General features: G+C 72.0%; 119 protein-coding genes (2 of these 119 cut by a window edge). 49 read left to right on the top strand and 70 right to left on the bottom strand.

Annotation, left to right across the window (positions count from 1 at the left end; genetic code table 11):
• Both QCZ28_RS09130 and QCZ28_RS09135 read right to left on the bottom strand, forming a co-directional pair.
• A protein-coding gene (locus QCZ28_RS09130) for an extracellular solute-binding protein (RefSeq protein WP_279516181.1) crosses the window boundary here: on the bottom strand, positions 1-742 show its 5' portion. 500 nt of this gene lie to the left of the window's left edge; only the first 742 of its 1,242 coding nucleotides appear in the window; its start codon is at positions 740-742; its stop codon lies off the left edge, out of view.
• Positions 743-793: 51 nt separating this feature from the next.
• Positions 794-3,529 (bottom strand): carbohydrate-binding protein, encoded by a 2,736-nt coding sequence (locus QCZ28_RS09135; protein ID WP_279516182.1) that lies wholly within the window; start codon positions 3,527-3,529, stop codon positions 794-796.
• Positions 3,530-3,760: 231 nt separating this feature from the next.
• On the opposite strand from QCZ28_RS09135, the gene QCZ28_RS09140 reads away from it, so the two are divergent.
• Positions 3,761-4,411 carry a GntR family transcriptional regulator gene (locus tag QCZ28_RS09140; protein ID WP_279516183.1) on the top strand — a complete coding sequence of 217 codons (651 nt, stop codon included), beginning with the start codon at positions 3,761-3,763 and terminating at the stop codon, positions 4,409-4,411.
• A gap of 124 nt (positions 4,412-4,535) precedes the next feature.
• On the opposite strand, the gene QCZ28_RS09145 is transcribed toward QCZ28_RS09140, so the two are convergent.
• Both QCZ28_RS09145 and QCZ28_RS09150 read right to left on the bottom strand, forming a co-directional pair.
• Complete coding sequence (locus QCZ28_RS09145; RefSeq protein WP_279516184.1) at positions 4,536-5,420, bottom strand: MHYT domain-containing protein; 885 nt, start codon at positions 5,418-5,420, stop codon at positions 4,536-4,538.
• 166 nt (positions 5,421-5,586) lie between these two features.
• Positions 5,587-8,388, bottom strand: coding sequence for a DEAD/DEAH box helicase (locus tag QCZ28_RS09150; protein ID WP_279516185.1), 2,802 nt, complete (start codon positions 8,386-8,388; stop codon positions 5,587-5,589).
• 86 nt (positions 8,389-8,474) lie between these two features.
• Here QCZ28_RS09150 and QCZ28_RS09155 point away from each other — a divergent pair, with 86 nt between their 5' ends.
• A complete protein-coding gene (locus QCZ28_RS09155) occupies positions 8,475-9,233 on the top strand; it encodes an HAD-IA family hydrolase (RefSeq protein ID WP_279516186.1) in 759 nt (252 codons plus the stop codon).
• Positions 9,234-9,251: 18 nt separating this feature from the next.
• Here QCZ28_RS09155 and QCZ28_RS09160 read toward each other — a convergent pair whose 3' ends face one another.
• Complete coding sequence (locus QCZ28_RS09160) at positions 9,252-9,650, bottom strand: PIN domain-containing protein (protein WP_279516187.1); 399 nt, start codon at positions 9,648-9,650, stop codon at positions 9,252-9,254.
• Positions 9,647-9,955, bottom strand: a complete 309-nt coding sequence (locus tag QCZ28_RS09165) for a hypothetical protein (RefSeq protein WP_279516188.1) — start codon at positions 9,953-9,955, stop codon at positions 9,647-9,649. Before QCZ28_RS09165 ends, QCZ28_RS09160 begins: the two co-directional genes overlap by 4 nt.
• Positions 9,956-10,246: 291 nt before the next feature.
• On the opposite strand from QCZ28_RS09165, the gene QCZ28_RS09170 reads away from it, so the two are divergent.
• On the top strand, positions 10,247-11,164 hold the full coding sequence (locus QCZ28_RS09170) for an EamA family transporter (RefSeq protein ID WP_279516189.1): 918 nt from the start codon (positions 10,247-10,249) through the stop codon (positions 11,162-11,164).
• Here the strand turns inward: QCZ28_RS09170 and QCZ28_RS09175 are convergent.
• The 6 genes from QCZ28_RS09175 to QCZ28_RS09200 all read right to left on the bottom strand — a co-directional run bounded on the left by QCZ28_RS09175 (position 11,127) and on the right by QCZ28_RS09200 (position 16,042).
• Entirely contained in the window at positions 11,127-12,011 is an 885-nt protein-coding gene (locus tag QCZ28_RS09175) for a diacylglycerol kinase (RefSeq protein WP_279516388.1), read from the bottom strand. The two genes, QCZ28_RS09170 and QCZ28_RS09175, sit on opposite strands and share 38 nt — an antisense overlap.
• A gap of 281 nt (positions 12,012-12,292) precedes the next feature.
• Positions 12,293-13,243 (bottom strand): twin-arginine translocase subunit TatC, encoded by a 951-nt coding sequence (gene tatC, locus QCZ28_RS09180; protein ID WP_279516190.1) that lies wholly within the window; start codon positions 13,241-13,243, stop codon positions 12,293-12,295.
• Between the two features lie 18 nt (positions 13,244-13,261).
• Positions 13,262-13,576: a Sec-independent protein translocase subunit TatA gene (tatA, locus tag QCZ28_RS09185; protein ID WP_279516191.1), complete on the bottom strand. Its 315-nt coding sequence runs from the start codon at positions 13,574-13,576 to the stop codon at positions 13,262-13,264.
• A 159-nt stretch (positions 13,577-13,735) separates the two neighbouring features.
• A complete protein-coding gene (locus QCZ28_RS09190) occupies positions 13,736-13,981 on the bottom strand; it encodes a hypothetical protein (protein WP_030332934.1) in 246 nt (81 codons plus the stop codon).
• Between the two features lie 10 nt (positions 13,982-13,991).
• Entirely contained in the window at positions 13,992-15,047 is a 1,056-nt protein-coding gene (locus QCZ28_RS09195) for a YafY family protein (RefSeq protein ID WP_279516192.1), read from the bottom strand.
• On the bottom strand, positions 15,044-16,042 hold the full coding sequence (locus QCZ28_RS09200) for a WYL domain-containing protein (protein ID WP_279516193.1): 999 nt from the start codon (positions 16,040-16,042) through the stop codon (positions 15,044-15,046). Before QCZ28_RS09200 ends, QCZ28_RS09195 begins: the two co-directional genes overlap by 4 nt.
• Before the next feature lie 118 nt (positions 16,043-16,160).
• Between QCZ28_RS09200 and QCZ28_RS09205 the strand changes: the two genes are divergently transcribed.
• Together QCZ28_RS09205 and QCZ28_RS09210 are read left to right on the top strand one after the other, a co-directional pair.
• Positions 16,161-17,165 carry a cation diffusion facilitator family transporter gene (locus tag QCZ28_RS09205; protein WP_279516194.1) on the top strand — a complete coding sequence of 335 codons (1,005 nt, stop codon included), beginning with the start codon at positions 16,161-16,163 and terminating at the stop codon, positions 17,163-17,165.
• 49 nt (positions 17,166-17,214) lie between these two features.
• On the top strand, positions 17,215-18,300 hold the full coding sequence (locus QCZ28_RS09210) for a DUF3866 family protein (protein WP_279516195.1): 1,086 nt from the start codon (positions 17,215-17,217) through the stop codon (positions 18,298-18,300).
• 126 nt (positions 18,301-18,426) lie between these two features.
• On the opposite strand, the gene QCZ28_RS09215 is transcribed toward QCZ28_RS09210, so the two are convergent.
• From QCZ28_RS09215 to rfbA, 4 genes are all read right to left on the bottom strand, one after another.
• The gene (locus QCZ28_RS09215) at positions 18,427-18,618 is read right to left on the bottom strand and encodes a hypothetical protein (protein WP_279516196.1); all 192 of its coding nucleotides are present in this window, start codon (positions 18,616-18,618) and stop codon (positions 18,427-18,429) included.
• A 79-nt stretch (positions 18,619-18,697) separates the two neighbouring features.
• Positions 18,698-20,056, bottom strand: a complete 1,359-nt coding sequence (gene pafA / locus QCZ28_RS09220; protein WP_030332925.1) for a Pup--protein ligase — start codon at positions 20,054-20,056, stop codon at positions 18,698-18,700.
• 68 nt (positions 20,057-20,124) lie between these two features.
• Positions 20,125-20,748: a dTDP-4-dehydrorhamnose 3,5-epimerase gene (gene rfbC, locus QCZ28_RS09225; RefSeq protein ID WP_279516197.1), complete on the bottom strand. Its 624-nt coding sequence runs from the start codon at positions 20,746-20,748 to the stop codon at positions 20,125-20,127.
• Positions 20,745-21,635: a glucose-1-phosphate thymidylyltransferase RfbA gene (rfbA, locus tag QCZ28_RS09230; RefSeq protein WP_279516198.1), complete on the bottom strand. Its 891-nt coding sequence runs from the start codon at positions 21,633-21,635 to the stop codon at positions 20,745-20,747. Before rfbA ends, rfbC begins: the two co-directional genes overlap by 4 nt.
• An 85-nt stretch (positions 21,636-21,720) precedes the next feature.
• On the opposite strand from rfbA, the gene rfbB reads away from it, so the two are divergent.
• From rfbB to QCZ28_RS09260, 6 genes are read left to right on the top strand one after another with little or no spacing between them, the layout of a single operon-like run.
• Positions 21,721-22,722: a dTDP-glucose 4,6-dehydratase gene (rfbB, locus tag QCZ28_RS09235; protein ID WP_279516199.1), complete on the top strand. Its 1,002-nt coding sequence runs from the start codon at positions 21,721-21,723 to the stop codon at positions 22,720-22,722.
• Positions 22,719-23,606, top strand: a complete 888-nt coding sequence (rfbD, locus tag QCZ28_RS09240) for a dTDP-4-dehydrorhamnose reductase (protein ID WP_279516200.1) — start codon at positions 22,719-22,721, stop codon at positions 23,604-23,606. The genes rfbB and rfbD overlap by 4 nt, the downstream gene beginning before the upstream one ends.
• Positions 23,603-23,974, top strand: coding sequence for a DUF2304 domain-containing protein (locus tag QCZ28_RS09245; protein WP_030332916.1), 372 nt, complete (start codon positions 23,603-23,605; stop codon positions 23,972-23,974). The genes rfbD and QCZ28_RS09245 overlap by 4 nt, the downstream gene beginning before the upstream one ends.
• Positions 23,967-24,668: a glycosyltransferase family 2 protein gene (locus tag QCZ28_RS09250; RefSeq protein WP_279516201.1), complete on the top strand. Its 702-nt coding sequence runs from the start codon at positions 23,967-23,969 to the stop codon at positions 24,666-24,668. Before QCZ28_RS09245 ends, QCZ28_RS09250 begins: the two co-directional genes overlap by 8 nt.
• On the top strand, positions 24,665-25,978 hold the full coding sequence (locus tag QCZ28_RS09255; RefSeq protein ID WP_279516202.1) for a polysaccharide biosynthesis protein: 1,314 nt from the start codon (positions 24,665-24,667) through the stop codon (positions 25,976-25,978). The genes QCZ28_RS09250 and QCZ28_RS09255 overlap by 4 nt, the downstream gene beginning before the upstream one ends.
• On the top strand, positions 25,975-27,003 hold the full coding sequence (locus QCZ28_RS09260) for a glycosyltransferase family 2 protein (RefSeq protein WP_279516203.1): 1,029 nt from the start codon (positions 25,975-25,977) through the stop codon (positions 27,001-27,003). Before QCZ28_RS09255 ends, QCZ28_RS09260 begins: the two co-directional genes overlap by 4 nt.
• Positions 27,004-27,062: 59 nt before the next feature.
• Here QCZ28_RS09260 and prcA read toward each other — a convergent pair whose 3' ends face one another.
• The 10 genes from prcA to QCZ28_RS09310 form a co-directional block, all read right to left on the bottom strand.
• On the bottom strand, positions 27,063-27,884 hold the full coding sequence (gene prcA / locus QCZ28_RS09265) for a proteasome subunit alpha (RefSeq protein ID WP_279516204.1): 822 nt from the start codon (positions 27,882-27,884) through the stop codon (positions 27,063-27,065).
• Between the two features lie 64 nt (positions 27,885-27,948).
• Positions 27,949-28,788 (bottom strand): proteasome subunit beta, encoded by an 840-nt coding sequence (prcB, locus tag QCZ28_RS09270; RefSeq protein ID WP_030332906.1) that lies wholly within the window; start codon positions 28,786-28,788, stop codon positions 27,949-27,951.
• Positions 28,707-29,378 (bottom strand): endonuclease VII domain-containing protein, encoded by a 672-nt coding sequence (locus QCZ28_RS09275; RefSeq protein ID WP_279516205.1) that lies wholly within the window; start codon positions 29,376-29,378, stop codon positions 28,707-28,709. The genes prcB and QCZ28_RS09275 overlap by 82 nt, the downstream gene beginning before the upstream one ends.
• 6 nt (positions 29,379-29,384) lie before the next feature.
• Positions 29,385-29,600: a ubiquitin-like protein Pup gene (locus tag QCZ28_RS09280; protein WP_030332902.1), complete on the bottom strand. Its 216-nt coding sequence runs from the start codon at positions 29,598-29,600 to the stop codon at positions 29,385-29,387.
• 104 nt (positions 29,601-29,704) lie between these two features.
• Positions 29,705-31,222: a depupylase/deamidase Dop gene (gene dop, locus QCZ28_RS09285; RefSeq protein ID WP_347815097.1), complete on the bottom strand. Its 1,518-nt coding sequence runs from the start codon at positions 31,220-31,222 to the stop codon at positions 29,705-29,707.
• A 141-nt stretch (positions 31,223-31,363) separates the two neighbouring features.
• Positions 31,364-32,911 (bottom strand): DUF2142 domain-containing protein, encoded by a 1,548-nt coding sequence (locus QCZ28_RS09290; RefSeq protein WP_279516206.1) that lies wholly within the window; start codon positions 32,909-32,911, stop codon positions 31,364-31,366.
• A gap of 57 nt (positions 32,912-32,968) precedes the next feature.
• Complete coding sequence (locus QCZ28_RS09295; RefSeq protein WP_279516207.1) at positions 32,969-33,901, bottom strand: glycosyltransferase family 2 protein; 933 nt, start codon at positions 33,899-33,901, stop codon at positions 32,969-32,971.
• A gap of 2 nt (positions 33,902-33,903) precedes the next feature.
• Positions 33,904-34,851 (bottom strand): Gfo/Idh/MocA family oxidoreductase, encoded by a 948-nt coding sequence (locus tag QCZ28_RS09300; RefSeq protein WP_279516208.1) that lies wholly within the window; start codon positions 34,849-34,851, stop codon positions 33,904-33,906.
• Positions 34,844-35,944 (bottom strand): DegT/DnrJ/EryC1/StrS family aminotransferase, encoded by a 1,101-nt coding sequence (locus QCZ28_RS09305; protein WP_279516209.1) that lies wholly within the window; start codon positions 35,942-35,944, stop codon positions 34,844-34,846. The genes QCZ28_RS09300 and QCZ28_RS09305 overlap by 8 nt, the downstream gene beginning before the upstream one ends.
• Before the next feature lie 19 nt (positions 35,945-35,963).
• Positions 35,964-36,497 (bottom strand): acyltransferase, encoded by a 534-nt coding sequence (locus tag QCZ28_RS09310; protein ID WP_279516390.1) that lies wholly within the window; start codon positions 36,495-36,497, stop codon positions 35,964-35,966.
• 159 nt (positions 36,498-36,656) lie between these two features.
• On the opposite strand from QCZ28_RS09310, the gene QCZ28_RS09315 reads away from it, so the two are divergent.
• Complete coding sequence (locus QCZ28_RS09315; RefSeq protein WP_167337305.1) at positions 36,657-37,019, top strand: GtrA family protein; 363 nt, start codon at positions 36,657-36,659, stop codon at positions 37,017-37,019.
• 80 nt (positions 37,020-37,099) lie between these two features.
• Here the strand turns inward: QCZ28_RS09315 and arc are convergent, their stop codons facing one another.
• Positions 37,100-38,884 (bottom strand): proteasome ATPase, encoded by a 1,785-nt coding sequence (arc, locus tag QCZ28_RS09320; RefSeq protein ID WP_030332887.1) that lies wholly within the window; start codon positions 38,882-38,884, stop codon positions 37,100-37,102.
• A gap of 178 nt (positions 38,885-39,062) precedes the next feature.
• Here arc and QCZ28_RS09325 point away from each other — a divergent pair, with 178 nt between their 5' ends.
• Entirely contained in the window at positions 39,063-39,356 is a 294-nt protein-coding gene (locus tag QCZ28_RS09325; protein ID WP_279516391.1) for a ferredoxin, read from the top strand.
• 50 nt (positions 39,357-39,406) lie between these two features.
• Here QCZ28_RS09325 and QCZ28_RS09330 read toward each other — a convergent pair whose 3' ends face one another.
• From QCZ28_RS09330 to QCZ28_RS09340, 3 genes are read right to left on the bottom strand one after another with little or no spacing between them, the layout of a single operon-like run.
• Complete coding sequence (locus QCZ28_RS09330; protein ID WP_030332883.1) at positions 39,407-39,979, bottom strand: hypothetical protein; 573 nt, start codon at positions 39,977-39,979, stop codon at positions 39,407-39,409.
• A 46-nt stretch (positions 39,980-40,025) separates the two neighbouring features.
• Positions 40,026-40,979 (bottom strand): tRNA (adenine-N1)-methyltransferase, encoded by a 954-nt coding sequence (locus tag QCZ28_RS09335; protein ID WP_279516392.1) that lies wholly within the window; start codon positions 40,977-40,979, stop codon positions 40,026-40,028.
• A 44-nt stretch (positions 40,980-41,023) separates the two neighbouring features.
• Complete coding sequence (locus QCZ28_RS09340) at positions 41,024-42,178, bottom strand: site-2 protease family protein (protein ID WP_279516210.1); 1,155 nt, start codon at positions 42,176-42,178, stop codon at positions 41,024-41,026.
• Between the two features lie 77 nt (positions 42,179-42,255).
• Between QCZ28_RS09340 and QCZ28_RS09345 the strand changes: the two genes are divergently transcribed.
• From QCZ28_RS09345 to QCZ28_RS09360, 4 genes are all read left to right on the top strand, one after another.
• Positions 42,256-43,170 (top strand): PD-(D/E)XK nuclease family protein, encoded by a 915-nt coding sequence (locus tag QCZ28_RS09345; protein ID WP_112670789.1) that lies wholly within the window; start codon positions 42,256-42,258, stop codon positions 43,168-43,170.
• Positions 43,171-43,425: 255 nt separating this feature from the next.
• Complete coding sequence (locus QCZ28_RS09350; RefSeq protein WP_279516211.1) at positions 43,426-44,112, top strand: response regulator transcription factor; 687 nt, start codon at positions 43,426-43,428, stop codon at positions 44,110-44,112.
• A 357-nt stretch (positions 44,113-44,469) separates the two neighbouring features.
• Positions 44,470-45,237, top strand: coding sequence for an ABC transporter ATP-binding protein (locus QCZ28_RS09355; protein ID WP_279516212.1), 768 nt, complete (start codon positions 44,470-44,472; stop codon positions 45,235-45,237).
• Positions 45,237-47,792: an ABC transporter permease gene (locus tag QCZ28_RS09360; RefSeq protein ID WP_279516213.1), complete on the top strand. Its 2,556-nt coding sequence runs from the start codon at positions 45,237-45,239 to the stop codon at positions 47,790-47,792. The genes QCZ28_RS09355 and QCZ28_RS09360 overlap by 1 nt, the downstream gene beginning before the upstream one ends.
• A 46-nt stretch (positions 47,793-47,838) precedes the next feature.
• On the opposite strand, the gene QCZ28_RS09365 is transcribed toward QCZ28_RS09360, so the two are convergent.
• The 3 genes from QCZ28_RS09365 to QCZ28_RS09375 form a co-directional block, all read right to left on the bottom strand.
• Entirely contained in the window at positions 47,839-48,489 is a 651-nt protein-coding gene (locus QCZ28_RS09365; protein WP_279516393.1) for an HAD family phosphatase, read from the bottom strand.
• 120 nt (positions 48,490-48,609) lie between these two features.
• Positions 48,610-49,353: a neutral zinc metallopeptidase gene (locus QCZ28_RS09370; protein WP_279516214.1), complete on the bottom strand. Its 744-nt coding sequence runs from the start codon at positions 49,351-49,353 to the stop codon at positions 48,610-48,612.
• A gap of 138 nt (positions 49,354-49,491) precedes the next feature.
• The gene (locus QCZ28_RS09375) at positions 49,492-49,695 is read right to left on the bottom strand and encodes a hypothetical protein (RefSeq protein ID WP_279516215.1); all 204 of its coding nucleotides are present in this window, start codon (positions 49,693-49,695) and stop codon (positions 49,492-49,494) included.
• 204 nt (positions 49,696-49,899) lie between these two features.
• On the opposite strand from QCZ28_RS09375, the gene QCZ28_RS09380 reads away from it, so the two are divergent.
• Both QCZ28_RS09380 and QCZ28_RS09385 read left to right on the top strand, forming a co-directional pair.
• Complete coding sequence (locus QCZ28_RS09380) at positions 49,900-50,292, top strand: YciI family protein (RefSeq protein WP_279516394.1); 393 nt, start codon at positions 49,900-49,902, stop codon at positions 50,290-50,292.
• Between the two features lie 3 nt (positions 50,293-50,295).
• Entirely contained in the window at positions 50,296-51,552 is a 1,257-nt protein-coding gene (locus QCZ28_RS09385; protein ID WP_279516216.1) for a sigma-70 family RNA polymerase sigma factor, read from the top strand.
• Between the two features lie 73 nt (positions 51,553-51,625).
• Here the strand turns inward: QCZ28_RS09385 and QCZ28_RS09390 are convergent, their stop codons facing one another.
• On the bottom strand, positions 51,626-52,726 hold the full coding sequence (locus QCZ28_RS09390; protein ID WP_279516395.1) for an ionic transporter y4hA: 1,101 nt from the start codon (positions 52,724-52,726) through the stop codon (positions 51,626-51,628).
• A 112-nt stretch (positions 52,727-52,838) separates the two neighbouring features.
• On the opposite strand from QCZ28_RS09390, the gene QCZ28_RS09395 reads away from it, so the two are divergent.
• Together QCZ28_RS09395 and QCZ28_RS09400 are read left to right on the top strand one after the other, a co-directional pair.
• Positions 52,839-53,201: a metalloregulator ArsR/SmtB family transcription factor gene (locus QCZ28_RS09395; RefSeq protein WP_279516217.1), complete on the top strand. Its 363-nt coding sequence runs from the start codon at positions 52,839-52,841 to the stop codon at positions 53,199-53,201.
• Positions 53,198-53,704, top strand: coding sequence for an SRPBCC family protein (locus tag QCZ28_RS09400; RefSeq protein ID WP_279516218.1), 507 nt, complete (start codon positions 53,198-53,200; stop codon positions 53,702-53,704). The genes QCZ28_RS09395 and QCZ28_RS09400 overlap by 4 nt, the downstream gene beginning before the upstream one ends.
• Here QCZ28_RS09400 and mug read toward each other — a convergent pair.
• Complete coding sequence (mug, locus tag QCZ28_RS09405) at positions 53,701-54,270, bottom strand: G/U mismatch-specific DNA glycosylase (RefSeq protein WP_279516219.1); 570 nt, start codon at positions 54,268-54,270, stop codon at positions 53,701-53,703. The two genes, QCZ28_RS09400 and mug, sit on opposite strands and share 4 nt — an antisense overlap.
• A 62-nt stretch (positions 54,271-54,332) precedes the next feature.
• Here mug and QCZ28_RS09410 point away from each other — a divergent pair, with 62 nt between their 5' ends.
• The 4 genes from QCZ28_RS09410 (at position 54,333) to QCZ28_RS09425 (ending at position 60,322) form a co-directional block, all read left to right on the top strand.
• A complete protein-coding gene (locus QCZ28_RS09410; protein WP_279516220.1) occupies positions 54,333-55,076 on the top strand; it encodes a methyltransferase domain-containing protein in 744 nt (247 codons plus the stop codon).
• Between the two features lie 37 nt (positions 55,077-55,113).
• Positions 55,114-55,932, top strand: a complete 819-nt coding sequence (locus tag QCZ28_RS09415; protein WP_279516221.1) for a CPBP family intramembrane metalloprotease — start codon at positions 55,114-55,116, stop codon at positions 55,930-55,932.
• Between the two features lie 283 nt (positions 55,933-56,215).
• Positions 56,216-57,403 (top strand): ThuA domain-containing protein, encoded by a 1,188-nt coding sequence (locus QCZ28_RS09420; RefSeq protein WP_279516222.1) that lies wholly within the window; start codon positions 56,216-56,218, stop codon positions 57,401-57,403.
• Positions 57,404-57,490: 87 nt separating this feature from the next.
• A complete protein-coding gene (locus QCZ28_RS09425) occupies positions 57,491-60,322 on the top strand; it encodes a PQQ-dependent sugar dehydrogenase (protein ID WP_279516223.1) in 2,832 nt (943 codons plus the stop codon).
• A 51-nt stretch (positions 60,323-60,373) separates the two neighbouring features.
• Here QCZ28_RS09425 and QCZ28_RS09430 read toward each other — a convergent pair whose 3' ends face one another.
• A complete protein-coding gene (locus QCZ28_RS09430; RefSeq protein ID WP_279516224.1) occupies positions 60,374-61,141 on the bottom strand; it encodes a helix-turn-helix transcriptional regulator in 768 nt (255 codons plus the stop codon).
• Between the two features lie 80 nt (positions 61,142-61,221).
• Between QCZ28_RS09430 and QCZ28_RS09435 the strand changes: the two genes are divergently transcribed.
• Entirely contained in the window at positions 61,222-61,611 is a 390-nt protein-coding gene (locus QCZ28_RS09435; RefSeq protein ID WP_279516225.1) for a nuclear transport factor 2 family protein, read from the top strand.
• Here the strand turns inward: QCZ28_RS09435 and QCZ28_RS09440 are convergent.
• Together QCZ28_RS09440 and QCZ28_RS09445 are read right to left on the bottom strand one after the other, a co-directional pair.
• Entirely contained in the window at positions 61,608-62,552 is a 945-nt protein-coding gene (locus QCZ28_RS09440) for an acyltransferase domain-containing protein (RefSeq protein WP_279516226.1), read from the bottom strand. The two genes, QCZ28_RS09435 and QCZ28_RS09440, sit on opposite strands and share 4 nt — an antisense overlap.
• A gap of 29 nt (positions 62,553-62,581) precedes the next feature.
• Complete coding sequence (locus QCZ28_RS09445; protein ID WP_279516227.1) at positions 62,582-62,896, bottom strand: hypothetical protein; 315 nt, start codon at positions 62,894-62,896, stop codon at positions 62,582-62,584.
• A 170-nt stretch (positions 62,897-63,066) separates the two neighbouring features.
• Between QCZ28_RS09445 and QCZ28_RS09450 the strand changes: the two genes are divergently transcribed.
• Together QCZ28_RS09450 and QCZ28_RS09455 are read left to right on the top strand one after the other, a co-directional pair.
• Positions 63,067-64,095, top strand: coding sequence for a hypothetical protein (locus QCZ28_RS09450; protein ID WP_279516228.1), 1,029 nt, complete (start codon positions 63,067-63,069; stop codon positions 64,093-64,095).
• Between the two features lie 58 nt (positions 64,096-64,153).
• Complete coding sequence (locus QCZ28_RS09455) at positions 64,154-65,065, top strand: NAD(P)-dependent oxidoreductase (protein WP_279516229.1); 912 nt, start codon at positions 64,154-64,156, stop codon at positions 65,063-65,065.
• A 148-nt stretch (positions 65,066-65,213) separates the two neighbouring features.
• Here QCZ28_RS09455 and QCZ28_RS09460 read toward each other — a convergent pair whose 3' ends face one another.
• From QCZ28_RS09460 to metH, 3 genes are all read right to left on the bottom strand, one after another.
• Positions 65,214-65,654 carry a VOC family protein gene (locus QCZ28_RS09460; RefSeq protein ID WP_279516230.1) on the bottom strand — a complete coding sequence of 147 codons (441 nt, stop codon included), beginning with the start codon at positions 65,652-65,654 and terminating at the stop codon, positions 65,214-65,216.
• Positions 65,655-65,800: 146 nt separating this feature from the next.
• Positions 65,801-66,544, bottom strand: a complete 744-nt coding sequence (locus QCZ28_RS09465; protein ID WP_279516231.1) for an MBL fold metallo-hydrolase — start codon at positions 66,542-66,544, stop codon at positions 65,801-65,803.
• 122 nt (positions 66,545-66,666) lie between these two features.
• Positions 66,667-70,182, bottom strand: a complete 3,516-nt coding sequence (gene metH / locus QCZ28_RS09470) for a methionine synthase (protein WP_279516232.1) — start codon at positions 70,180-70,182, stop codon at positions 66,667-66,669.
• A 261-nt stretch (positions 70,183-70,443) separates the two neighbouring features.
• On the opposite strand from metH, the gene QCZ28_RS09475 reads away from it, so the two are divergent.
• The 5 genes from QCZ28_RS09475 (at position 70,444) to QCZ28_RS09495 (ending at position 74,674) form a co-directional block, all read left to right on the top strand.
• Positions 70,444-71,313 (top strand): PAC2 family protein, encoded by an 870-nt coding sequence (locus QCZ28_RS09475; protein ID WP_030332815.1) that lies wholly within the window; start codon positions 70,444-70,446, stop codon positions 71,311-71,313.
• Positions 71,314-71,435: 122 nt separating this feature from the next.
• The gene (locus tag QCZ28_RS09480; protein WP_279516233.1) at positions 71,436-72,227 is read left to right on the top strand and encodes a GntR family transcriptional regulator; all 792 of its coding nucleotides are present in this window, start codon (positions 71,436-71,438) and stop codon (positions 72,225-72,227) included.
• 72 nt (positions 72,228-72,299) lie between these two features.
• Positions 72,300-73,034: a hypothetical protein gene (locus QCZ28_RS09485; RefSeq protein WP_279516234.1), complete on the top strand. Its 735-nt coding sequence runs from the start codon at positions 72,300-72,302 to the stop codon at positions 73,032-73,034.
• Positions 73,031-73,363: a transcriptional regulator gene (locus QCZ28_RS09490; protein ID WP_279516235.1), complete on the top strand. Its 333-nt coding sequence runs from the start codon at positions 73,031-73,033 to the stop codon at positions 73,361-73,363. Before QCZ28_RS09485 ends, QCZ28_RS09490 begins: the two co-directional genes overlap by 4 nt.
• Before the next feature lie 105 nt (positions 73,364-73,468).
• On the top strand, positions 73,469-74,674 hold the full coding sequence (locus QCZ28_RS09495; RefSeq protein WP_279516236.1) for an acetylhydrolase: 1,206 nt from the start codon (positions 73,469-73,471) through the stop codon (positions 74,672-74,674).
• Positions 74,675-74,798: 124 nt separating this feature from the next.
• Here the strand turns inward: QCZ28_RS09495 and mshC are convergent, their stop codons facing one another.
• From mshC to QCZ28_RS09515, 4 genes are all read right to left on the bottom strand, one after another.
• Positions 74,799-76,037, bottom strand: a complete 1,239-nt coding sequence (gene mshC, locus QCZ28_RS09500) for a cysteine--1-D-myo-inosityl 2-amino-2-deoxy-alpha-D-glucopyranoside ligase (protein ID WP_279516237.1) — start codon at positions 76,035-76,037, stop codon at positions 74,799-74,801.
• 66 nt (positions 76,038-76,103) lie between these two features.
• The gene (locus QCZ28_RS09505; RefSeq protein ID WP_279516238.1) at positions 76,104-76,922 is read right to left on the bottom strand and encodes an SCO1664 family protein; all 819 of its coding nucleotides are present in this window, start codon (positions 76,920-76,922) and stop codon (positions 76,104-76,106) included.
• Complete coding sequence (locus QCZ28_RS09510; RefSeq protein ID WP_238685851.1) at positions 76,919-77,500, bottom strand: DUF3090 domain-containing protein; 582 nt, start codon at positions 77,498-77,500, stop codon at positions 76,919-76,921. The genes QCZ28_RS09505 and QCZ28_RS09510 overlap by 4 nt, the downstream gene beginning before the upstream one ends.
• Positions 77,501-77,644: 144 nt before the next feature.
• Positions 77,645-78,349 (bottom strand): MSMEG_4193 family putative phosphomutase, encoded by a 705-nt coding sequence (locus QCZ28_RS09515; RefSeq protein ID WP_279516239.1) that lies wholly within the window; start codon positions 78,347-78,349, stop codon positions 77,645-77,647.
• Positions 78,350-78,555: 206 nt separating this feature from the next.
• Here QCZ28_RS09515 and QCZ28_RS09520 point away from each other — a divergent pair, with 206 nt between their 5' ends.
• Positions 78,556-79,272 (top strand): DUF1275 family protein, encoded by a 717-nt coding sequence (locus QCZ28_RS09520; RefSeq protein ID WP_279516240.1) that lies wholly within the window; start codon positions 78,556-78,558, stop codon positions 79,270-79,272.
• A gap of 52 nt (positions 79,273-79,324) precedes the next feature.
• Here QCZ28_RS09520 and QCZ28_RS09525 read toward each other — a convergent pair whose 3' ends face one another.
• The 3 genes from QCZ28_RS09525 to QCZ28_RS09535 form a co-directional block, all read right to left on the bottom strand.
• A complete protein-coding gene (locus QCZ28_RS09525) occupies positions 79,325-79,645 on the bottom strand; it encodes an MFS transporter (RefSeq protein WP_279516241.1) in 321 nt (106 codons plus the stop codon).
• A 179-nt stretch (positions 79,646-79,824) separates the two neighbouring features.
• Positions 79,825-80,661: an undecaprenyl-diphosphate phosphatase gene (locus tag QCZ28_RS09530; protein WP_210860214.1), complete on the bottom strand. Its 837-nt coding sequence runs from the start codon at positions 80,659-80,661 to the stop codon at positions 79,825-79,827.
• The gene (locus QCZ28_RS09535; protein WP_279516242.1) at positions 80,658-81,710 is read right to left on the bottom strand and encodes an LLM class F420-dependent oxidoreductase; all 1,053 of its coding nucleotides are present in this window, start codon (positions 81,708-81,710) and stop codon (positions 80,658-80,660) included. Before QCZ28_RS09535 ends, QCZ28_RS09530 begins: the two co-directional genes overlap by 4 nt.
• A gap of 186 nt (positions 81,711-81,896) precedes the next feature.
• On the opposite strand from QCZ28_RS09535, the gene QCZ28_RS09540 reads away from it, so the two are divergent.
• Complete coding sequence (locus tag QCZ28_RS09540) at positions 81,897-82,868, top strand: aldo/keto reductase (RefSeq protein ID WP_279516243.1); 972 nt, start codon at positions 81,897-81,899, stop codon at positions 82,866-82,868.
• 60 nt (positions 82,869-82,928) lie between these two features.
• On the opposite strand, the gene QCZ28_RS09545 is transcribed toward QCZ28_RS09540, so the two are convergent.
• Genes QCZ28_RS09545 through QCZ28_RS09555 form a run of 3 tightly spaced genes read right to left on the bottom strand, consistent with a single transcriptional unit; the run spans position 82,929 to position 85,239 of the window.
• A complete protein-coding gene (locus QCZ28_RS09545; RefSeq protein ID WP_279516244.1) occupies positions 82,929-83,834 on the bottom strand; it encodes a hypothetical protein in 906 nt (301 codons plus the stop codon).
• A 14-nt stretch (positions 83,835-83,848) separates the two neighbouring features.
• A complete protein-coding gene (locus QCZ28_RS09550) occupies positions 83,849-84,910 on the bottom strand; it encodes a hypothetical protein (protein ID WP_279516245.1) in 1,062 nt (353 codons plus the stop codon).
• The gene (locus tag QCZ28_RS09555) at positions 84,907-85,239 is read right to left on the bottom strand and encodes a hypothetical protein (protein ID WP_279516246.1); all 333 of its coding nucleotides are present in this window, start codon (positions 85,237-85,239) and stop codon (positions 84,907-84,909) included. Before QCZ28_RS09555 ends, QCZ28_RS09550 begins: the two co-directional genes overlap by 4 nt.
• 93 nt (positions 85,240-85,332) lie before the next feature.
• On the opposite strand from QCZ28_RS09555, the gene QCZ28_RS09560 reads away from it, so the two are divergent.
• From QCZ28_RS09560 to QCZ28_RS09570, 3 genes are all read left to right on the top strand, one after another.
• Positions 85,333-85,752 (top strand): YbaB/EbfC family nucleoid-associated protein, encoded by a 420-nt coding sequence (locus QCZ28_RS09560; protein WP_279516247.1) that lies wholly within the window; start codon positions 85,333-85,335, stop codon positions 85,750-85,752.
• Positions 85,749-86,648, top strand: a complete 900-nt coding sequence (locus tag QCZ28_RS09565; protein WP_279516248.1) for an SseB family protein — start codon at positions 85,749-85,751, stop codon at positions 86,646-86,648. Before QCZ28_RS09560 ends, QCZ28_RS09565 begins: the two co-directional genes overlap by 4 nt.
• Before the next feature lie 193 nt (positions 86,649-86,841).
• Positions 86,842-87,033: a DUF5703 family protein gene (locus QCZ28_RS09570; RefSeq protein ID WP_030332768.1), complete on the top strand. Its 192-nt coding sequence runs from the start codon at positions 86,842-86,844 to the stop codon at positions 87,031-87,033.
• Between the two features lie 51 nt (positions 87,034-87,084).
• Here the strand turns inward: QCZ28_RS09570 and QCZ28_RS09575 are convergent, their stop codons facing one another.
• Positions 87,085-87,747: a hypothetical protein gene (locus QCZ28_RS09575; RefSeq protein WP_030332766.1), complete on the bottom strand. Its 663-nt coding sequence runs from the start codon at positions 87,745-87,747 to the stop codon at positions 87,085-87,087.
• Positions 87,748-87,805: 58 nt separating this feature from the next.
• Positions 87,806-89,134 (bottom strand): M20/M25/M40 family metallo-hydrolase, encoded by a 1,329-nt coding sequence (locus tag QCZ28_RS09580; protein ID WP_279516249.1) that lies wholly within the window; start codon positions 89,132-89,134, stop codon positions 87,806-87,808.
• A gap of 148 nt (positions 89,135-89,282) precedes the next feature.
• Here QCZ28_RS09580 and QCZ28_RS09585 point away from each other — a divergent pair, with 148 nt between their 5' ends.
• From QCZ28_RS09585 to QCZ28_RS09595, 3 genes are all read left to right on the top strand, one after another.
• Positions 89,283-89,894: a hemerythrin domain-containing protein gene (locus QCZ28_RS09585; protein WP_279516250.1), complete on the top strand. Its 612-nt coding sequence runs from the start codon at positions 89,283-89,285 to the stop codon at positions 89,892-89,894.
• An 84-nt stretch (positions 89,895-89,978) separates the two neighbouring features.
• The gene (locus QCZ28_RS09590) at positions 89,979-90,959 is read left to right on the top strand and encodes a LysR family transcriptional regulator (RefSeq protein ID WP_279516251.1); all 981 of its coding nucleotides are present in this window, start codon (positions 89,979-89,981) and stop codon (positions 90,957-90,959) included.
• A 60-nt stretch (positions 90,960-91,019) separates the two neighbouring features.
• Positions 91,020-91,265: a hypothetical protein gene (locus tag QCZ28_RS09595; RefSeq protein WP_030332759.1), complete on the top strand. Its 246-nt coding sequence runs from the start codon at positions 91,020-91,022 to the stop codon at positions 91,263-91,265.
• Between the two features lie 58 nt (positions 91,266-91,323).
• Here QCZ28_RS09595 and QCZ28_RS09600 read toward each other — a convergent pair whose 3' ends face one another.
• Genes QCZ28_RS09600 through QCZ28_RS09610 form a run of 3 tightly spaced genes read right to left on the bottom strand, consistent with a single transcriptional unit; the run spans position 91,324 to position 94,444 of the window.
• Positions 91,324-91,674, bottom strand: a complete 351-nt coding sequence (locus QCZ28_RS09600) for a DUF3140 domain-containing protein (RefSeq protein WP_030332757.1) — start codon at positions 91,672-91,674, stop codon at positions 91,324-91,326.
• Positions 91,674-91,889 carry a hypothetical protein gene (locus QCZ28_RS09605; RefSeq protein WP_279516252.1) on the bottom strand — a complete coding sequence of 72 codons (216 nt, stop codon included), beginning with the start codon at positions 91,887-91,889 and terminating at the stop codon, positions 91,674-91,676. Before QCZ28_RS09605 ends, QCZ28_RS09600 begins: the two co-directional genes overlap by 1 nt.
• A complete protein-coding gene (locus tag QCZ28_RS09610; protein ID WP_279516253.1) occupies positions 91,886-94,444 on the bottom strand; it encodes an ATP-dependent Clp protease ATP-binding subunit in 2,559 nt (852 codons plus the stop codon). Before QCZ28_RS09610 ends, QCZ28_RS09605 begins: the two co-directional genes overlap by 4 nt.
• A 140-nt stretch (positions 94,445-94,584) precedes the next feature.
• On the opposite strand from QCZ28_RS09610, the gene QCZ28_RS09615 reads away from it, so the two are divergent.
• The 5 genes from QCZ28_RS09615 to QCZ28_RS09635 all read left to right on the top strand — a co-directional run bounded on the left by QCZ28_RS09615 (position 94,585) and on the right by QCZ28_RS09635 (position 99,857).
• Positions 94,585-94,977 (top strand): hypothetical protein, encoded by a 393-nt coding sequence (locus QCZ28_RS09615; protein WP_279516254.1) that lies wholly within the window; start codon positions 94,585-94,587, stop codon positions 94,975-94,977.
• A 152-nt stretch (positions 94,978-95,129) separates the two neighbouring features.
• Positions 95,130-95,390, top strand: a complete 261-nt coding sequence (locus QCZ28_RS09620) for a hypothetical protein (RefSeq protein WP_030332749.1) — start codon at positions 95,130-95,132, stop codon at positions 95,388-95,390.
• A gap of 6 nt (positions 95,391-95,396) precedes the next feature.
• The gene (locus QCZ28_RS09625; protein ID WP_279516255.1) at positions 95,397-96,527 is read left to right on the top strand and encodes a hypothetical protein; all 1,131 of its coding nucleotides are present in this window, start codon (positions 95,397-95,399) and stop codon (positions 96,525-96,527) included.
• Entirely contained in the window at positions 96,520-99,198 is a 2,679-nt protein-coding gene (locus QCZ28_RS09630) for an FtsK/SpoIIIE domain-containing protein (protein WP_279516256.1), read from the top strand. The genes QCZ28_RS09625 and QCZ28_RS09630 overlap by 8 nt, the downstream gene beginning before the upstream one ends.
• Positions 99,195-99,857: a hypothetical protein gene (locus QCZ28_RS09635; RefSeq protein WP_279516257.1), complete on the top strand. Its 663-nt coding sequence runs from the start codon at positions 99,195-99,197 to the stop codon at positions 99,855-99,857. Before QCZ28_RS09630 ends, QCZ28_RS09635 begins: the two co-directional genes overlap by 4 nt.
• Positions 99,858-99,872: 15 nt before the next feature.
• Here the strand turns inward: QCZ28_RS09635 and QCZ28_RS09640 are convergent, their stop codons facing one another.
• A complete protein-coding gene (locus tag QCZ28_RS09640; RefSeq protein ID WP_279516258.1) occupies positions 99,873-100,625 on the bottom strand; it encodes an alpha/beta fold hydrolase in 753 nt (250 codons plus the stop codon).
• A gap of 63 nt (positions 100,626-100,688) precedes the next feature.
• On the opposite strand from QCZ28_RS09640, the gene QCZ28_RS09645 reads away from it, so the two are divergent.
• Positions 100,689-101,216: a PadR family transcriptional regulator gene (locus QCZ28_RS09645; RefSeq protein ID WP_279516259.1), complete on the top strand. Its 528-nt coding sequence runs from the start codon at positions 100,689-100,691 to the stop codon at positions 101,214-101,216.
• Position 101,217: 1 nt separating this feature from the next.
• On the opposite strand, the gene QCZ28_RS09650 is transcribed toward QCZ28_RS09645, so the two are convergent.
• The 12 genes from QCZ28_RS09650 to QCZ28_RS09705 form a co-directional block, all read right to left on the bottom strand.
• Positions 101,218-102,495 (bottom strand): cupin domain-containing protein, encoded by a 1,278-nt coding sequence (locus QCZ28_RS09650; protein ID WP_279516260.1) that lies wholly within the window; start codon positions 102,493-102,495, stop codon positions 101,218-101,220.
• 9 nt (positions 102,496-102,504) lie between these two features.
• Positions 102,505-102,810: a hypothetical protein gene (locus QCZ28_RS09655; protein WP_279516261.1), complete on the bottom strand. Its 306-nt coding sequence runs from the start codon at positions 102,808-102,810 to the stop codon at positions 102,505-102,507.
• A 216-nt stretch (positions 102,811-103,026) separates the two neighbouring features.
• Positions 103,027-103,455 (bottom strand): DUF2267 domain-containing protein, encoded by a 429-nt coding sequence (locus QCZ28_RS09660; protein ID WP_279516262.1) that lies wholly within the window; start codon positions 103,453-103,455, stop codon positions 103,027-103,029.
• A complete protein-coding gene (locus QCZ28_RS09665; RefSeq protein ID WP_279516263.1) occupies positions 103,448-103,633 on the bottom strand; it encodes a hypothetical protein in 186 nt (61 codons plus the stop codon). The genes QCZ28_RS09660 and QCZ28_RS09665 overlap by 8 nt, the downstream gene beginning before the upstream one ends.
• A gap of 111 nt (positions 103,634-103,744) precedes the next feature.
• A complete protein-coding gene (locus QCZ28_RS09670) occupies positions 103,745-104,617 on the bottom strand; it encodes a DUF72 domain-containing protein (protein WP_279516264.1) in 873 nt (290 codons plus the stop codon).
• Between the two features lie 48 nt (positions 104,618-104,665).
• On the bottom strand, positions 104,666-105,064 hold the full coding sequence (locus QCZ28_RS09675) for a TraR/DksA C4-type zinc finger protein (protein ID WP_030332729.1): 399 nt from the start codon (positions 105,062-105,064) through the stop codon (positions 104,666-104,668).
• 163 nt (positions 105,065-105,227) lie between these two features.
• The gene (locus QCZ28_RS09680; RefSeq protein WP_279516265.1) at positions 105,228-105,890 is read right to left on the bottom strand and encodes a uridine kinase; all 663 of its coding nucleotides are present in this window, start codon (positions 105,888-105,890) and stop codon (positions 105,228-105,230) included.
• 41 nt (positions 105,891-105,931) lie between these two features.
• The gene (locus QCZ28_RS09685; protein ID WP_279516266.1) at positions 105,932-106,537 is read right to left on the bottom strand and encodes a winged helix-turn-helix domain-containing protein; all 606 of its coding nucleotides are present in this window, start codon (positions 106,535-106,537) and stop codon (positions 105,932-105,934) included.
• Between the two features lie 247 nt (positions 106,538-106,784).
• Positions 106,785-107,321: a winged helix-turn-helix domain-containing protein gene (locus QCZ28_RS09690; protein WP_279516267.1), complete on the bottom strand. Its 537-nt coding sequence runs from the start codon at positions 107,319-107,321 to the stop codon at positions 106,785-106,787.
• A gap of 49 nt (positions 107,322-107,370) precedes the next feature.
• Entirely contained in the window at positions 107,371-107,853 is a 483-nt protein-coding gene (locus tag QCZ28_RS09695) for a rhodanese-like domain-containing protein (protein ID WP_167337307.1), read from the bottom strand.
• 47 nt (positions 107,854-107,900) lie between these two features.
• Positions 107,901-108,356 (bottom strand): cysteine dioxygenase family protein, encoded by a 456-nt coding sequence (locus tag QCZ28_RS09700; protein ID WP_279516268.1) that lies wholly within the window; start codon positions 108,354-108,356, stop codon positions 107,901-107,903.
• 113 nt (positions 108,357-108,469) lie between these two features.
• A complete protein-coding gene (locus tag QCZ28_RS09705; protein WP_279516269.1) occupies positions 108,470-108,847 on the bottom strand; it encodes a signal peptidase I in 378 nt (125 codons plus the stop codon).
• Between the two features lie 63 nt (positions 108,848-108,910).
• Here QCZ28_RS09705 and QCZ28_RS09710 point away from each other — a divergent pair, with 63 nt between their 5' ends.
• Both QCZ28_RS09710 and QCZ28_RS09715 read left to right on the top strand, forming a co-directional pair.
• Positions 108,911-109,303: an ankyrin repeat domain-containing protein gene (locus QCZ28_RS09710; RefSeq protein WP_279516270.1), complete on the top strand. Its 393-nt coding sequence runs from the start codon at positions 108,911-108,913 to the stop codon at positions 109,301-109,303.
• A 31-nt stretch (positions 109,304-109,334) separates the two neighbouring features.
• Positions 109,335-110,285, top strand: a complete 951-nt coding sequence (locus QCZ28_RS09715) for a DUF3500 domain-containing protein (protein WP_279516271.1) — start codon at positions 109,335-109,337, stop codon at positions 110,283-110,285.
• A gap of 126 nt (positions 110,286-110,411) precedes the next feature.
• On the opposite strand, the gene QCZ28_RS09720 is transcribed toward QCZ28_RS09715, so the two are convergent.
• On the bottom strand, positions 110,412-110,418 hold the 3' portion of the coding sequence (locus tag QCZ28_RS09720; protein ID WP_279516272.1) for a class I SAM-dependent methyltransferase. Its footprint extends 752 nt past the window's final position; only the last 7 of its 759 coding nucleotides appear in the window; its start codon lies beyond the right edge, outside the window; its stop codon occupies positions 110,412-110,414.

Below are 110,418 nucleotides of genomic sequence, written 5' to 3' on the forward strand. Positions count from 1 at the left end.
ACTTGAGGCCCAGCGCGTTGCGGTCGACCAGGCCCTCGGCGATCCAGGTGGCGTAGGCGTCGAGGTAACGCTGGTAGGCGCTTCCCGCAAAGGTGGCCGAGCCCTTCGTGCGGTCGGCGTAGAAGTTCCCGGACTTCAGCAACTCGGGGTTCGCCAGCATGGCGAACTGCGCCCCGGTGACCCACTCACCGGCGGTCTGCAACGGCAGATATCCGGCGCCCTTGAGCTTGCGCAGGGCGGCGGTGAAGTCGTCGAGACCGGTCGGCATCTTGTCGATGCCGGCGGCGGCGAAGGCCGCCTTGTTGTAGAACACCAGCGACTGGATCTGGGCGCCGGTCGCGACCTGCCAGATCTTCCCGTCGACCCGGTTCTGCTGGGCGAGCGGCGTGTCGAGGACCCAGCTCTCCTCGGGGAGCCCGAGCAGTTGCGGCGCGACGACGGGGTCCAGGTTGCTCGCGACGATGTCGGGGACGTCGCCGGAGGCCAGCTCCTGCTGCAACGTGGCCTGCACGTTCTCGGCGCTGGGCACCTCGATGGTGACGGTGACGCCGTCCTGGGTGGCGACCCAGGGCTGGACGAGCTTCTCGTAGTACTCCTTGGTGAGCACGGGGGTGATGTTGGCGAGGATGCGGAGTTCCTTCTTCCCCGATCCTGCGTCGTCCGCTCCGCACCCGGTCAGGAGACCGGCCGTGAGCGCCGAAGTGACGAGAATCGCGGCGAGGCCGCGCGCGCGGTAGCGCATGAATACTCCTTGGCTGAGAGGTGAGGCGTCTGTGGGTGGGGTGCTGCGCCGCTACTCGAACGAGATCCAGTCGAGGTTCGCGACTCCGGCGCCGCCGGTGGCCACGAGGAACACGTCGTGCATGCCCGACGTGGGCGTGATCGCGGTGGTCTGCGTGGCGAACCGTGCCCAGGATCCGGTCGAGGTGAGGGTCATCGTGCCGATCGTGGTGCCGCTCGGGCTGCCGAGACGCACCTCGATGCGCTGACCGGCGTACGCTGGGTCGACGGCAACAGCGGCGACGAAGCTGGTCCGGCCGCCGCCGAAGTCGACGGACCGGAAGGTGAGGGTGTCGCCGCCGTCGAACGAGCCCACGTACGAGCCGGTGCCGCCCGGTGTCGTCGTGGTGCCCGAGCTGGCGTCGGCGGCCTCCGCCTCGAACCGGGCCGGGGGTCGGGTGAACGCGATGGTGTCGAGGTCACCCACGCCCGGCCCCGAGCCGAGCGCCCGCAGGTACACGTCGTGGGTGCCACTCGTGGGAACGATGGGGGTGTACTGCGTGCCGAACCTGTTGAAGCTGCCCGTCGACGACACCGTCGCCGTGCCGATCACCGGCCCGGTCGACGCGTCGATGCGGATCTCGAACCGCTGGCCGGCGTACGCGGCCTCGGTCGCGATGCTCACCTCGAATCCGGTCCGTCCGGCACCGAACGCAACGTTGGCGTAGCGAACCCAGTCACCGCCGTCGAAGCTGCCGACGACCGTGCCGGTGCCGGCGGCACGGGTGTTCACCCCCGCGCCGCTCACGAAGGACTCGGCCGGTACGACGGTGGCGCTCGACCATGCCCCCGCCGCCCACTTCGGGGCGCCGTACGGGTAGGCGCCGATGGTCGGCGACAGATCGGTCGATCCGTCCGTCCACGGTGGCAGGGGCGTTGCCGCGTTGCGGGCCGGTGAACCGGCGCCGACGGTGAAGTCGAGCGCGCCGGGGTTGACGAACTGTGGGTTGGTGGAGTTTGGCAGGTTGTTGGTGACCGTCACGCCTGCGGCGGTGTCGACGGTCCCGATGTTGTTGCGGACCTCCGAGGAGGAGTACGTGCCACCGAAGAGGCTGACCGCCTTGGGGTCGGTGCCGCTGGTGTTGCCGTAGATCCGGTTGCCCGACGTCGTACCGCCGTTGGGGTTGATCAGCACCACGCCGTAGGTGGTGCGGTTCCACGCCACGTTGTTGGCGACCGTCGCGTTGTACGTCTCCAGGTCGAGGTAGACCCCGGGCGCGGGGCCGTCGGCGGCGACCCCGGGCGCCGCGTCGTGCAGCAGGTTGTGGTCGATGACCGTGCCGGCCAGGTTGACCCGGCAGCAGACGTAGATCGCGCCGACGTCGTTGACGAGCTTGCCGTAGTCGCCGAAGTCGTTGTAGCGGATCAGGTGCCCCGAGGACGTCGTCCCGGCGACCTTGTTGTCGATGTTCAGGTTGCTGCGCCCACTGCCCCAGGCGGTGTTGTGGCTGATGAGGTGATTACTGCCGAGGAGGTTGATGCTCGCGGCGTAGCTGCCCAGGTAGTTGGCGTTCGTGATGCGGTTGTTGCTCACCACGTTGCCGGTCCCGTCGACCAGGACGCCGTTGCCCGCGCTCCAGTCGACGGTGCTGTTGCGCAGCGTGTTGCCCGAACCGCGCAACTGGATGCCGCTCGTCGTCTCTCCGGCGGTCAGCACGTCGCAGGGGTCGGCGGGGGTCACCTTGTTCGGGTCGACCGTGAGGTCGGCGTAGGCGGAGACGTACCGCGCGGCGATGCCGTCGAGGACGACGTGGTGGGTGGTGGACGAGGTCTGGATCGTCGTGCCCTTGAGCCCGAGCCCGAGCACGGTGAGGTACGAACGTCCGGACAGGTCGAGGCCGTACTCCCGCTTCTTCACCTCGACGAGGTGCGTCGACGGTGTCGCGCCGTCGGGAGTCCACAGGTAGAGGTGCCCGTCGGCCGGGCGATGGTGCCACTCCCCCGGTTTGCCGAGCAGTGCCAGCTTTCCAGTGAGGGAGTAGAGGTTCTTCTGGTTGGGGCTCAGGCCCACGCAGGCGGGCAGGCTGCTGGCGGTGACCGATCCGACGGCCGAGCTGGTCACCGTTCCGGTCTCGCTGACGAACCAGTTGTGCGAGGTGAGGCGCGCGCCCACCCACCAGCCTGCCGGCTGGGTGAGGGCCGGGTCCGACAGGGACGTCTGGGTGCCCGACTGGGCGGACGCGAGGATCGGCTCGGCCGGGTTGTTGCCGGCGTGCGGCCAGGCCGCCTCCGGCTGCATCGCGTCGTCGACGAAGACCTGCTGGCCGGGCAGGTTCCCGTTGACGGTCACCGGGGCCCGGTGGACGTGTCCGGCACCGACGGCGCTGGCGAACTCGGAGCCGGTGATGGTGGGGTCGCTGGCCTGCAGTGTCGTGAGGTTGGCGGGCGTGACGGCCGACCAGCCGGTGACGGGGTCGGAGCCGTCGACGACCACGCGGGCACCCGGCGCGGCGGTGTAGGTGATGCGGTTGGTGGCCGTGCCGTTGGCGGCGGGGGTGATGGTTTCGCGGTAGGTGCCGGCCGCGATCTGGCAGGTGTCGCCGGCGACCATGACTGTCGCGCACCGCTGGATCGTGCGAAACGGCGAGGTGGTGGTGCCGGGGCCGACATCGGAGCCGGAGGTGCTGACGTGGTAGGTCGTGCCGCCGGTCGCGGCTGCCGGTCGGGCAGCCAGGAGGGTCGACGCGAGGGTGACCGCGACGGTCAGCAGGAGGGTGGGGACGGGGGACGGGGTGGTTCGAGAAGTCATCGTCAATCCGATCGCTAATCGATTGCGCCACCATACGGTCGACGTTGCCACAAGGTCAACGGTGGGTTTCGTGTTCACTCGACCACTCGTACACGGTGCCGTAGCTGGTGCTGCCCTCTGGTCGCCGGGCGGGCGAACAGCGGCCGTCGGGGCGGCACCCGGCGACGGGGGGCGCGGGCCTCATCGACTATCGCTAGAGTTGCACCAACCTCAGCATGCGACGGAGTGATAATGACGGAAACCGTTATCAGCAGGGGTCTGCTCTCAGACCAGGTCTACGAGCTGATCCTCGCCGCGATCCTCGAGGGCAGCCGCGCCCCTGGGTCCCGGGTGGTGGAGTCCGAGATCGCCCGACAACTCGGCATCAGCCAGGCGCCGGTCCGGGAGGCGGTGAAGCGTCTCGTCCACGCCGGACTCGTGGTGTCGGTGCCCCGTCGGGGCAGCTACGTCACCGAGATCTCCCCGGAGGAGTTCGCCATCGCCCGGCAGATGCGCGCCACCCTCGAGGCCGCCGGCGCGCGCCTCGCGGTCGGGCGCCTGGCTGACGATGACTTCGCCCGGCTCCGGACGATCGTCGCCCGCATGCAGACCGCGGTCCAGAGGGCCGACTGGGCGAGCTTCCGTGCCCTCGACATCGAGTTCCACCGCAGCGTCATCGCGGCCACCGGCTTGGCGGTTCTCGCCCGCCTGTGGGACACCCTCGAACCCATGCTGGTCAGCCAACGCGCGATCGGCGACCCGGCCTACCTGGGTGACCGCGGGCGGGTGGTGGCGTGGCACGCCGACCTCATCGAGGCGCTCGCCAGCGGAGACCCCGAGACCGCAGCGGCGGCCTTCGCCGAGCACGCCTCGGGCGGCCTGGACACCGTCACCGCCGAATAGTCGCTGCGGCGTCGGGTCGCACCGGTCACGTCGGGTGGGATGCCGAAACCGCGAAGATGGCGCTCGCGCAGTGAAAGACGACGACCACCGGGTCGAGGTCGATCACTGCGCACACCGGACAGCGTCAGCGCGGCGGCGTGTCCCGGCGGGACGGGAACGGGGTGCCCGGCTGGCCGAGGGTGGAGCGGGCCCGCAACCCGACCGGATCGGGAGCAGCGGCGGGCGTCGGGACCACGGGTTCCGAAAGCCGCCGCCCGTCCAGGTACGCGCTGGCCGCCCGGTCATCATCGGTCGGAGCGGCGAGCAACGCGTAGAGCAGACCGACCACCCCGAAGATCACCGCAAGCACGATCGGCACCAGCAGGGTGCTCACCCCGGCGCCGGTCACCTCACCCGTCCGTTCGTGGCGGTGCACCGACAGGGCGCTCATGCCGGTGAAGTGCATCCCGTTGACGGCGATCCCCATGACCAGCGCGGAGGCGAAGATCGCCAACGCCCGCCGGACGGTCATCGCGAGCCACAGCGCGACGGTGGCCGCCACCACGGCGATGACCACCGAGAGCACCACCCGGAGGGTGTCGTAGCCGAGGCTGCCGTTGAGGCGCATGGCGGCCATTCCGGTGTAGTGCATGGACGCCACGCCGACACCGGTGAAGACACCGCCGGCGATCAGCCGTACCGGATTCAGCCGGCCGGTGCCCACGATGGCCAGGCCGACACCCACCGCCACCACGGCGATGGCCGTGCTGGCCGCGGTCAGCGGCACGTCGTAGCGGATCCGGGTGTTCTCGACGGCGAAGCCGAGCATGGCCATGAAGTGCATCGCCCAGATGGCGGTGCCGCCCAGGGCCCAGGCCGACAGCAGACCCCACCACGCCCGCTGACCGTTCGTCCGGGCCGTGCGAATACGCCCGGCGCAGACCAGACCGAGGATCGAACCGAGCACGGACAGCGCGTAGCTCAGCGTGGGCGTGATCCACCCGTACTCAAAGTGATTGATCTCCGCCACGGCGGCTTTCTCCCCATTCGTTACCGACGCGTCAACAAGGCGTCTCGGCAATGATCAGGGGTGCCGTGATCAGGCGCAATAGCACCCCCGGGCCTTTTTGGGAGGGTGCTATTGCGGTAACGGTCCGCTGCGTCGATTCACCGACGATAATGACTGAGCGTAATTATCACGCTGACGTGTGGTACGCGAGAACGCCCCGATTGACCGCCGCTATAGCCTGTCGCGCCGTCGAGCGCAGCTCAGGTGCGGCGCCACCGGAGTCGGCAATCTGACCGAGCAGGTCGACGACCTGTCGTGCCCACCGGACGAAGTCACCGGCGGGCATCTCACCATCGATCTCGTGCCCGCTGCCGAGCACCTTGGCCAGCGCCTCACCCCGGGCCCACCGGTAGACCGGCCAGGCGAACCCGAGATCCGGCTCCCGGGTCGCGGTCAGCCCGCGCGCCGCCTCGTCGGCCTCGATCTCCCCCCACAGCTTCAGCGTCTCGTCCACCGCGTCGGCCACCGGCCCGCGCGGCAGCGACGCCCGCTCGTCGACATCACGGCGTGCCTCGAACACCACCACCGACACCGCGGCGGCCAGCTCGGCCGGCGACAGCCCGTTCCACACCCCCCGGCGCAGGCACTCGGCGACCAGCAGGTCCGCCTCGGTCCAGATCCGGCCCAGCATCCGACCGGCGTCGGTGACCGCGCCGTCGCGGGCGAGGTACCCCCGCTCGGTCAGCAACGCCACGATCCGGTCGAACGTCCGGGCGAGGGACCCCGTGCGGCCGCTGACCCGCTGGCGCAGCTCCTCGGTGTCGCGCTCCAGCCGCCGACGCCGCTCCGCCCAGCGGGCGTGCTCCTCGCGCTCCGGGCAGGCGTGGCACGGATGGTGGCGCAGCTCGGTGCGCAGCTGGGTGATCCGGTGGTCCTCGCCGGCCACCTGCCGCGAACGCCCTCCGCGCCGACCGCCGTGCCGGTCCAGGCCGGTGCCGCTGACCTCGGCGGCGAGATCCCGCCGGGCGGCCGGTGACCGGTGGTTGAAGTGCTTGGGCACCCGGATGCGGGCCAGCACCTCGGCCGGTGTGGTGAAGTCGCCGGGGCTGACCCGCCCGGCCCAACGGTCCTGGGTGAGCACCAGCGGCCGGGGCTCACCGAACCCGCCGGTCGCCGGGTCCAGCACCACCGCCAGACCGGCCCGCCGGCCCGACGGCACCCGGATCACGTCACCGACGCGCAGCCGCTCCAACGAGGCCACCGCGGCGGCCTTGCGCTGGGTCTGCCCCTGCCGGGCGATCGCCTTCTCCCGCTCGGCGATCGCCACCCGCAGCGCGAAGTACTCGTCGAAGTCGCCGTGGTGGCAGGCGGCCTCCGCGCCGTACGCCTCGATGGTCTCGGTGTTGCGCTGCACCTGCCGGGCCAGACCGACCACCGACCGGTCCGCCTGGAACTGGGCGAACGACGACTCCAGCAGAGCGCGGGCCGGCTCCGCGCCGACGGTGCCGACCAGGTTCACGGCCATGTTGTACGACGGCCGGAAGCTGGAGCGCAGCGGATAGGTGCGGGTGGACGCCAACCCGGCCACGTGCCGCGGGTCGGTCTCCGGGGACCACACCACGACGGCGTGCCCCTCCACGTCGATGCCACGGCGGCCGGCGCGCCCGGTGAGCTGCGTGTACTCCCCCGGGGTCAGGTCGACGTGCGCCTCGCCGTTGTACTTGACGAGGCGTTCCAGGACGACGCAGCGGGCCGGCATGTTGATGCCCAACGCCAGGGTCTCGGTGGCGAAGACCGCCTTGACCAGGCCACGGACGAACAGCTCCTCGACGACTTCCTTGAACACCGGCAGCATGCCCGCGTGGTGGGCGGCCAGGCCGCGTTCCAGACCGTCCAGCCACTCCCAGTAGCCCAGGACCGACAGGTCCTCCCCGGGAATGGCGGTGACCCGGGACTCGACGACCCGGCGGATCTCGGCCCGCTCCTCCGCCGAGGTGAGCCGCAACCCGGCGGCGAGACACTGCTGCACCGCGGCCGCGCACCCGGCCCTGCTGAAGATGAACAGGATCGCCGGCAGCAGACCCTCCCGGTCCAGCCGGTCGACGATGTCGGGGCGCATCGGGCCACGCCAGCGCGGGCCACGACGCCCGGCACCGGGGCCCGCGCTGCGTCCCTCGCCCAACTCCAGCCGCCGCACGGTCTCCCGGGTGTAGCGCAGCAACTCCGGGTGCACGTCGTGCTTGCGGGCGGCGTCGGCGTCGTGGAACAGGTCGAACATCCGCTTGCCGACCAGCATGTGCTGCCACAACGGCACCGGCCGGTGCTCGCTGACCACCACCGCGGTCTCGCCGCGCACGGTGACCAACCAGTCGGCGAACTCCTCGGCGTTGGAGACGGTCGCCGACAACGAGACCAGGGTGACCGAGGCCGGCAGGTGAATGATCACCTCTTCCCACACCCCGCCGCGGAACCGGTCGGCCAGGTAGTGCACCTCGTCCATCACCACGTACGCGAGGCCCTGCAGGGTGCTGGAGCCCGCGTAGAGCATGTTGCGCAGCACCTCGGTGGTCATCACGATCACCGGCGCGTCGCCGTTGATCGCGTTGTCGCCGGTCAGCAGGCCCACCTGCTCGGCGCCGTACCGGGCGACCAGGTCGTGGTACTTCTGATTGGACAACGCCTTGATCGGCGTGGTGTAGAAACACTTGCGCCGCGCCGGCGGGGTCGTCGCGTCGGCGGCGGGCACCGGGTCGTCGGGCCGCCCGCGCAACGCCAGGTGGACGGCGAACTCCCCGACCACCGTCTTACCGGCGCCGGTGGGAGCGCAGACCAGCACACCGCTGCCCCGCTCCAGCGACTGACACGCCTCCCGCTGGAAGTCGTCGAGGTCGAACCCCAGCTCAAGGGCGAACTCGTCCAACGCCGGAAACTGTGCGGCTTGTGCGGCCTTGCGGCGCGCCGCTGCGTACCGCTCGGCGGGGCTCGACATGGCACCAAGATTAGTGCGTGCCGAGTCACAGCACCCCACAAGGCCGTCCCGAGGGGCGGTCGGGGGCGGTCGGTAGGGTGCACGGCGTGCCGGACCATGCCGAACCGCCCCAGACCAGTCCGCCGGGCACCGCCGAGCGCCGGGCGTCCCGACGCCCGGTCAAGGCGGTGCTCTTCGACTTCCACGGCACCCTGGCCCAGGTGGAGGACCCCCAACGGTGGGTGCTGGAGGCCGCGGCGACGTGCGGCGTCACCCTGGACCGGGTCCGCGCCACCGCACTGGCCGACCGCCTGCTGACCGCCGGGCGCGCCGGCGGGCCACTGCCGGCGCGGGTGCCACCCCGACTGGCCGAACTGTGGGCCGACCGGGACCTCTACCAACACGCCCACCGGGGCGCGTACACCGGGCTGGCCGAGACCGTCGACGCCGGCATCGACGGCTTCGCCGACGCGCTCTACGAGCGGCTGCTGACCGCAGACGGCTGGCAACCGTACGCCGACACCGCCCCCACGCTGACCGCGCTGCGCGACGCCGGAGTGCCGGTGGCGGTGGTCAGCAACATCGGCTTCGACCTGCGGCCACACTTCGACACCTGGGGGCTGACCGACCTCGTCGATGCGTTCGTCCTCTCGTACGAGGTGGGGCGGTGCAAACCCGACCCGGCGATCTTCTGGCGGGCCTGCGGAATGCTGGGCGTCGACCCGGAGCAGACCCTGATGGTCGGTGACACACCCGCGGACGCCGGGGCGGTGGCCGCCGGCTGCTCGGTGCTGGTCCTCCCGGCCGCCGAGCCGGGTCGGGAGAACGGCCTGGGCGCGGTGCTCGACCTCGCCCTGCCAGGCTGACCGGCGGCTTGTCTGCCGTCAGTCGGGAATGTGGATCACCGGCAGCTCGCCGTCGCCGTACCGGGTCTCCCCGGTGAGGATCGAGGCGTCGTGTTCGAGGACGGCCAGCGCTGTGGTGGCCAGATCGGCACGGCCCGTCACCGTGCGCCAGAAGCTGAGTTCGTGCCAGGAGTGCCCCTCGGTCGAGAGCACCTCACAGGCGTCCAGGTTCAGCAGCCGGTGCAGGGTCGCTCGTTCCTTCGGGTCGCTGACGATCGCCAGCGTCTCCGCCGCGGTCACGGCAGTGACGCCGAACCTGTTGCGGTCCTGGATGACCTCGTGCAGCGGCTCCCCGACATGCACCGACCCCGCCAGGTACGCCAGCAGTGCCGACCGGTCCAGCACGAGCCGGACCGGGCGGTCGTCCTCGGGGCTCACGCGGCCGGTTGTTCGGGCGTTCCGGCGGCGGCGTCAAGCGCCTGCTGGCGGACCCGCTCGCGAAGGGCGCTGCGGCGCTCCGGCGACCAGTCGGCCTCCACAGCTGCCCGGCGGGCGCGCGCCTCGGCCACACCCTGCTCGGTGATCGGGATGCCCTGGTGGGCCAGCTCCGCATCCAGGGCATCCAGCCGCATCCGGTCACGGACCGCCTGGGTGATGTAAGCGCTCGCGTTGGACTCGCACTCGAGGCGCTCGGCCACGTCAGGTGGCACGGAGATCGATAGTTTCCGCATCGCGCTCGTCATACCAGGGACCGTACGCCGGTAGCACCGCGTTGGCGAACGCTTACAGCCGTGTCGGCTTTGCGGTCCCCGGGCGCACGAGCAGAACGGTCGGGGCTTCGAGTGCTACCCCGGATACCCCGGTTCCGAGCAGCGCGCCGCCCCGTACGCGATGTCGCTCAGGCCCATGCCGACCCATCGAGGCCTTCGTATGCCCCCGCAGCCGCGCCAGGTGGGCCGGCAGCCGAACGACGGGGGTCGCATTTCGGCAGGTGGACACCGCCGCACGAGGGCCGGAGCCGACCGCCTAGCGTCATGGCCGTGACCGACACTCTGCTGCCCACGCCGAACCCGGCGGACGCGCCACCGGCCCGGCGCGGCGGCGTCGTCGCGGTGGGGCTGGTGCTCGGCGGGGCGCTGTCGGTGCAGTTCGGCGCCGCCGTGGCCGCGTTGCTCTTCCCGCGTACCGGGGTGGCCGGCGCGGTGACCCTGCGGCTGACCATCGCCGCGGTACTGCTGCTCGTCGTGTGCCGGCCCCGGCTGCGCGGGCACGACCGCTCGGCCTGGCTCGCGGCCGGCGCGTTCGGTCTGGCGCTGGCCGGCATGAACTCGCTGTTCTACCAGGCCATCGAACGCATCCCGTTGGGCCCGGCGGTGACGCTTGAGGTGCTCGGCCCGCTGGCGTTGTCGGTGTTCTCCGCCCGACGCCTGGCCAGCTGGGGCTGGGCGGGGTTGGCACTGGCCGGGGTGGCGCTGCTCGGGCAGGGCGGCTTCGACCGGCTGAACCCGGTCGGGGTGGCCTTCGCGTTCGGCGCGGGCGCCATGTGGGCCGCGTACATCGTGCTGAGCGCCCGGGTCGGCGGCCGCTTTCCCGGCGCGGACGGGCTGGCCCTGGCGTTGACCGTCGCCGCAGTGGTCACCCTGCCGTTGGGCATCGTCGACGGCGGCGCGGTGCTGCTCGACCCGCCGGTGCTGGCGCTCGGCGCCGCCCTCGCGGTGCTCGCTTCCGGGCTGCCCTACACCCTGGAACTGCTGGCGCTACGGCGGATGCCCACCGCCACGTTCGCGGTGCTGATGAGCCTCGGCCCGGCCGTCGCCACGCTCGCCGGGTGGCTGGTGCTGCGGCAGGCGCTGACAGTGCTGGAGTGCGTCGCCATCGCGCTGGTCATCGCGGCGAGCATCGGCGCGGTCCGGGTCAACGCAGCAGCCGCAGGGCGGCCGGAACCGCGCTGATCGTCACCGGCAGGGCCAGTGACCGTTCCCCGTCGGCGTACGAGGTGATGCCCTCGGCGGCCACCTCCACGGTGCGGGCCCGGAAGCTGCGCACCTGCGGGTGGCTGACGTGGGTGCCCTGATAGATGCGCGGCTTCACCCGGACCAGGGTGCGCCGGTTGACCCGACCCGCCACCACCACGTCGAGCAGCCCGTCGGTCGGGTCCGCGTCCGGGCAGATCCGCATGCCACCGCCGTACGTCGGGCAGTTGCCCACCGCCACGAGCACCGCGTCCAGGTCGTGCGGCACCCCGTCGAGGCGCAGCGTGTAGCGGCGCGGGCGCAGCCGGGCCAGCTCGACCAGGATCGCCAGGTCGTACCGGCGTGGGCCGCGGGGCCAGCGCATCCGGTTGGCCCGCTCGTTGACGATCGCGTCGAACCCGGCCGCGAGGACCGCCCCGTACCACCGCTCGACGCCGTCGACGCCGACCATCCGGGCCAGGTCGACGGGTCGACTGCGGCCGTCGCGCAGCGCCTCGCCGATCACCGCCGCCGCCGCGAGGGGGTCGGCCGGGAAACCGGTGTCCAGGGCGAAGTCGTTGCCGGTGCCGGCCGGGATCGGGCCGAACGGCACGTCGGTGCCGGCGACCGCCTGCAACGCCCGGTGCACGGTGCCGTCCCCACCGACCGCCACCAACGCGCCGGCGCCGTCGGCCACGGCGGCGCGGCACGCCGCCTCCGCCTCGGCGGGGCTCGACGCCGGCAGCAGCCGGACCGGCCGCCCGGCGACCGCCAACGCGTCCAACAGCCGGGGCAGCAGGGCGCGGTAGCGTCCCCGGCCCGCGGTCGGGTTCGTGAGGACGGCCACCGGGCCACCGGGGAGCGGGGCGCGGTAGACCGGTCCACCGGCGAGCGAGGCTCCGTCGGTCGGTCCGCCGGCGAGCGGGGCGCCGTCGGTCGGTCCTCCGGCGACCGGGGCGGGCAGGTGATCGTCTGCGGTCACGGGCAGCACCGTACCGGTCGGACACCCGGCGTTCACCGGGGGCAGGCGCGGTCACCAACGGTCCCGTAGCCGACGCTGCCGGTGACGCGACGACGCCGCCCCCGAAGGACGGGGACGGCGTCGGTGGACCGGTCGGCGCGGGGCCGTCAGGTCATGTCGTCGTAGCGGCGCTCGATCGGCGCCGGTGCGGCGATCGGCTCGGGCACGCCGATCGGCGCGGTCGAGTCGACCCGCTGCCCGGCCACGACCGGGTCCGCGTCGAACTCCAACGGCGACACCTCGTCGTCGTCGATGCCGGCGTAGATCTCCTTGCCCCGCCCACGCCGCTTGTCGTTGAGGAACGCCACCCCGACCGCGGCGAAGTACAGCGCCGACAGGCAGAGCGCCAGCGCGGTCATCCCGAACGGGTCCGGGGTGGGGGTGACCACGGCGGAGAAGGCGAAGAACACGAAGATCGCCACCCGCCACCAGCTGAGCAACCGCTTCGCGCTGGCGATGCCCACGAAGTTGAGCATCAGCACGATCAACGGGAACTCGAACGCCACCCCGAACAACAGGATCAGGTTGGTGACGAAGGAGATGTACTTGGTGATCTCCAGGGTGGTGCTGATCTCGCTGTCCGAGATGCTGAGCAGGAACTCCAGGCCCTTGGCCGTGACGAAGTACGCCAGCACCGCACCGGCCGCGAACAGCGGCGCCGCCAACGCGGTGAAGAAGTACGCGTAGCGTCGCTCGTGCCGGTGCAGGCCGGGCGCGATGAACGCCCAGAGCTGGTAGAGCCAGACCGGTGCGGCCACGATCAACCCGACCCAGAGCGCGACCTTCAGGTTGAGCAGGAACAGGTCGGCGGGGCCGAGCTGCACGAACTCGCACTTGCCGTCGACGAATCGGGCCTGCGGCAGATCACAGTAGGGCTGCTGGAGCAGGTGCAGCACCGGCTTGGCCAACCACACACCGAGACCGAACCCGATGAGGATCGCCACGGACGCGCGGAACAGACGGTTACGCAGCTCGCGGACGTGCTCGATGAGCGTCATCGAGCCGTCGGCGGCCCGCTCGAACGTGCTCGGGCCGCGCTTACGCAGGGCGAAAGCCACGGGAGTGGGGCCCTTCGGTCAGTTGTCGCGGACGCGGTGCACCGGGTCGACGACCGGCTGCTGCGGCGGGGCCTGCTGGTACGGGGCCTGCTGCGGCTGGCCGGCGTACGGCGCCTGCTGCCCGGTGTGCGGCGGCAGCGGCTGGTAGCCGGCCTGCGCGTCGGCCTTCTCGGCGAGGTCGCGGTCGTCGTCCTGCAGGCTCTTCGTCTCGGCCTTGATGATCCGCAGCGACCGACCCAGCGACCGGGCCGCGTCAGGGAGCCGCTTCGCACCGAAGAGCAGGATCAGCACAACCACGAGAACAGCGATGTGCCACGGCTTGAGGGCACCCATGAGAAGCTCCAGTCGCTCTGTGTCCGAGGGGTGGTACGCAGCCCATCGTACGTGCGGATCGGCCGCCTGCCACCCGTTGGGTAGTGGTGGTTTGGCCGGGAGGGTGAAGTCTTGACCAACCCACGATGATCCGTCAACCACCGCCGGGTGCGGACCCGATCAGCCGCGCTTGGCCTTGATCACCGCGAGTCGTCGGGAGGTGGTGTCGAGCCGACGTTGGACGTCCTCGGCGCGTTGTTGCAACGCCTCGGCGGTGTCCCGCAGCGCCTCGGCCTCGGCGGCACGCCGCTGCAACGCCACGGCCGCGCGGCGCAGCTGGGGCAACCGGGCCAGCACCGGGCGCACGGCCAGCGCCAGCACCACGAGGGGCAGCAGCACCACCGCGAGGACGATCCAGATCAGCACGGCGGTCAGCCTACTGGGTGCGGCCGGCCACCGCCGGGTCGCCCGCCGGCGCGCGCTCCGCGTCGACCTCGGACGGTCGGGGCACCGCCGGGGGCGCGGGCACGGCGTACGCGTCCAACGCGGCGGCGGCGGTGGCCCGCACCTGCTCGGCCAACTCGACCGGGGCGACCACCGTCACCTCCGGGCCGAGGCCCAGCACGAACCGGCGGGCCCAGCCCAGGTCGGTGACCCGCAGGGAGACGAGCCACTGGTCGCCGTCGCCGGCCTCGACCCGCTCGCACGGATAATATTCGGTGATCCACCGCTCGCCCCGGCCGATCCGCAGGGTGATCAGCGGCAGGTCCGCCGACGGGCGGAACACGCCCTCGGTGAGGTCGTGCGGCACGGCCTGCGGCGGCACCGTGGCCGGCTCGTCCAACTCGGTGGTCGCGTCGATCCGGTCGGCGCGGAACAGCCGGACGGCCTCCGCACGCCGGCACCACGCCTCCACGTACGCCCGGCCGCCGACCATGAGCATCCGCAGCGGGTCGATGACGCGTTCGGTGGTCTCGTCCCGGGCGGCCGTGTAGTAGGTGATCCGCAGGGCCTTCCCGCCCTCGACGGCGGCGCGCAGCGCCTCGACCCGCGGTGTGTCTCCGGGCAACCGGACCGCCACCGGGGCGCCCACCAGGTCGCCCGCGGCCTCGATCTTGGCCAGGGCCCGTTCGACGGCCTCCCGGTTGGCCACCCCGGGCGTCTCGGCCAGCATCCGCAGCGCCACCACCAGCGCGAGGGCCTCGTCGGGGGTCAACCGCAACGGCCGGTCGATGCCGGCGTCGTAGGTGATGGTCACCCGGTCACCGTCGAACGCCATGTCGATGAGGTCACCGGGGCCGTACCCGGGCAGGCCGCACACCCAGAGCAGCTCGAGATCCTCCCGGAGCTGACGCTCGGTGACGCCCAGGTCACCGGCCGCCTCGGCGATCTCGATGCCGGGCCGGGCCAGCAGGTAGGGCACGAGGTTGAGCAGTCGGGCCAGCCGGTCGGCGGACGCGCGGGAACCGGTGCGGGCGGCCGGGCGGGTCACCGGGCACCCCCGCCCACGGCCAGCTCGTCGTGGCGCACGGCGATCTCCTTGAGTCGTTGGATGACCGCCTCGCGGACCTCCGGTGGGTCCAGTACCCGCACGTCCGGGCCGTAGCCGACGAGATGACCGGCCAACCCGTCCGGGTCCGCGTACGGCAGGACCAGCCGGTCGCCGTCCGGACCGGCGGTCGCCTCCAGCGCCCAGCGGCGCAACCCGGCGGCCCGTCCCGGCGCGGCCAGCACCGTGGCCCGGCCGGTGCGCTCCACCGGACCCGACCAGCGGGCCACGTGGCTGATCAGGTCGACGTTGGCGGGAGGCTCGTACGCGCCGGGGGCGCCGGTCACCCGGACCGCGCCGACGACCCGCGACAGCCGGAAGCAGCGGGTCGCCTCCCGGTCCTGGTCGTGGCCGACCACATACCACCGGCCGCGCCAGCAGACGACGCCCCACGGTTGCAGTCGCCGCCGACTGGGCGCGTCGCGGTCGGGCACCCGGTAGTCGAACCCCACCTCGCGGCGGTCCCGCGCGGCGGCGGTCAGCGGCGCGAACGCCGGGTCGACAGTGACCATCGGCTCCAGGCCGAGGGTCGCCTGCGGGTCCACGTCCACCCCGGCGGCGCGCAGCTTGGCCAGCCCGGACGACGCGGCGGCGGCCAGCCCGGCGTGCTGCCACAGCCGTGCGGCGATGCCGACCGCGGCGGCCTCGTCCGGTTCGAGGAGGATGTCGGGCAGCGCGTATTCGCGGTGGGCGATCCGGTAGCCGGGCTCGGCGTCGAAGGCGCTCGCCGTGCCGGTCTCCAGGGGGACACCCAACTCGCGCAGCTCGGCCTTGTCCCGTTCGAACTTGCGCTGGAACGCCTCGTGGTCGCGCGCGTCGTCAGGATCGTGCTCGTAACCGGGCACGGTCGCGGCGATCTGCGCGGCGGTCAGGAACCGTCGCGTGGACAGCAGGCAGATCACCAGGTTGACCAGGCGTTCGGTGCGGGTCCGCGACACGCGGTAGACGCTAGCAGCCGACGCGCCCACACCGTGCACCCACGCGGGCGTGCCGCACACATGTTCGGATCGGGTCTCCCCCCGGCGCGTCGCCGTCCGCGGTCATAGGGTGATCCTCATGTCGGCACCGGAGGCCAGACCCGCGAGCGAGAGCGTCGGCACCGTCGTCGTCGCCGGCGCCGCCAACCTCGCCATCGCGGTGGCCAAACTGATCGCCGGGGTGATCTCCGGATCCGCCGCGATGCTCTCCGAGGCGGCGCACTCCCTGGCCGACACCACCACCGAGGTGCTGCTCTTCCAGGCGCTGCGCCGCGGCGCCCGCCCGGCCGACCAGCGACACCCCTTCGGGTACGGCAAGGAGAGCTACGTCTGGGCGTTCTTCGCGGCGATGTTCACGTTCGTCGCGGGCGCCGGTTTCGCCGTCACCCACGGCGTCACCACAATCCTGGTGCACAAGCACAGCGGCGACTACCTGATCTCGTACATCGTGCTCGGGGTGTCGTTCGTCATCGAGTCGATCTCCCTGGCCCGCGCGGTGCGCCAGGTCCGCCGCGAGTCGCGACGCTGGCGGACCACGCCTCGGCGGTTTCTGCGGCTGACCGCCGACACCACCGTCAAGGCGGTCTTCCTGGAGGACAGCGCGGCCCTGATCGGTCTGGTGCTGGCCGGGCTCGGCGTCGGCCTGTCGCACGCCACCGGCGACGAGGTGTGGGACGGCGTGGCGTCGATCCTGATCGGCCTGCTGCTGCTGACCGTCGCCGGGATCCTCGCCAGCAACAACCTGTCGCTGCTGGTCGGACGGGCCGTGCCGGAGCGGCTGCGCCGCGAGATCGAGCACGAGCTGGCCGGGCTGCCCGAGGTGGAGCGCATCGACACCCTGTTGACCATGCAGCTCGGCCCGGACGACATCCTGGTCGCCGCGAAGGTCGACTTCCGCGACGAGGCCACCGGCGCGCAGATCGAGACCACCGCCGACGAGGCCGAACGGCGGCTCACCGGCCGCTACCCGGAGATCCGGTTCGTCTTCCTCGACCCCACCCGCTCGCTGCCCGGGGCCACCGGCACCGCCCGGCACACCCAGGCCCGACCGAGCCCGGACGCCGGCGGCGCCGAGTCCACCTGAACCGCACCCGGGCGCGGGCCGCCGGGCCGGCGCGGCTAGCGTGCCCGTCATGGTGCGATGGCGTACGGGGACGGTGGCGACGCTGCGACGGCAGTGGACCGGGGCGGTGGAACTGGACGTCGACCTGCCCGACGGCACACGGATGCGCGCGCTGGCCTACCCGGAGCTGGTCGGCACGCCCGAGCCGGGCGACCGGGTGCTGCTCAACGCCGGCGCGCTGCTGATGGGGTTGGGCACCGGCGGGTACGCCCTGGTGGTCGCCCTGCCGGACCGGCTGCCCCCGGACCCGCCGGAGGGCGCCGACACCCGCGACGCCGGGCACCTGGTCAAGGCCCGCTACACCCCGTTGCAGCCGATCCTGCTCGGCGTCGACGAGGAGGCGTCCCCGCACCGCGACGTGCTGGCCGACGCGGACGACCTGGGCGGCCTGCCGGTGGTCACCGCCGACCTGCACTCGGCGCTGCCGGCGATCCTGGCCGGCATCCGGGCCGACGCGCCGCGGGCGCGGGTGGCGTACCTGCTCACCGACGGTGGCGCGCTGCCCGCCTGGTTCTCCCGCACCCTCGCCGGGCTGCGGTCCGAGCTGGTCGGCACGATCACCGTCGGGCAGGCGTTCGGCGGCGACCTGGAGGCCACCACAGTGCACGGCGGTCTGCTCGCCGCCCGGCACGTGCTCCACGCGGACCTGGCGATCGTGGCTCAGGGGCCCGGCAACCTGGGCACCGGCACCCGCTGGGGTTTCTCCGGCGTCGCGGTCGGCGAGGCGGTCAACGCGGTCGCCACGCTGGGCGGGCGGCCGGTCGGGTCGTTGCGCATCTCCGACGCCGACCCCCGTCCCCGGCACCGGGGCGTGTCACACCACAGCCTCACCGCGTACGGCCGGGTGGCGCTCGCCCCGGCGGAGCTGGTGGTGCCCGAGGACCTGGCGCCGTCGCTCGCGGCCGAGGTGCACGCGGCGCTGGCGCCACTGGCGGCCCGGCACCGGATCGTGCGGGTAGGCACCGACGGTCTCGACGCCGCGCTGCGGGCCAGTGCCGTGCCGCTGTCCACCATGGGCCGTGGCCTCGACGCCGACCACGCCTACTTCCTGTCCGCAGCCGCCGCCGGCCGCCACGCCACAACCCTCCTCCCCTAACCGGCCCGGCCCGGCCCCGTTGATCATGAAGTTATTGCCCGCCGCGTCGGCGTGTCGGGGCAACAACTTCATGATCAACGCAGGCGACGGCGATGGCCGGGGCGCGCGGGGGCCGGCAGGGTGGGGTTAGGCGAGGAAGATCAGGGCCAGCCAGCCGCCCACGATGAGGGCCAGGGCCAGGGCCAGCACCCAGGTCGGCACCGTGTAGTCACCGCGCCGGTTACGGTCGATCTCGGCGCGGATCTTCTCCCGCCGGCGTTCGACCCAGTTCTGCCGCTCGCCGCGTTCGGAGCGGTCGGAAGGTCCAGAAGTCGTCATGGCGCGCTCAGCTTAACCGCTCGGCGCGCCGGGCCGACCGGCCCCGTCGGCGCAGCGCACCGCCGGGGCCGGCAACCCGTCACATGCTGGCGATCAGCCGCTCCACCCGCTCGTCGTACGCCCGGAACGGGTCCTTGCACAACACGGTGCGCTGCGCCTGGTCGTTGAGCTTCAGGTGCACCCAGTCGACGGTGAAGTCGCGGCGCTTTTCCTGGGCGTGCCGGATGAACTCGCCCCGCAGCCGGGCCCGGGTGGTCTGCGGCGGGGTCTCCTTGGCCTCGAAGATCTCCGGGTCGGTGGCCACCCGGTCGACGTCACCGCGGCGCTCCAGCAGCCCGTAGAGGCCCCGGCCGCGACGCACGTCGTGGTAGGCCAGGTCCATCTGCGCCACCCGGGGGTGCGACAACGGCAGATCGTGCTTGCGCTGGTAACGCTCGATCAACCGCAGCTTGCTGACCCAGTCGATCTCCCGGGAGACCGGTTCCAGGTCACCGGTCTCCACCGCGTTGAGCACCCGCCCCCACAGCTCGACGACCCGCTTGGCGGCCTGGTCGCCGCCGCGTCGCTCGACGAACTCGGTGGCCTTGGCCAGGTATTCCTGCTGGATGTCCAGTGCGCTGACCTCCTTGCCGTTGGCCAGCCGCACCTTGCGCCGCCCGGTGATGTCGTGCGACACCTCCCGGATGGCCCGGATCGGGTTCTCCAGGGACAGGTCGCGCATCACCACCCCGGCCTCGATCATCCGCAGCACGATGTCGGCGGTGCCGACCTTGAGCAGCGTGGTGACCTCGTTCATGTTGGAGTCACCGACGATCACGTGCAGCCGCCGGTAGCGCTCGGCGTCGGCGTGCGGCTCGTCGCGGGTGTTGATGATCGGGCGGCTGCGGGTGGTCGCCGAGGAGACGCCCTCCCAGATGTGCTCGGCCCGCTGCGAGAGGCAGTAGACCGCGCCGCGTGGGGTCTGCAGGACCTTGCCGGCGCCGCAGATCAACTGCCGGGTCACCAGGAACGGGATGAGCACGTCGGCGAGCCGGCCGAACTCGCCGTGCCGGGAGACCAGGTAGTTCTCGTGGCACCCGTACGAGTTGCCGGCCGAGTCGGTGTTGTTCTTGAACAGGTAGATCTCACCCGCGATGCCCTCGTCGTGCAGCCGCTTCTCCGCGTCGACGAGCAGGCCCTCCAGGATCCGCTCGCCGGCCCGGTCGTGGGCGACCAGATCGGTCACCGAGTCGCACTCCGGTGTCGCGTACTCCGGATGCGACCCGACGTCCAGGTAGAGCCGGGCCCCATTGCGCAGGAAGACGTTGCTCGACCGACCCCAGGACACCACGCGCCGGAACAGATACCGCGCGACCTCGTCCGGGGACAGCCGCCGCTGCCCGCGATAGGTGCAGGTGACGCCGTACTCGGTCTCGAGGCCGAAGATTCGCCGCTCCATGGTGTGACATTAGCCGCCTGGAGGCCCGGTTCGTCACTGTCAGACCACAGGTCGTGCCCCGAGCGCTGTCACATACCGGTTGAGTGCGACATTCCGTCCGGGCCGAGGCTCGCCACGAACTGCCGGCAGCTGTCGTACTCCGGGAGCAGACCCCGCTCGCGCGCCTGGGCGAGGGTCGGCGCCGCGTCGTCGCGCGCGGACAGCAACGGAACCTCCGCCGGCCACTCGATGCCCAACTCCTCGTCCAGCGGGTGCACCGCGTGCTCGCCCGTCGGGTTGTAGGTGGCCGAGCAGAGGTAGCTCAACGTCGCGTCGTCGGTCAACGCGCAGAAGCCGTGCCCCAACCCCTCGCTGAGGTAGACCGCCCGACGGTCGGTGTCGTCCAGCCGGACGCCCTCCCACCGGCCGAAGGTCGGCGAACCCACCCGCAGGTCCACGATCACGTCGAGGACCGCTCCCCGCACACAGGTCACGTACTTGGCCTGCCCGGGCGGGACGTCGGCGAAGTGCACGCCGCGCACGACGCCGCGCGCGGACACCGACAGGTTGGCCTGGGCCAGCCGCAGCGGATGGCCCACCGCCTCGGCGAGCTTGTCGAAGCGGTACCACTCCATGAACATGCCACGCGGGTCACCGTGCTGCTGGGGGCTGATCTCCCAGGCGCCCTCGATGCCCAACTCCCGGATCTTCACCAGGAACCCCCGTCGCGCTCGGCCCGCTCACTGAGCAGCCGGAGCAGGTAGTCGCCGTAGCCGCTCTTGGTCAGCGGCTCGGCCAGCGCGCGCAGCTGCGGGTCGTCGATCAGGCCGGCCCGCCAGGCAACCTCCTCGACACAACCGATCTTGAGGCCCTGCCGTTCCTCGACCACCCGGACGAACTCGGCGGCCTGCATCATCGAGGTGAACGTGCCGGTGTCCAACCAGGCGGTGCCCCGATCCAGCACCGTCACCGACAGCTCGCCCCACTCCCGGTACGCCTCGTTGACCGCCGTGATCTCCAGCTCGCCGCGCGCGCTCGGGGTGAGCTTGCGGGCGATGTCGACCACCCGGTTGTCGTAGAAGTACAGGCCGGGCACCGCGAACCGGGACTTCGGCCGGGCCGGCTTCTCCTCGATCGAGAGCACCCGGCCATCGGCGTCGAAGTCGACCACGCCGTACTCCTGCGGGTTGGCCACCTGATAGGCGAAGACCCGCCCGCCGACCAGGTCACCGTGGTCGGCGAGCTGCCGCCCCAGACCCACACCGTGGAAGATGTTGTCGCCGAGCACCAGCGCCACCGACGCGTCGCCGATGAAGTCCGCGCCGAGGATGAACGCCTGCGCGATGCCCTCCGGGCGCTCCTGGCTGGCGTACTCCAGCCGCAGCCCGAACTGGCTGCCGTCGCCGAGCAGACGACGGAACTGGTCCTGGTCGTCCGGAGTCGTGATCACCAGGATCTCCCGGACCCCGGCCATCACCAGGGTGGAGAGCGGGTAGTAGATCATCGGCTTGTCGAAGACCGGCATCAGCTGCTTCGAGACCGCCCGGGTGATCGGCCAGAGCCGGGACCCGGTGCCGCCGGCAAGTAGGATTCCGCGCACCGGGGAAGCCTAGCCGCACCCGGACAGGTTGTGCGGGGGTCGCATACCGGGCTTAGCGCCAACCGTCGCGTATACTTCCGGACCCGTGAGGATCCTCGTCACCGGCGGAGCCGGATTCATCGGGTCGGAGTACGTCCGCCTGCTGCTGGGCAAGCCCCTCGGCGGCGCCGACGGCGTGCCGCCGCTCAAGCCGGCCGCCGTGACCGTCCTGGACAAGCTGACCTACTCCGGCAACCTCGCCAACCTCGCGCCCGTCCGCGACGACCCGCGACTGCGGTTCGTGCAGGGCGACATCTGCGACCCGGTCGTGGTCGACGAGGTCGTCGCCGGGCACGACGTGATCGTGCACTTCGCCGCCGAGTCACACGTCGACCGCTCGATCGCCGGCGCCGCGCCGTTCGTCACCACCAACGTGCTGGGCACCCAGACGCTGCTCGACGCGGCGCTGCGCCACGGCACCGGACGATTCGTGCACGTCTCCACCGACGAGGTCTACGGCTCGATCGACGAGGGCTCCTGGACCGAGACCTGGCCCCTGGCCCCCAACTCGCCGTACTCGGCGTCCAAGGCCGGCTCCGACCTGCTGGCGCTGTCGTACCACCGCACCCACGGCATGGACGTGGTCGTCACCCGCTGCTCCAACAACTACGGCCCGTACCAGTTCCCCGAGAAGGTCATCCCGCTGTTCGTCACCAACCTGCTCGATGGCGGCACCGTCCCCCTCTACGGCGACGGCGGCAACATCCGCGACTGGCTGCACGTGCACGACCACTGCCGCGGCATCGCCCTCGTGCAGCAGAAGGGCCGCGCCGGCGAGGTCTACAACATCGGCGGCGGCACCGAACTGACCAACAAGGAACTCACCGGTCTGCTCCTGGACGCCTGCGACGCCGGATGGGACCGGGTCGTCCCGGTCACCGACCGCAAGGGCCACGACCGCCGGTACTCGCTCGACATCACCAAGATCAGCGAAGAGCTCGGTTACCACCCCAGCATCACCCTGGACCAGGGCCTCGCCGACACCGTCCGCTGGTATCAGGACAACCGCACGTGGTGGGAACCCCTCAAGTCCGCCCCGGCCGCATGACCCGAATCCTCGTCACCGGCGCGGGCGGGATGCTCGGCCGGGACCTGGTCACCGTGCTGGGGGCACGACCCGACCTCAAGGTGACCGCCGCCACCCGCGCCGACCTGAACGTCACCGACCGCGCGGCGGTGGACGCCGCCGTCGCCGGGCACGACCTGGTGATCAACGCGGCGGCCTGGACCAACGTCGACGCCGCCGAAGCCGACGAGGCCGCGGCGACCGCCGTCAACGGAGACGCCGTGGCCAACCTGGCCGCGGCCTGCGCCGCCGACGGAACCCGACTGATCCAGGTCTCCACCGACTACGTCCTCGCCGGCAACGCCGACACCCCCTACCCGGAGGACGCGCCCACCGCGCCGGTCAACGCGTACGGCCGCAGCAAACTCGTCGGCGAACAGGCCGTCGCGCGCCTCCTGCCCGACACCGGATACGTGGTACGCACCGCCTGGCTGTACGGCGCCCACGGCCCGAACTTCGTGGCCACCATGCTCCAACTCGCCGCCCACCGCGAACACCTCGACGTGGTCGACGACCAACACGGCCAACCCACCTGGTCCTACGCGCTCGCCCAACGACTCGTCGCGCTCGCCGACGCCGCAGTGGCCGGCAACGCGCCGCCCGGCGTCTACCACGGCACCTGCACCGGGCAGACAACCTGGTACGGGTTGGCCCGCGCCACGTTCACGCTGGCCGGGCTGGACCCGGACCGCATCCGACCCACCACCAGCGACCGGTATCCGCGTCCCGCCCCCCGGCCTGCGTACAGTGTGCTAGGGCACAGCCGCTGGGCAGCCGTGGGTCTGCCCCCGCTTCCGGACTGGCACAGCGCCCTGGTTGACGCGTTCCACTCCCCCGCTCCACCCGCCCCGTGGAAGGTCGCATGAAGCTCACCCTCGTCACCGGCCTGACCGGCCTGCTGCTCCTCGGCACCATCGTCGAGCTGCTGCGCCGCCGTCAGCTGCGCGAGAAGTACGGCATGCTCTGGCTCGCCGTACTGGTCGTCGTGATCCCGCTGTCCCTGTTCCCCCGGCTGCTCGACAACGTCGCCGAACTCCTCGGCGTCGCCTCCGGCGTCAGCCTGGTGCTCTTCCTCGGCATCGTCTTCCTACTGCTCGTGTGCGTGCACCTGAGCTGGGAGGTCAGCGCACTCGAAGAAGAGACCCGCACCCTGGCCGAGGACTTCGCCCTGCTGCGCGCCGAGATCGACGCGGACCGGGCGGCCCGTGACGAACTGGTGTCGACCGATGGTTAACGGCAAACGCACACTGATCATCATCCCGGCGCTCAACGAGTCCGGTTCGATCGCCGACGTCGTCGGCGAGGTCCGCGGCGAACTGCCCGGCGTCGACGTGCTCGTCGTCGACGACGGCTCCACCGACCGCACCGCCGCCGTCGCCACCGCCGCCGGCGCCACGGTCGCGAAACTTCCGTACAACCTCGGCGTCGGCGGGGCCATGCGCCTGGGCTACCGCTACGCCCGCGACCACGACTACGACGTCGCCATCCAGATCGACGCCGACGGCCAGCACGACCCCCGGTACGTGCCGAAGCTCGTCGACCTGCTCGACGACAACGACCTCGTCATCGGCGCCCGCTTCGCCGGCGAGGGCGACTACAACGTCCGCGGCCCCCGCCGCTGGGCGATGGTGATGCTCTCCGCCGTGCTGTCCCGGGTCGCCCGCACCAAGCTCACCGACACCACGTCCGGCTTCCGCGCCGCCAACCGGCGGGTCATCGACATGTTCGCCACCTGGTACCCGGCCGAATACCTCGGCGACACCGTGGAGACCCTGGTCCACACCGCCCGCCGCGGATACCGCATCCGGCAGGTGCCCGTCGCCATGCGCAAACGGATGGCCGGCACACCCAGCCACTCCCCCGCCCGGGCGATGATCTACCTCGGCCGCGCGTTCGCCGTCCTCACGCTGGCCCTCATTCGCCGGTGATCCGCCGCCTGCTCCGCCTGATCCCGCCCGGCACCATCGCTGTCGGTGCCGGGCTGGGCCTTCTCGGCCTCGCCTCCTACGTGCACCTCGCGGTCGCCGGCCACAGCCTCAGCACCGCCGACTACTCCGCCCTGTCGGTGCTCTGGTCGATCGTGTTCACCCTCGGCATCGGCGTGTTCATGCCGATCGAACAGGAAGTCGCCCGGATCGTCGCCGCCCGGCACAGCCAGGGGCTGCCCCCGGGGCCGGTGCTGGCCCGCGGCATCACCGTCGCCGCCGTGCTACTCGCCGTGCTGGTGTCGGCCGTCACCATCGGCCGCCAGCCGCTCGCCGACAAGCTCTTCGCCGGCGACGGCAACCTGGTCACCGTGCTGATCGGCGCACTCGCCGCGATGGCCGTCGCCTACGCCACCCGCGGCGTCCTCTCCGGCCTGCAACTGTTCCCCTGGTACGGCACCCAACTCGGGATCGACGGCGGCCTGCGCATCATCATGGTCGCCCTGCTCGGGCTCGCCGGGGTCACCTCCCCCGTCTGGTACGGGCTCGTGCTCGTCGCCGCCCCGCTGGTCAGCGTCCTGGCCACCCTGCCACCGGTGCTGCGCGCCATCGGCGCCGGCCCGCCGGTCGCCTGGGCCACCCTGCTGCGCGGCCTCGGCCTGCTCACCGCCTCCAGTCTGCTCTCCCAGGTCGTGGTGAACATCGGCGTGATCAACGTGCAACTGCTCGCGCCCTCCGACGCGGCAGCCGCCGGCGCGCTCCTGAGCGCCCTCGTGCTGGTCCGCATCCCCCTGTTCGTCTTCGGCTCCCTCCAGGCGTCACTACTGCCCGGCCTGGCCACCACCGCCACCACCGGCGACCAGGCCGGCTTCCACAGCCTGCTGCGCCGGGCACTCGGCATCGTCACCGCCCTCGGCCTCGCCGGGGCCCTCGGCGCCGTGCTGCTCGGCCCGTGGCTGGTCGGCGCCCTCTTCGACGCACCCGGCGTTCTCGGCCACGCGGACTTCGCCTGGTTGGCCGCCGCCACCCTCGCCTACCTGTGGGCAATGGTCCTCGGCCAGGCCCTGCTCGCCCTCGACCGGCACCGCGCCCAGGCCCTCGCCTGGACCGCCGGCGTCGCCGCCCTGATCGCCGTCACGCTGATCCCCGCCCCGGTCACCCTACGAGTCGAGTTGGCGTACACCATCGGGTCCGTCATCGTGGCCGCAACCATGGCGACAGTGCTGCTGCGCGACCGCGCCCACCGACCCACCACCCCCACCCGGCCGCTCGCCGAGGCCGCCGCCCCTGCCGCATCCGGAGGCATCCGATGACCCGCCCACAGGTGACCGCGGTCATGCTCGCCTACGGCGCCGAGCCGTACCTGGTCGACGCCGCCCACGCCGTCCTCGCCAGCACCGACGTCGACATCGAACTGGTCGTCGTCGACAACGGTTGCACTGGCGACGGCATCGACATCGTCAAGGGCTTCCCGCAGGTACGCGTCGTCCGCCCCGAGCAGAACACCGGCTACTCCGGCGGCTGCCGGATCGGCGCCGCCGAGGCCACCGGAGACTGGCTCGCCTTCGTCAACTCCGACGCCATCGTCGCCCCCGACGCCCTCGCCAAGACCGTGGCGGTCGCCGCCGAACCCGGCGTCGGCGCCGCGATGGCCTCCATCCGGCTCGCCGACACCCCCGAACTGATCAACACCGCCGGCAACCCGCTGCACTTCACCGGCCTCTCCTGGGCCGGCGGCAACGGCGAACCGGCCACCGCCCACGCCGTCCGCACCAAGGTCCCGTCACTCAGCGGCTGCTGCTTCGTGATCAGCCGGCAGCGCTGGCAGGAGCTCGACGGCTTCGCCGAAGAATACTTCGCCTATCACGAGGACACCGAGCTGAGCCTGCGGCTCTGGCAACGCGGCCTGCGCCTGGAGTACGTCCCCGACGCCGTCGTACGCCACCACTACGAGTTCTCCCGCAACGACCTGAAGCTCTACCTGGTGGAACGCAACCGGCTGGTCACCCTGCTCACCGCCTACCAGACCCGCACCCTGGTGCTGCTCGCCCCGATGCTGCTGCTCACCGAAGCCGCCATGCTCGCCGCCGCGCTCGCCGGTGGCTGGACCCGGCAGAAGACCCGCGGCTGGGGCTGGCTGTGGCGCAACAGGTCCTGGGTGGGTGCCCGCCGCCGTCAACTCCAAGCCGAACGCACCGTGCCCGACGGGGTGATCGCCGAGCTGATGACCGCCCGGGTCGCCCCCTCGAACGTCGACTCACCCCCCGGCATGGGCGTCTTCAACGCGGTCGCCGCCGGCTACTGGGCCCTCGCCCGGCCGCTGCTCCCCCGCCGCTGACCCACCACACGACAGCGCCGGGGCCCGCTCAGCGGACCCCGGCGCTTCTTCGCACACGATCAACTGCCGGCCTGCCCCGGCCGATCCTCCAGGTCGGCGGAGCCCGCCGAACTGGTCGGCTTGCCCGCCTCCCCGGTCGGCACGCTCGGCGTCTCCGGCAGGTCACTCGCCGGCGGTGCCGCCTTCCCGTCCAGCAACGCGGTCAGCGCGGCCCCGGTGATCCGCCGGAACGTCCGGCCGACCCGCTGACGGTCCAGCACCGCCACCTCGAGCTGGTTCGCGGCGATCGTCCGAGCGGCGCCGCCCTCCCCACCGACGCTGCTGAGCGCCTGCACCGCGACCTTCACCGCCTCACCGAGCGACATGTCCGGCCGGTGGTTGGACTTCAACACACCGGTGATGGCCTCAGCCTGACCACCCATCGCCATCCGCCCCGGCTCGTCATTGACCGAACCGTCGTAGGTGAGCCGGTACAACTCGTCATCGGCGGGGGTGGTCCCGACCTCCGCCACACAGATCTCCACCTCGAACGGCTTCGACTGCTCGGTGAAGATCGCACCAAGGGTCTGCGCGAACGCGTTGGCCAGAGCGCGACCGGTGACGTCCCGGCGGTCGTAGCTGAGCCCGTTCAGGTCGGCCATCCGCACGCCGGCCCGCCGCAGGTTCTCGAACTCGTTGTACCGGCCGACCGCGGCGAAGCCGATCCGGTCGTAGATCTCACTGACCTTGTGCAGGGCGCTGGAGAGGTTCTCCGCGACGAAGAGCACCCCGCCGGAGTAGCTCAGGACCACGGCGCTGCGCCCGCGAGCAATGCCCTTACGGGCCAGCTCCGAGCGGTCACGCATGATCTGTTCGGGCGAGGCGTAGAACTGCATGGCCACGGCGGCGGTTCTCCTAACGGGGCTGTGCTGACGACTGCTGGCAGGTGGGGGTGGGCGGGCTGGCCTAGCCGCCCGGATTTTCCATCCGGCCGGCGACCACGCCCTCGGCGATCGTCGCCGTCTCGGCATCGGTGAGCCGGTAGGTGCCCTCGGCAGTCGCGGTCATCACCACGGGGTAGATCCGCCGGGTCAGGTCGGGCCCACCGGTCGCGGTGTCGTCATCGGCCGCGTCGTAGAGCGCCTCGACCGCCAGCCGCGTCGCGTCCTCGACAGACAACCCGGCCCGGAACCGCTTCTTCAACGCGGACTTGGCGAACAACGACCCGGACCCGATCGCGTCGTAGCCGGTCTCCTCGTACGGGCCACCGGTCACGTCGAAGCTGAAGATCCGACCGGCCCGCGCCGGGTCGGCGGCGGCCAGGTCGAACCCGGCGAAGAGCGGCACCACGGCCAGCCCCTGCATGGCCGCACCCAGATTGCCCCGGATCATCGAGGCCAACCGGTTGGCCTTACCGTCCAACGAGAGCATCGCGCCCTCGATCTTCTCGTAGTGCTCCAGCTCCACCTGGAACAGTCGCATCAGCTCGATGCCGATGCCGGCGGTGCCCGCGATGCCGACCAGCGAGTACGCGTCGGCCGGGTGCACCTTCTCGATGTCACGCTGGGCGATCAGGTTGCCCATGGTGGCCCGTCGGTCGCCCGCCATCACCACACCCTCGGCGGCCGCGATGGCGACGATGGTGGTCGCGTGCGGCGCCAGGTCGGCGGCCATGCCCGGCGGCAGCGGTCGCCGACCGGGCAGCATCTCGGGGGCCACCCGACTCAGAAACGTCGTGAAGGAGGACGTCCCCGCGTTGGTGAACACATCTGGTAGACGCCCGGATGGATCAAAGCCCGCTGCCACGTGGTTCCTCTCAGGTACGTGATCGCCCTGGCCAGCCTCATGGGACTGTCACGGAACTGGCCAAGACCACCGTTGCAGTTGAAGCAGAGTATCCCGCGCACCCATCCGGTGCGATGATCGTGGTCCAGATGTTGCGGGTCGGCGCCGCCACAGATCGCGCAGACCCCGCCCTGCTCGGCCAGGATCTCCTGAAACTCCTTCTCCCCCACGCCGTACCTCCGCCGCAGGTGGTACTCGCGGTTGCCGCCGTACAGCCGCTGCGCCGTCTCCTTACCGCGGGCATTGTGGCAGGGCTTGCAGTAGCTGTACCGACCACTGGCCTTGGTCGTGGTGATGGGGAACTCGTCGAGCGGCTTGATCTGCTCGCAGTCCGGACACCACTTGAGACCCTCACCAACGGGCGTCGGCGACCTCTTCTGCGGGCCGATGCCCCGCTTGCGGCGGCTCGCCTCGGACCGAGCATTGGCGCACGCCTTGCAGTAGAAGGCCAAGCCGTCCACCCGGCGCCGATCACGGTGGAACTCGCTGTAGGCCAGCACTCTCTTGCACTGCGGGCATGCCTTGCCCGGCGGCTCGGTCAAATCGGACATTTACCTCTATTGACCCCCTTTCTGGACGTAACCCCTCACGAATTCTTCTGCATTTTCTTCGAGGACGGAGTCGATCTCGTCGAGAAGGTCGTCGACGTCCTCGGTGATCTCGGCGTGCCGCTCGGCCACCTCGGGGTTGGCCTCGGTGGTGACGTCCTCGATTTCCTCGCCCTGACGGGACTTGCCGGACTGCGACTGGCCGCCGCTGTCATGAGTGGCCACTGCTGCCTCCTCCACGATCGTCTGCGATGAACTTACCTCGCGCGGGCGACGAAAAGCCCGCCGCGCGCCGGCTTACGGCACACGACGGGCGGACGAATCCGGAATCAGCCCCCGGTCAACGTCTCCAGCAGGTCCTTGGCGCTGGCGCAGCGGTCGAACAGCGCACCGACGTGCGCGCGGGTGCCCCGCTCCGGCTCCATCATCGGCACCCGGACGAGCGACTCCCGGCCCACGTCGAAGATCACTGAGTCCCAGCTCGCGGCAACCACCTCGGAGGCGTACTGGGCGAGGCAGCGACCACGGAAGTAGGCCCGGGTGTCCTCCGGGGGCTCGGTCATCGCGGTACGGGTCTCGTCGTCGGTGAGCAGCGTCTTCATCGCCCCCCGGCTGACCAGGCGGTGGTAGAGGCCCTTCTCCGGCCGGACGTCGGAGTATTGCAGGTCGACGAGCTGGAGCTTGTGCGAGCCCCAACCGAGCTTCTCCCGCTCCCGGTAGCCCTCCAGCAGCCGCAGTTTGGCCACCCAGTCCAACTCGTCGGCGCAGAGCATCGGGTCCCGGCCCAGCCGGTCCAGGACGCTCTCCCAGCGGTCGAGCACGTCGACGGTCTGCTCGTCGACGTCGGTGCCGTACCGGTCCTCGACAAAGGACCGGGCCCGCTCCAGGTAGGCCCACTGCAGGTCCAGCGCGGTGAGCCGGCGGCCGTCGCGCAGCCGCATGCGGTGCGTCAGGGAGGGGTCGTGGCTGACGGCACGCAGCTCACTGACCGGGTCGGCGATGCCGAGGTCGGCGCCGAGCGCCTTCTCCTCGATCATGGTGAGGATCAGGGCGGTGGTGCCGACCTTGAGGTAGGTGGAGATCTCGGAGAGGTTGGCGTCGCCGATGATGACGTGCAGCCGGCGGTACTTGTCGGCGTCGGCGTGCGGCTCGTCGCGGGTGTTGATGATCGGCCGCTTGAGGGTGGTTTCCAGGCCCACCTCGACCTCGAAGAAGTCGGCGCGCTGGGAGATCTGGAAGCCGCTCTGGCCGCCGTCCTGGCCGATGCCGACGCGGCCGGCGCCGCAGACGATCTGGCGGGTGACGAAGAACGGCGTCAGGTACGCCACGATGTCGGCGAACGGCGTCTGCCGGCGCATCAGGTAGTTCTCGTGGGCGCCGTAGCTGGCGCCCTTGTTGTCGGTGTTGTTCTTGTAGAGGTGGATCGGTTGGGTGCCCGGGATGGTGGCGGCCCGGCGGGATGCCTCGGCCATCACCCGCTCGCCGGCCTTGTCCCAGCGCACGATGTCGCGGGGGGTGGTGACCTCCGGGGTGGAGTATTCGGGGTGGGCGTGGTCCACGTAGAGCCGGGCGCCGTTGGTGAGTATCACGTTGGCCAGGCCGAGGTCTTCGTCGGCGAGGGCCTCGGCGGGGTCGTACGCGGCGCCGGAGTAGGTGAAGCCGCGGGCGTCGCGCAGCGGCGACTCTTCCTCGTAGTCCCACCGGGCCCGACCGCCCCGGTTGAGTTCCGGGCGGGCCCCGTAGGCGTTGACCACCTGCGACGAGGTGACCATCGGGTTGGCTCCGGCCTGTCCGGGCACGGAGATGCCGTACTCGACCTCGGTGCCCATGATTCGCCGTACGCTCATGCCGCGCCCCGCTTCAGCTCGCTGACGTACCGGTCCACGCCCCGGCCGGCCGGCGCGTTACCGCTCGATCGGCCCTGCGCTCCAGCCTAGTCCGAATCCGACAGCAACGCCCGCACCGGGCGTGGTCGGCCGGTCGGCCGGTCAGCGAGGATCCAGGGCCGGCTCGGAGATCGCTGACGCCGTCTCGTCGGGCTCGTCGAGGGGGCGCATCGAGACCCGCCAGGCGAGGACGCCGAGCAGTGTCAGCCCGAGCACGCTCGCCAGCAGGGGCGTGATCGACCCGAGCGGGGGGTGCCAGTCGCCGGCGAAGGGGTTGAAGGTGCGGAAGGTCAGGTATTTGGGCAGCCCGTCCTGCCACCGCACCATCGTCAGGATGAGGACGAAGAGGTGGATCGGCAGGAGCAGGATGACGCTGATTCGGACCAGGGTCCGGCTGCGGGTGGCGTCGAGGCCGCGTTCCTCCCAGACGTACGCGGCGAAGAGCATCACCCCGGCGAGCATCGGCAGCATGTAGCGGCCCTGGGTGACGAACCCGGTCTGCTTGACCAGTGCCACCTGCATCACGGACGGCACCACGGTGCCGGCGACGATCAGGACGAGCAGTCGCCACCGGTCGACCAGCCGGCCGAAGACGAACGCGCCGATCAGTAGTGTCGCGGCGACGAACTGCCAGGTCAGGTAGATCGGCGCGGGCATTCGGGTGTCCAGCCACGAGGTCACGCCGACCATCTGGTCGAGGTAGCCGCGCCACCGGTCGGTTTCGGCGAGGGCGGCCTGGCCGTAGGTGTAGACGTGGCCGCCGTACTTGCCGAGGTCGGAGGTTTTCATCACGACGCCCCAGCCGAGCGCGGTGACGGCTGCCACGGCGATGCCGCCCACCCACCACCAGACGGCCTTCTCGCGCACCAGCCGGCCGACGTTGCTCTGCCGCCAGGGGAAGGCGAAGGCGACGAACGCGGCGGCCAGCCAGAGGGGCCCGGTCTGCCGCAGCATGGCCAGCAGCAGCCCGCTGATGCCCGCGAGGATGAGGAGCCCGTGGTGCGGTTTGGGTCGGCGGTCCAGGAACAGCGGGATCGTCGCGGCGAAGAACGCCACGCCGGCGGCGATCTCCACGCCGTTGGGGTTGACGGCGCTGGCCATCTGGGCGGCCATCGGGGTGACGGCGACCAGCAGACCGGCGATCATCAGACGGCGGCGGGACCAGGTCACCGCCACGACGAACGCGCTGGCGAGCAGCGCCGCGGCGATGCCGGCGCTGATGAACCGGGCGAGCAGCACTCCGGACCAGCCCGGCCAGAGGTCGAGTGGCCAGCCGACCAGGGCGTAGTAGACGGGGTGGTAGCGACCGGCGCCGGTGCCGGCGCGTACGGGGGTGTCGTCGCTGCCCGGTGGGACCGCGCAGGCGGCGGAGACGGCCGGCTTGAACTGCCAGCACTGTTCTCTGACCAGGCCGGCGGGGACGTCCTGGAAGGCCCCTGAGCCCTTCTTGGCGTCGGCCGGCGGCGGGGCGATCTCGCCCGCCGCCACTCCGGCGGCGCGGATCATGTGTTCCCGCTCGTCCGGTGTGCCGTCGTAGGGGGCGGCGAGAGACCAGGCCCCGATGGTCAGCAGGAAGCCGACGAAGGCCAGGATCCAGACCCGGCGGGTGCCGGCGACGGCGCCGTCGCCGGCCGCAGGTTGTTCGGTCATCGCGGTTCTCTGCGCTGCCTTTCAGGGGGCGTGGGACGGATCAGGGCCCGGTACCGGTCAGTCCGGCGTCGACTGGATGTCGAGGGTGAGCGCGGAGATCAGCATGTGGATGCCGGTCAGCAGCGGCCCGACGCAGAGCAGGACGCTGCCGGTGGTGGCGACGGGTGGGCCGAGCGTCTCGGCCAGTACCCAGATCCCCCAGCCGGTGCCGAACAGGATGAGGAACAGGCCGGTGAAGAAGAGCAGCGCGACGGCGGAGAACGAGGCGAGGACGTGCTTGAGCAGCATCCGCCGCCAGAAGCCGCGGAAGAGGAGGCTGGCGATGCGGGGGGCGACCTTGTGGATGCGCATCGTCGACACCTCCTCGCCGTAGCTGGCAGGGACCGGTACGTCCTTGGCTCGGGCGTTGGCGATGTTGAGCCAGATGAGGAGGTCGTTCTCGAATTCGTAGCCGCGGGCCACGGCGGCGACGTTGAGCCGCAGCAGGGCCGACCGGGAGACCGCGGTGTAGCCGTTCTGCGGGTCGAAGAGGTTCCAGTAGCCGCTGGCGACCTTGGTCGCGAACGACAGGGCGACGCTGCCCAGCATCCGTACGGCCGGCATGTCGGCGAACGACGTGCGGGAGAAGAAGCGGTTGGCCTTGGTGAACTCGTAGCCGTCGTCGCAGATCGGGTCGAGCAGCGCCGGCAGGTAGGCCGGGTCCATCTGGGCGTCACCGGCCATCACGACGTTGATGTCGGCGCCCAGGAGGAGGGCCCGCTCGTGCCCGTCCATGATCGAACCGCCGACGCCGGTGTTCTTCTCGTGGTCGATGACGACGACCCGTGGGTCGCCCACCGCGCGGGCACGCGCGGAGGTGTCGTCGGTGGAGCAGTCGTTGATGACCACGATGAAGTCCACGAAGTCGGGCATCGTGGTGATCGTCTTGCCGATCAGCCGGCTCTCGTTGTATGCCGGGACGACGGCGGCGATCTTCTGACCCTTGTACATGCTCAGCCGACCAGGGCGGTGTCGCGGATCTGCAGGCACACCTCGAGGGCGGCGAGGCCGTCTTCGCCGCTGACCACCGGGCGGCGGCGGTTGACGACACAGTCGGCGAAGTGCCGCAGCTCGTGCATCAGCGGTTCGCCGTGCTGGGACAGGAAGGGGATCTCGACGCGGCCGCTCTGCCGGTAGCGCACGCCACCCTCGGAGAGGAACTCGGAGTGTTCGATGCGGTGCACCTCGACCTGCTGGCGCAGCAGGTCGGCGATGACGCAGTCGTTGCGCTGGGTGAGGGTGACGCGGCGGATCTTGTTCTGGCTGACCCGGCTCGCGGTGATGTTGGCGATCATGCCGTTTTCGAACATGAGCAGGGCGAACGCCAGGTCCTGCTCGGCGGAGCGGACGATCCGGGTCGCCGCGCGGTGCGCGACGATCTCCGAGCCGGCCACCGTGCGGGCCAGGTCGACGTCGTGGATCATCAGGTCCAGCAGGACGTCGGCGAGGGCCCGGTTGGAGAACGGGCCGACCCGGGTGATCTCCAACGACAGCGGGTCGTCCACCAGTTGAAGGAGTTCTGTCACCGCCGGGTTGAAGCGCTCGACGTGGCCGACCATCAGCACGCGGTCGTGCTTCTCGGCGAGGTCGATGAGGCTCCGCGCGTCGGCGACGGACGTCGCGATCGGCTTCTCGACGAGCAGGTCCCGGCCGCTGCGCAGGATGCGTGCGCCCAACTCACCGTGCGTCTCGCTCGGGGTCGCCAGGACGACGGCGTCCACGCCGGCCAGCGCCTCGTCGAGGTCGGTCGTGTACTGCGCGCCGATGGCCTTGGCCAGGGTGGCGGCCCGCTGGGGGTCGGGGTCGCAGACGGAGGTGACGGTGACGTCCGGCGTGGAGAGCGCCACCCGGCCGTGGTTCGCGCCCATGATGCCCGCGCCGATGATCGCCAAATTAGGCATTGAACGCACCTCGTACGGCCTCGATCACCTGGTCGACGTCGTCGTTGGCCAGGTGCTGGTGGACAGGAAGGGAGAGCGCCTCCTCGGCGGCGCGCAGGGCACGAGGGGTGTCGTCCGTGCCGATCTGCGGGTGACCCACGTAGCAGTCGTAGTGGTGCATGAGGCGGGGGTAGTACAGACCGTAGCCGATCTGCCGCTCGTCGAGCCGCTTGCCGAGGTCGTCGCGGCTCAGTGGCGCGTCGGCGCCGATTCGCACCGTGTACTGGTGCCAGACGTGGCTGCGTCCCGCCGGTACCGACGGGGTGGTCAGACCGGGCAGGTCGGCGAGGCCGGCGGTCAGCTTCGCGGCGTTCTCGGCCCGCCGGGCGGTGGTCTCGGCCAGCCGGCCGACCTGCGGCACGGCGATGGCGGCCTGCAGGTCGGTCAGTCGCCAGTTGTGGCCCGGCGCCTCGTACTGGTACCGCACCCGCATGCCCTGGTTGCGCAGCAGCCGCAGCCGGTCGGCGATGGCGTCGTCGGAGGTGGTGATCAGGCCACCTTCGCCGCACTGCAGGTTCTTCGTGGCGTACATGGAGAAGCAGCCGACGCCGAACGAGCCGACCGCCCGGTCACCGACACGGGCGCCGTGCGCCTGGGCGGCGTCCTCGACGATCGCGAGCCCGGCGGTGTCGGCGATCGCGGTGAGGGTCGTCATGTCGGCGGGCAGCCCGTAGAGGTGCACCGGCAGGATGGCCTTGGTCCGTTCGTTGACCAGCGCCTTGACCGATTCCGGGTCGATGGTGAAGTCGTCGCGGATGTCGGCGAAGCGGACCGTCGCCCCTGACTCGAGGATCGCGTTCAGGGTCGCCGCGAAGCTGAAGGGGGTGGTGATCACCTCGTCGCCGGGCCGCAGACCGAGCGCTTCGAGAGCGGCGACCAGGGCGACGGTGCCGTTGCTGACGGCCACGGCGTGCGGCACACCGCACAGCTCCGCGAAGGACCGCTCCAGTTCGGCGACCATCGGGCCCTGCGCCAGCCTGCCGGAGCGCAGAACCGACAGGACCGCGGCCTCTTCCTCGGGGCCGATGACCACCGACGTGATGGGAATAGACATGAGGGGTCTCCTGTGAGGTTCAGCGCTCTTCGAGGACGCCGGCGGGCAACTGCTCGTCGCCGCGGGCGACCACCTCGCCGTTGCGGTTGACCCAGCCGAGGTGCCGGGCCGGGTTGCCGGCCACGAGTTGGTGCGGCTGCACGTCCCGGGTGACGACGGCGCCCGCGGCCACCAGGGCGTACTCCCCGATCTCGGTGCCGCAGACGATCGTGGCGTTGGCGCCGATGGAGGCCCCCGTGCGGACCAGTGTCGGCGTGACCTTCCAGTCCGGGTTCTGCGCCCGCGGGTTGAGGTCGTTGGTGAAGACGGCGCTCGGGCCGACGAACACCTCGTCCTCGAGCGTGACACCGTGGTAGACGGAGACGTTGTTCTGCACCTTGACGCGGTCACCGATGGTGACTCCGGCGTCGACGAACACGTTGCGTCCGAGGGTGCAGCCGGCACCGATGCGAGCGGTCGACCGGACGTGCGTCAGATGCCAGATCCGAGTCCCGGCTCCGACCTCGGCCCCGGCCTCCACCTCGGCTGTCGGGTGGATGGAGACACTCGGCATGTCGGTCACTGCACACCTTCGGGGGGTCTCGGGGCGATCGCGGGACGGGGAGACGATAGCGTGCTCCACCGTGACGACACATGGCGGGTCCGCATCCGAGGGTCAGCGATGAGGGCGGCGGCCTCGGCGACGATCGCAGGTCTGACACGCCGCAGCGAGGTGCGTTTTCTGATCGTCGGCGGGCTCAGCGCGATCACCGACACCAGTGCGCTCTACCTGTTCCACGGGGTGCTGGGGGTGTGGCTTCCGTTCGCCACGGTGCTCGCGTTCGCCGTGGCGTTCGTGGTCAACTTCGGGCTGAACCGGGCCTGGTCGTTCGGCTCGACCGGCGACGTCGGCGGTCAGGCGTGGCGGTATCTGCTGCTGGTGCTGGTCAATCTGGCGCTCACTGTCGCCCTCGTGCAGGGGCTGACCTGGGCCGGCCTGCCGTATCTGGTCGCGAAGGTGCTCACCACCGGCGGCCTGGCGGTGTTGAACCTCTTCGTCTCCCGCAGGTGGATCTTCACCGACGGTCAGCGCTGACGCGCGGCGGTCCGCCGCCGGGTGCACAACGGCAACCGGGGCGACGCGTGTCGACGCGTCGCCCCGGTTGAACGCTGGTGCTACAGGTACTGGCCGGTGTTGCTGGCGGTCTCGATGGACCGGCCGGCCTCGGCGCCCTTGCCGCCGGAGACGAGCGTGCGGATGTAGACGATCCGCTCGCCCTTCTTGCCGGAGATGCGGGCCCAGTCGTCGGGGTTGGTGGTGTTGGGGAGATCCTCGTTCTCGCGGAACTCGTCGACGCAGGCGTCGAGCAGGTGCTGCAGGCGCAGCCCCTTGCGGCCCGAGGTGAGGAACTCCTTGATGGCCATCTTCTTGCTCCGGTCGACGATGTTCTGGATCATCGCGCCGGAGTTGAAGTCCTTGAAGTAGAGGACCTCCTTGTCACCGTTGGCGTAGGTGACCTCGAGGAAGCGGTTCTCCTCGGTTTCGGAGTACATCCGCAGCACCACGGCGTCGATCATCGCCGCGACGGTGGCCTGGGGGTCGGTGCCGTGTTCGGCCAGGTCGTCCGGGTGCAGGGGCAGCCCGGAGAGGATGTACTTCGAGAAGATGTCCTTGGCCGCTTCGGCGTCCGGTCGCTCGATCTTGATTTTCACGTCGAGCCGACCGGGGCGCAGGATCGCCGGGTCGATCATGTCTTCCCGGTTGGAGGCGCCGATGACGATGACGTTCTCCAGGCCCTCCACGCCGTCGATCTCGCTGAGCAACTGCGGGACGATGGTGTTCTCCACGTCGGAGGAGACACCGGAGCCACGGGTCCGGAAGATCGAGTCCATCTCGTCGAAGAACACGATCACCGGCGTGCCCTCGCCGGCCTTCTCCCGGGCCCGCTGGAAGATCAGCCGGATGTGCCGCTCGGTCTCGCCGACGTACTTGTTGAGCAGCTCGGGACCCTTGATGTTGAGGAAGAAGCTGGTGTGCTTCTCCTTGCCCTGGCGCTCAGCGATCTTCTTGGCCAGCGAGTTGGCCACCGCCTTGGCGATGAGCGTCTTGCCGCAGCCGGGCGGGCCGTAGAGCAGGATGCCCTTGGGCGGGCGGAGCTGGTGCTCACGGAACAGGTCCGCGTGCAGGAACGGCAACTCCACCGCGTCGCGGATCTGCTCGATCTGCGACTGGAGGCCACCGATGTCGCCGTAGTCGACGTCGGGCACCTCCTCCAGGACCAGCTCCTCGACCTCGCTCTTCGGGATCCGCTCGTACGCGTACGCCGAGCGGGGCTCGATCATGAGCGAGTCGCCGGCCCGGATCGCCGAGCCGATGAGCGTCTCGGCGAGGTGCACGATGCGCTCCTCGTCGGAGTGGGAGACCACCAGCGCCCGGTCGCCCGGCCCGCCGTTCGGTCCCTCCAGGATCTCCTTGAGCATCACCACCTCGCCGACCCGCTCGTAGCCGAACGCGTCGACGATGTTGAGCGCGTCGTTGAGCAGGACCTCCTGGCCGCGCCGCAGATCACCCACGTCGAGCGAGGGCGAGACCGCGACCCGTAGTTTCCGGCCACCGGTGAAGACGTCCACCGTGCCGTCCTCGTGCTTGGCCAGGAAGACTCCGTAACCGCTCGGCGGTTGCGCGAGCCGGTCGATCTCCTCCTTGAGCGTCACGATCTGCGTGCGAGCCTCCTTGAGGGTGCTCACCAGCCGATCGTTGTTCTCGGTCAGCCGCGCCAACTGGGCCTGGGTGGCCGCCAGCCGCTCTTCGAGCTGCCGGACGTGTCGGGGGCTTTCGGTCAACTTGCGCCGCACCAGGGCGAGTTCCTCCTGAAGGAACGCGACCTGCGTGGAGAGATCGTGGGCTTCCTTCTCCCACCGTGCGGCGCGCGAGTCCGCGTCGTCGCTACGTGCTGCCACGTCCCACCTCCCCGGGGGGCTTGAACGTTCTGCCCTAACACTAGCCGCTATGAGGCCGATTCGGTCCCACGCAACACCCTCGTCACCGAACCTTGATCGCCAAGGGTGGCCTGACGGGCGGTTACCGGCGTTCGGGTACCGTCGGAGCGTGGGACGGGAGAACATGGGGGGTGCACCGGTGGCCGAGGTCGCGACCGACGAGTTGCAGGTCTGGGTCGACCAGGATCTCTGCACCGGCGACGGGCTCTGCGTGCAGTACGCGCCGGAGGTCTTCGAGTTCGACATCGACGGCCTGGCCTACGTCAAGGGCGCCGACGGTGAGCTGCGGATGGCGCCGGGCAGCCGGGTCGACGTCCCCGCGCACCTGCGACTCGAGGTGATCGACTCGGCGAAGGAGTGCCCGGGCGACTGCATCCACGTGGTGCGCGGCGACGGCGTCGAGGTCGCCGGCCCGGAGGCCGAGGACGACTGACCCACCGGCCGGGCCGCGCGGCCCGGCCGGGTCCAGAACGGGGGTACGCCTCAGAGCATCGGCCGGCCGACCACCGAGGCGACCAACCGCGCGAACTCCTCCAACCGGGCGATCTGCCCGGCCCCGCCGTCGTCGAGGGTCTTGCCGAACCGCAGCGCGTCGTGCCGGGGCGTGCCGGCCATCTCCTCGCTCGGTGGCGCCTCGTCCAACGAGGTGAGCAGCAGGTAGACGTCGATGCTGTCGACCCGGATCTCGCCGCTGTCGGAACGGTTGAGCCGTCGCCGGCAGCCCACCTCGGTGACGGTGGAGACCGGCACCACCCGCAGCGACGAGGTCATCGAGCCGGGTGGGCCCTCCTCCGGCGGCACGTCCTCGCCGTGCCAGAGGATGAGCCGGCTGCCGTCACAGACCACGACCTCCTGCCACACCCCGTTGACCTCGTTGACGAAACGTTCCAGGGTGAAGCCGAGCACCGACGCGCCGCGCAGCACGCCTCCGAGCGCCTCCAGGGCGACGTCCGGGTCCCGCAGGTAGGCCCGCGCCGCGGACTCCAGGTCCTGGTAGGGCGACCAGTCGGGAAAGACCGCGGGGAGGTCTCCACCGCCGTAGCCCGGTCGGCTCATGCCAGCGTCTCCCCCTGCTCGGCGCTGCCGACACCCAGCTCCATGGTCACGGCCTGTCCATCTCCCCCGTACCGTTGGCCTGGGCCCCCGCGGCCTGCGCGGCGGCGGCCTGTCGGGCCGCCTCCGCCTCGCGCAGGTCCTGGCGGCGCTGCGCGTACGCCTCGGTGCCCTTGCTGGGTTTGCGGCGACGCGGCGGCGCGGTGACCCCCGGGGCCAGCTTGCGCGCGGACACCAGGAAGGCGGTGTGCGCGATCATCCGGTGGTCGGGGCGGACGGCGAGGCCCTCGGCGTGCCAGTCGCGCACCAGGGACTCCCAGGCCCGTGGCTCGGTCCAGCCGCCGCGCTCGCGCAGCGCCTCCACCAGCTCGGAGAGCTGCGGTGTGGTGGCGACGTAGCCGATGAACACCCCGCCGGGCACCAGCGCCCGCTCGACCATGTCGAGGGTCTCCCAGGGGGTCAGCATGTCCAGGATGATCCGGTCGAAGCCGGTCTCCTGGCACTGCGCGACGTCGCCGACGTGCAGGTGCCACGAGGGGTGCGGCCCGTTGAAGAACGCCTCGACGTTGCGCTTGGCGATCTGGGCGAAGTCGTCGCGCAGCTCGAACGAGTGCAGCTCGCCCTCGGTGCCGACGGCGCGCAGCAGGGAGCAGCTCAGCGCGCCGGAGCCGGCGCCGGCCTCCAGGACCTTCGCACCGGGGAAGATGTCGCCCATCGCGACGATCTGCGCCGAGTCCTTCGGGTAGATCACCTGGGCGCCGCGCGGCATGGACAGCACGTAGTCCGACAGGAGCGGCCGCAGGGCCAGGAACGCGGTGCCACCGCCGGAGGTGGTCACCACGCTGCCGTCGGGGAGCCCGATCAGCGCGTCGTGCGCCAGGATGCCGCGGTGGGTGTGGAACTCCTTGCCGGGCTCCAGCGTCACGGTGTGCATCCGCCCCTTGGGGTCGGTCAGCTGGACCCGGTCGCCGGGCCGGAACGGCCCGCGGTGCACGGGTGTCAGCGCCGGGGTGGCGGCGTCGGCGGCGACGGTGGAGGGAGTTGCGGTCACGGTGTCATCTTCCGGTTGGGTTCGAGGAGCTGTGCCAGGTCCCCGATGTGCAGAATGCCGACGACATCTTCGCCTGACGTCACCACGTACTGCGCGCCCGGGTGGGTCTGTACGGCCTCCATCACCCGCTCGCCGTCCCACCCGAGCGACAACGTGGGAAGTGTGCCCAGCGACCGGGCGACGGCGTCCACCGCCAGCCACGGTCGGCGCTCGACCGGCACCGCGTTTGCGGCGGTCGGGTCAACCAGCGCCACCGGTCGACCGGTGGAGTCGGTGACCAGCAGCGCGGCGGTCGGCTGCCCGCTCTCGGCGCGCCTGCGCTCGGCCTCGGCCAGCGGTGTGCCGGTGGCCACCGGCCAGACCGGGCGGGCCAGCCGGGCGAGGTCGATCAGCGGGAACCGGCGGCTGACCCGGGCGGCCCGGATCGACTGCCCGGCGCCGCGCCAGAGGGTGACGGCGACCAGCAGCATCAGCGGCAGCGCCAGCGGCGCCAGCCGCCGCTCGACGGTGAACAGCAGCACCAGGGCCGCGGTGCCGACGGCGACGATCCGGCCGGCCCACCCGGCGACCTCGGTGCCGAGGTGCCGGTCGCGGGTCAGCATCCACACGGCGGCGCGCAGCGCCCGGCCGCCGTCCAGCGGCAGCCCGGGCAGGCTGTTGAACAGCGCCACGATGACGTTGCTGACCGCGAGCTGGAAGGCGAGCTGGTGGGCCACTGTCCCCTCGGGCAGGGCGAGGGTGGCGGCGACAGCCAGGACGCCGAGCACCGCGGAGACGGCCGGGCCGGCCAGCGAGACCAGCAGGTCGACGCGGGGCGACGGGGCGTCCCGGTCCATCTCGGTGTAGCCGCCGAGCAGCTCCAGGGTGATCCCGCGCACACCGATGCCGTACCGGCGGGCGGTGAGGGCGTGGCCCAGCTCGTGCAGCAGCACCGAACCGAGCAGCGACACGACGAACCCGAAGCCGATCAGGTAGCCGCTGAGCTGCGGCAGGCCCAGTTGCCGGCGGGCGAACTCGCCGTACAGCACCGCGATGAGCACCGCGAGCAGGACCATCGAGCCGTTGAGGTGCAACGGCACCCCGAACACCCGTCCGACGTTCAGGCCGAGACGCCGGTCCGGTCGGCGCGGCGGCCGGGTTGTCTGCTCCATCGCCACGATGCTACGGACCGCCGCTGTGCGGGGCGGGCGGCGGTCGGTGTCACACCGGTGCCCTAACCTTTGCCGACATGACGGCGGAATCGGTCACCACCCCCCAGCCCTCTCCCGCGGCGCAGGCGCCGCCGACGGTGCGGGCCTCGCTGTCGCCGTCGCGGGCGGCGGATTTCAAGACCTGCCCGCTGCTCTACCGGTTCCGCAGCATCGACCGGCTGCCCGAGCGCACCACCATCGAGCAGGCCCGGGGCACGCTGGTGCACGCGGTGCTGGAGCGCCTGTTCGACCTGCCCGCCACCGGCCGCACGCCGGAGGCGGCCGGTGACCTGGTGGCCCCCCAGTGGGACCGACTGGTCACCGAGCAGCCGGAGCTGGCCGGGATCTTCGACGGCGCGGAGCCAGCCGGCCCGGTGGAGTTCCTCCGCTCCGCGGCCGGGCTGTTGCAGGGTTACTTCGCGGTGGAGGACCCGACCCGGCTGGAGCCGGCCGAACGCGAGAGCCTGATCTCCGCGGTGGTCGACGAGGAGCTGCTGATCCGGGGCTACCTCGACCGGCTCGACGTCGCCCCGGACGGCGCGCTGCGGGTGGTCGACTACAAGACCGGTGGCGCCCCACGGGAGGCGTTCGAGGCGCGGGCGCTGTTCCAGCTGAAGTTCTACGCCCTGGTGCTGTGGCGCACCCGGGGGGTGGTGCCCCGGGTGCTGCGCCTGCTCTACCTGCGCGACGCCGAGGTGTTGGACTACACCCCGGACGCCGACGAGCTGGTCCGCTTCGAACGCACGGTGGTGGCGCTGTGGCGGGCGATCGAGCAGGCCACCGCCCGGCAGGATTTCCGGCCCCGGCCGAGCCGGCTCTGCGACTGGTGCAGCCACCAGGCGCTGTGTCCCAGCTTCGGCGGCACCCCGCCACCGTTCCCGGTCGCTGCCGCGAGCGCCGACCCGCTGCGCGACTCCCGGTCCACCCCGGTGGCGCCGGGCGCCGACGAGTGACGCTGCCCCGTGGGCGAGCCGCCGACCGGCTGCTCGACCTGGGCACCGGCACCGCCCGCTGACCGACGCGCCTGCCCCGGCGCGGCGTCGCCGGTCGACCCCGGGGCGCGCCCGACGCCGGTGACCCGACCGCAACGGCGCCGCATCGGTCGGGACAGGGCGACCGGCCGGCCTCTACGGTGATCCGCGACGCACCGGTTCCGGTGGGCGAGGATGACCGGTGCGCGCCACGGGGCCGGCGGGACAGGAGACGAGATGAGCGATCGGGCACCCTCCGCGCGGCCGGTGCGGATCCTGCTCGCCGACGACCAGCCGCTGCTGCGGACCGGGTTCCGGATGGTGCTGGGCGCCGAGAGCGACCTCGACGTGGTGGCCGAGGCCGGTGACGGGGTGGAGGCGGTGGAGTTGTCGCGCCGGCTGCTGCCGGACGTCGTGCTGATGGACATCCGGATGCCCCGGATGGACGGGGTGGCGGCGACCCGGGCGATCGTCGACGCCCGACTGCCGGTACGGGTGCTGGTGCTGACGACCTTCGACCTGGACGAGTACGTGGTGGGCGCGTTGCGGGCCGGTGCCAGCGGGTTCCTGGCCAAGGACGTGCCGGCGGAGGATCTGATCTCGGCGATCCGCACTGTCGCCGGGGGCGACGCGGTGGTGGCGCCTCGGATTCTGCGGCGTCTGCTGGACCGCTTCGCGGAGTTGCTGCCCGACCCGGCGGTGACGCCGTCGGCGGCGCTCGACGCGCTCACCGACCGGGAGCGTGAGGTGCTCGTGCAGGTCGCCCGGGGGTTGTCCAACGCCGAGATCGCGAGGGTCCTGTCGGTGAGCGAGACCACCATAAAGACCCACGTCGGGCACGTGCTGACCAAGCTGCGGCTGCGCGACCGGGTGCAGGCGGTGGTGCTGGCGTACGAGTCGGGGCTGGTCCGCCCCCGGGCGTAGCCGGCACCGGCCCGGCTACCTCACCTGGCGTACTCGAAGATCCCTCCGTGGGGGGACGGCTGGCGTTGCCGCCGTCACCTACCGTGACCGGAGACGGCCCGGTTCGGTTGACCCTCCTGTGGCGTCAGGCGGAAGTGTTGGTGCTGCCGCCCGCCGGGGGTGGGGAAAAACGGTCTGCCGGTCGTCATGTCAGGGGCAACCCTGATCCGACATGGGGGTGCACCCGCAGCGGGAAATCCGCACCGGGTCCCCCCAGGGTCGGACGGTACGGGCGAGGACAGCACCGATGATTGAACAGTCGCGCCGGACCATCGGGGGGCGGCGTGCGTTTTCGGACAGACGGAAGAGGTAGATGACGTGACCGCGACGGTAGGCCAGCAGGCGCAGGCCGCGGCCCGGGCGAACGACGTGTGGAAGGTGTACGGCAGCGGCGAGGCTCAGGTCATCGCGCTGCGGGGGGTCAGCGCCGAGTTCGAACGTGGCCGCTTCACCGCGATCATGGGCCCGTCGGGTTCCGGCAAGTCGACGCTGATGCACTGCCTGGCCGGTCTGGACTCGGTGACCCGGGGGACGGTGGCGATCGGCGAGACGACTGTCACCGGGCTGGGCGACGCGGGCCTGACGAAGCTGCGGCGCGACAAGGTGGGCTTCATCTTCCAGCAGTTCAACCTGCTGCCGACGCTGACCGCCAAGGAGAACATCCTGCTGCCGTTGTCGATCGCCGGGCGTAAGCCGGATCCGGCCTGGTACGACACGGTGATCGAGACGGTGGGTCTGAAGGACCGGCTGGACCACCGGCCGTCGCAGCTCTCCGGTGGACAGCAGCAGCGGGTGGCGTGCGCGCGGGCGCTGGTCTCCCGCCCTGAGGTGATCTTCGCGGACGAACCGACCGGCAACCTGGACTCGCGCTCCGGCGCGGAGGTGCTCAGCTTCCTGCGCAACTCCGTGCGCGAGCACGGCCAGACCATCGTGATGGTCACCCACGACCCGACGGCCGCCGCGTACGCCGACCGGGTGGTCTTCCTCGCCGACGGTGAGATCGTCTCGGAGCTGATCGAGCCGACCGCCGAGACGGTGCTGGACACCATGAAGAAGCTGGACACTCCGGCCGAGGTGGGCAACTGATGTTCCGCGCGACGCTGAAGAGTCTGCTGGCCCGCAAGGTCCGGCTGATCCTGTCCGGCCTGGCGGTGGTGCTCGGGGTGATGTTCGTCTCCGGCGCGTTCGTGCTCACCGACACGCTGGGTCGCTCCTTCGACTCGATCTTCGCCGACGCCTACTCGGACGTCGACGTGAACGTCGCGGCGAAGCCGAAGGTGCAGGTCAACGAAATGGAGGGTGAGCAGACCGCCGCCGCGCTGCCCGCCGCCGTGGTGGACCGGGTCACGCAGGTGCCGGGGGTGGCGTCGGCTACCGGTGTCGTCGCCGCCGACGGCGCCCGGATCATCGGCAGCAACGGCAAGGTGGTGACCTCGTTCGGTCCGCCGCAGTTGGGCGAGAACTGGACCGGCGAGGGCGAGCTGCTGCGGCTGCGTGAGGGGCGCGCGCCGCAGGCCGAGGGCGAGATCGTCATCAACAAGGCGTTGGCCACGGCCGCGAAGGTGCAGGTCGGCCAGAAGGTCGGCGTGCTCACCGCGTTCGAGTCGAAGAAGCGGGACTTCACCCTGGTCGGTGTCGTCGGTTACAGCGGTGACCGGGACTCGATCGGTGGCGCCAACGAGGTCTTCTTCACCACGCCGGTGGCGCAGCGGCTGATGCTCGGCGAGCCGGATGTGTTCAGCAACATCACCGTACGCGCGGCCGGTGGGGTCTCCGACGAGACGCTGCGCGACGACGTGAGCCGTGCCCTCGGGGCGGACTTCGAGGTGAAGACCGGCGAGCAGTTGGCCGCAGACGCCGCGGGTGGTCTGAAGGAGGGCCTGTCCTTCTTCAACAAGATCCTGCTCGGTTTCGCCGCGGTGGCGCTGCTGGTGGGCACCTTCCTGATCCTCAACACGTTCTCGATCATCGTGGCGCAGCGGACCCGGGAGTTGGCGCTGATGCGCGCCATCGGGGCCAGCGGGCGGCAGATCATCGGTTCGGTGGTGCTGGAGGCCATCGCGGTGGGGTTGATCGCGTCGGTGCTCGGCCTGGCGGCCGGCATCGGGGTGGGCGCGCTGCTGGCGTTCCTGTTCGGCAAGTTCGCCGGTGGGCTGGCCCTGGCCGGGATCGGCGTGCCGGCGGCGGCGGTGATCGGTGCGTTCGCCGTCGGTCTGGTGATCACCGTGGTGGCGGCGCTGCTGCCGGCGCTGCGGGCGTCGCGGATCCCGCCGATCGCGGCCATGCAGGACGTGGCCACCCCGGACCGGCCGTTGACCAAGGTCACCGTGGCCGGATCGCTGGTCACCGGCGTCGGCGCGGTGCTGCTGTTCCTCGGGCTCAGCGGCAACGCCGGCGGTCAGACGCTGTCCACGATCCTCGGTGGGGTGCTGTTCGCCTTCATCGGGGTGGCGCTGCTGACCCCGCTGATCAGCCGGCCGGTGGTGAGCCTGCTCGGCGCGATCTTCTCCTGGTCGGTGCCGGGCAAGCTGGGCCGGCTCAACTCCGGGCGCAACCCGCGCCGCACGGCGATCACCGCCGCCGCGCTGATGGTCGGCATCGCGCTGGTCACCGGCGTCACTGTCATCCTCGACTCGGCCAAGGGCAGCATCAGCGCGCTCGCCCAGGACACCATCAAGGCCGAGCTGGTGATCGCCGGCGTGCAGGGCGGTCCGCGTCCGCCGTCGTTCGACCCGGGGGTGCTGGACCAGGCCAAGGCCCTGCCCGGTGTGCAGCTGGTCGACGGCGAGTACGGCGACATGGCGAAGATCGACGGGGAGAGCACCTGGGTGGCGGCGAGCAGCGACCCGGCGTCGCTGCGGCAGATCTTCGGGGCGAAGCCGACCGCCGGCGACATCGACCGGATCGGGCCGACGCAGATGTTGGCCAGCTCGGACACGGCCACCTCCCGTGGCTGGTCGGTCGGCTCGACGGTGACGGTGCAGCTGACCCGGGGCGAGGCCCGCACCTACACGGTCAGCGGCATCTACGAGTCGTCGCAGCTGACCAACCCGGTGACGCTGCCGCCGGCGGCGGCGAAGAACTTCGCCATCCCGCAGCCCATCCAGGGCTTCATCCAGCTGGCACCGGGCACCCGGGTCTCCGACGTGCAACCGCAGGTCGAGGCGTTGCTCGTGGACAGCCCCGAGGTGTCGGTGGCCGACCGGGACGCGTTCATCAAGCAGCAGACGAGTTCGCTCGACGGGTTGCTCACGATGATCCAGATCCTGCTCGCGCTGGCCATCGTGATCGCCGTGCTGGGCATCATCAACACCCTGGCCCTGTCGGTGCTGGAGCGGACCCGCGAGTTGGGTCTGCTGCGGGCGATCGGCCTGCGCCGGTCCCAGACCATGGGGATGATCACCGTGGAGGCGGTGGTGATCTCGGTGTTCGGCGCGCTGCTCGGCGTGGTGGTGGGCACCGGTCTCGGCGCCGCGGTGGTCGAGGCGCTCAAGGACGAGGGCATCACCGACCTGATCCTGCCCTGGGGGCAGATGGGGGTGTTCCTCGGTCTCGCCGCCATCATCGGCGTGGTGGCCGCGGTGCTCCCGGCCGTCCGGGCGGCCCGGATCAACGTGCTGGGCGCCATCGCCCACGACTGACGCCGCAGTCGAAGGGGCTCCCGCACCGCGGGGGCCCCTTCGTGCGTCAGGCTGCGGCCCGGTCGGCCAGCAGGGCCGCGAGAAACGCCAGGTCCACGCCGGTCAGGCTCTCCACCTGGCGTACGCCGACAGTGCTCGGCAACGCCACCTCCGCCGGTACGGCCAGCACCGCCGCGCCGGAGGCGACCGCGCTGGCCACCCCGGTCGGTGAGTCCTCGATCGCCACGCACCGCCCGATCGGCACACCCAGCAGCCGGGCCGCGGTCAGGTAGGGCTCGGGGTGCGGCTTGGCGGCTACCACCTCGTCGCCGGCGACCACCGTGTCGAAGTTGTCGCGGCCGAGGGTGTCCAGGGCGATCTCGACCAGCGCCCGAGGGCTGGAGGTGACCAGCGCGGTGGGGATTCCCGCCGCGCGGACCGCGTGCACCAGCTCGAACGCGCCGGGCTGCCAGGGCAGGCCGGTGCGGAACAGCTCCAGGATCCGGGCGTTGATCCACGCCGCGCTGATCTCCGGATCCCGTTCGGGCTGGCCCAGGTCGTCGTGCAGGATGCGCATCGACTCGGCCATGGCGGTGCCGACGATCGACTGGCGGGCGTCGACGGAGAGCTCCCCGCCGTACTCCTTCGCGAGTTCCTGCAACGCGACGTCCCACAGCTTCTCGCTGTCGACCAGCGTGCCGTCCATGTCGAAGAGCACGGCGGCGGGGTAGGTGCTGCTCAGCGGAGCCTCCAGGGTCGTGGGCGACACCGGCGATCCTGCCAGCACCGCGCCTTTGCGATGGCGGCAACGGGCGCCGGAGTGACCCGGGCAACCCAGTCAGCCCAGGTCGCACTCCTTCAGGGAGCCCTCGTAGCCACGGAAGAACGAGTCGGTGCGCTGCTCGGCGGTGCCGTGCGCGCCCTCGGCGAACCACGGCTGGTCGGGGTCGTCGCCGACCGCCGCCAGCCCTTCGCGGAACTCGTCCAGGTCGCCCTCGGCGAGGGTCAGGGCATCCGAGCGCACCGAGTCGCCGAGGTACGCCCCGGCCATGCAGTCGGCCTGCAGTTCCTGCTGGATGGTGAAGCTGTAGTTGATGCCCAGCCGCACCTGGATGGCGTGCGCGTACTCGTGCCCGAGCAGGTAGAAGACGAACGCGTCGCCGACCTGGCGGAACGCCGCCACCGACCAGGCGACGTCGTAGGCGATGAAGTCGCCCCGCGAGCAGTAGACCGCGTTGTTGCGGGGCAGCCGCTGCCCACCGCAGGACACCTCGCCGTCGCGCTGGTACGGAATGATCTGCCGGATCGGTCGGAACTGCCGCCCCGATTCCTTGAACTGGGCCGCCCAGTACCGCTCGGCGACCGCCTGCGCGTCGGCGACGTCCTGTTCGAACTCGGCGACGCTGGTGGTGCTGTCGGCCCGGGTGGTGCTCGGGCCCGGGGAGGCGGCCGGCGGCTTCGCCCCGGGGCGCTCGGCCTCCGGCTCGACCAGCCCGCCGCCGGCGCAGGCGAGTGAGACCAGTGCGGCGATCAGCAGGCCCGCCAACGGGCCCCGCGCGTCGCGTCCGAACCGTGCCGCCACTGTGCCTCCCCAGACATCTGTGCTCGGGCTGCGATGTACCCCGACGATACGGCCGTCACGCCCACCACCGCATTCACGCAGACCGCGCTCAAACGGTTCACGCCGGGCGTCGCCGTGGCGGACGGTCGGGAGGATCGGTCAGCCGCTCGCCTCCCGCCCGCGCTGCCAGGTGTCACCCTGGTCACCGTGCCGTTCGGCCTCGTACCGGTGCTGCCGACCCCGGGCCTCCCGCCCCGCCGCCGGGTCGTCCCCGACGTCCACCCGCCCCCGCCGAACGACCGCCACCCAGGCCGCCCCCGCCACCACCACAAAAGCCCCCGCCACCACCCACACCACCGTCATTCCACCAACCTAATCCCCACCCACCACCCCCTCGTTCCCTGGTGATCAAGAGGTTGGCGTCAGCCCGCCCGGCATGTCGTGACGCAAACTTCTCGATCACCAGATCGGGTGGGGTGGGAGTGTCCGGGAGCGGGGGCTGGGTTCGACGTTTCGGGTGGGCGGTGCCGGGGCGGCACCGGAGACAGGAGGGCCACTGTGAAGTACATGATTCTGCTCTACGGGTCGCAGCAGGACTATGACGTGCTGTCCGGACGGGCTTCCGACCGGCCGGCGATGTCGGCCGAGCAGATCGCGGCGATGCACCACCACATGGAGACCTTCCACCAGGCGCTGGCCGAGTCCGGGGAACTGGTCGACGCCCGGGGCCTGAGCGAGCCGGTACACGCCCGCCGGGTGCAGGTACGCGAGGGAGCGCCCGTGATCACCGACGGCCCGTACCCGGAGACGCAGGAGGTCCTCGCCGGTTACACCATCGTGGAGTGCGCCAGCTTCGATCGGGCCACCGAGATCGCCGCCGGCCTCGTCGACCCGGACGCCCCCGGTGGGTACGTGGACGTGCGACCGGTGCTCGACGGCGTCGAGGACCTGGCCGGCTGACACGTGCCGGAAACCCCCGCCGAGGACCTGCTGCGCGAACTGGCGCCGCAGGTCCTCGGCGCGCTGGTCCGCCGCTTCGGGCACTTCGACACCGCCGAGGACGCGGTGCAGGAGGCGTTGATCGCCGCGGCCGACGGGTGGCCGCGCGACCGCGTACCGGACAACCCCCGGGGGTGGCTGATCACGGTGGCGTCCCGCCGGCTGACCGACCTGCTGCGGCGCGAGCAGGCCCGGATGCGGCGGGAGGACACCGTGGCGCGGTGGACGCTGCCCGAGCAGTGGCACGCGCCCGCCGCCGACCGTGCGGCGGCGGACGCCGACGACACGCTCATCCTGCTGTTCCTGTGCTGCCATCCGGCACTCTCGCCGGCCTCGCAGATCGCGCTCACGCTACGCGCGGTGGGCGGGTTGAGCACCGCCGAGGTGGCGCGGGCGTTCCTGGTGCCGGAGGCCACGATGACCCGGCGGATCAGCCGGGGCAAGCAGCGCATCCGCGACAGTGGGCTACGGTTCGCGCCGCCCACCGGCCCGGAGCGCGCCGACCGGTTCGCCGCCGTGCTGCACGTGCTCTACCTGATCTTCACGGAGGGGTACGCCCGCACCGCCGGGCCCGGGTTGCTGCGGGCCGATCTGACCGCCGAGGCGATCCGGTTGGCCCGCCTGGTGCACCGGCTGCTGCCCGACGATCCCGAGGCCACCGGGCTGCTCGCGTTGATGCTGCTCACCGATGCCCGCGCTCCGGCGCGGATCGGCGCGCACGGCGAACTCGTGCCGATGGCCGAGCAGGACCGCACGCGGTGGCGGGCCGACCAGATCGCCGAAGGAGTCGAGCTGATCACCGGTGCGCTGCCGCGCGGGGTCGTCGGGGCGTACCAGCTCCAGGCGGCCATCGCGGCGGTGCACGACGAGGCGCCCAGCGCGGCTGCCACCGACTGGGCGCAGATCACCGCCCTGTACGAGGTGCTCCTCGGGATGTCCGACAACCCGGTGGTGGCGCTCAACCACGCGGTGGCGGTGGCGATGAGCCGGGGCGCGCCGGCCGGATTGGCGCTGCTCGCCGACCTGGCCGACGACCCTCGACTCGCCGACGACCCTCGACTGCCGGCCGCCCGCGCCCACCTCTGGGAGCGGGAGGGTGAGCGGGTCGCGGCGCGCGAGGCGTACCGGATGGCGGCGGCGCGCTCGACGAACCTGGCGCAGCAGCGCTACCTGAACGCCCGCGCGGAACGTCTCGCGGGCGACCCGCCGCCCACCGACTGAACCAGCGGGCCGTGCCGCGGCACGCACTGAGCCGACGAGCTGTGCCGCGGCACGCGCTGGCGGCCAGGAAGCGTCACGGGCTGGCGGCCAGGAAGACGAAAGCCGCCAGCAGCACCAGGTGTACGCCGCCCTGCAACACGTTGGCCCGGCCGGGCACCACGGTGAGGACGGCGGTCACCGCGGTGAGCGCGAGCAGGGCGAGCTGGGTGCCGCCGAGGCCGAGCAGCAGCGGGCCCTCCAGCCAGATCGAGGCGACCGCGATGACCGGGATGGTCAGGCCGATGCTGGCCATCGCCGAGCCGAGCGCGAGGTTCAGGCTGATCTGCACGCGGTCGCGGCGGGCGGCGCGGGCTGCGGCCAGGGTCTCCGGCAGCAACACCAGCAGGGCGATGATCACACCGACGAACGCGTGCGGCAGGTTCGCCGCGGCGACGCCGGCCTCGATGGTCGGGGAGACGGTCTTGGCGTCGCCGACCACCGCGATCAGTGCCACCAGCAGCAGTCCCAGGCTCATCAGGGCCGCCCGGGTGCTCGGCGGCTTGGCGTGCTCCTCCGCGTCGATCACCTGGCCCCGGCTGTCGACCGGCAGGAAGTAGTCGCGGTGCCGACCGGTCTGCACGAGGACGAACAGCCCGTAGAGCGCCAGCGAGGCGACGGCGGCGAACGCGAGCTGGGCCGGGCTGAACTCCGGGCCGGGTCGGGCCGTGGTGAAGGTCGGAATGACCAGGCTCAGGGTGGCCAGGGTGATCACGGTGGCCAGGGCCCCGCCGGTGCCCTCCGGGTTGAACACCGCGACGCGGCGGCGCAGCGCCCCGAGCAACAGGGACAGGCCGAGGATCCCGTTGCAGGTGATCATGACGGCGGCGAAGACCGTGTCCCGGGCGAGCGACTGGGTCTTCTCCGGCCCGCTGATCATCAGCGTGACGATGAGGGCGACCTCGATCACGGTGACCGCGACGGCGAGCACCAGTGACCCGTACGGCTCCCCCACCCGGTGGGCGACCACCTCCGCGTGGTGCACGGCAGCGAGCACGGCACCGCCCAGCAGCACCGCGACCACCACGATGAGCAGGCCGGGCAGGTCCCGCCCCCAGGTGGCGACCAACACCAGCAGAGCGAGCACGGGTACGGCGAAGGTCCAGTCGGTCAGGCGGGAGCGAAGCAGGGCGGCCATGTCGTACAGAGTGCCAGGCCAGGTGATCATGTGCCCACCATCGACGCAGCGCCCACCGCCGTGTCGAGGTCCACAACGGGCAAACCCGTAACCGATGGGTTACGCTTTTGGGGTGGATGAGGTGGCCGTCGCGATCGCGGACCCGGTACGCCGGCGCATCCTGAGCATGGTGCGCGACGAGCCCCTCTCCGCCGGCGCCATCGCCGCGCGGTTCACGATCAGCCGACCCGCCATCAGCCGCCACCTACGGTTGCTGCGGGAGAGCGGGCTGGTCCGTGACGAGCTGGTCGGACGGCAGCGGATCTACCGGCTCGACCCCGGCCCGCTCGCCCCGCTGCTCGACTGGCTCACCGGGCTCGCCACCGTCGACCGCTGGGAGCGGCACCTCGACGCGCTGGAGACCGAGGTCTATCGCACCCGCCGAGAGCGCCGCAGCCATGGCCCGGCGGAGCACCGAAGGGAGCACACGGCATGACCCGCACACCCGCAGGACGCCTGTTTCGCACCGCCACCGGGCACGATCTCGTCCTCACCCGGACCTTCCGCGCCCCGGTCGAGGATGTCTGGGCCAGCCTGACCGAGCCGGAGCGCACCGCCCGCTGGTTCGGCCCGTGGGAGGGCGACGCCGGGCCCGGACGGACCATCCAGGTCCAGATGGCGTACGAGGAACAGCAGCCCTGGTGCGCGGTGCGCATCGACGCGTGTGAACCGCCGCGGCACCTCGCCGTGTCGATGATCGACGAATACGGCGACTGGCTGCTGGAGCTGTCGCTGACCGAGACCGACGGCACCACCGAGCTGCGGTTCGTGCAGCACCTGAGCAGCGTGGAGGGCATCGCCGAGGTGGGCGCCGGTTGGGAGTACTACCTGGACCTGCTGGTCGCCTCCCGCGACGGCTCGCCCCGCCCGCAGTTCGACGACTACCACCCGGCGATGCAGCAGTACTACCAGGGGCTGGCCGCCGCGACGGCCGGCTAGGGGTCGACTTCCCGCCGCAGCCTGGCGAACTCGGCGGTCAGCGCCGGCAGGGGAAAGTGCGCGTTCAGGCCGCTGGGGTTCGGCAGCACCCAGACCCGGGCCGGCCCGAGCGGTTCCGGTCGCGGACCCAGGCCGGCCGTCGGTCGGGCGAAGGCGACCCGGTACGCGGTCACCCCGAGGATCGCCACCCACCGCGGCCGGTAGCGCTCGGCCTTCACCGCCAATCCGGTGACCCCGGCCACCAACTCCTCCGACGTCAGCTCGGCGGCACGGGCGGTGGCCCGGTTGCTCAGGCTGGTGATGCCCAGACCCTGCCGCAGCAGCTCGTCGCTCTCCCACGAGCGCAGCTGGCGGTCGGTGAAGCCAGCCCCGTGCAGGGCCGGCCAGAAGCGGCTGCCCCGGCGGGCGAACGGCTGCCCCACGGCGGCCGAGTAGAGGCCCGGGTTGTAGCCGCAGAACAGCACGCGCAGCCCGGGACCGATGATGTCCGGCAGACCCCGGCCGGCGGCCGCCGCCACCTCCTGCCGGGTCGGCCGTCGCGGCGGCGCCGCACGCTCCGCGTCCACAGCACCGATCCTGCCGTACGCCCCGGTGCCGGCACCGGGGCACGCCCTGACACAGTGACCGGATGCAGTCCGACGACCACCTCGCCGCCAGCCGCTACGCCCGGATGCGCTGGAACACCCCGCTCTCGCCGGAGCACGCCGCGCTGCTGCTGCAACGGCTCGACGTCCGCCCTGGCGCGCGCGTGCTCGACCTCGGCTGCGGCTGGGGTGAGCTGCTGCTGCGGGCGGTCGCCGCCGGCGGTGTGTCCGGCCCGGTCGCGACCCGGGGCGTCGGCGTCGACACCGACGACGATGCCCTCGCCCGAGGGCGGCGACTCGCCGCGGACCGGTCGCTGAACCGGCACGTCGCGTTCGTGACGGGGGAAGCGTCCGCCTGGCAGGAGCCGGCCGACCGGGTCCTCTGCATCGGTTCGGCACACGCCTTCGGCGGCACCGCGGCGGCCCTCGACGCCCTCGCCGCCGTGGTACGGCCCGGTGGGCGACTGCTGTTCGGCGACGCCTACTGGGAACGGTCCCCCACGGCGGAGATCGCCGAGGTCTTCGGCCCGGATGTCGCGACCCTCCCCGGGCTGGTCGAGGCCGCCCGCGAACGCGGCTGGCGGCTGCTGCACCTGAGCACCGCCGACCAGCGGGAGTGGGACGACTTCGAATCCAGCTGGCTCGCCGGCCGGCAGGAGTGGCTTTTGGCGTACCCGGAGGATCCCCGCGCGGCCGACGTCCGCGCGGAACTCGACGACCGGTTGCGCGGGTACGTGGACGGTTACCGAGGTGTCCTCGGCCTCGCCTACCTCGTCCTCGGCCGCTGACGGTCCGCCGTTGACCCCGCTCGTTACGCTGCGCGGGGTGAGCCCCGGACCGCGTCTCGCCCTGCCCTGGCGGATCGTCGTCGTGGCCACCGCCGCCGTGCTGGTCTGGCTGTTCCTGCGGGCTCTGCTCGACCGTGACTACGACCGGCCCACCCACGCGGTCGGGGCGGTGCTCACCACCGCTGTCGTCGTACCCCTGGTGGTTGTCGCCCGACGCGTCCTGGACCGACGCCCGTGGGCCGGTCTCGGGCTGCCGTCGCTGCGCGCCGGCTGGCGGCACCTGCTGCTCGGGATGGCCTGCTGGCTCGTCCCCGCGGCAGCGGGGTTCGCGCTCTGCCTCGGCTTCGGCTGGGTCGAGATCAGCGTCCGGACGTCCGTCGGGGATGTGCTGCGGGTGGCAGCGCTGCTGGTGGTGCTGGTCTTCCTGAAGGAGGCGCTGCCGGAGGAGCTGATCTTCCGTGGGTACCTGCAGCACAACCTCGCCACCCGGCTACCGGCCTGGCAGGCGGTCCTCGGGCAGGCGGCGCTGTTCACAGTGTTCGGGTTCCTCATCGGGGCCGCCAGATCCGTCGACCGACTGGCGCTCTTCTTCGTCTTCGCACTGCTGCTGGGCGCGTTCCGCGCCGTCACCGGCGACATCTGGGCCGGCGTCGGCCTGCACGTCGCCTTCCAGACGGTCGCTCAGCTCTTCGGTGACGTCGGGGCGGTCTTCGACGTGGTCGGCGCGGACGTCCTGGCAGTGGTGGCCATGGGGGCCATTCCGTTCTCGGTCAGCTGGATGGTCCTGCGACACCGATACCGCGACCGCCTGAACTGGAACGCCCGCACACCGGAGCCGGTGCGCCAGAGCGGCTGAAGGGCGTCCGAGGCCGGCCGCTGCGACGGCCGGCCGCCGCAGCGGTGGGCTTGACGGGGCGTAGACATCGGAGGTTTACTGCGTCAACGATGCCAATCGATGAACTTTGATCGTCCACTGTGGGTGGTCTGAGATCGTCGGTTGGTTTCAGCGCCCCACCCCCACCACCCCGCATCACCTCAGCCGAGCATCGGCGGCCCGGCTTCCGCACCACCGCCATCGCGGCCTCCGGCCTGCCCGCGTGCACGCCCCTGAGGTCGACGCTCAGCAGAGGAGCACAACCATGCGTTCCCGTCCCCGCCTGTTGGCACTCGTCACCGGGCTGGCCGTCATGCTGGCCAGCCTGGTCGCCCTGCCGACCCCCGCATCGGCGGCACCACTGACCAAGGTCCTGGTGTTCAGCAAGACCGCCGGCTTCCGGCACTCGTCGATCCCCAACGGCATCGCCGCGATCCAGCAGCTCGGCGCCGCCAACGGCTTCACCGTGACGTCCACCGAGGACGCCGCCCAGTTCACGACCTCCAACCTGGCCCAGTACCAGGCGGTGGTCTTCTTGTCGACCACCGGCGACGTCCTCAACGCCAGCCAGCAGACCGCCTTCGAGTCGTACATCGCCGCCGGTGGCGGGTACGTCGGCGTGCACGCCGCCGCCGACACCGAGTACAACTGGCCGTGGTACGGCGCGCTGGTCGGCGCGTGGTTCGACTCGCACCCGGCGATCCAGAACGCCACGGTGAAGATCGAGGACCAGACCAACCCGTCGACCGCGCACCTCGGCACCACCTGGGTCCGCTCCGACGAGTGGTACAACTACCGCACCAACCCCCGCTCCAGCGCGCGGGTCCTCGCCAGCCTCGACGAGTCGTCCTACAGCGGCGGCAACATGAACGGCGACCACCCGATCACCTGGTGCAAGGCGTACGGCGGCGGACGGGCCTGGTACACGGGCCTCGGGCACACCGAGGCGTCGTACACCGACCCGAACTTCACCCGGATGCTGCTCGGCGGCCTCCAGGTCGCCGCGGGCTCGGTGACCGCCGACTGCTCGCCGCGTACGACGACCCCGCCGCCCACCGCCACCGGCTCGACCCTGCGGGCCCGGGCGAACAACCAGTACGTGAGCGCGCCCAACTCGACCACCGCGCTGATCGCCAACAAGGCCTCCGCCGGCACCACCGAGCGGTTCGACCTGGTCAACCTGGCCAACGGCAACGTGGCGCTGCGCGCCAAGGGCAACGGGCAGTTCGTCGCGGCCGAGAACGCCGGCGCTTCCGCGCTGATCGCCAACCGGGCCACCGCCGGCGCCTGGGAGACGTTCCAGCTCGTCCGCAACTCCGACGGCACGGTGAGCCTGCGGGCCACTGTGAACAACCGCTACGTCGCGGCCGACAACGGTGGGTCCTCCCCGCTGATCGCCAACCGGACCTCCATCGGCCAGTGGGAGAAGTTCGACCTGGTCACCACCAACTGACCTGATCCCCCGCTCGTTCTCCACCACCCCACCTGGTCGTGGTGCGCCCCCGCGCACCCGTCCCCCGGTCGTCGAGAAAGGACGATCATGCCCTCGTACCCCCGGCGCTGGCCCCGGGCGCTCTTCGCGGCGGTGCTCACCGTCGCGAGCGCGGCCCTCGCTGTGGCTGCACCGTCCACCGCCCAGGCGGTGGTGATTCCCGCCTCCGACTATCAACAGGTCAAGCTCGCCACCGGCTCCGCCGAGCTGGGTGAGGCCATGTCCCTGGCCGTGCTGCCCAACCGCTCGGTCCTGCACACCGCCCGAAACGGCGTGCTGCGGGTGACCGACGTGGCCGGCAACACCAAGACCTCCGGCACCCTGTCCGTCTACACGCACGACGAGGAGGGGTTGCAGGGCGTCGCCGTCGACCCCAACTTCGCCACCAACCGGTGGGTCTACCTGTACTACTCGCCCTCGCTGAGCACCCCGTCCGGGGACGCCCCGACCACCGGCTCGCAGTCCGACTGGGACCGGTGGAAGGGTCACCTGCGGTTGTCCCGGTTCACCCTCAACTCCGACGACACGCTCAACCTGGGCAGCGAGAAGATCGTGCTCCAGGTCGCCAACGACCGTGGGCAGTGCTGCCACGTCGGCGGTGACCTGGACTTCGACGCCGCCGGCAACCTGTACCTGACCACCGGCGACGACACCAACCCGTTCGAGTCGTCCGGCTACGCGCCGATCGACGAGCGGACCAACCGCAACCCGCAGTTCGACGCCCAGCGCACCGCCGCCAACACCAACGACCTGCGGGGCAAGCTGCTGCGGATCAAGCCGCAGGCGGACGGCACGTACACCATCCCGTCGGGCAACCTGTTCGCGCCCGGCACGGCCAACACCCGTCCGGAGATCTACGCGATGGGTCTGCGCAACCCGTTCCGGATGAGCGTCGACAAGGCCACGGGTGTCGTCTACCTCGGCGACTACGGCCCCGACGCCGGGTCCACGAACTCCAGCCGCGGCCCGCAGGGTCAGGTGGAGTTCAACCGCATCGCCTCGCCGGGAAACTACGGCTGGCCGTACTGCACCGGCACCAACACCAGCACGGAAACATACAACGAATACACCTTCCCGTCCGGGCCGTCGCAGTCGAAGTACAACTGCACGGGCGGGCCGACCAACAACTCGTTCCGCAACACCGGCCTCGGCACGCTGCCCGCGGCGAAGCCGGCCTGGATCAAGTACGCCGGCGACTCCGGCTCACCGTCGGAGTTCGGCAGCGGCTCCGAATCGCCGATGGGCGGGCCGGTCTACCGGTACGACGCGTCGCTGAACTCCAGCATCAAGTTCCCGCAGTCACTCAACGGCCAGTTCTTCGCCGGCGAGTACGGCCGCCGCTGGATCAAGGCAATCGCTGTCAACTCCGACGGCTCGCGCGGGGAGATCTCCAACTTCCCGTGGTCCGGCACGCAGGTCATGGACATGGCCTTCGGCCCGGACGGGGCGCTGTACGTGCTGGACTACGGCACCGGCTCGAACAACCAGGCGCTATTCCGGATCGAGTACATCGGCGGCGGCAACCGCAACCCGATCGCTGTCGCCTCGGCGAACCCGACCTCGGGGGCCAACCCGCTGACCGTGAACTTCTCGTCGGCCGGCAGCTCCGACCCGGAGGGTGGGGCGCTGAGCTACCTGTGGACGTTCGGTGACGGCACCACGTCGACGGCGGCCAACCCCACCAAGACGTACACCACGAACGGCACGTACTCCCCCACGTTGAAAGTCACCGACCCGAATGGGTTGACCGGCACGGCGAGCCTGGTCATCACCGTCGGCAACACGGCCCCGACGGTGACGCTCACGTCGCCCGCCGATGGGCAGTTGTTCAGCTTCGGTGACACGGTGTCGTACCAGATCAGCGTGAGCGACCCGCAGGACGGCACGATCGACTGCTCCAAGGTCAGCCTGACGTACGCGTTGGGCCACGACAGTCACGCCCACCAGATCACCTCGAAGAACGGGTGCAGCGGCTCGATCACCCTACCGACCGACGGGGAGCACGACTCCGCGGCGAACATCTACGGGGTCTTCGACGCCGCCTACACCGACAACGGCGGGCTGACCACGCACAGCATCAAGACCCTGCAACCGAAGCACCGCCAGGGTGAGCACTTCGGTGCCACGTCGGGCGTGCAGGCCACCGACCACACCAACGCCGAGGGTGGCCGCACGGCCGGGTTCATCGAGAACAACGACTGGATCTCGTACCAGCCGTACAACCTGTCCAACGCGAACCGCATCACCGTGCGGGCGTCGTCGGCCGGTGCCGGCGGCACCATCGAGGTGCGGGCCGGGTCGGCCACCGGCTCGCTGCTGGGCACCGTCTCGGTGCCGGTGACCGGCAACTGGGAGACCTTCACCGAGGTGTCCGGCACGATCAGCAACCCACCCACCGCGTCGACGACGCTGTACCTGGTGTTCAAGGGCGGGTCGGGCTACCTGTTCGACGTGGACGCGTTCACCTTCGCCACCGGCACCGGTGGCAGCACGCCGGTGACCACGCTGCGGGCGCAGGTCAACAACCAGTACGTGTCGGCGGTCGGCAGCACCGCGCTGATCGCCAACAAGGCCAGCGTCGGCAGCACCGAGCAGTTCGACCGGGTGGACGCCGGCAACGGCGACATCGCGCTGCGGTCACGCGCCAACGGGCTCTACGTGTCGGCTACGAACGCCGGCGCCGCGGCGTTGGTCGCCAACGCCACGGCGATCGGGTCGTGGGAGAGGTTCCAGCTCATCACCAACTCGGACGGGACGGTGAGCCTGCGGGCCACTGTCAACAACCAGATCGTGTGCGCCGAGAACGCCGGGGCCGGATCCCTGATCGCCAACCGTACGGCGGTCGGGGCCTGGGAGAAATTCATCCTGACCACCGGCTGACCGGGGGTGCGGCACGGTAGGGCCCGGCCTGGTGACCGACCAGGTCGGGCCCTACGTCGTGAAGTAGGCGGCGCTCTGCGCGTCCGCCGGGTAGTAGGACTCCACCGCGATCTCCTCGATGGTGATGTCCGTCGGGGTGCCGAACGTGGTGATGGTCGAGAACAGCCGCAGCTCGCGCCCGTTGATCCGCAGGATCATCGGGATCACCACGTCGGCGTCGACCCGTTGACCCGTCGGCTCCTCCGGCAGCGGAGCCAGCAGTTCGTGGTAGAGCGCCGCCAGTTCCGTGTCGGGAGCGGCGGCGAGCTGGCGTGCGACGCGGCTGCGGAACACCGCCCGCACGTCCGCCAGGTTGACGACCAGGGACGCGAGCCCGCGCGGGTCCAGGCCCAGCCGGATCAGGTTCACCGGCGGCCGCAACAGGTCGGGGGCCACCTGCGCGAAGAACGGGTCGACAGCACTGTTGGTCAGCACGATGTTCCAGTGGCGGTCGAAGACCAGCGCCGGATACGGCTCGTGCGCCCGCAGCACCCTGCGGACCGCGTCGAGGGCACCGGACAGGGCGATGTCGTCAAGCGGGCGCTGCGCGTACCGGGGTGCGAAGCCGGCGGCGAGCAGCAACTGGTTGCGATCACGCAGCGGCACGTGCAGCTGGTCGGCGAGCCGCAGGATCATGTCGGCGCTCGGCGTGGACTTGCCGGTCTCGACCAGGCTGACGTGCCGGGCCGAGACATCCGCGGCGATCGCCAGGTCGAGTTGGCTGAGCCCTCGGCGCTTGCGCCACCGCCGTAGGAGTTCCCCGACCGCATACACGATCATGAGCCTACTCATCGTCGGTGCGGACGCCATGAAGTGCGATGTCATCGACAACCACCCGGGGCGGGGAAACACTTGCGCCCATGACGACCACCGAGAACAAGAGCATCGTCGGACGCGCGTTGGCAGGGCTGGTCGACACGGGCGACGTCGACACGCTCGCCTCGTTCCTGAGCGAGGACTTCATCCATCACCGGTCGGATTCGACGACCTCGACCAGGACACAGTGGCTCGCCGCCGTCCGCGCCGCGCTGGGCCCGACCGTCGGCATGCGGGTCGACATCCTGCACCTGCTGGCCGACGGTGACCACGTCGTGGTGCACTCGCGACGCCGACTACCCGACACGGGGCCGGAGATCGTGGTGGTCGACGTCCTGCGCATCGCCGAGGGGTCCATCGTGGAGGCGTGGGAGGTCATCGAACCGGCTGCCCACGCGACCGCCAACGGGACGTGGTGGAACCCGGCCGTCTAGATCGGGAAGTGGCCGCGACGCCAGTGCCAGTGGCCGCCGGCGCGCAGGTGGTCGACGATCGCGCGCTGGAGCACGGTGCGGCGCGGCAACTCGTCGAGCGGCGTGGTCAGGGTGCGGAACCCGAACCGCAGCATCTCGATGTCGGCGTCCGGCACCTCCGACTCCTGGTGGGGTTCCAGCTCGAACCGGCGCTGGAACCGCAGGATGTTGGAGTCCTCCGGAAGATACTCCCGCAGCTGCGGGTCGAGCAGCCACGAGCCGCAGAAAAACCTGGTGTAGCGCTCGTCGGGAAAGTGCCGGGGGAAGAACGCGCGAGCCTCGTCCAGCGACGCCGCCACCGCCTGCGGGGTCAACGGCCCCGATTCGGGGACGTGCAGGCCGAGGGCGCCGTCGCCGCGCTGGTACTGCAGCCGGCCCAGCTCGTAGAGGCCACCGCGCGAGTGCAGCGTCAGCCAGCTCTGCATGACCGGCCAGCCGTCACCGCGCATCCGTCGGTCGACGGCGAGGTTGCGGCCCAGGTCGGCGAGGGTCACCCAGGACACGGCATCGGGGACGCCGTGGTCGCTGTGGTACCCCCGCACCACGTCGACCAGGGCCAGGTACGCGTACACGTAGAGGTGCCGCCAGGCGGGCCCCCGCTCGCGCGGCAGCTCCGGGCCGGGCGGCAGCCAGTCGTAGCCCCCGAGGTCGGCGCGGACCACCGCGATCGAACGGTCGAGCAGCCAGCGCAGCTCCGCCGTCCACAGCGGAGAGCCCGGTTCCGGCCAGCCCGCCATGATCTCGGCGGCGTCGTCCGGAGGCACGGCGAGCCGGTCGAGGATCGCGGGTGCGTCCGCCTTCGCCGGCAACGGGGCGGACGGCCCGTCACCGGCGAGCCGGTGCACGCGGTCGACCTCCTCGACGGGCACGCCGAGCCGGGCGGCGATGTCGTCCAGATCCACGCCGACGAACTTACCGCCCGACGGGCATCTCAGGAGTCCGCCGGCACTCCGGCGTCGAGCTGCCCGATCATCGGCGCGAGGAGGTCGTTGAGTTCCCGGGCCAGCACCACCACGGCCCGGCGTGCCGCCGCGGCGACGTCGTCGTCCGGACCCTCGGGCGTCGGCGACAGCTCGGTGGCCAGCCGCCAGGCCGTCACCGCGAACGCGACGGGCGCGAAGTCTCCCCAGGAGTCGGTGAACTCGTCGATGCGGCCGCGCACCTCGGCCTCGTACCGGCCGCGCCCCTCGACGCCGTGCTCGCGGTCGAACTGCTCGTCCAGCCAGAAAGCGCGCGGATCCGACATCCTCGACCCCTGTTTGTGAGACCTTCTCGGACACAGCGCGGCGCGTCTCGCAGTCAGGCAACCGTCACTGACCGTATACGACACGCCCACTGTAGACCGTCGGTCCGAGCCTAGCGTCTGCGGAAGGACGTCGGAGCGCATCCGCTCCGGCCACGACCCCAGGAGGTCTCGTGCGTAGGCAACTCGGATCACTCTCGGCCGGCGTCATGCTGCTGGCGGCCGTCACCGTCGCGCAGCCGCCGGCCCAGGCCGGCGCGACCGCCGACGTCGGGTCCGCGACGGTGGCCGAGGCCCGCGCCACCATCCACGGGCGGCCGTCCACCGACGCCGACGCCGCGGCGAGGTCGAGCACCGCCTACTGGACCCCCGAGCGGATGCGAGCGGCACGACCCGCACCCATGCCGGACGGGATCGACGCACCCGACGGGGAGGCCACCGACCGCCCCGGTCGAGTCGGCGCGCCCCGCGACGTGGCAACGCCGGCGGCACCCTTGTCCTCCACCGCCACGGTGAGCGCGGCTCCGGCGGGCAGCGGTCAGGCGACCCAGGCGGTGAACGCCTCGCCCGGCGTCGGACGGGTCTTCTTCACCCACCACAACGAGGACTTCTTCTGCTCCGGTGCCACCATCAACAACCCCCAGGCGAACCTGGTGTCCACCGCCGGCCACTGCGTACACCCGGGTGACGGCGGGTCGGTCTGGTTCGACAACTGGGTGTACGCGCCGGAGTTCACCGAGGGCGAGCCGCTGCACGGCCTCTGGTCGGCCAAGGAGTTCACCTCGGTGGAGGGCTGGGTCGACTGGGGCTACCTCTGGTGGGACTTCGCGTTCGTCACCATGCACCCCCTCGGCGGCGACCGACTCGTGCACGTCACCGGCGGGCAGGGGCTCAGCGTCAACAAGTCCAAGTCGTTCTCCGCGATGCTGCTCGGCTACCCGGGCGAGCCGCCCTTCGACGGGCAGTCGCAGTTCTTCTCCTCCGGCACCACCAAGGTCGCCGGGGCGCAACGGATCAAGCTGAAGGACTGCCCGCTCAACAAGGGCGCGAGCGGCGGCCCCTTCCTGCGCGCCTGGGACAACGACCTCCGGTTCGGGTTCGTCAACTCGGTGATGTCGTACAAGTTCTCGGGGAACATGTACGGCCCCTACTTCGACGACGACGTCCTGGACATCTACAACGTCGCGAAGAACAAGCAGTGACCCGCCCGGCGGCGCCCGTGGGTTGACAAGACACGGGTTCCAGAGTGGACGATGCACCGTGCGAATTCTCGTGGTGGGTGGCAGCGGGCTGATCGGCGCTCACGTCGTGGACGTCCTCCGCGCGGGTGGTCACGCCGCGACCACCGTGGCGCGGACCGCCCAACCGGGCGTCGACCACCTGCTCGATGTCGGGTCCGCCTCGGTCGACGACCTGCGGTCGTTGCTCGCCGGGCACGACGGCGTCGTGTACGCCACCCGCACCGACGAGCAACGGCCGCTGCCCAAGCCGATCTATCCCGAGTTCCGGCGCGCCAACGTCGACCCGGTGGTGCGCCTGCTCACCGCCGCCCGCCTCGAAGGGCTCACCCGGGGCGTCGTGATGGGCTCCTACTACACCTACTTCGACCGGCTCCACCCGCAGTGGCGCCTCGCCGAACGGCACACGTACATCCGGTGCCGCCTGGAGCAGGCCCGGGAGGGGCGGGCGGCCGCCGGCGAGGGCCTTGCGGTCGCCGTCCTCGAACTGCCCTTCGTCTTCGGTCGGGCCGGCGACCGGCTGCCCAACTGGGCGCCTCCGCTGGACCGGTGGGCCCGCTCGCGTACCCCACTGCTCGCCCCGACCGGCGGTAGCGCCGCGGCCTCCGCCCGCAGCGTGGCCGAGGTCGCGGTCGACGCCCTGGAGCGGGCGAGCGGCGCGGACATCCCGGTCGCCGACGAGAACCTCACCTGGGCCGACATGCTCGCGCGCATCGCCGACGCGGTCGGTCGGCCCCGCCGGGTCGGCCGCCTGCCGGCCGGCGCGGCGCGGGCCGCGCTGCGACTCGGCGGCGCGGCACAGGCCCTCGGCCGAAGGGAGTCCGGGGTGAACCCGACCTACCTGGGCGATCTCCTGCTCGCCAACCTGTTCATCGAGCCGACAAGCGGCCGTCCGTTGGACCCGGCGCTACGCGAGACCTTCCGGAGCGCCTGACCCCCCTTGGCACCGATCACCCGGTGATGGCGCCGCGAGGTCGACGATCTCGTGCACCAGTGGTGAGCGGTTGTCCTCGGCCCAGGCCAGGCACACCTGGTTGGGCCGAGGTCGGCGACGGCCACGTGGACGACGTCCGACGGCGGCGTCAGCGGAGCTGTTCGGCCAGGCCGACGATGATGCCCTCGGGGCCGCGCACGTAGCAGAGCCGGAAGATGTCCTCGTACCGCTCCACCTCGCCGACCAGTTCGGCGCCGTGGCCGCGCAGCCGGGCGACCACGTCGTCGATGTCGTCGACGGCGAACATGATCCGCCGAATGCCCAGCGTGTTCGCCGGCGCGTCCCTCGGTGCCGTGATGATCGCCGCCGGACGGTGGAACATCGCCAACTCGACCTTGCCGTGGCCGTCCGGGGTCCGCAGCATCGCCACCTCCTGCCGGACGTCGTCGATCCCGATGACCCGCTCCACCCACCGCCCCTCGACCGGTCCCCGCCCCTCCAACTCCATGCCGAGTTCGACGAAGAACGCGATGACCGCGTCAAGGTCCTCGACCACGATGAGGACGTTGTCCATCCGCTGGATCGCCATGCCGCATCTCCCTGCTCTGCTGCGATCACGATGACCGCATCCTCCCTGAAGACGGAGCCACCCGGCCGTTTTCGACACACAGAGCGGGCTTTCCGCAGTCCTCATCAGCGGGTGAGCAATCCCGGTCCCACTCCGTCGAGGCGGTGCTACGTCCCGAGTAGCAGCGTGAGCCCTTCCTCAGCCGCCATAACGGCACCGCCGAACTCCGCCTGCGCGGCGGCCACCGCCACCTCCCGGTCGTTGCCCGGCCAGAAGTGGGTGAGCATCAGGCGGCGGGCGCCCGCCCGACGAGCCCACCGACCAGCCTCGGTGGAGGTCAACAGGTTTCGGGTGGGACGGCTCGTCTCGCCGTCGTGATCCGTCGCCTCGACGATGAACAGGTCGGCGTCACGTCCCAGCTCGGCCAGCGCGGAAGTAGGCCCGGTGTCCCCGGAGTAGGCCAGGACGATCCCGTCGGCCGCGATCCGGACGCCGGCGTTGGGCACGAAGTGCGGGAGAGACAGCCCGGTCAGGTCGAACGGCCCGACCCGGTAGCCGCCGGGTAACGGGTGCAGGTCGAAGACCGCCTGTAGATCGGCGTCGGGCTCCAAGCCGCTGAGCCGGTCGAGCACGCCGGGCGGGCAGAACAGCGGCAGCCGTGGTCCCCCGGGCTGACCGTAGAACCGCATCCTGAACAGAGCGTGCAGGTCAACGCAGTGATCCGGGTGCTCGTGGGTGACGACGACAGCGTCCAGCACACCGTCCGGCCAGTGTTCGAGCAGCCGCGGCAGCGTGGAATAGCCCAGGTCGAACACCAAGCGGTAGCCGTCCCAGTCCACCGCGAAACCGCTGCAGGCGCGGCCGGGTTCGGGGAAGCCACCGCAACTACCAAGCACTGTGACCTGTCGCATCCCGGTAGCGTCCCACCTGGAGGGCCGGGGCCGCATGCCAGGGCAGGACCGTCCCGGCGGCACGCTGGCACTCAGCGACCGCCCGGACGTACCTCAGGTGCAGGTCAGGGCACCTGCGCCCGTTACTTGGCGTTGAAGTAGTTGGCCTCCGGGTGGTGGACCACGATCGCGTCGGTGGCCTGTTCCGGCATCAGCTGGAACTCCTCGGACAGCTCGACCCCGATCCGGTCCGCGCCGAGCAGATCCATGATCTTCGCCCGGTCCTCCAGGTCGGGGCAGGCCGGGTAGCCGAACGCGTACCGGCAACCCCGGTAGTCGTTGTGCAGGATGCCGGCCAGGTCCGCCGGGTCGTCGTGCCCCAGCGGGCGACCGTCGGGCAGGGTCATCTCGGCGCGGATGCGCTGGTGCCAGTATTCGGCGAGCGCCTCGGTGAGCTGCACGGAGAGCCCGTGCACCTCCAGGTAGTCGCGGTACTCGTTGCGGGCGAACAGCTTCGCCGCGTACTCACTGACCGGCTGACCCACGGTGACCAGTTGCAACGCGACCACATCGAGCTGCTCGCCCCGCGGCTTGAAGAAGTCCGCCAGGCAGAGCCGCCGCTCCTGCCGCTGCCGGGGGAAGGAGAACCGGGCGCGCTCCGCGTGCCCGTTCTCGTCGAGCACCACCAGGTCGTTGCCTTCGGAGTACGCGGGGAAGTAGCCGTACACCACGGCTGCCTCAAGGACCTGGTCGGCGATCAACCGGTCCAGCCAGTACCGCAGGCGCGGACGGCCCTCGGTCTCGACAAGCTCCTCGTAGGAGGGTCCGCTGCCGCCCCGGGCGCCGCGCAGGCCCCACTGCCCGGAGAAGGTGGCCCGCTCGTCGAGCAGCGCCGCGTAGTCGGCCATCGACACGCCCTTGACGACCCGGGTGCCGAAGAACGGCGGGGTGGGCACCGCCACGTCGGCGGCCACGTCGGAGCGGACGGAGGAGTCGTGCAGCTCCGGCAGCGACGTGCTGACCACCGAGCGCTGCCGTTCCCGGCGCGCCCGCCGGGCCGCGAGGGCCGCCTCCCGCTCGGGGTCGATCACCGGCGCGCCGCCGCGCTTGGCGGTCATCACCCGGTCCATCAGGGACAGACCCTCGAACGCGTCCCGCGCGTAGTGCACCTGCCCGGGGAACATCGCGCGCAGGTCGTCCTCGACGTACGCGCGGGTCAGCGCCGCCCCACCCAACAGGACGGGCCAACGCTCGGCGACCCCCCGGGTGGCCATCTCGGCCAGGTTCTCCTTCATGATGACGGTGCTCTTCACCAGCAGCCCGGACATGCCGATCGCGTCGGCGCGGTGCTGCTCGGCAGCGTCCAGGATGGCGCTGATCGGCTGCTTGATGCCGATGTTCACCACCTCGTAGCCGTTGTTGGACAGGATGATGTCGACCAGGTTCTTGCCGATGTCGTGCACGTCGCCGCGCACTGTGGCGAGCACGATGCGGCCCTTTCCGCCGTCCTCCGCGGTCTCCATGTGCGGTTCCAGGTAGGCCACCGCGGTCTTCATCACCTCGGCGGACTGGAGCACGAACGGCAGCTGCATCTGGCCGGAACCGAACAGCTCGCCGACCACCTTCATGCCGTCCAGCAGGATGTCGTTGATGATCGACAGTGGGGACCGGCCGCCGGCCATCGCGTCGTCCAGGTCGGCCTCCAGGCCGTTGCGCTCACCGTCGATGATCCGCCGCTTGAGCCGTTCGTCCAGCGGCAGCGCGGCCAACTCCTGGGCCCGGCTGGCCCGGGCGCTGGTCACGTCGACACCCTCGAACAGCTCCAGGAACCGCTGCACCGGGTCGTACCCCTCGCGGCGCCGGTCGTAGACCAGGTCCAGGGCGACCTCGCGCTGCTCGTCGGGGATCTTCGACATCGGCAGGATCTTGCTGGCGTGCACGATCGCCGACGTCAGGCCGGCCTGCACGCACTCGTGCAGGAACACCGAGTTGAGCACCTGCCGGGCCGCCGGGTTGAGGCCGAAGGAGATGTTCGAGATGCCCAGGGTGAAGTTGACGCCCGGGTAGCGGCTGGCGATCTCGCGGATCGCCTCGATCGTCTCGAGGCCGTCGCGGCGGGTCTCCTCCTGCCCGGTGGCGATCGGGAAGGTCAGCGCGTCGATCAGGATGTCGGAACGGTCCACCCCCCACCGGCCGGTCAGGTCGTCGATCAACCGCGTCGCGACCCGGACCTTCCACTCCTGGGTACGGGCCTGGCCCTCCTCGTCGATGAGCAGCGCCACCACCGCCGCGCCGTGCTCGCGGACGATCGGCATCACCCGCGCGTACCGGGACTCGGGGCCGTCGCCGTCCTCGAAGTTCACCGAGTTGACCACGCACCGCCCGCCGAGCATCTCCAGCCCGGCCTCGACGACCGCCGGCTCGGTGGAGTCCAACATGATGGGCAGGGTCGACGCGGTGGCGAACCTGCCGGCCAGCTCCCGCATGTCCTGGGTGCCGTCGCGGCCGACGTAGTCCACGCAGAGGTCGAGCAGGTGCGAGCCGTCGCGCGCCTGGCTGCGGGCGATCTCCACGCAGGCCCGCCAGTCACCGGCGAGCATCGCCTCCCGGAACGCCTTCGAGCCGTTGGCGTTGGTCCGCTCCCCCACCATCAGCACCGACGCGTCCTGGGCGAACGGCACCGGGTGGTACACCGAGGACACACCCGCCTCGTGTCGGGGCTCGCGGGCCGGGGCGGTCACGCCGTGCAGCCGCTCGGACAGCACCTGGATGTGCTCCGGGGTGGTGCCGCAGCAGCCGCCGACAAGCCCCACGCCGTACTCGGTGACGAACCGCTCCAGGGCCTCGGCCAGCTCCACGGGAGTCAGCGGGAAGTACGCCCCGTCGGCGGTCAGCACCGGCAGGCCGGCGTTCGGCATCACCGACAGCGGGATGCGGGAGTGCTGCGACAAATACCGCAGGTGCTCGCTCATCTCGGCCGGGCCGGTCGAGCAGTTGAGCCCGATCAGGTCCACGCCGAGCGGTTCGATCGCGGCCAGGGCCGCACCGATCTCGCTGCCGACCAGCATCGTGCCGGTGGTCTCCACGGCGACGTGACAGATGATCGGCACCGACTGGCCCAGCTCGGCCATCGCCCGCTTCGACCCGACCACCGCCGCCTTGACCTGGAGCAGGTCCTGGCAGGTCTCGATGATCAGCGCGTCCGCGCCGCCGGCGATCAGACCGGCGGCGTTCTCCTGGTAGGCGTCGCGCAGGGTCGAGTAGTCGGCGTGCCCGAGGGTCGGCAGCTTGGTGCCCGGCCCGATCGAGCCGAGCACGAACCGGGGCCGCTGCGGGGTGCTGGCCGCGTCGGCGGCCTCCCGGGCGATCCGGGCACCCGCCTCGGACAACTCGCGGATGCGCTGCGGGATGTCGTACTCGGCGAGGTTGGCGAGATTGGCGCCGAAGGTGTTGGTCTCCACGCAGTCCGCGCCGGCGGCCAGGTAGGCGTCGTGCACCCCGCGCACCACGTCCGGGCGGGTGACGTTGAGGATCTCGTTGCACCCCTCGAGCCCGTCGAAGTCGTCGAGCGTGAGGTCCGCGGCCTGGAGCATCGTGCCCATCGCACCGTCGGCGATGAGAACCCGCTCAGCCAGCACATCCATCAATGAAGTCCGCACCCGTTCAGGTTAGTGCGATTCGGCCGGACTCCACGACCATCCTCGAGCGATCCCCTATTGTGTCACGGGGATCACCCTGTCTGGTTCGTTCGGGTATGACCTGCTGTCGGAGCGGCCGACCGGCGCGGCCGACGGGCCGTGCCCCCGCCCTGCACGTAGGCTGACGGACGTGAAGGACAACAGGGACGCCACCGTGCACCACGGCATGACGACCGGGCGCGGTCCCGGCGCCGGCCGCGACGAGCAGGGTGAGGTGACGGCGTGACCGAGTTCGACGGACTGCCGGTGCTGCGGTCCCCCGTGGCGATCGCCGCGTTCGAGGGCTGGAACGACGCCGCCGACGCGTCCACCGCCGCCGTCGAGCACCTGGAGCAGGTCTGGAACGCCCGGCAGATCGCCGAGCTGGATCCGGAGGACTTCTACGACTTCCAGGTCAGCCGGCCCACCATCACGATGGCCGACGGGGAGACCCGGCGGGTGGAGTGGCCGACGACCCGGTTCATGGTGGCCAGCCCGGAGGGCACCGACCGTGACGTGGTGCTGATCCGCGGCATCGAGCCGAGCATGCGCTGGCGGACGTTCTGCGAGCAGGTGCTGGAGATCTGCCACAGCCTGGAGGTGGAACGGGTGGTGCTGCTCGGCGCGTTGCTGGCAGACGTTCCGTACACCCGGCCGCTGCCGATCAGCGGCAGCGCCTCCGACGCGCAGGCCGCCGAGCGCTACCAACTGACCCCCACCCGGTACGACGGCCCGACCGGCATCGTCGGCGTGCTGCACGACGCGTGCACCCGCGCCGAGGTGGACGCCGTCTCGTTCTGGGTGCACGTGCCGCACTACGCCAACAACCCGCCCTGCCCGAAGGCCACCCTCGCCCTGCTGCACCGGGTCGAGGAGGTCGTCGACCTGCCGGTGCCGATGGCCGACCTGGCCGAGGAGTCCGCCGAGTGGGAGCAACGGGTGCGCAGCGCCGCCGAGCAGGACGCCGAGTTGGGCGAGTACGTCCGCGAGCTGGAGGAACGGGTCGGCGACGAGGGCATCACCCCGTTGACCGGCGACGAGATCGCCCAGGAGTTCGAGAAGTACCTGCGCCGCCGGGGCGGTTCCGCCGGCCCCACCGCCGGTTCCTGGTAGCCGCCGCTCCGCTGCGGGCCTTCGGACCTTCCGGTCCGGAGGCCCGTTTTGGTGTGTCCGGGGTGGCGCCGTCACACCCGCTAGGGCATCCTAGGAACCTAGATGTGATCAAGGAGGCGGGTGTGCAGATCAATCCCGGGGCCGCCGAGTTCCCGCACCGACAGATCGCCGCGCAGCTCAAGGCCCAGGTCCGCCGCGGCGACTGGGGGCCGGGCGAGCGGCTGCCGTCCATCCCGGCCATCGCCGAGATGTTCGGCGTCGCCAAGCAGACCGTGCAACGCGCCGTCGACCAGCTGCGGGTCGAGGGCATCCTGATCACCAAACCCGGCTCCGGTACGTACGTCCGGGGCACCCGCCGCCGGCTCAACCGCCTCTCCCGGGGCCGCTACGGCGGCTTCCGCGGCTACCACACCGACCTGGCCGCCCGGTACCGGCAGCAGCTCGTCTCCGTCGGGCCCGCCCCCGCCCCCGCCGAGGTGGCCGACGCCTTCGGCGTGTCCGACGGCACCAGCCTGCTCTGCCGCCGGCACCTCGTGCGCACCGACGACTCCCCCGTCGAGGTGGGCGCCTCCTGGTTCCTGCCCCGCGACACCGCCGGCACCTCCCTGGAGCGCACCGAGGCGTTCGGCCGGCCGCTCTACCAGGAGGCCGAGGAAGCCACCGGGCGGCGCTACGTCTCGGCCACCGACACGATCAGCGCCCGCCAGCCGAGCCGGGAGGAGGCCGAGATCCTCCAGATCCGACCCGACACCCCCGTGCTGCACCTGCTGCACGTCGCGTACGACGCGCACCGCAAGCCGATCGAGGTGTCCCAGGCGACCTGGCCCGGCCCGATGACCACGCTCACCGAGGAGTACAAGATCCCGGGCCCGACCCCCGACCCGGAGCCCGACCCCGGCCTGGTCCTGGGCTAGTTCTCCGCCACGGGCCGCGAGATGCGGCCTGATTCTCTTGCGCCGACAAGTCTGTAATGCACAGCTAACTTCATGACAGACGAATCCGCTTCCCAGGCGGACGGGCCACACGAGCTGTTGGCGGCCGTGCGCGACCTGACCCGTCAGGTCCGCGCCGCCCAACGCGGCACCTGGTTTCCGCTGCTGGTCCTCGCGGTGATCACCCTGGTCGCGATACCCGTCTACCGGTACGCCCCCTACCTCGACGTGTTCCGCACCTGCCGATACCGCCCGCAGCACACGGTCTGCGTCGCACCCAACCCGGCGGAGCTCGGGTACTGGACGATCGCGCTGGTGCTCGCCTACGCGGCGATCGCCGGCTTCTACATAAGACGGTCCCGACTGCGCGGCGTGGGCACCCCGATCCGCCCCTACATCGCCGTCGGCGTCGCGTTGGCAGTTCTGATGGCGGCCGTGTCGATCTGGCTGACGTTCCACCCACTCCTCCCCGTGCCCACCGACCCCTTCTCCACCGACCCGGTCGAGATCGAGGTCGGGCCGACGGCCTGGCTCGTCAACGGGCTGGCCAGTCCGACAGCGGTCATCGCGCTGGCGCTGCTGGTGCTCGCGTGGGTCGAACGCAACTGGGCGCTGCTGGCCTACAGCCTCGCCTACCTGGCGATCGTGATGGTGATGGGCGGCCAGGTCATCCATTCGACCTCACCGTGGTATTTCCTGCCGCACCTGCTCGTTCCGGCAGCTCTGCTGCTGCTCGGCAGTGCCGCCTTCGCCGTGTTCCGGCCGAGCACCGAGGCTCCGGTGCGATGACCGTCCATCCCACCAACGGCCTCGACGACGTGGTCCACCAGCGCGTCCGGCTGGGCATCCTGGCCATCGCGCACCAGGCCCACCCGGTCGAGTTCGGCTTCCTGCGCACCACCCTGCAGCTGACCGCAGGCAACCTCGGGCAGCACCTGACCGTCCTGGAGAAGGCCGAGCTGATCCAGATCGAGAAGGGATACGAGGGCAAGCGCCCACGCACCTGGGTGACTCTCACCGCTGCCGGCAAGGCAGCGCTGCGCGCTGAGATCGCCCACCTCAAGCAACTCATCCATCAGGTCGAACAAGCGGAGACGGCACCGACCGGTGACGGGTGAACGGCGCGCAGTCGATGGTGCAACTACACCCTCGGTGTATACACTGCGATTATATCGATGACCGGAGCGCTCCGCTGCGGCGTCGAACAACCCAGGGGAGGACGGATGACAGTCGTGCAGCCGGTCGGTGACCGGGGAATGACGCGCCGCGGCCTTGTCGGAGCCGCGCTGGCGGCCGGGGTCAGCGTGCCGCTGGGCATAGCCGGTCGGGCCACGGCGGCCACCGCCGATCCGGGTCCGGTCCGGCTCACCCTGCCCGCGCCGACCGGGCCCTACCGCGTGGGCACGGTGCCGCTGCACCTGGTCGACCGGTCGCAGCCGGACCCGCTGGCCGGGCCGGGGCGATACCGGGAGCTGATGGTCAGCGTCTGGTACCCCGCCCGGGACGTGCGGCGGTACGCGCTCGCACCGTGGATGACCGCCGCCTCGATGCGTACGCTGCTGGACTCCGCCGGCTTCGACCCCGACGCCGCGCTGGCGCCACTGACCGCCGGCCACCAGGGCGCCCCGGTGCGGCACTCGGGCCGCCGGCTGCCGGTGGTCCTGTACTCGCACGGCAGCGGCAGCCACCGGTCGGACACCACCATCGTGGTCCAGGAACTGGCCAGTCACGGGTACGTGGTGGTCACGGTGGACCACACCTACGACGGGTACAGCGAGTTCCCCGACGGCCGAGTCACCGTCGAGGAGGACGACTACCACGCCACCCCGTGGACCTACACCCGCGACGTCCGGTTCGTCCTCGACCAGATCACCGAGCTGGCCGCCGGGGGCAACCCCGACGTCGGGCAGGCACGGCTACCGGCCGGGCTGGGCCCCGCCCTCGACCTGAAGCGCATCGGCATGTTCGGCTGGTCGAAGGGCGGCACCGCCACGGCCCTGACCATGGGCACCGACCAGCGGATCCAGGCGGGGTTGAGCCTCGACGGCCCGATGCAGTCGCAACCGCTGCCCAGCACCGACCTGCACCGGCCGTTCATGCTGATGACGGCGGCGTTCACGCGGGCCACGGAGCCCCCCGTCGCCGAGTTCTTCACGCACCTGCGCGGATGGCGGCTCAACATCCACGCCGCGGGAGCGGTCCACTCGTCGTACGGCGACAACCAGTGGCTGGTGCCGCAACTGGCCCGGGTCATCGGCATGAGCGACGAGGAACTCACCGGGTGGATCGGCACTCTCGACCCGTCCCGCGCGGTCCGCATCGGGCAGGCGTACCCGCTGGCGTTCTTCGACCGGCACCTCCGGCACCGGGGCAGCCACCTGCTCAGCGGCCCGAGCCGGCGCTTCCCCGAGGTGACATTCGTTCCCTGACCCGGCCGCTGAGCCCTCTGTCGATCATGGAGTTGTGGCGCCTCGCGTAAGGGGCGCGGCACCGCTCATCGCCCACCACAACTCCATGATCGACGCGGGCGGGGCGTGGCCCGGTGCGCAAGGGCTAGAGGCGGATGCCGAGGAGGGCGTCCACCGTGTTCGCGAAGAGCGCGGGGGCCTCCGGGTCGTCCGTGGCGCCGGCCAGGGCCGCCTCGGCCCAGCGGTCGGCCACCGCCAGCGCGCCGGGAGTGTCGAGGTCGTCGGCCAGTCGGGCGCGTACCCCGGCCAGCAGCTCAGCCCCGGACGGCCCGGCGGGCGCGGCGGCGGCCCGCCGCCAACGGTCCAGACGCTCGTACGCGGCGGCGAGCAGCTCGTCGGTCCAGGTACGGTCGCTGCGGTAGTGCCCGGAGATCAGCGCCAGCCGGATCGCCATCGGGTCGACCTTGTCGGCGCGCAGCCGGGACACGAAGACCAGGTTGCCCCGGGACTTGGACATCTTCTCGCCGTCCAGGCCGATCATCCCGGCGTGCACGTAGTGCTCGGCGAACGGCGCCTGACCGGTGAGCCGCTCGGCGTGCGCGGCGGACGCCTCGTGGTGCGGGAAGAGCAGGTCGTTGCCGCCGCCCTGCACGTCGATCCGGTCGCCGAGCAGGTTGAGCGCGATCACCGCGCACTCGATGTGCCAGCCGGGGCGGCCCGGGCCCAGCTCGCCGCCCGGCCAGGACGGCTCGCCCTCGCGGGCACCACGCCACAGCAGCGGGTCCAGTGGGTCCCGCTTGCCGGCCCGGTCGGGGTCGCCGCCGCGCTCCGGGAAGATCTCCAGCATCTGCTCGCGGGTCAGGTTCGACTCGTAGCCGAAGCGGGGCGTGGCGGAGATGTCGAAGTAGACGTCGCCGGTGCCGTCGTCGAGGCGGTACGCGGCACCGTCCTTGAGCAGCACCTCGACCTTCTCGACGATGTCCGGGATCGACTCGACGGCGCCCACGTAGTGCGCCGGCGGGATGATCCGCAGCGCCTCCATGTCCTCCCGGAACAGCGCCGTCTCGCGCATCGCCAGGACCACCCAGTCCTCGCCGTCGCGGGTGGCCCGCTCCAGCAGCGGGTCGTCGATGTCGGTGACGTTCTGCACGTAGCGCACCGGGCGGCCGGAGTCGCGCCACATCCGCTGCACCAGGTCGAACGTGATCATGGTGGCGGCGTGGCCGAGGTGGGTGGCGTCGTACGGGGTGATGCCGCAGACGTACATGCTTCCCGCGTCGGCCGGCTCACTCGGGTGGACACCCTGTCGCGCCGAGTCGTACAACGCCAGCGGCTCGCCCCTGCCCGGCAGCCGTGGCACCTCGTGTCCCGCCCAAGACTCCATGGGATCAGCCTAGCCAGCCCGGCGACGACGCCGGAGCACCCCACGGGTGATCAAGATGACAGCGGCTCACATGGGTGGCCAGGGCATCGCCGGCCAGTCCTCCGGCGGCAGCGGGAAGCTCCCGGTCTCGCGCAGCCGGTCCACCCGGGCGGCCACCCCGGCCACCTCGCTGATCGTCAGGTGGTCGGCCAGCTCCGCGCCGAGCGGCCCGGCGACCTGCCCGGCCAGCGTGTCGAGCATCTCCACGGCGTCCAGGGGCAACTGCTTGCCGGCCCAACCCCAGAGCACCGTGCGCAGCTTGTCCTCCACGTGGAAGCTCACCCCGTGGTCCACGCCGTAGATCCGGTCTTCGGCGCCGACGAGCACGTGACCGCCCTTGCGGTCGGCGTTGTTGAGCACCGCGTCGAGCACCGCGAGCCGGGCCAGCCGCGGGTCGTCGGCGTGGGCCAGGGCGTACGCGGCGCCGTCGTCGTCCCGGGCCGCGGCGATCGGGATCCAGCGTGGCGGCAGCTCCCCGGCGGGCAGGAAACCGACGAGCGCTTCGGCGTCCTCCGGCTCGTCGATCCACAGCTGGCAGGAGCCGGGGCCGAGCGGGCCGTCACGCAGCACGGTGGGCGGCACCAGACCCCACCCGGTGGCCCGGGAGACCAGGTACGCCGACACCTCCCGACCGGCCAGGGTGCCGTCGGGAAAGTCCCAGAGGGGGCGCTCGCCACGGACCGGCTTGTAGACGCAGCGGGCGGTCATCCCGTCCAGGGTCAGGATGCCGCGCAGCGTCGTGTTCGACGCGTCGACCAGCCGACCCTCCAGGTCGAGGACGCCGTCACGCAGCAGCCGCAGCGCGGCGTCGCCGTCCTGGCGAGGCTGGAGGCCGGACGAGGTCACCGGTGGTAACCGTTGTGCCGCGGGCAGAGGTGCCCGGCGGGGTCCAACGGTTGGCCGCAGAGCGGGCACGGTGGCCGGCCCGCGTTGACCACTCGCCGGGCCCGCTCGATGAACTGGCGGGTCGCCTGCGGGGTGAGCCGGACCCGGAGGCGATCGAGGTCCTCGTCCGGCTCGTCGTCCTCGTCGTCGTCTTCGTCGTCGTCCTCGTCGCCGAGCTCGACCTCGGGCTCCACCTCGCCCGCCGCGATCGCCTCGATCACCACGGTCGCGGTGTCCACGTCGAAGGCCAGCCCGAGGGTCCCGACCCGGAACTCCTCGTCGACCGGAGTGTCCAGCGGCTCGTTGTCGCCGATCACCGGCGCCAGCTCGGGGAGGTCCACCCCGAAGCGACGCTGCGCCTCGGTGAGCAACTCCTCCAGCTTCTCGGCGAGCAGGGACACCTGGACCTTCTCCAGCGCGACGCTGACCAGCCTGCCGCCGCCGCGGGCCTGCAGGAAGAACGTGCGCTCCCCCGGCGGCCCGACAGTCCCGGCGACGAACCGCTCCGGCGGTTCGAAGGCGTGCACCTGGTGGGTCATACCCACGACCCTATCCGGCCCGCCTGGGCACCGCGCACCCCACCGACGCGAATCGCCGCAGTGGCGGCGCGCCCGGCGTACCAGGGGCTGCACCGGGCGTGGCGGGCGTTGACGCCCCGGCCGGGGTTGGTGTGGTGACCCGCCTCACCGCGACGCACCCGCCCCGCCGCCGACGGCCGCGTCCGAGTCGGCCACCCGGCTCGCGCGCCGACGCCGTTTGGTCGGCGGCGGCACCAGCGCCGTCAGGTCGCCGCCGGTGTCGTTGAGGCGCACCAGGAACGGACGCAGCGGCGTGAACCGGATCGCCGTCACCGACGCCGGGTCGGCCACGATCCGCTGAAAGGCATCCAGGTGTACGCCGAGCGCGTCCGCCACGATGGCCTTGATCACGTCGCCGTGGCTGCAGGCCAGCCAGACCGCCTCGGGCCCGTGTTCGGCGTTCACCCGGGCGTCCCAGGAGCGCACCGCCGCCACGGCCCGCGCCGCCATCGCCGCCATCGCCTCCCCGCCCGGGAAGACGGCCGCGCTGGGGTGCTGCTGCACCACCGGCCAGAGCGGCTCCTTGGCGAGCTTCTTCAGCGGCTGGCCCTCCCAGCTGCCGTAGTCGCACTCGATCAGGCCGTCCTCGACGACCGGGGTGGCCTGCGGGAGCGCCAGCTCCAGGGTCTGCCGGCAGCGGATCAGCGGGCTGGTCACCACGGCGGCCAGTGGCACCTGCCGCAGCCGCTCGCCGACCGCGCTGGCCTGGGCGCGCCCGGTGTCGTCCAACTCGACCGGCTGGCGGCCGGCCAGACCGCCGTCCGCGTTCGCTGTCGTCCGGCCGTGTCGCAGAAGCAGGAGGGTCGCCACGGGACCACCCTATGACCTGTGCCCGACCGGGGTCGTCGCCCGCCGTCCTCGCCGGGTTCGCGTCGCCCGGGCCGATCCGGCGCGGGAGCGCCGGACAGGCGTGGAACCGCCGATCCGCCGCGAAACAGGCTGAGCGGCGTGACCGGGTCGATACAGTGCGTTGTGCCTGGCGTGTCCGGGGCCGCTGTCGGAGGGTGTGCAACGCGATGGGCGACTCGGCATTCGTGGGGCCGTCGTTCACCGCGGACCCGCAGGACGTGTACCGGGAGTTCCGGCATCCGCTGGTGGTCCTCGCCCTCACCACCGGCACCGCCGGGTTCGTCGACGCCTTCGCCTTCCTGCACTACGGGGCCTTCGTCGCCAACCAGTCGGGCAACGCCGTCCTGCTGGGCATCGGCCTGGCCGGCAGACACGCCGCCTGGCCCGAGTCCGCGGCCTCGCTGGTCGCGTTCGCCGTCGGGACGGGCGTCGTCTCGCAGGTCCGAGCGGCGCAGGGCCGGTGGTCGCAGTCCTCGCGGGGGCTCGCCTGCGCCGTGCTCGCCATGGCCCTCTGGACGGCGCTCAACGTGCTGCTCGACTATGGCCGGCAGGGCGGGCCGGCGCGGGTCGGGCTGGCCGCCGCCGGCGGTCTCGCCATGGGCGCGCTGGCGACGCTGTTCGCCCGTACCGCCGGGATCACCACTGCCGTCACCTACCAGTCGGGCACGGTGGCCAAACTCGGTGAACGCATCGGACGGTGGTTGCTCGGTCCGGACACCGGCCGATCGCGGGCACGGCAGGGCACCTTCCTGGGGCTGCTGGTGTTGACCTGCTACTCCGCCGGGGGCGGCCTCGGCACCGTGGCACAGCAACAGCCGCTCTGGGTGCCGGCCTGGGGAACGCTGGCCCTGGCCAGCCTGTCGCTGCTGCGTACCGGCCGGTGACGGTGGTCGGTGCCCAGACCCAGGATCAGCCGGGCGCCGAACATCACCCCGATCATCGGCGTGAACGCCTGCACGAGGGTGCCCACCCCGAACGCGGCGGCGGCGACCCACAGTGCTCCCGGCGGCCGATCCGGTCCGCGAGGTGACCACCGAGCAGCGCACCGACCAGCGCACCGGCGGTCACCCAGCTCGCCGCCGCCTCGACGGCGAAGGTGTTCGCGTCGAAGGTCTGGCGGATGTCGCGCAGCGCCCCGCTGATGACGCCCTGGTCGTAGCCGAAGAACGCGCCGGAGAGCGCGACGATCGCGAGGACCGCGATGAGGTTGCGCCGTGGCGGCCGGTCCCGCCCGCGCTGCGCGCCGCTGGCGGTCACCGTCGCCCCTCTCCCACGCGTCTGGGCTGGGACGTCATCCCCGACAGGGAAAGACTAGGTGCGTTCTGGGACCATTCATCCCAAATGCAGTGAAGTACGGCGGCATCCGGTGGACGCCGCACACGCACCGGCCTCCAACCCCACGGCGGGGATCAGAGGCCGGTGCGAGCGTGGGCGGATCAGGTGGCGCTGATCGTGCCCGTCATCAGCAGCGCGAGGACCAGGGTGCCCAGCGCGACCCGGTACAGCACGAAGACGTACAGGGTGTGGTGCGCCACGTACCGCAACAACCAGGCGATGGCCGCGTAGCCGATGCCGAACGCGATGATGGTGGCCACGATCATCTGCGCGACCGACGGGGTGGACGTGCCCGGCGCGGACGGTTCGAAGACGTCACCGAGACTGAACACGCCGGACATCACCACCGCCGGGATGGCCAGCAGGAACGAGTACCGGGCCGCCGCCTCCCGGGTCAGGTTGAGCAGCAGACCGGCGGTCAACGTCCCGCCGGAACGGGACACCCCGGGGATCAACGCCATGGCCTGGGCGAAACCCATCACGACGCCGTCCTTCATCCGGAAGTTCTCCAACGTCCGGGTCTGCCGCCCCCAGTACTCGGCGAACGCCAGCACGAACGCGAACACGATCAGGGTGGTCGCCACCAACCACAGGTTGCGCCCCGCCGTCTTGATCTGATCCTTGAAGAGGAACCCGAACAGCCCGATCGGGATCGAGCCGACGATCACGTACCAGCCCATCCGGTAGTCGAGGCTGGAGCGCACCGACCTGTCCCGGATGCCCACCAGCCAGGTCCGGGTGATCCGCCAGATGTCCTTCGCGAAGTAGATCAGCACGGCCGCCTCGGTGCCGAGCTGGGTGACCGCTGTGAACGACGCGCCGGCGTCGCGGTCGAAGAAGATCGCCGAGGTGATCCGCAGATGCCCCGACGAGCTGACCGGCAGGAACTCGGTCAGTCCCTGGACGATGCCCAGGACGATGGCTTCGACCCAGGTCACTCGCCGACTCCCGAGAGGTCCAGAGCCTCGGCGACGGTACGCAGGGTCTGCACACCGCTGTCCCGGTCGGCGACGAACAGGGTCACCGACAGCGTGGTGACGCCGGCGGCGGCGTACTCCCGCATCCGCTCGGCGATGCGCTCCTTCGGGCCGAGCAGCGAGGTGCGGTCGATGAACTCCATCGGCACCGCGGCGGCGGCGTCGCGCTGCCGCTTGGCCAGGTACAGGTCCTGCACCTCGCGGGCGGCGTCACCGTAGCCCATCCGGGTGGCGAGCTGGTTGTAGAAGTTCTGCTGGCGGCTGCCCATCCCGCCCACGTAGAGCGCGGCGTACCAGCGCACCAACTCGGCGCAGGAGGCGATGTCGTCGCCGACCACCACGGGCACCGACGGCACCACGTCGAACCCGGCCAGCTCCTTGCCGACCTTGGCCCGCCCGGCGCGCACCGAGGCGAGCTGCTCCTCGGCGAACTCCGGGGAGTAGAAGACGGCCAGCCAGCCGTCGGCGATCTCACCGGCCAGCTCCAGGTTCTTCGGGCCGACCGCGGCCAGGTAGATCGGTATGTGCTCGCGGGGTGGGTGGAAGCCCAGACGCAGGGCCTTGCCCGGGCCGTCCGGCAGCGGCAGCGTGTAGTGCTCGCCGTCGTACGCCACCTCCTTGCGGGCGATGGCCAGCTTGACGATGTCGACGAACTCGCGGGTCCGGGCGAGCGGCTTGGCGAACCGCACACCGTGCCAGCCCTCCGACACCTGCGGGCCGGACACGCCCAGGCCGAGCCGGAACCGGCCGCCGGAGAGCGCGTCGATGGTGGCTGCGGTCATCGCGGTGGCCGCCGGCGTACGGGCGGGGATCTGCATCACCGCGGCGCCGACGTCGATCCGTTCGGTCTGACCGGCCATCCACGCCAGCATGCTGGGCGAGTCGGAGCCGTACGCCTCCGCAGCCCACACCACCGAATAGCCCAGCCGGTCCGCCTCCTGGGCCAGCGCCAGGTGATCGGCCGGTGTGCTCCACGCCGTCTGATATCCGAGACTGAGCCCGAGTCGCACTGGTCCTCCCCCATCCGTGGCACAGGTCGCACCAGGTTACGCAATGCCGATAACGGCCTCGATCACCGGCTCGACACCTTTGATCCCCCCTCCGTCGGGGCAGCCCAGGGCGGCGGAACCGGCAGAACCGGCAGAGATACGGGAGCGAGGATATCCGTGGCGGCGGGTTCGAAATAAGGTTCACCCATGCAACAGCGACCGCTCGGCCGAAGCGGGCTGGCGGTTTCGCGGCTCGCGCTCGGCACCATGACCTGGGGCCGGGACACCGACGCCGACGATGCGGCCGCCCAGCTGAAGAGTTACCTGGACGCCGGCGGCAACCTGGTCGACACCGCCGACGTGTACGGCGACGGCGACGCCGAGTCGGTGATCGGCTCGCTGCTGGGCTCCCTCGTCCCCCGCGACGAGCTTCTGATCGCCACCAAGGCCGGGTTGCGCCCCGGCAGTGGCCGACGCCGTGACGGCTCCCGGGGGCACCTGCTGCGGACGTTGGACGCGTCGCTGCGCCGGCTCGGCACCGACCACGTCGACCTGTTCCAGGTGCACGGGTACGACCCGGACACCCCGCTGGAGGAGACCCTGGCCGCCCTGGACCACGCGGTGGCCAGCGGCAAGGTCCGCTACGTGGGGGTGTCGAACTTCTCCGGCTGGCAGACCGCGCGGGCCGCCGCCTGGCAGACCGCCTGGCCGGGGCGGGCGCCCGTGGTCGCGTCCCAGGTCGAATACTCGCTGCTGGAGCGGGGCGTGGAGCGGGAGGTCCTGCCCGCGTGCGACGCGCTCGGCCTCGGCGTGCTGCCCTGGTCGCCGCTGGGCCGAGGGGTGCTCACCGGCAAGTACCGGCACGGCCGTCCGGCCGACTCCCGGGCCGCGTCGCCGCACTTCGAACCATTCGTCGCCACCTACCTGGAGCCGCGCTGCTCCAGCATCGTGGAGGCGGTGGCGACCGCGGCCGGCGGGCTGGGGGTGTCGCCGCTGGAGGTGGCGTTGGCGTGGATCCGGGACCGGCCCGGCGTGACAGCGCCGATCCTCGGCGCCCGGACGGTGGGGCAACTGCTCGGCGCGCTCCAGGTGGAACGGATCACACTGCCCGAGGAGATCACCACCGCGCTGGACGACGTCTCCGCGGTGCCGGTGGGCTACCCGGAACGCGACGGCTGACCGGCGCGCCGGATCACTGCTGACCCGCCGGCCGGGTCACCGTTGGTCAGCGCGCCGGGGTCACGGCGTGGGGCGCTGCCCGGGGAGGTCCTGGATCGCGGTCAGGAAGCGCGACTGGTCGTCGCGCAGCGCCGGCTGGGTGAGCCGGATCCACGAGCCGTCGTCGAAGAAGACGGTGGAGGCGAGCTGCACGAGGCCGCTCGCACCCCGCTCGGAGTCGACCCGGGTCACCCGGTCGCGGCGCACACTCCACAGCACCCGCGGCTGACGCCGGTCGGGTCGGTCGGCGTCCGGGCGGGGGCCCATCCGCAGCAGGTGCAGGTGGGTGTCGGTCACCGCCAGCGGCGTGCCGCTGTAGCGCTCCAGGAACAGCAGCAGGCTGCCGGCGAGGGTGGCGAGGTCGCCGCTGAAGACGTACCGGCGGCGGTAGGCGATCTCGGCGAGCTGCTCGGCCAGCGGACGGTACTGGCTCAGCCGGACCAGCGCGCGAAACGCCTCCTGCTCCTCGGTGAGCGGGATCGGCTGCCGCTGGGCGGGTTGGTGGGGCAGCGCCGGTTCCGGTGCCGCCGACTCCGCCACGCCGGCGGCGAGGGCGCCGGCGTGGCCGGGCAGCATCAGCACACCCGCGGCCAGCCGCACCGGCGTGAGCACCGCGTCGACCCAGACCACCGGGTTGACGATGTTGAGCAGCCCGAACAGCACCTTCGGGTCGAGCGCCTCGGCCAGTTCCGCGCCGACGTCGTCGGCGAGCTGCCGACCGGCCTGATGGGTCTGCGACATGCGCACCGGCCCCAGCCCCACGTACCGCAGTTCCTGCCCGGTCAGCAGCGGCGCCACCAGGGCGCGCTCCGGCTCGTCGCTGGTGCGGAACTCGTCGCGCAGCTCGCGGGCCTTGTCCCGGGCGGCCCGCGCGCCGCCGAGCACCGCGTCGGTGAACCGGCCCAGCCGCCCGCGCTCCCCTGACATCACCCGTCGCCTCCCTAGCGGCCCGCCGGCTGGTCTGCCGGCGGCTGCCCGAAGACATTCTGGTCGATCCAGTCCGCGCCGCTCTGCACCGCCTGGTCGATCTGGTCGCCGACCTGCTCACTGCCGGGAACGGAGAGCCCGCTGGTCAACGCGACAGTCCCCCAGGTGACACCGTGGACGACCGAGTTCGGCACGTTCCACGGCAGGTTGGTCGCCCAGTCCCGGGCGATCACCCGGGCGCCGTCGGCGACCCCGTGCGCCCGCAACGCGGCGGCCCGGTCGAGGGCGCCCATGTCGAACGGGGAACCGGACTTGCCCAGCTTGTAGGTGCCCTTGGTGGGGTCGAGGAACTTGTGGTGCCACTTGTCGAGCTTGCCGGCGGCGCGGCGCTTGTCGGCGTACTTCTTGCCGGTGCGCAGCGCCTTCTGCATGTCGACCAGCTTGTCCAGGTGCGCCCGCAGCTTGCGCAGGTACAGCATCACCCGCTGGAGCAGGCGGATGACCTTCTGCAGGTGCACCGCGAGCGGCCGGATGACCTTCAGCATCCGGGTGACCACGATCAGGCCCCTGGTGACGGCCACGCCCACCCCGGCAGCCCAGGACGCGCCCATGGTGACCGGCGCCATCAGCAACGCCGTCACCAGCGTCACCAGCAGGAAGTTGACGAACTCCACGCAGAGGTCCACGAGCACGTCGTGCACGGTCTGCAGACCGTCGGCGACACTGCGCAGGTACTCCGCGGTCGCGGCGAACTGCTCGGCGACGTCGAGGAGCTGCTGCTCCACATCGGCCAACCGCTGGCCGTACGCCACGCCGGCGGGTGAGCGCCACCCGACCTGCGCGGACTCCCGGGTCCCGCGGTGGCCCTGCGCCAGGTCGCGCACCTGGGTGGCCAGCGCGTCCCACTCGGCGGCCTTCGCGCGCAACACGGCGGGCTCACCGTCGACCAGGTCGACGAGCTGGATCAGCGGCCACGCCAGGGTCCGGCAGACACTGTCGACGGCGTCCTGCACACCGGAGAGCGCGCTGTCGAGACCGTTCCACAGCTGAACGGCGCTGCCGGCCGGGCCGCTCATCCGGGCAGTCCCGCCTGGATGGCCTTGAACCCGGCGTCCAGGTCCCGTTCGTTGACCTCGTACGCCTCGACCGTGTCGGCCAGCGCCTTCGCGACCCGGCCGAACGCGGCGTTCGCTGCGGCGAACAGCTCCTTGCCGCCGGTGACCTGCTCGGCGTACTTGTCGCGGAGCATGTCGCTGGCGAACGGCAGATGACCGAACGCGTCCGACGGCACGTCGCCGGCCGAGACGATCTGCCCCTCCAGCGCGGCGAGCGAGCTGGCGACCTGCTTGGCGGCTGTCTCCAGTCGACGGACCGCCAGCACGTCCACATCGATATCCGGTGCCATGCCGTTCCTCCCCCCATGAGTCGAGCGCACCGACGATACGATCTCCCGGCCGCCGGGCACCACCCGGTCGCACGATCCACGGGGAGGAATCTCATGACGGACCCGACGTCGGCGTTCGACGCGCTCGCCGGGCGGATCGCCGACATCGAGCGCCGGTTCGCCGGCCTCCGCGACGATCTGGCCGAGCTGTCCGGCACCGCCGCCGACGAGAGTGGACTGGTCTCGGCGACCGTCGACGCCACCGGCGCGCTGACCGGCCTCACCCTCGCGCCCGCCGCCCTGCGCGCCGGCACGGAGGGCGTTGCCGAACTGGTGCTCGACGCGTACCGGCGGGCCCGCGAGGTCGCTTCCGCGCACGTCGACGAGCACACCGAGGGGTTGGACGTCGCGCTCGGCGCGGGGCTCGGCGACCTGTTCGGCACGCCGGGGGACTTCTCGGCGCTGGGCCGGCTGGAGGAGACGGTGGCCCGGCTCGGGCGGATGGACGACCGGCTGCCGGGCGCACCGGCGTGACGTCGCCGTCGCCGACCTGGCCGGAGATCGCCGCCCGGCTGCGGGACACCGTCGCCGGCTGCGACCGGGACACCGATCTGGAGCTCACCGCCGGTCCGCGCGGGATCCGGCTGCTGGTGCGCCGCCAGGTGGTACGGGTGGTCTGCCCCGGCCACGACGAGGCACGCCTGGCCGCGCTCGGCTGGCACCGCCCGACCGGCGACGAGGGCTGGTGGTACGAGGCACCCCGCACTCCGGAGCAGGTGGAACGGCTCAGTGCGTTCGTGACCCGTACCGCCGCCGAGGTGCTGACCGACGAGCCCGGCGCGCTCTCCTGCCGCGCGGTGCCGCCGGCCGCCCTGCCCGGCCCGGCGACGCGATCGACGCCCGACCGACCGGCACCGGTCGGGTCCGCGCCGGTCCCTGTGATCCATTCCGAGCCGACACCGGCCGAGGCGACACCAGCGGGAGCGACACCAGCCGGGGCGACACCCGTCGGGGCGACGCCAGCGGGAGCGACACCCGTCGGAGCGGCGGAGCCGGCGGTGGCGGCGGTGGCGGCGGTGCTCGCGGCGGCGGCGGACCGGCGTGACCTGCCCGGTTATCTCGCCGTGCTGGCCGGCGCCACGGTGTGCGTCCCGCTGGCCGGGGAACCGACGCCGGATGCCGACTTCCCGTGGGCGGTCATCGGCGACGCGACCGGCGCGCCGCTGCTGCCGGTCTTCACGTCGCCCGGGGCGCTCGCCGCGTTCACCGGCGACGGGGTGCCGTTCATCGCGCTGCCGTGCGTCGAGTTGCTCGAGGACTGGCCGGACCCGTCCTGGGGGCTGGCGGTCGACCCGGGCAGCACCCGGGCGGTAGCCCTGGCCGCGCCAGCCCTCACCGCCCTCCTGAGCGCCAACCTCCCCACGGGTTAACGCCCCACCAGGCCCCTTGTCGGCGATCTTGCGCTTGCTGTCGCGGCACATCGGGCTTCTCGCCCATACCGGCAACCGGAACCGCAAGATCGGCGCGAGAGGGGCACGGGGTGGCACGAACCGCCCCGGGAGGCGTCGTTGGTCACTCGGGAGGGGGTGGCGGACGGCCGCTGGGCTGGGCAGCATGGATGGCATGGACTACGAGTACGCGCCGCTGCGGCTGCCGCCGAACGTCGACCGGTTGACCGCCGCGGCGCAGTTGGCGATCCAGGCGGAGTTCTCCGGATGGGAGTTGGCCCGGGTGCGGCTGTACCGCGACGGCACGCGCCAGGTGGTGCTGCGCCGTCGGCGGATCAACCAGCCGCAGCCGGGCCTGTCGTACTGACGACCGGGCGGTGCCGCCCAGGGCCGGGGTCGGCCCCGGGCGGCACCCTGCCTAGTGCTGGTGCCCGGCGTGGTCGTGGTCGTCGTCGAGCTCCAGGAACGGGTGCTCGTCGAGCCGACCGACCAGCCGGTCGTCGGCCGCCGGCTGGAACGGGCCGACCGCGTCGTCGTCGTCGAACGACTCCAGGTCGACCGGGGTGCCGACCTCGCTGACCATGACCACCCCGTCGAGCGGTTCCAACTCGGGGACGTCCAACGCGCCGAGCGAGCCGTCACCGCTCTGCAGCAGCTCCAGCACCGCCTCGCCGACGCCCTCCACCGGAGCCGGCTCGTCGTCCTCCGGGGTGCCCTCGCGGCGGGCCGCCTCGGCCGCCCGCAGCAGCGCGGAGACGCTCGGCACCCGGTAGTCGCGACGCTGACGAACCGAGATCACCCGGGGGTGCGGGTCGCTGGCCTCGGCTCCTTCGCCGCCGCCGAAGCGCTCGTCGGCCTCGTCCGGGTCGATCGAGTCGACATCCCACGGCGTCACCTCGCCGAAGGCGTCGAGCAGCCGCTCGTCGTACGCGAAGGAGGCGTTGTTCAACGCCACGTACGCCTGCCAGACGTCGTCGTCGTCGACGCGGCCCTGCGCGGCGCGTACGGCGGCCAGGTGGTGGCGGGCCGCTTCGATCACCCGCTCGAGAGCGGCGTCCAGCTCACCATGCTGGTCGGTCATGTGGGGCAGTCCCTTCACGATGGGGAGATTGCGCGCCGGCGGACAGGGCCGGACACGACTAGCAGGTGCGGAGGAACCGGTCGAGAACCCGCACGCCGAACTGTAGTCCGTCCACCGGAACGCGCTCGTCGATGCCGTGGAACAACGCCGAGAAGTTCAGGTCGGCGGGCAGTCGGAGCGGGGCGAACCCGAAGCAGCGGATGCCGAGCTGCGAGAACGCCTTGGCGTCGGTGCCCCCGGAGAGCATGTACGGAACGGGCCGCGCCCCCGGGTCCTCCGCCCGCAGGGCCGCCGACATGGCCTCGACCAGGTCACCGTCGAAGGCGGTCTCCAGCGCCGGTTGCCGCTGGACGTACTCGATGGCGATGTCCGGGCCGACCAGCTCGCGCAGTTGCCGCTCCAGCAGCTCGGACTGGCCGGGCAGGCTGCGGCAGTCGATGGTGGCGGTGGCCCGGCCGGGGATGACGTTGTCCTTGTAGCCGGCGCTCAACCGGGTCGGGTTGGCGGTGTTGCGGATGGTCGCGCCGATGATGTTGGCGATCGGGCCGAGCTTGGCGATGGCCGTCTCCGGGTCGTCCGGGTCCAACTCGATGCCGAGCAGGTCGGAGACCTCGGTCAGGAAGGCCCGCACGGTGTCGGTGACCACCACCGGGAAGCGGTGGCGGCCGATCCGGGCGACCGCCTCGGCGAGCGCGGTGACGGCGTTGTCGTCGTGCACCATCGAGCCGTGCCCGGGGCGGCCCTTGGCGTGCAGCCGCAGCCAGTCGATGCCCTTCTCGGCGGTCTCGATGAGGTAGAGCCGCTGGTTGTCGTTGACCGAGTAGGAGAAGCCGCCGACCTCACCGATCGCCTCGGTGCAGCCGTCGAAGAGGTCGCGGTGGTTCTCCACCAGGAAGCGCGCACCGTAGTCGCTGCCGGCCTCCTCGTCGGCGGTGTACGCGAGCACGATGTCGCGCGGGGGCCGTACGCCGGTGCGCTGCCAGTGGCGGACCACGGCGAGCACCATCGCGTCGAAGTCCTTCATGTCGATCGCGCCCCGGCCCCACAGGTAGCCGTCGCGCAGCTCGCCGGAGAACGGGCCCACCGACCACTCGTCGGCGTCGGCGGGCACCACGTCCAGGTGGCCGTGCACCAGCAACGCGCCCCGGCTCGGGTCGGTGCCCGGGATGCGGGCCACCACGTTCGCCCGGCCCGGCGCGGACTCGTGCAGGACGGACTCCACGCCCACCTCGGCGAGCTTCTCCGCCACGTACTCGGCCGCGCGGCGCTCGCCGACGCTGGTGTCGTTGTCACCGGTGTTGGTGGTGTCGATGCGCAGCAGGTCGCGGCAGAGGTCCACGACCTCTGCGGTGGGGTCGGGTCGGGCGGAGGCGGCATCGCTCGTCATCGCCTCTTCATACCAGCCCGAGCCGGTGGACAGGCCGGCGCGGGTGGAGGCATCGACGGGTCGGTTTCGCCGTGGCCGCGTCCGGGTACCGCCGCCGACGACCGTACGTCCCTGCCGGAGCTTCCGCCCGCCAGTCGAGGAGGGCACCATGTCCGCTGTTCCCCTGCCGCCGCTGCCGCCCACGCCCGCACCCGAGGAGGGCTACCGACCCGCCGGTAGCAGCATCGCCGACATCGTCGACCGGGAGCACCGGCAACTGCTGGCGCTGCTGGACCAGCTGGCCGGCCCGGACCGCACGCCGCAGGAGGGGCTGGCGGTGCTCACCGCCGCACTGTCGCGGCACCTGTCCGCCGAGGAGCAGTACCTGTTGCCGGCGGTCCGCGCGGCACTGCCGACGGCCACCGAGCGGGTGGACGCGGAGATCAACGCCGATGCGGCGCTGCTCGGCGCCCTGAAGGGACTCACCGACGAGTCGCTGACGGAGGTCGCCGAACGGGTTCGCCGGCACGTCGACGGGGTGGGCGGGTTGATCACCGAGCTGCGTGAGGTGGCCACCGAGGAGGAGCTGATCCGGCTCGGCAACCGGCTGGAGATCGCCGAGGAGGCCGCGCCGACCCGACCGCACCCGGGCACGCCGGCCACCCCACCGTGGAACCGGATCGTGGAGCCGGCGGTCGGTGTGGTGGACAAGGTCCTCGACGCGGTGACGCGACGCCCGACGTACCTGGCGGACCTGCCGGAGGCACCGCGCGAGCAGTGATCGGCGACCGCCGGCAATGCATTCATTATCACCGATCCGCTCGGGCTATTCCGCCAGCAGACCCCGTAGTCCTACCGTCACCCTATGAACCTGGAGCTGCGTCACCTGCGGGTGGTCTGCGCGATCGCGGAGACGGGAAGTGTGACGAAGGCGGCGTCGGCGCTCGGCCTGGCCCAGCCGGCGCTCACCGCCCAGCTTCAACGCATCGAGCGGACGCTGGGCGGCCCGCTGTTCGACCGGGACCGGCGTGGGGCCCGGCCCACCGCGCTCGGTGAGCTGGTGCTGGCCCGCGCCCGGGTGCTGCTGCCGGCGATGAAGGGGTTGCAGGACGAGGCCGCCCGGCTGGCCGGGGCGGGCGACGCGCCGCCGTGCTACCGGTTCGGCGGGGTGAACAGCCCGATCCTGGGCCGGCTGGTGCACCGGTTGGCCGCCGAGCAGCCGCCGGCCCAGATCACCACGTACGCGTCCTGGTCGGTCGACGAGTTGGCGCAGCTGGTGGCCGGCGGCCGACTGGACTTCGCGCTGGCCGGCGTGTGTGGCGACGCCAGCCCGTCGGCCGGGTTCGGGTTGAGCTGGCAGGAGGTGGCCGTCGACCCGGTGCTGGTGCTGCTGCCGGAGACCCATCCCCTCGCGGGGCAGGACGAGGTACGCCTGGCGGACCTGCGCCACGAGCAGTGGGTCGCCGCGCCGGGCGACGGCTGCTTCGCCGACTGCTTCGCCGCCGCCTGCGCCCGCGCCGGTTTCACCCCCCGCAAGGTGTACGAGACCGACATCCGCGGCTGCGTCGACCTGGTGGAGGCCGGCGTGGCGGTGGCCCTGTGCCAGGCGACGTTCCGCCCGGTGAGCGGCCTGGTCACCCGACAACTCGCCGGGACGCCGCTGCGGTGGCGGCTGCTGCTCGGCTGGCATCCGGACTCCCCCGCCGCCCGGGGCGCGGAGCTGGTGCTGGAGACGGCGAAGGCGGCGTACGTCGACTCGTTGGCGCCGCATCCGGCGTACCTGGCCTGGCTGCCGCGCAACCCGGGGTTCGGCGTGCGGCAGCCCACCGGGGTCCGACCGGGCTGAGCCACCGGTATTCCCGGCCGCTGGCGGTGCGAACCGCCGTGGGCCGGGTATCTGGCGGACATGACCGACCTCTACCCGCCCGCCGACGACCGCGAACTGCTGCGCCAGGCGGCTGCCGCGCACACCGCCGCCACCCGTGCGGTGGAGGCGTTCCTGCGCCGCCTGCCGACGGTGCCCGACCCGGCCGACGTGACCGAGTACGCGAACCTGCTCACCCGGGAGGACCAGACCCGCGGTGACCGGGACGCCGCCGCCGACGCGGCGGGCCTGACCATCGGCAGCCTGGAGTCCGACAAGGGTCAGTAGCACCACCGCGACGGTGCCGTCCCCGGCTCGGGACGGCACCGTCGTGGGTGAGCTCCGTTCAGCGTTCGACGAGCGGGTCGTGCCCCAGGTCGAGCAGGGAGTGCCGCCAGGTGTCGTCGGCGTTGCCGCGCGAGGGTTTGGCGTCCATCAGCTCGCGGATGCGCTCGACCGCCTCCCGCATCACCTCGATGTCCTCCGGTGTGAGGTCCACCTTGCGCTTGTTGAGCACCTTGAGGATCTCCCGGCCCGGCTGGGGCAGGTCGAGGTTCGGGTTCGGGCCGAACGAGTCCTCCCCCGAACCCCGGGTCAGCAGCCAGGTCCGCAGCTGCTCCGACGGGACGTTGACCTCGGCGTGGAAGTCCTCCCAGAGCACTTCCACCTCGGGGTCGAGCCGCGCTTCGCGTACCATCAGGTCTCCTCTCCGGGCGGTGGCCCGGACGTCTCCGGGTCGTCCTGGTCGGTCTTCGGATGCAGGCCCTCCGCGGGCACCCGTGTCCGGCGGGGATTGGCGGTGGGCGACGCCAGGATCGGGTCGGGATGCTCGTCGTCCTCGTCCCGGGGTTTCGCGGCCTCCGCGGGCTCGTGCGGGTCCTCGTGGTCGTCCCTTCGCGCCGGCCCGCTCATCGCGGGTGGGTGGTCGTGGCGGCGGTGTACCCCCGCTCGCCCGCTGTCACGTCGAAGGTGAGCGCGCCGTCGCGGACGTCCACGGTGACCTTCTGCCCGGGCGAGATCGCCGACTCCAGCAGCATCCGGGACAGGTGGTTGTCCACCTCCCGCTGGATCACCCGGCGCAGCGGGCGGGCGCCGAACTCCGGCTGGTAGCCGTGCTCGGCGAGCCAGTCGATGCCGGCGGTGGTGAACTCCACCTGAAGGTCCTGGGCGTGCATGCGGCGGCGGGTCTCCTCCAGCAGCAGCGCGGTGATGTCGCGCAACTGCTCGGCCTCCAGCCGGCGGAAGATGATGACCTCGTCGATGCGGTTGAGGAACTCCGGGCGGAAGTTCTCCTGCAGCCGGCGCATGAGCCGCTCCCGCAGCTCGTTGCTCTCCTGCTCGCTGCCCACGTCCCCGGTGCCGAAGCCGACCGAGCGTTGGGCACCGGTGATCAGCTCGGAGCCGAGGTTGCTCGTCATGATCAGTACGGTGTTCTTGAAGTTCACGGTGCGACCCTGGCTGTCGGTGAGCCGCCCGTCGTCGAGCACCTGGAGCAGGATGTTGAACACGTCCGGGTGGGCCTTCTCGATCTCGTCGAGCAGCACCACCGCGTACGGGCGGCGACGCACCGCCTCGGTGAGCTGGCCGGCCTCCTCGTAGCCGACGTATCCGGGCGGCGCGCCGACCAGCCGGCTGACCGTGTGCCGTTCCTGGAACTCGCTCATGTCCACCCGGACCATCCGGTCCGCCTCGCCGAACAACGCCTCGGCCAGCGCCCGCGCCAACTCGGTCTTGCCGACACCGGTCGGGCCGAGGAACAGGAAACTGCCCATCGGCCGCTCCGGGTCGGCCAGCCCGGCCCGGGAGCGGCGGACGGCCTCGGCGACCGCGGTGACCGCGTCGTCCTGACCGACGACCTTCTGGTGCAGGTGACCCTCCAGGCGCAGCAGCCGGTCGCGTTCCTCCTCGGTGAGCTGGCTGACCGGGATGCCGGTGGCCCGGGAGACCACCTCGGCGATCTCCTGCGGGCCCACCTCGGGCACCTGCGAGGAGGACATCCCGTCCTCGCCGTTGGCCTGGCGGATCTGCTGTTCCAGCTCGGCGATCCGGTCACGCAGCGCGGAGGCCCGCTCGTACTGCTCGTCGGTGACCGCCTGTTCCTTGTCCCGGCGTACCTCGTCGAGCTCCTGTTCCAGCTCCCGCACGTCGGAGGCGGGGGTACGGGTGCGCAACCGCACCCGGGCGCCGGCCTGGTCGATCAGGTCGATCGCCTTGTCCGGCAGGAACCGGTCGGTGACGTACCGGTCGGACAGTTCGGCGGCGGCGACCAGCGCCTCGTCGGTGAAGCGCACCTGGTGGTGGGCCTCGTACCGGTCGCGCAGCCCACGCAGGATGGCGATGGTGTCGTCGATGCTCGGCTCGGGCACCAGCACCGGCTGGAAGCGTCGGGCCAGGGCGGCGTCCTTCTCGATGCTCTTGCGGTACTCGTCCAGCGTCGTCGCGCCGATGACCCGCAACTCACCGCGGGCGAGGGCGGGCTTGAGCATGTTGGACGCGTCCATCCCGCCCTCGCTGCCGGCGCCGCCGGCACCGACCAGGGTGTGGATCTCGTCCATGAAGATGATCAGCTCGTCCCGGTGCGCCCGGATCTCGTCGATCACCTTCTTCAGCCGCTCCTCGAAGTCGCCCCGGTAGCGGGTGCCGGCGACCAGGCCGGCCAGGTCGAGTTGGACCACCCGCTTGCCGAGCAGGGTCTGCGGTACGTCGCCGTCGCAGATCCGTTCGGCCAGCCCCTCGACGATGGCGGTCTTGCCGACGCCGGCCTCGCCGATCAGCACCGGGTTGTTCTTGGTACGCCGGGACAGGATCTCCACCGCCTGCTCGATCTCGTCGGCGCGCCCGATCACCGGGTCGATCTGGTCGTTGCGGGCCAGGTCGGTGAGGTCCTGCCCGTACTGGTCCAGGGTGGGGGTGCCGCGGTCCGGCTTCGGCCCGGCCATCGGCCCGCGCTCGGCGTTGGCGGCCTGCAACGACTCGGGTTGGATCCGGCCGGCGGCCAGCATCCGCCCGGCGGGTGACTCCGGGTTGAGCGGCAGCGCCATCAGGATGTGCTCCGGGCCGATGTAGTTGGCGCCCATCGCCCTTGACAGCTGGTGGGCGTCGAGCAGCGCCCGCTTGGCGGCTGGGGTCAGCGACAGGTTGGGCGGCACCTCCCCGCGCGGCGCGCCGTCGCCCTTTCCGCCGAGGGCGTTGAGCAGGGTGTCCGGGTCGGCCCCGGCCCGGCGTACCAGGTCGCGCAGCGGTTCGCGTTGCAGCGCCGCCCAGAGCAGGTGGTCGGTGTCCAGGTCGCTGCTGTGCCGTTGCGCGGCCCGCCGGGCGGCGTCGGCCAGCATCTCCCGGGCGTCGGCCGTCATCAGTCGGGTGATGTCGACCCGGTGCGGCGGTCGGCGCCCTCCCTCGCCCCGGCCGAAGTACCTGGCCAGGAATTCGTCCCACGGGTCGGAGCCGATGTCACCGGGTCCCATCATGTCTGTCCTCCGCAGTAGGGCTCGGCACGGTCGGCAGGGGCTACCCGGCGCGCGCCCCGACAAACGCCGCAGGTGGCGGTGCACCGGCATTCCGGGAGTGGCGTCGGGCCACTGCCGGCGGGTGGTGGCAGGCTGGCGGGATGGATGAGACCCCGCTGCTGATCGTGGATGGCGCCAACGTGGTGGGCTCCCGCCCGAACGGGTGGTGGCGTGACCGTGCCGGTGCCGCGGCCCGCCTGCGCGACTCGCTCGCCCCGGTGGCGACCGTCGGGCTACCGGCCCGGCTGCCCGCCCCGGTGGAGGTGGTCCTGGTGGTCGAGGGGGCCGCGCGGGACGTGCCGGGCACCGAGGGCGTACGGGTGGTCTCCGCGGCCGGTTCCGGCGACGACACGGTGGTCGAGCTGGTGGAGGCGGAGCCGCGGCGTCGCCGGCTGGTGGTCACCGCCGACCGGGAGTTGCGCGGGCGGGTGACGGCGCTGGGCGCGGAGGTGTACGGGCCGCGCTGGCTTCGCGAGGACCCGACCAGCAACTGAGAAATTCTCGCACTGGGACTCCCACAGATCGGACTCCCGGCACTTCCGAGGGCCTTCCGGACAGGCGGGCAGGAACACCGACAGGGCGGATGTTCTTTCCCGACCGCCGATAGGCTCTAATGGAGATCTCCCCGCCCCCAGGAGGTTTCGCCGTGGCGAGCGTCGCCGAGCTGAAGGCTGCCATCGATGTCGCCCTCCAACAGATCGGAGACGGACAGACAGCCGTGCAGGCGGCCGGCGAGAAACTGTCCGAGGCCCAGCAGACCCTGGCCGGGGCACTGGAGGGCAGCGGGCACGAGACCGTCGAGGCGGCCCAGGCCTCGCTGACCCAGGCCAGCCAGGAGCTGGAGGAGTGTCTCGCCGCGACACTTGTCGCGGTGGAGCAGGCGCAGCTCTACGTCTCCACCCTGTAGGCCGTCATGTCCATCATCGAGGATGTCGGCGGGCAGGTCCGTGCCGCCACCGAGGAGTTCCCGCACGCCCTGCTCGGGCAGGCACTGGAGAAGTTCGGCCTGGCCGCGGAGCGGCTGCGCTGGGTACGACAGGAGTCGGCCAACCCGATGGGGGTGCCCGAGCTGTCCGCCGCCACCGAGCACGCCGAGAGCGCCGGCTACGCGCTGCGGGTGGCGCAGGAGCAGCTGTCGGCCTACCTGACGGCGATCGGGCTCGGCGCGGACGGCGCCCCGGCCCCCCGCCCCGAGCAACGCGCTCCCCGACACGACACGCCACCGGCGTCCGGGCCGACCGCCGTGGCACCCGAGCCGGCCGAGCAGGTGCGCATGCGCCGCTGGTGGTCGGTGCGGGTGGCCGAGCTGACCGGCGGGCGCGAGGGCACCGACGACGAACCCGACGAGCGGGTGGGCGACTCCCAGGAGTTGCTGCGCCGGGTCGTGGGTGGGGTCCGCTCCGGCGACCGGGACCGGCTCCGTACGGAGTTGCGCCGGGCCTCGGCCGACGTGGGGCTGGGCATGGCGGCGCTGGCGCCACCGCTGCTGCGCGAGCTGGCCGGTGAGCTGCTCGGGCACCCGCCCCGCGCCAGCGACCTCGGTCGGCTGCGCGGCGAGTTGGACGGGCGCGTCCGTGACCTGCTGCCCGGGCTGCCGCCGCCGGTGCTGGAGACGCTGCTGACCCGGGTGTGCCGGATGCCGCCGCCGCGCTCCTCCGGGGAGCCACCGCACGCCGCCGACTCCGCGGTGACCGCCGGCGTGGCGACCGGGCTGCTGCTCGCCCGCCTCGGCCGGGACCTGCCGGCCGGCGGCGCGAGAGAAGCAGGCGGCGCGAGAGAACCGGCGGGCGCGGGTCCGCGAGGCGACGCGGGGCAACCGGCACGCACCGGGCAACCGGCGGGCGCGCAGCAAGGTGGGACCGGACGGCCAGCGGTCGGGATTCCCCGCCCCGGCGGTGCGGTGCAGCGGCCGGGCACGCCCGCCGCGCAGCGCTCCGGTGGCCTGCCGCCGCGCCCGGACGGGCTGTCGCGCCCCGGCGGGCCACCCCCGCGCTCGGGCAGCCCGTGGCGGGACGCGCCGACGCGTCGGGGCTCCGATGGCTGACCGGCGCGGTCAGCTGGCCAGCCGGGTCCGGGACACCCTCGCCGAGGCGCTCGGCGCCACCCGTAACCGGCTGTCCGCCGCCCACGCCGACCTGACCGCCGGCCGGGAACGACTGGCCCGGGTCCAGCGGGCGGCCGCCGCCGTACCGCAGCGGGTGGGCGCCCAACGCGACCACCGCATCGCCGAGATCGACGCCCGCTACTCGGCCCGGATCGCGGAGCTGGCCCGGCGGGCCGCCGACGCGGCCCGGCAGGAGGCGCCCGGCTGCGCGGGGACCGACTGGGCCGGGTGGGCACCGACGCCCGCCCGCCGGGCCGAGCCGCCCGGCGCGCTGCGGGTCGGCACGGTCGGGATCGACGGCGTCGACCCGGTGCCCGCGCTGGTGCCGCTGCTCGACGCCGGGCACGTCCACCTCTCCGGGAACGACCGCGCCGGCTGCGACGCGGTGGTGGCCGCGTTGCTGCTGCGGGCCGTCGGCCGCGCCGACCCCGGGGCGGTACGACTGATCGGGTACGACCCGGACCAGCTCGGCGGTGGTCTGGCCGGGTTCGCCCCGTTGGGTACGGCGGGGCTGCTCACCTTCGTCGGCCCGGGCGGGTTGGGTCCGCTGCTGGACGACCTGGTGGAGCAGATCCGCCGGATCAACGAGACGGTCCTCGCCGGGGAGTACGCGTCGCTGCGCGAACTGGCGGCGGCGACCGGCCGACGACCCGAACCGTGGCGGGTGGCGGTGCTGCTCGGCGGGGAGGAGCTGAACCGGCACGAGCGCGGGCAACTGGACCGGGTGGTGCGTGCCGGGGCGGCCTGCGGCGTACACCTGGTGGTGCACGGCGCGCCGTTGCCGGAGGACCCGACGGTGACCCGGGTGGTGGCCGAAGCGTCCGGTGCGCGGATCGGCGGTTCGGCCGGGCTGCCGGTCCGGCTGGACCCACCCCCACCGGCGACGCTGGTCACCGAGACCTGCCGGGACGTGGCCGCCCGGGTGAACGCGGGCCCGCCGCCGACCCCCTTCACCGACCTGCTGCCCCCGCCCGAGCTGATGTGGCGGGAGGACTCCGCCGACGGGTTGACCGCGCCGATCGGTGAGGGCCCGCACGGCCGGCCGGTGCGGGTGACGCTGGGCGACTATCCACCGCACGCGCTGATCGGTGGGCCGTCCGGCACCGGCAAGACCAACCTGATCTTCGCGTGGATCGGTGCCCTGGCTTCCCGCTACTCCCCCGCCGAGCTGGAGTTCTACCTGCTGGATTTCAAGGAGGGGGTCTCCTTCGCGCGGTTCGCGCAGGGCCGGCGCGACCCGAGCTGGTTGCCGCACATGCGCCTGGTCGGCATCAACGTCAACACCGACCGGGAGTTCGGGCTGGCGCTGCTGCGCTTCCTCGCCGAGGAGTTGCGCCGACGCGCCGACGCGGCCAAGAAGCACGAGGTGACCAAGCTGGCCGAGCTGCGGGCGGTCGACCCGACCGGGCACTGGCCCCGCATCGTCGCGGTGGTGGACGAGTTCCAGATGTTGCTGGCCGGCCGGGACGTGGTCGCCCGGGAGGCGGCCGACCTGCTGGAGGACCTGGCCCGGCGCGGCCGGTCCCAGGGCATCCATCTGGTCCTCGCCTCGCAGGACGTGCGGGGCATCGAGGCGCTGTGGGGCCGTCCCGCGCTGGTCGCCCAGTTCACCCTGCGCATCGCCCTGCCCAAGGCGTTGCGCATCCTCGCCGAGCGCAACGACGCGGCGCAGTCCCTGCCGCGCTGGCACGCGGTGGTCAACGCCGAGTCGGGCATGGTGGAGGGCAACGAGGTCGCCCGCATCCCGTCGGCCAGCGACTGGGAGACCTGGAGCGGGTTGCAGCACCGGCTGTGGCGGATGCGCGCCCCCGACGCGGCACCCGCCCGGCTCTTCGACGGCGACGCGATCCCCCGGCTGGGCGACGCCCCGGACTTCCGGGCGCTGGCCGCGCCGCCGGACGGGAGCGCGCCGCGTAACCCGGTGGCGCTGCTCGGCGAGATCATCGACGTGCAGTCCCGCTCGGCGGCGTTGCGGCTGCCGCGCGCCCCGGGCCGCAACCTCGCGGTGCTCGGCACCCGGGTCGACGAGGCGTGCGCGGTGCTGGACGCGGCGGCCCGGTCGCTGGCCCGCCAGCACCCGCCGGGCACCGCCCGGTTCTCCATCGCCTGCCTCGACGCGGACGCCGACCCGGTCGCCCGCGCCCTCTACGACGACCTGGCCGACGACGCCGCCTGGTACGACGAGGAGACCGTCGGCGAGCTGATGGCCGAGACAGCCGACGGGCTCAGCGGCGGCCCGGGGAGCCCGCACTACCTGCTGCTGTTCGCAGTCGACGCGGCAGCGGGCGCGCTGGCCGTCCGGGCGGGTCGGCGGACCGGCCTGGAGCAGCTGCGCCGGATCATGCACGACGGGCCGGAGCGGCGCACGCACGTGCTGGCCTGGTGGCGGGGTGTCGCCCGGATGCGCGCCGACCTGGGTGGGCCGGCCGCCCGCACGGACCAGATCGGCGCGTGGGTGGCCCTGGACGCGCACGGCGGGGAGCTGGGTTCCTCGCTCTACCCGGGCACCGGCGGCCCGGACTGGTATCCCCGCCCGTGGCGGGGCCTCTTCTTCGACCGGGCGGTCCACCGCACCGGACAGGTGATCATCCCGTATGGACCGACACGATGAACGAACCGGTGACCAGCGAGACGTACGCGGCGCAGCTGCGGCGGCTGGCCGACCTCACCGCGCGGGTGCGCGAGCAGCGCGCCGAGGCGCACACCTGGCACGAGCGGCAGTGCGCCGCCGCCGAGCGGGCCGTCGCCGACGCGGCCGAGCAGCTCCAGAGCGCCGAGGAGGAGCTGGTCGCCGCCCGTGAACTGCAGGAACGGGTCGACGCCGAGGTCGCCCACCTGTGGCAGCTGGCCCGCTCGCGCCTCGGCGCCCGTCGCCTCGGCCGCCCGCCCGCCCCGGCGAACGGCGTCGGGGCCACCGACCCCGTGCCGCTGCTCGCCAAGGCCCGCGACCTGCTGGAGCGGGCCGGGAACCCGGGCGAGTTGCCGGGCTCGGTCAACCCGTTGCTGGTGCTGTGCGGGGTGGCCGGCGGGGTGCTGGCGTACGCGCTGGGCGCCGGTGCCCGCGCGCTCGGTGTCGGGTACGGCGGCGACCTGGCGGTCGGTCTGCCGGTGCTGGCGCTGGTGGTGACGCTGCTCGGGCCCCTGGTCGGTCTGGTGCCGGCCCGGGTGCTGGCCGACCGCCGGCACGCGGTGCTCGGGCCCCGGCCGATCATCGTGGTGATCGGCGCCGGTCTGCTGACCACCGTGCTGCTGCTGGTCCTCGGCCGCTGACCATCTGCGCGGGCGCTACGCCGGCAACGCCGCGACGGTGGCCGCGACAAAACCGTCGGGGTTGTCCAGCATGATGTTGTGGCCGCTGTCCGGCACGGCGACCACCCGCACGCCGGCGTCGGTCAGTGCGCGCGCTCCGACCGGTTCGTCGTCGGCGGGGTGGAGGTAGGTGCGCGGCACCGGCAGTTCGAGCAGCAGCTCACGGATGGTGGGGGTGCTGGCGCGACCGAGGTGTACTGCCGTGCGGTAGAGCGCCTCCGGACCAGTAAGCCGCATCGTCGCCGCCCAGGCTGCGCCGACTCGGGTGAGTGTCTCGGATCGACCGGCGCCGCGGACGAACTGCTCCTCGGTGTAGCGGGCTCCGAGACCGACGCCCGGAGGCTGCGGGTCGAGGGTGGCGTGTACGAGAACCAGTGCGGAGACAAGGTGCGGGTGCCGGGCGGCCAGCACGATGGCGACGGCGCCACCCATGCTGTGGGCGATCACCTCGGCGGCCCTGACGCCGGCTGCGGTGAGCGCGGCAGCGGCGAGGTCGGCGTGCTCCTCGAGCGTGTACGAGGCGTCGGCCGGCCGGTCGCTGATGCCGTGCCCGAGCAGATCCATCAGCAGGCTGCGCCGTCCGGCGAGCGCGGGGTTGGTGGCCACCGCCGCGTAGTACGCCGGTGAGGAGGCACCGAGCCCGTGCAGGTAGACCCGGGTGGGTTCGGCACCGGGAAGTTCGACCCAGCGGATCGTCGTGCCATCTGGTCGGACCTGGGCGCCCCGCATCACGTACCTCCTCAGCCGATACCTCGTGTTCGAGGTATTCCGTTGCCGAGGTAAGTTAGCACGGTGTTGGAGTTCGCGATATTGGGCTTCCTGGCCGACGCTCCGCTGCACGGGTACGAGCTACGCAAGCGGGTGGCTGCGCTCACCGGCCACGTCCGGCCGATCGCGGACGGGACGCTGTACCCGACGATCAAGCGGATGGAACGCGCGGGCCTGCTGCGCCGGGACGTGCAGGCCGGCCAGGTGGCGGCACCACGGCACGTGCTGATCCTGAGCCCGGCCGGGCAGGCGGAGTTGCTGCGTCAGCTCCGCGCACCTGACGAGCTCTTCATCACCGACGAGAACCGCTGGTTCACACTGCTGGCCTTCCTGGGTCATCTCGACGACCCGGCAGCTCAAGCGGCCGTCCTGCACCGCCGGCTCGACTTCCTCACCCAGCCGGCGAGCTTCTTCTGGGACGGCGACCGACCGCTGCGCGCTGACGACTTTCCCCACGACCCCTTCCGTCGAGGACTGTTTCGCATCGCCACCGCCACCAGCCGTACGGAGATCGCCTGGCTGCGAGAAATGCTGACCTCGCTCGCGCGGTAGCTCAGGCCGGCACGAGGACGGCCTCGCGGAGCAACCGGCGGGCCAGGGTGATTCGGTCGGCGTCGTCGGGCAGGCCGGGCAGGTCACCGACCCGGGTGACCGCGCCGGTGAGCAGCGCGCGGGCGGCCGTCTCGCAGGCCACGGGCAGGGTGATGGTGCGGTCGAAGAGCCGCAGCGTCACGGTGTCCGACCCGTCGGGCACGAGCTGCCAACGCAGACCGGTCCGCAGGGTGAGCCGGGAGTCGGCGTCCAGTGTGGCCAGCGCGTCGGCCTGGGCGAGCGGTCGGATCGGCGCCGGCCGGGCGGCCGGCCAGGCCCGCTGGCGCAGCCGCGCGGCGACCGCGCCCGGGTCGGCGCGCAGCAGCCAGTCCCGCAACGCCTCCACCGTCTCGGTCAGCTCCGGCTCGATGGCGTCCGGGTCGGCGACGTCGGTGCCGAACGGCAGGCTGGCCCGCAGCCGCTGGTCCTCGGCGGCCAGCGCCAACAGCTCCTCGACCAGGGCGTAGCGGGTGAGCGCGCGGATGCCCACGGTCAGGTGCAGCGAGCTGGCGTCCTGCGCCTGCGCGCTGTGCAGCCACCCCCGGGGCAGGTAGAGGGCGTCACCGGGGGCGAGCACCACGTCCAGCGCGGCCGGACCCTGCGCGGTGGCGCCGACCTCGTCGGCACGGCCACCCCACTGCTGCTTCTCCAGCGGGTCGGGCAGCACCGGCGGGTGGATCCGCCAGTGTTTGCGGCCGTCGACCTGGAGCACGAACACGTCGTGGGTGTCGTAGTGGGTGGCGAAGCCCTGGCTGCCGGCCGGCGTCAGGTATGCGTTGATCTGCAACGGCTGGTTGAGCGCGAGGCCCAGGTCGCGGGCGAAGTCGATGAGCGGCGGCCAGAGCCGGTGCAGCCCCTGCAACACCAGGGTGGCCCCGGACGCGTACTGCTCCAGGACCCGCTCGTCGAGCACCTGGTCGCCGATCTCGGCGCCCGCGCCGCCACCGCCGGTCCAGCGCGACGCCGCGACCAACTGGCCGTCCTTGGCCACGCGCAGGAACGGGGTACGCAGACCGCGGCGACTCAGCAGTTCGTCGGCGTCGGCGGGGCTGAGCAGGTCGGTGAAGCCGGACGGGTCGGGCAGGTCGGCGGCGCGTGACAGCAGCGGGGTGTGCCCCCAGTGCGCGGCGGCGAACTTGGCCGGTTCGACCGAGACGCAGCGGGCCAAGGCGGCGGTGGCCTGGGCGGACGGAACCGCCGGGCGGCCGTGGTGGCCGCCCGGCGGGTCGAGGAACGTCATGGCGTGCCGCTACCGGGCGCTGCCGTCGGCGCCACCGTCCTGCTGACCCGGGGTGGCACCACCGTCAGCGGGACCCTCCGCGCCGCCGTCAGCACCACCGTCCTGCTGACCCGGGGTCGCACCGCCATCGGCGGGACCCTCCGCGCCGCCGTCAGCACCACCGTCGTGCTGACCCGGGGTCGCACCACCGTCGGCGGGACCCTCCGCGCCGCCATCGGCGCCACCGTCGTGCTGACCGGGGGTCGCACCACCGTCGGCCGGGCCCTCCACGCCGCCGCCGCCGGTGGTCTGCATGTCGTCATCGTTGAGTGCCATCGGTACTCCCTCGGGTGTGCCGCCCCCGCCGTGCGCCGGGGTCCGTCGTGCTGCGGGTGGTACCCCACGCGCGATCTTCTCTAACCCTCACCGTAGACGCCGAACCGGGGCGACACGGGCGGTTCACTCGCGGCGGCGGAGAGTGCCGGGATGGCGTGGGCCTCCGATGACCGAGCCCGCCCGACGGCGGTCGGGCGGGCTCGCGGCGTCAGGCGGTCACGGCATCATCACCGCGAGATCCTTGGGCATGGTGTCCTTCACGTCCTGCCACTCGCCCTGGGTGACGTGGCGGCGCAGGGTGTCCAGCACCACCTGCGTCACCCGCTCCGGACCACCCTCCGCGTCGTACGGGAAGCCCTGCCGCACCTCGTAGAGGAAGTCGTCGCGGTTGAGCTTGATCGGCACGTCCGACGGCACCCAGCCGTCGAAGTAGATGCCCCGGACCAGCACCGGCAACTGCTGCGCGAACTCCACGCTCTCGTCCACCGGCAGCCGGTCGCGCAGCAGGTGCAGCACCGTGCGCAGGGCCGCGTACGACTGGTTGCGTCGCTCCTTCGGCCAACCGTAGGCGTCCTCGATGTCCTTGAGAATGATGTTCGTCTTGTCCAGCGAGGACTCGAACGCCGAGATCATCGAGTCAGCCATTGGTCGACCCCCGTTCCGTGGTGTCCCACCGTCGGTCATCGGCGCGGCGCGGCGGCCCCGCCGGCCCACGGCGGGCCCGCACCGGGCTGCCCTGCGGGGCTCGCCGGATGTTGTCGGCCGAGCCGACCACGTGCAGGACGGCACCACGCCGTCGATCCGTCACCAGTCGAACCGTCATCCCCGTCACCTCCGTGTCGTCTCCGGCGTCGACCGTCCGCGGACGGCCGTACCCACCGCGTCCACCCTCGCCGCGGGGCGGGTGATGCGGCACCACCCGAATCGGGTGAGGTCAGTCCCCGTCGAGGAGACCGGCGAGGGTCTTCGCGTTGGTCTGCGCATAGTCGCGGTAGCAGTTGTTCATGAGAACGTGGGTCTGCCCGGCCTCGTCGGCCAGCTCGCGCAACTTCGGCGCCCAGTCGGCCAACTCCCGCTTGGAGTAGTGGTAGCCGAACTTCTCGTGGATGTCCTTGCTGGTCCACTTGTCGCTGTGGCCGTGGAAACGCATCACCGCGAGGTCCGCGGTGGCGGCCAGCACCGGGGGCAGCGACGAGCGGTGGCCCTGCGGCATGTCCACGCACACGTACGGCAGGTGGTGCTCGCGCAGGAAGGCCAGGGTCTCGTCGGCGTTGTCGCCGTCGAACCAGGAGGCGTGCCGGAACTCGTACACCGGGCGCAGGGGCGCGCAGCGCTTTGCCACCTCCAGCAGGTACTGCTTGTTGGCCCGCTTGATGGTGAACCAGGGCGGGAACTGGAACAGCAGCGCGCCCAGTTTGCCGGCCTCGACCAGCGGGTCCAACGCGGACAGGAAGCGCGTCCACACCTCCTCGTACGACTGCGCGGGCAGGTCGTCGGGGTAGACGTTCTTCTTGTCGGTCTCGGGGCGCAGGTCCTTGTAGAGCGCGCTGACCCGGGTGGGGTGCCCGGTGAGCAGGCTGAACGCCTTGATGTTGAAGGTGAAGCCTGCCGGGGTGCGCTCGGCCCACAGCCGGGCGGTCGCCTCGGCCGGCGGCGAGTAGTAGGTGGCGTCCACTTCGACGAGTGGGAACTGCCGGGCGTAGTACGCCAACCGCTTCTCCGGGGTGTCAGCGGTCTGCGGGTACCACCCCGAGTCCAGCAGTGTGCGGTCGGTCCAGGACGCGGTGCCCACCAGGATGTCACCCATTGGTGCAGTCCATCGCGTCGCGGACCGACCGGCAACCGCTGGCGTGGCTCAGGCCGCCCGCCGCTCGCGCGTCTGCTTGCATGTCACGCACGTGGTGGCGGACGGGAAGATCTCCAACCGCTCCACCGGGATCGCCGCCGAGCAGCCCTCGCACCAGCCGTAGGTACCCTCCTCGAGCCGGCCGAGGGCGTGCTCGTACTGGGCGCGGCGGTCGAGGATGGTGCGCAACAGGGACTGGGCGGTGTCCCGCTCGGCCGTCTTGGTGCCGCTGTCGGCCTGGTCGTCGCCGGCGGTGTCGCCGACCTCCACCAGCCGCAGCACCTGGCTCTGGAGCACCGCCTGGTCGTACTCGCCGGTCAGTTCGTCGTAGCGCGCCTGGAGCGACTGCCGGATCTGGTCGATCTCCGTTTGGGACCGGGTCGTACCGACCGTGTCGTGGACGAGCATCGCTGCCTGCCTTTCTGGGCCTCTGCCTCAAGGTGAACCGGATGCCGGCGGCACGGGGCCTCGGTCACGGTCGCGTTCGGTGCGCGGGCGATCACCCGCGCTCTGTGAGCCGGGCGAGTACCCGCCCGATCAGCCGCGCAAACCGACAGATTCTCGGTTGTTGTCAGCCGTCCTGGTCGGGCTCCACGAGCGCCGGTCGGCGGGGGTCGTCGGCGCGTACCACCACGTCGGCGAAGCTCGCCGGGACGACCTCCTCGGTGTACCTGTCGAAGGCCGGCAGCGCCCACTCCTGGGCTGCTTCGGTACGCCGGCGCAGCGCCGCCGGGGACAGCTCCAGGTGGACGGTCACGTCGAAGGGCAGGCCGCCGCCGAGCAGCAGGGGGCCGCTGACCAGGACGACGCCGCCGGGTGCCAGGTCGACGTAGCGGGCGCGGCTGGCCCGGTCGGCGTCGGCGTCCCAGAGCGACGGGAGCAGTCGGCCGCTGCCGCCCGGACCGGCCGGGTCCAGCACCTCGCGGCGCAGCCCGGCCTCGTCGACCCAGGCCTCGTAGAAGGAGTCCGGGTTGGTGCGGCCCAACTCGAAGCGCAGCGACGCCGGGCGGAGGAAGTCGGTGGCGCGGACGTGCAGCACCGGGTGGCCCTGGGCGCGCAGTGGGTCGACGAGCGCCGCGGCCAGTGCGTCGGCGCCGGCGGCGGGAGCGCCGTCCACTGCCACCCGTAGCCGCGCGGGCCCGGCGGCGGCGGTCGCGGCGCGGGTGGCCGCGTCGGCCAGCCGACCGGTCAGCTCGGTGACGAGCAGGTCGGGCGAGATGGGGCGGATGCGCACCGGACCATCCTGCCCCGCGTCGGGTGGCTCGGCGACGCCGGTCAGCCGGTGCGGTCGATGGTGACCCGGGCGTCGTCGGCCAGCCGGTAGCCGACGCCGTAGACGGTGGTGACCAGCGGAACGTCCACGCCGACCTTGCCGCGCAGCCGACGCACGTGCACGTCGACGGTACGCACGCCGGCGTGCTCGTAGCCCCAGACGGCGTTGAGCAGTTGCAGCCGGGTGAACACCCGGCGCGGGTGCGCGACCAGGTGCAGCAGCAGGTCGAACTCCAGCCGGGTCAACGGCAGCGGCTCGTCGTCGCGCAGCACCGACCGCGACGAGGCGAGGATGTGCAGGGCGGGAATGGTCGGGCTGATCGGGCGGGCCGCCGACCGGGCGGCGGGCGTCTGGTCGGGGCGGCGCTCGGCCGGGACCGAACCGATGATCACGCCTTCGCCCCGTTCCAGCATCTCCCGGGCGGCCTCGAGCAGCCGCCGTGCCGCCGGGGTCAGCGACTCCTCACAGGCCAGCGGGATGGACAGCGTCACGGTGAGCACGGGCGCGGCGGTGTTCGCCGGGCGACGCTGCCCGCCGGGAGGTCGACCGGGCACCGCGGGCTGGGACGTATGCCATCCGGCGCGCGACGAGGCGGGGCTGACCGACATGGTCCTCCTTGGGCTGGTCCGGGTATCTCCCCACGGCCCGGGACGCCGCTTCATCGATGCTTCCCGGCGCTTGGGCGAGGGTCAAGAGGCGGCTGCGTTGCATGAATGTGACAATTGACGAACACATCGGAGCCAGATGCTCGCTCTGCGTACGAGGCCTGATGATTACAGCAGAGTCGCCGAGATGCCCCGATACGGGGGTCCCCGACCGGTTCACCAGGCCGGTCACATGCCGCCGGACCAGCGCTCAGCCGCTGTGGTCCACGCTGATCGCTGCCTCGTCGGCCAGCCGGTAACCGACCCCGTAGACCGTGGTGATCACCTCGGAGCCGGCCAGCTTGGCGCGCAGCCGGCGGACGTGCACGTCCACCGTCCGGGCCACCGCGTGCTCGTAGCCCCAGACGCTGGAGAGCAGTTGCAGGCGCGTGAAGACCCGGCGCGGCCGCTCGGCCAGGAACAGCAGCAGCTCGTACTCGATGCGGGTCAGCGCGATGACGTGGTCGCCCCGGCGGACCGTCCGCGACCCGGCCAGGATGCGGACGTGGTCCGCGTCGGCGGACGGCTCGGGGGTGGCGGGGAGTGGGACCGGGTGCGGCCCCGGTGCGGCACGCAGTTGCCCCTCCCCCGATTCGGCCAGCTCACCGAGCAGCTGCACCAGCCGGGCCAGCCGCGGGCTCAACGGCCCCGGGGCGAGGTCGAGGGTGATGGTCAGGGTCGGGCCGGTGCGCGGGCGGGCCGGGCGTACCCCCGGGTGGCGGCGGGTGGGGATGGCGACGACGGACATGGTGCCTCCTGAGTGGCGGTGGGCCGCCACGCCGGGTGTGGCGTGACGGTCAGCGGCGCGTCCGGCCGGCGTTGACCGGGGACGCGTGGGGTGCGCGGTGGTGCAGGGGGGTCGGGCCGAGGGCGGGCAGGCCGGCGATCCGCCAGGCCGCGAACCCGCCGACCACGTCGGTGGCCCGGTGCAGGCCGACGTCCTGCAACGCGGCGGCGGCCAGCGACGAGGTGTAGCCCTCCTGGCAGAGGATCACCACCGGTACGTCGTAGTCGACGGCCTGCGGCAGCCGGGCCGGGCAGCGGGGGTCGAAGCGCCACTCCAGCACGTTGCGCTCGACGATGAGCGAGCCCGGCACCACGCCGTGCGCGGCCCGCTGGGCGGCCGGGCGGATGTCGACCAGCAGCGCACCGCTCCGGTACGCCAGGTGCGCCCGCTCCGGGTCCAGCCGGCGCAGCCGGGCCCGGGCGGCGGCCAGGATCTCGTCGATGCCCCGGGAGCCCGGCGGAGGCACGGGGGCGGGACAGTGCTCGGCGGTCATCTGCATTCTCGGTTCCTTCCGGTGACAGGGGATCTCGGTGCGCCGACCTACCAGGACCGGCCGGCCTCGGCGACCTCGGCGACCCGCAGCCGACCGTCCAGCAGGTGGTAGCGGGTCATGCGCAGCAGTGCCGGTCGGTAGACGTGCACGCTGACCGCCGGGTCCGCGCCCCGGTTGGTCACCTGGTGCACGTGCCGGGGGCCGAAGCGCCGGCCGGCACCGGCGGACAGCAGTCGGGGGCGGAGCCGGCCGGCGCTGACGGTCTGCTCGGTGAGCACGCCGGCGACCACCCGGAACGCTCCGGAGGAGCCGCCGTGGTCGTGCAGGTCGGTGCCCTGCCCGGGCAGCCAGCTCAGCGCCCACACCTCGTGCTCGTCGCTGACGGCGAGGCGGGCGTACCAGCGCTCGGCGGGGTCGAACCGCAGCGCCACCGGCCAGCCGGCCGGGTCGGCCCACCCGGCGGCAACGGTGAGCAGGTCGGGCTCCGGACGGTGGTGCGTCATGGCGGTTCCTCGCGGGTCGTTCGGCGGGGTGCCCTCGTACTCTAGACGGCAAAGCCTATAGGTTTAGTAGGTAATTCCGCCTGTTGGGACGCCCGGTCAGCCCCACGGGTCGGTCAGCGCAGCACCGGCGGGTCCACCCGGTAGCCCGGCAGCGACGGCCACCGCACTGTCAACACCACCGACGCGCGCTCGGCGAACCAGGAATGGTCCACCCCACGAGCCCACACCACGTAGTCGCCCGGGGCGGCCAGCCGTACCGTCCGGTCCGGCAGCTCCACCCGGAAACACCCCTCGACGAGGACGAGCAGCGTGGTGCGCAGCTCGCCGGTCGCCCACCGCGACCGCGCCTGCCCGGGCGGATGCACACCCCACTTCACCTCGACATCGGTGCTGTGCCGGATCTCCCCCGGCGGCGCGAAATGCCCGAGCAGCCAACCGGCGTTGGTGGCGCCGTCGACACCCGCGTTGCCCACGTACACCGTCTCACCCATCGGATCCCTCCCCAGCGCGCCGGCCGAGCAACCTATCAGCAGCGGTACGACTAACCTGGGGCGGTGACCGAGGACCTCGACGCCGAGACGCTGGCGTTCGCGCACCGGATGTTCGACCTGGCCCGGGCCGGCTCCACCGACGAACTGGCGGCACAACTCGACGCCGGCCTGCCGGTCAACCTCACCAACGACAAGGGCGACACGCTGCTCATCCTCGCCGCGTACCATTCCCACCCGGACACGGTGGCCGCTCTGCTCAGCCGCGGCGCCGACCACACCCGGGCCAACGACCGGGGTCAGACCGCGCTGGCCGCGGCGGTCTTCCGCAGCAGCACCGAAGCGGTCCGCGCGCTGCTCGCCGCCGGCGCCGACCCGGCACACGGCAACCCGTCGGCCCTCGAAACCGCGCGCTTCTTCGACCTACCGGACATGACCGAGCTGCTGCGCGTCGGCTGACACCGGCCCGGCCTGGCGGTATACAGGGTCGGTGGAAGATCCCCTGCCGGAGCAGATGCGGGCCGCCGGCACCGCGCTGCTGACCGCGCTCGACCCCGCCGCCCGCGAGCGCGCCGTGCACTCGTTCGACGACGAGGCGGCCCGCCGCTGGCTGGAATACCGGCCCCGACCCCGACCGGGCGTCTGCCTCGCCGACCTCGACGTCACCGCCCGCAAGGCCGCACACCGGCTGCTGGCCACCGCGCTCAGCCCCTCGGCGTACGCGCAGGCCATGGCCATCATCTCCCTGGAGGAGGTGCTGGACCGGGCCGAGGGCTGGCAGCGCGGGCGGCACAGCGCCGACTACTGGGTGGCCGTGTTCGGCGACCCGGCGCGTGACGACCGCTGGGCGTGGCGACTCGAAGGCCACCACCTGTCGGTGAACATGACAGTGGTGGACGGTCAGGTCTCCCCCGCGCCGATCTTCTTCGGCGCCAACCCGGCCGCCGTCCGCTACGCCGGCCGGCCGGTCTCCCGCCCACTGGGCGTCGAGGAGGACCTGGCCCGCGCCCTGCTCGACGCGCTGGGCCCGGCCGAACGGGCCGCCGCCATCATCGCCGACGAGGCGCCGGCGGACATCATCAGCGCCACCCGTGGGCGCGTCGACGGGCCGCTGGAGCCGCTCGGCGTACCGGCGCACCGGCTCGGACCGACCGGCCGCGCGCTGCTCGACCAGGTGGTCGCCCTCTACCTCGACCGGCTGCCGCCCGAGCTGGCCATCCGGGAGGCGACCCGACTGGACGCCGGCGCGCTGCACTTCGCCTGGGCCGGCCCGACCCAACCCGGGCGGCGGCACTACTACCGGGTGCAGGGCGACGACCTGCTGATCGAGTACGACAACACCACAGCGGACGGCAACCACGCGCACACCGTGCTGCGCCGCCCCGCCAGCGACTTCGGCGCCGACGTCCTGGCCACCCACCACCAAACCCACCCGCACTAACGCCCCCCGGCCCCCGCGCCCCCACCCCTACTCCCGCCGATCTTGCAGTTTCGGTGGTCGGTCTGCCCGGGTGAGTGGCTTTTGCGGCGACCGAAAGTGCAAGATCGGTGCATGTCCAGGGGGAGGTCAGGGG

It is taken from the genome of Micromonospora sp. DH14 (assembly GCF_029809455.1).
Lineage (GTDB): Bacteria > Actinomycetota > Actinomycetes > Mycobacteriales > Micromonosporaceae > Micromonospora > Micromonospora parva.

What these genes read in the sequence shown, in the direction of transcription:
- QCZ28_RS09420 (WP_279516222.1), top strand. Translation starts at nt 56,216, where the DNA reads ATGCGTTCCCGTCCCCGCCTGTTGGCACTCGTCACCGGGCTGGCCGTC.
- QCZ28_RS09460 (WP_279516230.1), bottom strand. Translation starts at nt 65,654, where the DNA reads ATGGCGATCCAGCGGATGGACAACGTCCTCATCGTGGTCGAGGACCTT.
- rfbD (WP_279516200.1), top strand. Translation starts at nt 22,719, where the DNA reads ATGACCCGAATCCTCGTCACCGGCGCGGGCGGGATGCTCGGCCGGGAC.
- QCZ28_RS09215 (WP_279516196.1), bottom strand. Translation starts at nt 18,618, where the DNA reads ATGACGACTTCTGGACCTTCCGACCGCTCCGAACGCGGCGAGCGGCAG.
- QCZ28_RS09665 (WP_279516263.1), bottom strand. Translation starts at nt 103,633, where the DNA reads ATGACGGTTCGACTGGTGACGGATCGACGGCGTGGTGCCGTCCTGCAC.
- QCZ28_RS09375 (WP_279516215.1), bottom strand. Translation starts at nt 49,695, where the DNA reads ATGACGGTGGTGTGGGTGGTGGCGGGGGCTTTTGTGGTGGTGGCGGGG.
- QCZ28_RS09615 (WP_279516254.1), top strand. Translation starts at nt 94,585, where the DNA reads ATGGATGAGACCCCGCTGCTGATCGTGGATGGCGCCAACGTGGTGGGC.
- QCZ28_RS09330 (WP_030332883.1), bottom strand. Translation starts at nt 39,979, where the DNA reads ATGAGCCGACCGGGCTACGGCGGTGGAGACCTCCCCGCGGTCTTTCCC.
- QCZ28_RS09655 (WP_279516261.1), bottom strand. Translation starts at nt 102,810, where the DNA reads ATGGCACTCAACGATGACGACATGCAGACCACCGGCGGCGGCGGCGTG.
- QCZ28_RS09490 (WP_279516235.1), top strand. Translation starts at nt 73,031, where the DNA reads ATGACCGTCCATCCCACCAACGGCCTCGACGACGTGGTCCACCAGCGC.
- QCZ28_RS09300 (WP_279516208.1), bottom strand. Translation starts at nt 34,851, where the DNA reads ATGCCTAATTTGGCGATCATCGGCGCGGGCATCATGGGCGCGAACCAC.
- tatA (WP_279516191.1), bottom strand. Translation starts at nt 13,576, where the DNA reads ATGGGTGCCCTCAAGCCGTGGCACATCGCTGTTCTCGTGGTTGTGCTG.
- QCZ28_RS09435 (WP_279516225.1), top strand. Translation starts at nt 61,222, where the DNA reads ATGACGACCACCGAGAACAAGAGCATCGTCGGACGCGCGTTGGCAGGG.
- QCZ28_RS09660 (WP_279516262.1), bottom strand. Translation starts at nt 103,455, where the DNA reads ATGGCTGACTCGATGATCTCGGCGTTCGAGTCCTCGCTGGACAAGACG.
- QCZ28_RS09275 (WP_279516205.1), bottom strand. Translation starts at nt 29,378, where the DNA reads ATGTCCGATTTGACCGAGCCGCCGGGCAAGGCATGCCCGCAGTGCAAG.
- QCZ28_RS09485 (WP_279516234.1), top strand. Translation starts at nt 72,300, where the DNA reads ATGACAGACGAATCCGCTTCCCAGGCGGACGGGCCACACGAGCTGTTG.
- QCZ28_RS09260 (WP_279516203.1), top strand. Translation starts at nt 25,975, where the DNA reads ATGACCCGCCCACAGGTGACCGCGGTCATGCTCGCCTACGGCGCCGAG.
- QCZ28_RS09425 (WP_279516223.1), top strand. Translation starts at nt 57,491, where the DNA reads ATGCCCTCGTACCCCCGGCGCTGGCCCCGGGCGCTCTTCGCGGCGGTG.
- QCZ28_RS09465 (WP_279516231.1), bottom strand. Translation starts at nt 66,544, where the DNA reads ATGCGACAGGTCACAGTGCTTGGTAGTTGCGGTGGCTTCCCCGAACCC.
- QCZ28_RS09410 (WP_279516220.1), top strand. Translation starts at nt 54,333, where the DNA reads ATGCAGTCCGACGACCACCTCGCCGCCAGCCGCTACGCCCGGATGCGC.
- QCZ28_RS09345 (WP_112670789.1), top strand. Translation starts at nt 42,256, where the DNA reads ATGACGGCGGAATCGGTCACCACCCCCCAGCCCTCTCCCGCGGCGCAG.
- QCZ28_RS09495 (WP_279516236.1), top strand. Translation starts at nt 73,469, where the DNA reads ATGACAGTCGTGCAGCCGGTCGGTGACCGGGGAATGACGCGCCGCGGC.
- QCZ28_RS09430 (WP_279516224.1), bottom strand. Translation starts at nt 61,141, where the DNA reads ATGATCGTGTATGCGGTCGGGGAACTCCTACGGCGGTGGCGCAAGCGC.
- QCZ28_RS09445 (WP_279516227.1), bottom strand. Translation starts at nt 62,896, where the DNA reads ATGTCGGATCCGCGCGCTTTCTGGCTGGACGAGCAGTTCGACCGCGAG.
- QCZ28_RS09540 (WP_279516243.1), top strand. Translation starts at nt 81,897, where the DNA reads ATGCAACAGCGACCGCTCGGCCGAAGCGGGCTGGCGGTTTCGCGGCTC.
- QCZ28_RS09400 (WP_279516218.1), top strand. Translation starts at nt 53,198, where the DNA reads ATGACCCGCACACCCGCAGGACGCCTGTTTCGCACCGCCACCGGGCAC.
- QCZ28_RS09295 (WP_279516207.1), bottom strand. Translation starts at nt 33,901, where the DNA reads ATGTACAAGGGTCAGAAGATCGCCGCCGTCGTCCCGGCATACAACGAG.
- QCZ28_RS09575 (WP_030332766.1), bottom strand. Translation starts at nt 87,747, where the DNA reads ATGACCGACCAGCATGGTGAGCTGGACGCCGCTCTCGAGCGGGTGATC.
- QCZ28_RS09165 (WP_279516188.1), bottom strand. Translation starts at nt 9,955, where the DNA reads ATGACGAGCGCGATGCGGAAACTATCGATCTCCGTGCCACCTGACGTG.
- QCZ28_RS09640 (WP_279516258.1), bottom strand. Translation starts at nt 100,625, where the DNA reads ATGCGGGGCGCCCAGGTCCGACCAGATGGCACGACGATCCGCTGGGTC.
- mshC (WP_279516237.1), bottom strand. Translation starts at nt 76,037, where the DNA reads ATGGAGTCTTGGGCGGGACACGAGGTGCCACGGCTGCCGGGCAGGGGC.
- QCZ28_RS09555 (WP_279516246.1), bottom strand. Translation starts at nt 85,239, where the DNA reads ATGGCACCGGATATCGATGTGGACGTGCTGGCGGTCCGTCGACTGGAG.
- QCZ28_RS09340 (WP_279516210.1), bottom strand. Translation starts at nt 42,178, where the DNA reads ATGGAGCAGACAACCCGGCCGCCGCGCCGACCGGACCGGCGTCTCGGC.
- QCZ28_RS09585 (WP_279516250.1), top strand. Translation starts at nt 89,283, where the DNA reads ATGTCCGCTGTTCCCCTGCCGCCGCTGCCGCCCACGCCCGCACCCGAG.
- QCZ28_RS09305 (WP_279516209.1), bottom strand. Translation starts at nt 35,944, where the DNA reads ATGTCTATTCCCATCACGTCGGTGGTCATCGGCCCCGAGGAAGAGGCC.
- QCZ28_RS09600 (WP_030332757.1), bottom strand. Translation starts at nt 91,674, where the DNA reads ATGGTACGCGAAGCGCGGCTCGACCCCGAGGTGGAAGTGCTCTGGGAG.
- QCZ28_RS09705 (WP_279516269.1), bottom strand. Translation starts at nt 108,847, where the DNA reads ATGGGTGAGACGGTGTACGTGGGCAACGCGGGTGTCGACGGCGCCACC.
- QCZ28_RS09630 (WP_279516256.1), top strand. Translation starts at nt 96,520, where the DNA reads ATGGCTGACCGGCGCGGTCAGCTGGCCAGCCGGGTCCGGGACACCCTC.
- QCZ28_RS09560 (WP_279516247.1), top strand. Translation starts at nt 85,333, where the DNA reads ATGACGGACCCGACGTCGGCGTTCGACGCGCTCGCCGGGCGGATCGCC.
- QCZ28_RS09170 (WP_279516189.1), top strand. Translation starts at nt 10,247, where the DNA reads ATGGCCGTGACCGACACTCTGCTGCCCACGCCGAACCCGGCGGACGCG.
- QCZ28_RS09135 (WP_279516182.1), bottom strand. Translation starts at nt 3,529, where the DNA reads ATGACTTCTCGAACCACCCCGTCCCCCGTCCCCACCCTCCTGCTGACC.
- QCZ28_RS09685 (WP_279516266.1), bottom strand. Translation starts at nt 106,537, where the DNA reads ATGTCGGTCAGCCCCGCCTCGTCGCGCGCCGGATGGCATACGTCCCAG.
- QCZ28_RS09675 (WP_030332729.1), bottom strand. Translation starts at nt 105,064, where the DNA reads ATGCTCGTCCACGACACGGTCGGTACGACCCGGTCCCAAACGGAGATC.
- QCZ28_RS09290 (WP_279516206.1), bottom strand. Translation starts at nt 32,911, where the DNA reads ATGACCGAACAACCTGCGGCCGGCGACGGCGCCGTCGCCGGCACCCGC.
- QCZ28_RS09510 (WP_238685851.1), bottom strand. Translation starts at nt 77,500, where the DNA reads ATGACCCACCAGGTGCACGCCTTCGAACCGCCGGAGCGGTTCGTCGCC.
- QCZ28_RS09245 (WP_030332916.1), top strand. Translation starts at nt 23,603, where the DNA reads ATGAAGCTCACCCTCGTCACCGGCCTGACCGGCCTGCTGCTCCTCGGC.
- QCZ28_RS09520 (WP_279516240.1), top strand. Translation starts at nt 78,556, where the DNA reads ATGGGCGACTCGGCATTCGTGGGGCCGTCGTTCACCGCGGACCCGCAG.
- QCZ28_RS09605 (WP_279516252.1), bottom strand. Translation starts at nt 91,889, where the DNA reads ATGAGCGGGCCGGCGCGAAGGGACGACCACGAGGACCCGCACGAGCCC.
- QCZ28_RS09390 (WP_279516395.1), bottom strand. Translation starts at nt 52,726, where the DNA reads ATGGCCGCCCTGCTTCGCTCCCGCCTGACCGACTGGACCTTCGCCGTA.
- QCZ28_RS09625 (WP_279516255.1), top strand. Translation starts at nt 95,397, where the DNA reads ATGTCCATCATCGAGGATGTCGGCGGGCAGGTCCGTGCCGCCACCGAG.
- QCZ28_RS09580 (WP_279516249.1), bottom strand. Translation starts at nt 89,134, where the DNA reads ATGACGAGCGATGCCGCCTCCGCCCGACCCGACCCCACCGCAGAGGTC.
- QCZ28_RS09610 (WP_279516253.1), bottom strand. Translation starts at nt 94,444, where the DNA reads ATGATGGGACCCGGTGACATCGGCTCCGACCCGTGGGACGAATTCCTG.
- QCZ28_RS09550 (WP_279516245.1), bottom strand. Translation starts at nt 84,910, where the DNA reads ATGAGCGGCCCGGCCGGCAGCGCCGTTCAGCTGTGGAACGGTCTCGAC.
- dop (WP_347815097.1), bottom strand. Translation starts at nt 31,222, where the DNA reads ATGAGCGTACGGCGAATCATGGGCACCGAGGTCGAGTACGGCATCTCC.
- QCZ28_RS09670 (WP_279516264.1), bottom strand. Translation starts at nt 104,617, where the DNA reads ATGGGTGACATCCTGGTGGGCACCGCGTCCTGGACCGACCGCACACTG.
- QCZ28_RS09210 (WP_279516195.1), top strand. Translation starts at nt 17,215, where the DNA reads ATGGTGCGATGGCGTACGGGGACGGTGGCGACGCTGCGACGGCAGTGG.
- QCZ28_RS09635 (WP_279516257.1), top strand. Translation starts at nt 99,195, where the DNA reads ATGAACGAACCGGTGACCAGCGAGACGTACGCGGCGCAGCTGCGGCGG.
- QCZ28_RS09380 (WP_279516394.1), top strand. Translation starts at nt 49,900, where the DNA reads ATGATTCTGCTCTACGGGTCGCAGCAGGACTATGACGTGCTGTCCGGA.
- QCZ28_RS09350 (WP_279516211.1), top strand. Translation starts at nt 43,426, where the DNA reads ATGAGCGATCGGGCACCCTCCGCGCGGCCGGTGCGGATCCTGCTCGCC.
- QCZ28_RS09545 (WP_279516244.1), bottom strand. Translation starts at nt 83,834, where the DNA reads ATGTCAGGGGAGCGCGGGCGGCTGGGCCGGTTCACCGACGCGGTGCTC.
- QCZ28_RS09360 (WP_279516213.1), top strand. Translation starts at nt 45,237, where the DNA reads ATGTTCCGCGCGACGCTGAAGAGTCTGCTGGCCCGCAAGGTCCGGCTG.
- QCZ28_RS09695 (WP_167337307.1), bottom strand. Translation starts at nt 107,853, where the DNA reads ATGACCGCCGAGCACTGTCCCGCCCCCGTGCCTCCGCCGGGCTCCCGG.
- QCZ28_RS09650 (WP_279516260.1), bottom strand. Translation starts at nt 102,495, where the DNA reads ATGACGTTCCTCGACCCGCCGGGCGGCCACCACGGCCGCCCGGCGGTT.
- QCZ28_RS09690 (WP_279516267.1), bottom strand. Translation starts at nt 107,321, where the DNA reads ATGTCCGTCGTCGCCATCCCCACCCGCCGCCACCCGGGGGTACGCCCG.
- QCZ28_RS09150 (WP_279516185.1), bottom strand. Translation starts at nt 8,388, where the DNA reads ATGTCGAGCCCCGCCGAGCGGTACGCAGCGGCGCGCCGCAAGGCCGCA.
- QCZ28_RS09570 (WP_030332768.1), top strand. Translation starts at nt 86,842, where the DNA reads ATGGACTACGAGTACGCGCCGCTGCGGCTGCCGCCGAACGTCGACCGG.
- pafA (WP_030332925.1), bottom strand. Translation starts at nt 20,056, where the DNA reads ATGGAGCGGCGAATCTTCGGCCTCGAGACCGAGTACGGCGTCACCTGC.
- QCZ28_RS09595 (WP_030332759.1), top strand. Translation starts at nt 91,020, where the DNA reads ATGACCGACCTCTACCCGCCCGCCGACGACCGCGAACTGCTGCGCCAG.
- QCZ28_RS09590 (WP_279516251.1), top strand. Translation starts at nt 89,979, where the DNA reads ATGAACCTGGAGCTGCGTCACCTGCGGGTGGTCTGCGCGATCGCGGAG.
- QCZ28_RS09700 (WP_279516268.1), bottom strand. Translation starts at nt 108,356, where the DNA reads ATGACGCACCACCGTCCGGAGCCCGACCTGCTCACCGTTGCCGCCGGG.
- QCZ28_RS09250 (WP_279516201.1), top strand. Translation starts at nt 23,967, where the DNA reads ATGGTTAACGGCAAACGCACACTGATCATCATCCCGGCGCTCAACGAG.
- QCZ28_RS09310 (WP_279516390.1), bottom strand. Translation starts at nt 36,497, where the DNA reads ATGCCGAGTGTCTCCATCCACCCGACAGCCGAGGTGGAGGCCGGGGCC.
- QCZ28_RS09140 (WP_279516183.1), top strand. Translation starts at nt 3,761, where the DNA reads ATGACGGAAACCGTTATCAGCAGGGGTCTGCTCTCAGACCAGGTCTAC.
- QCZ28_RS09205 (WP_279516194.1), top strand. Translation starts at nt 16,161, where the DNA reads ATGTCGGCACCGGAGGCCAGACCCGCGAGCGAGAGCGTCGGCACCGTC.